We start from the raw sequence: 115343 nt of genomic DNA, 5'->3' as shown, positions 1-115343 counted from the left end.
AGCTACATCATAGACAGACAAAAACTCCAGTCGATCCGCCTCTAAAAGAAACCCTTCTCTTACCCTCTTCGACAAGAGGGCCTCTGTCGCTTCTCGACTCTTCAAGAAATCAGATAAGAGACGGCGTTTCTGCCCCTCCCCCCACAAGACCATATAAGCCTTTCTAAGAGAAATCAGATTCATCTCTCTGGTTCGCTCTGCCAAAATTCGTCCCTCTAAAGTTCGAAGCTCACTTTGAAGGATCTCTATTTTCTCTTTGGTCCATGTACCTAAAATGGGGAAGGAAACGCCTGCTCGAGCAGTAACTTTATTATAGGAAATTCGTTCTTCGGCGGTTTCAGACTCTGGTTCATCGCTATAACCATAAGATATTCCAGCAAAAAACTTAGGGCCACTTCTCTGACGTACAAGGTGTTCTATATGTTCATCCCGCGCCAAAGCCGCCATAGAAGACAGAACTTCTGGCCCTTGTTCGACCATGTTTTCCAACTCTGCCAGAGAAGGGAGGGAAAGACTTTGGCTTCCATATAAAGTAGAAGTCGCTATCGATAAAAGAGCCCACGCCAAACAGGCTATTCTGAGCAAAAACATACTGATAGAACCTCCATGTAAAAATCGGAACTTGCAAGTTGATACTGACACTGCAGAGGCAGAGTCACTTATATAAAAATTGAGAACGTACCCATGCGCTCAAAATTGTAACATATTTCATATAAAGCTAAAACGGCGGAACATGGTAGATAGGAAATCATATGTTAATGTTCAAACTTAAGGGTATTCATATCCCTGAAACGAACTCTATGGTGAACAAAAAACGACCTCTCAATGGATGCTTCGTTCCCTGAGTTTACCTTCTCCCCCTATCATGAGTAGCAAAATAGCCAATACCCAGAATAACTGCAATCCAAAAATAGCGCAGGCGACCTTGAAAGAAGAGCCCTACTTTTTCTCGTCCAACGAGGGCTGTAAAACTAAACACCACCATGACAAATACAGTAAGTACGGCTAATACCTTGCCCCTTGTAGTAAGCGGTTTTCGTTCTGGCATTCTAAAATCTGTCTCCCTTCTTAGGCGACTATTTTTTAAATATTAACAATAATTGTACACCGTATAAAGCTCTTTGCCAAAAAGCAAAAGCCTGCTAACTAAAAAATTAGCAGGCCATATTTCACACTCTCTACTCTATTGTTTTACCTTCCAAAATCTACTCTTTTTTCGTATTCCATTTCTTATGAAGTTCTGCAATAAACCCTTCCTCATCAAGTTTTGTCAGGACTTCATTTATAGCTTCAAGGAAAAGAGGCTCTTCTTGGCTTACAGCCAAAGCCTGTTTTGCCCCTTTCAGCTCAACTGTAAAAGATTTTTTAAGTTGTCCTTTAAATTCTTCACTATTTATATAGGTTTCTGCCACCGTTTCATCCATGAGAGAGGCGTCAGCCCGTTTTAGGGCTACTTCTCGCACAGCATCGTTAAGTTTAGGGAAGCGCTTCACCGTTACATCCGCAACCTCGGAGATAAACACATCCTGTGTCGTAGCTAGCTGTACTGCTACGCTTTTCCCCTTTAAATCCTCCATGCCATTTACATCAGGGCTATTTGTAGGCAGTACAAAAGCACTGAGACTTACCATATAGGGTTGAGAGAAAGCCACCTTTTTGCTTCGTTCCTCCGTAATGCTGAGAGCAGCGGCTATCATATCAATTTTTCCTGTTAAAAGAGATGGGATAACACCATCAAAGGCCATATCTACCCATTCAACTTTCTTACCCAGCCTTTTCCCTACTTCGTTGGCCAAATCAATATCGAACCCTACAAGAGCTCCCGTCTTATCATGAAACTCAAAAGGCGGATAGGAACCTGACGTACCCGCAACAATAGTATCTTTCTCCATAACTGATGCAGCCTGTGCAAATCCACCCCATAAAACAACCACTGTCACCAACAGAACAAATACCCAACTGTTTTTTTTCATCTATCGTCACTCCTCTCTATTTATGAAAAAAATCTTTACTACATAATTACTGAAAAATCTCTATGGGCATTTTATCTTTATGAACCTGTTTCCACGTCTTCAGCGGTAATCCCCATATTTTAATGAACCCAACCGCTGCCTGATGATCAAAAACATCTCCCTCTGAGTAAGTAGCTATATTCATTTGATAGATCGAACTGGGAGACTTCATGCCTCGAACAACTGCTTGCCCTTTGTAAAGTCGAACTTTCACAACTCCATTTACATATTCTTGCGTCGTGTTTATAAAAGAATCAATAGATTCTTTCAGAGGGGAATACCAATAGCCCTCGTATGTGAGTTCCGCAAACTTTGTCTCCATTTCCTTTTTAGCCGCAAGCACTTTCTTATCTAAAGTTAACGTTTCAAGAGCTTTATGGGCTGTAATTAAAGTTATGGCGGCAGGACACTCGTAAACCTCTCGGCTCTTAAATCCTACGAGACGATCTTCGATCATATCGATACGTCCTACACCGTGTTTCCCTGCAAGATTGTTTAAAGACTGAATCAACGCAATCCCATCCATTTTTTCTCCATTCAATGCTACTGGAATTCCCTTTTCAAATGATATCTCCACAAACTCTTGATGATCTGGAGCATTCCACGGATCCACTGTGAGGATATAGGCATCAGAAGGGGGTTCATTCCAGGGATCCTCTAAAATGCCGCACTCAATGGAACGTCCCCATAGGTTTTCATCAATACTGTATGGAGATGCAGTAGTAGCCAAGACAGGAATTCCGTGGGCCTGTGCATACTCCATTTCAGCTTCTCGACTAAAGTGCCAATCTCGAACAGGAGCCAACACGACAAGTTCAGGGTTTAATGCATTAGTACATACCTCCATTCGCACCTGATCCTGTCCTTTACCTGTACATCCATGAGCAACAGCGCCTGCATTCTCTTTTTTTGCCACCGCCGCCATAGCCTTTGCTATAAGAGGGCGCGAGAGAGCCGAATTAAGAGGATAGGTTCCCTGATATAGAGCATTTGCCTTCAACGCTGGCCACACAAATTCCTTTACAAACTCCTTCTTAAGATCCATAACGTAGGCTTTAGAGGCACCACTATGTAAAGCCTTATTTTTGGCTTTCTCCAGATCTACAGATTGCCCCACGTCAGCTGTCATGGTAATGACCTCATATCCCTGTTCTGTCAGCCACATAGCAGCAACAGAAGTATCTAATCCTCCACTGTATGCTAAAACAACCTTCTTCTCTCCCATATTCTGTTCTCCTCCCTTAATGTCTCAAAAACAAACAAGCCCGTCCCTCTTTTTAAGAGGGACGGGCTTGTAACCCGCGGTGCCACCCACGTTGACAAAAGGGGAAAATCCTTTTGTCCTCTCCTTAACATCTCTACTTGATTCCCCATGGGGATCTTTCTTCGAGATCAGCTCTAGGGTTCTATTCTTCTCCTTCACATTCCAAGAAGACTCTCAGCCTCCGGCCTTCTCTCTCTGTAGGTGTGTTTGGAGAATACTCTTCCCTTTCATTGCCGTATCATGCTTTTTTGTATGAGAAGCATTATACACGACAATGAACTTCTGTCAACTATTTTTTTAAAAAGTACCTAAAAGTTTATTTTTTCAAGGCCATTCCCTGAATACCGCTCAAGAGATGGGTAATGGGTCATGTCCATATGAACAGGTGTAATAGAGACATAGCCGTTGGCAAGAGCCCAGACATCGCAGCCTTCTACCAGCTGATCCTCCGGCTGACCTGAAATCCAAAAATAAACATGCCCCTTAGGATCTTCCAGTTTCGTCACTTTCCCCTCATAAAGCCGGACTCCTTTTCTTGTTACTTTGATTCCTTTTAACATGGCGATCGGAAGATTAGGAACATTAATATTGAGTAACACCCCTTCGGGAAGAGGCTCTTCCTCTAAAACTGCCAGCACTTTCTCCACTACAATAGCCGCTGTTTCATAATGACATTCGCTATCTCGACTACTGCAATTCAGGGATACGGCGATAGCACGACGACCCAGGATAACACCTTCCATAGCCGCAGAGACTGTGCCAGAATAGGTAAGATCATCTCCTACGTTAGGCCCATTGTTAATGCCTGAAATAACCATATCAGTCTCACTTTGAACCTCCTCAACTCCCAATACAACGCAATCGGAAGGAGTACCGTCACAAGCATAAACCTTTTGCCCCGGAATATATGGACTCTGATCAATATTCCACAAACGAAGAGGTCTCGTTAAAGTAATGGCATGACCGACACTGCTTCTCTCTCTATCTGGCGCTACTACAGACCATAAGAAACCTTTCGATGCTAAATGTTTGGCCAAAGCCATAAGGCCTGGGGCATAGATTCCATCGTCATTAGTCAATAGGATATTCAAATACTTCTTCTCCTCTCATCAATACACTTAAAGAATCCATCGTATGATGGCATAAGAAATGGGGCTCATAATAGCCGGGATAATACCTAACCCCAAAAGGACCATGAGAATAATAAAACCATAGCGTTCAAGCCAAAAATATTTTTCAATCCAACGGGGCGGTAAGAAGTAATAGAGTATTTTTGAACCATCGAGAGGAGGAATAGGGATAAGATTAAACACCGCGAGTCCCACATTTATAGCTACCATGAGGAACATGAAAAGGCGTAAAGCTGGATTCCCAAGAAAGAAATAAGGAAAAAGCCGTACTAAAAGACCGCAAAACATGGCGCTTGCCAAGTTACCAGCTGCTCCAGCAAGGGAAACAAGAACTATATCCCGTCGAGGGTTTTTAAAATATCTTGGGTCAATAGGAACAGGTTTCGCCCATCCAAATCTGAAGAAAAGGAGCATAAGAGCTCCAATAGGGTCTAAGTGCGCTAAGGGATTAAGAGATAACCTCCCAGCTCTCTCTGCTGTAGGATCTCCAAGAAGGTACGCTACATAACCATGACAAAATTCATGAAAGGTTATAGCCCACAATATAGCAGGCAAACTCAACAATAATTCAGCAATAGGTGGAAAACGGAACATCCCTCTCACTCTCCTTTAGGGAAATGGGTTTCAAGCCATATCAGCTCTTCTTCTCGAGATGGTAGCTCCTCATCAAGGCAACTATCCTTCAGTTTAGAAAGGATACGCCCCAGGCTAGGGCCTCCTTTATATCCCATCCGGATCAAATCATGTCCAGTGAGGCTGCTATGCGTACTGTGCAGTCGAGAGAGATACAAAAGTATTCGCCGACGCACTCTCCATCTCTCTGTCGCTGCACTCCAGAAAAGGGCTGCTACTGGAGAAACTTCCTTTAAATAGTGATAAATTTCTGAGTTTTTTCTAGCGGCTCTTCCTCCGAGCTCTTGATCAGCTGTACGAAGCCCCTGAAGAGACTCCTCCATAATTTCCCGCTCTTTAGGAGACAGGTTCAAGCGATCTAAGACAGAAAATTGAAGACTCTCAGACGACTCCATAACAAGAGCTGCGAGGAAAGCAAGCCACTCTGCTCCCTTAAAATCTGGGAAATCTCTGGAAATGCGGATGAGAAAAGCCGAAAGGCGACGGAATGTACGAATAACTACATTTCCAATCCGTATTCCTGGAAATAAAATATCCCAAGCTCCTAACTCGGCCATTCGTTTCATTCCCGGATAAGGAGCTTTTTCCTGAAATAAAAGTTCCAGCTCGCTTCGCAGACGAAACCCGGACAACCTCGAAAGGAGCCCCCCCCTCAAGCAACTTTTCAGAAGGCGCAACGTATTATCCTCCATGCGGAAACCAAGCCGTTGTTCTAAGCGAATTCCACGAATAACGCGAGTTGGATCCTCTACGAAACTTAAGTTATGCAAAACCTTCAGTACCTTTTTCTTCAGGTCTCGGCGGCCACCAAAATAATCTATCAGAGTTCCCCATGTATCAGGGGTAATGGAAATAGCCATGGCATTAATAGTAAAATCGCGGCGATACAGGTCGTGTTTCAATGAATCACTTGCCACTTTGGGTTGGGCGAGGGGATATTCATAAAACTCCCGTCTCGCTGTTGCCACATCAACCTTCATTCCATCAGGGAAAATAAGCGTTCCTGTTTTATAACGTTCATGAACAGAAACTCGACATCCCTCCCAATCCAGACTTTTCAAAAAATCCACCGCGCTGCCTTCCACCACCACATCTAAATCGAGACCCTCTCGGCCCAACATAAGATCCCGTACAATTCCGCCCACAATATATGCTTTCATACCAAGGGTCTGCGCACGTTCTCCCAGTTTCTGCAATATAGCCTGTTGTGGGGGTGCCAGTCGAACCATCAACAGGTCGGAAAGATCGGCCGACCATGGAAGCTCTGAAGCTATTTTTCGCTCTTCCGGCGGAAGGGATTCTGGATAAAGTGCGCGAACAAGATCAGTGCGAGTTACAATACCAACAAGAATCTTCCCATCCAAAACAGGCAATCTTCCTATATTGTGAAAAACCAGGATACGGTGAGCTTCCGCTATAGATGCCTCTTTTGAAATAGAGATAACACCCTCTGTCATAAATTCTTTTACAAGAGCCAGGCCAAAACCGTGAAGTTGAGCCTTATCAAGGTCCTTTCGGGTAATAATACCTATTAGAGTGTCTCCTCGTACAACCGGAAGGGCTGAATGTCCATAACGAATCATGATTCTATATGCATCATTCACTGAAGAATCAGGTTCTACCGCCATGACAGGACTTGTCATAATGTCTTCAACGGTTAAGCGAGGTTGAATGGATTCCTCTAGTTTTTTCTCAAGGCTCTCTAGAATAGAGAGCGGACGAACATTATGAAGCGTTACAGACGAGGCCTGAGGATGCCCCCCTCCTCCCAGATGAGCTAAAAACTGAGAAACATCAAGCACCTTCTCGTGACTTCTCGCCACTACATATGTCCTCTTCTCCATCTTAACAGCAGCCAAGGCTACATCCGCATCGAAATAGTCTCGAAGCCGATGAACGAAAAGGGATAACCCATCTATATATATTGGGGAAGAGGTAAAAGAAAGTACAACCCTGGCCCCGTTAATATAGCGAACCCATGCATTTTCAATTAATAAGTCGAGAATTCGCCGCTCCGAAGCAGAAAAGCTCATTTCAATATGGGAAGGAATAATAGTCAAATCGGCCCCTATCTCTTTAAGCCGAGATATAGCAGCAAAATCTCTTTCAGTCGTTCCCCCGAAAGTCAGTCCGCCTGTATCTTCATATATTCCCATAGCGAAAAGCGTCGCTTCTTGAGGCGTAATGGGGATTTGCCGTTCAAAAAGAATTTCAACCAACAAGGTAGTAGTGGCACCTATAGGATCTATAACTATCAGCTCTCCGTCAATATCATCGGCGGAGGGAGGATGATGATCATAAACATGAACAATAACATCTTTTTTCCCCAAAAGAGTTGCGAAAGGACCGATGCGCGACCGGGAACGGGTATCAACTACAATGAGCTGAGTAATCTCATCTTTCCTAATTTTTCGGGGAGTCACAATAGGCCAGCGACGAGGAAATTTTCGCAAAAAATCCCGAACCGTCCGGCTTGTAGAGCCAGAAAGAGAGAGTATGGCGTCGGGATAAAGTTTCGAAGCGGCAACCATACTTGCTATGGAATCAAAATCGTTCCCCATATGGCTCGTTATAACTTTCAACCGTTCATTTCCTCCACTAAATCATTTCGAAGGGCCGCTGATAGACGCGGAACATGAAGGAGCTCCACTTCATTCACGCCCTCGTTTTTCAGTAGTTCCTCTACAAATCTCCAGTAAAATTCACAAGAATAAGCTCGCAACAAATAGCGCTTTCCCATAGATAATCGACCATTTTGCATAAGAGCATTGACTAAAGGCTGCACCTCCACCCTCGAAGCCCAGCCAGAGGCTCCCAGGCGAACAGCCGCACGGCGAAGACTCTTTTCATCAGAGCTATACGCCTGAATAACACAAAGAGCCGCCATTTTTTTAAACGCAACGGCATATCGCAACAAAGACTCTTCAAGACTCTCTAAAGACCCCTCATTCTGTATCACAAGATCAGCCATAGCCTGTTTTTCTTCAGTATTCATAAGGAAACGCTCTCGACGTTCTATCTCTTCCTCATTCCATCCACGCGAAACGTTCCGAGAAAGTCTCGTTGACGTAGATGCCGTCACATACACTGTATAATCTACCCACCACGGCACACTATTCTCAAAAAGGAGCGGAATCTCTGCTACAATCCATCCTCGAAGAGCAAACATCCGACGTTCCATCTCTTTACGAACCATAGGATGGAGAATAGAACAAAGCCACTCGTATTCTTTGGGGTCAGCAAAAATACGAGAAGCGATCTCTGATGGATTGATGCTGCCATTATGATAAAAAACGCAACTTCCCCATCGCTCTTCCACTCTTTTTAGGACTCTGGGTTCTTTCCATATTTCATGGATTATACAATCTGCGTCAATAATAGAAGCCCCGTGATTTTTCCAAAGACCAGCGACAGTAGATTTACCAGCCCCTACGTCTCCTGTCACGCCCAAAACCAGCATAGGACATCTCCTCCTCGCCTTGGTCTTCAACTTCTTTATTCCCGTCGGGAATCTCCCAAAGGAAACGAGACAAGCCGTTTCTGAAAACAGAACCAAAGAGCCGGCGACTCCGTGCTCCTGTCATATAAAGTTTTTCTTCCGCACGTGTCATGCCCACATAGCAGAGACGACGCTCTTCTTCAAGGCTTTCTTGGTCTTCCATACACTTAAAATGAGGGAAGATAGCTTCTTCCAGCCCCACAAGGAACACTACTGGGAATTCCAATCCTTTAGCCGCATGAAGTGTCAAAAAGTTTACTGCACCTAAATCTCCCAAATCCGTAGTTTCCAAATCTGTAAAGAGAGCCACCTCCGCCAACACTTCAGCAAGATCCCCCCCTGAAGAAACAAGAGACCCCAGCTCGCGGATGTTTTCCACTCGCTCTTCCCATCCTTCAGGATCATCTTTTTTCAGTTGCTCCTGATAACCAATGCCGTCAAGGATATAAAGCAACACATCCTGGAAGTTTTGGGATTTCTTTAAAATAGCCGACATATGAAGAGCTAGTTCCATAGCCCCTGCACGTGCTTTCCCCGAAAGGGTAAGTTCTTTCCCCTCCTCTATGACCGCCCAAATTTGATGGGCTTCCATTGCAGAAAGAGAACCGAGAGTTTCACCCAGCTTTTCCAGGCTTTTCTTTCCAAGCCCTCGCGCCGGAACATTGGCTACCCTTGACAAAGAAGCCAAGTCTGCCGGATTCACAGCAAGACGCATATAAGAAAGCATTTCTTTTATTTCTTTTCTGTCATAAAACGCCGTACCCCTCACAACACGATAGGGAACGCCCCGCTCTATGCATTTCTGCTCGTAAATTCGGCTCATAGCATTAATGCGATAAAGAATTGCCATATCGCCATATTTATATCCTTGAAAATCATGAAGTTTTTTTATTTCCGACATAATAAATTCAGCTTCTTTATATTCGTTAGGTGAAAGAAGGACGCGTATTTTATCTCCCATATCTCGGGCTGTCCACAGATTCTTCTTCCTGCGCCGCTCGTTGCTCATAATCACTGAGTTTGCAGCTTTCAGAATATTTCCTGTGGATCGATAATTCTGATCCAAGACCACCACTTTCGCAGCAGGGAAATCTTTCTCGAAGTTAAGGATCATGGTCATATCAGCCCCTCGCCATCCATAAATAGATTGGTCTGGATCTCCTACAACCATAATTCGACCTGAAGTACCTATAAGACGGCGTAAAAGAAGATATTGAGGCTTATTTACGTCCTGATATTCATCGACCAAAATCCAATCAAGCCGTTCCTGCTCCCTCTTTCGAAGGTCGCTATCAACAGTTAAAAGATGGAGGGGGAGGATCAGGAGATCATCAAAATCTATAGCATTCTGCTTCCTCAACTCTTCATTGTATAGGCTATAAACTTGATGTTCTATGCCCTCCAATCCTAAAGGCTCTAAAGTTTTAGGATTTCCTTCTGTTTTTGCCTTCGAAATTCTATCAAGAACATGGGATGGATCAATTTGTTTCGGATCGAGGCGCAATTCCTCCATTACTTTCTTCACGAGAGATCGGCTATCGTTACGATCAAAAATAGCAAAACCTTTTTTGAGGCCAAGAAATTCTAGCTGGTCGCTATTTCGAAAAAGAAAATGAAGGCCATAAGAATGGAAAGTACTCACTTGCATTATAGCCGCAGAATCTCCGATTAGGGATATTACACGCTCTTTCATTTCCCGGGCTGCTTTATTCGTGAACGTTACAGCAAGTATCCCCCGCGGGGAGGCATATCCCTTATTAATAAGGTAGGCTACTTTATGAGTTAAAACTCTTGTTTTGCCACTTCCTGCTCCAGCAAGAACGAGTAATGGACCGTCGCAATAAGAAACAGCCTCCTGTTGCCGCGGATTCAACTTCTCTAAAATAGGGTCATTTACAGACATTCAGAACGCTTCTCCTTTAATAATTTCTCCACCAAGGATACCCACTTCTGAATACCCTTGCCTGTCAACGCTTCTATCTCAATACATTCTACATTGGGATTTAAGTGAAAAAGATCATTCTTATATAAATCCATATCAAAGGGAACGTAAGGAACGAGATCTACCTTTGTAAGAAGAACAGCTTTGGCTTCGGAAAACAGATGCGGGTACTTCAAAGGTTTGTCGGCACCTTCTGGAATACTGCTCACTGCTACTTTCCAGTCCTCACCTATATCAAATTCTGCGGGACAGACTAAATTCCCCACATTTTCTATAAAGATCACATCGATATCTTCGAGAGGCAACTCTTCGAGAGCTTTTTTCACTAAATTCGCCTCAAGATGGCATCCCCCATGAGTGTTAATCTGAATTGAAGGAACTCCCAACTTTGAAAGACGTTCCGCATCTCGAGAAGTGGCTATATCACCTTCAATAACAGCAAAAGAGAAGGGAGCTTTATCTTTTGTCGCTTCAAGTAGCGTAGTTTTCCCGGCCCCTGGGGACCCTATAATATTAATAACCAAAAGACCTCGACGAGACATCTCTTTTCGAATCTGCTGGGCATACTCTTCATCAGCTGCCATGACGGACTGTTGAATCTTATAGATTTTAGCCATGTTCTTCTTCCACCTCCACTGACTCTATATCCAACTCCATACCCGACAAAACGTCAACATCCAAAGAACCACAATGAGGACAGACGAAATCCATTTGATCTTCTCCCCATTTTCTGTCACATTTTTTACACTTAAAACTCATGGGAATCTCTATGATCTCCATTTTAGCCCCTGCAAGAGGCGTATCTTTTGTGGCTATAAGAAACGCAAAAGACATGACATCAGGGATCACTTGCCTCATAGCTCCAACGTGAAGAGTAACCTTACTAATATGATTCCATTCATGAGATTTTTGTAACTCTAAAAGAGTCTCTATAACAGCTTCAACCAGAGACATCTCGTGCATAGGATCGCCCCCAGTCGGGATGTATCAGAAAAAAAGGCCCCCGCAAGGGGCCTTTCATACCTTTCTAAAAGTCGCCCGATCAATCGATAGGCTCGAGAAGACCAAACCCTCCGTTTTTCCTTCTATACACCACATTTACCGCACCTGTCTCCACATTCTTAAAGAGGAAAAACTCATGTCCGAGAAGATCCATTTGCATCGTAGCCTCTTTAGCTGTCATGGGCCGTAGAGGAAATCTTTTTACTTTGACTATTTCTTCTTCTACGAGGGGAACAGTTTCAACTTCCGGGAATCCCTCTAGATTAAAAGAAACATCGTGTGTCTTGAGCTGTGCTCTGTCTTTGAGGTAGTCGTTATGGCGCTTAATTTGACGTTCGATATTTTTCATGGCCTTATCGAAAGCTTTCCTCATATCAGGAGAATTCTCCTCGCTCCTCATAATGACTCCGTTGGCGTTGGAGGTAACTTCCACATTGTACATCCCCCGACCGAAGCTCACCAAAACCTGATTATCAAGGATGCGGCTAAAAAACTTATCTAGCTTTGACATCTTTCCCCTCATATAATCTCGGAGCTCGTCGTCAATAACAGCATTTCGCGCTACAAAGCGTACGTCCATAAACATCCCTCCAATCTACTAGCTCTGATCACAAATATTCTAACATTGTCACAACATATGGGCAATAAAGAGGGCTGGTATCCCCTCCCTCTCATCGGTATAATATCTATTGTAGCTATATCATCACCATCATAATCAGGAGTTGATAGATAATGCACATTTCAGAGCGGGCACGCAGAATGGAACCATCGGCCACTCTCGCAGTAGTAGCCAAAGCCAAAGCCCTCAAAAGAGAGGGGAAACCTGTTATTTCTTTTGGTGCAGGAGAGCCTGATTTTCAATCCCCTGCTTCAGCACTGGAATACGCCCATACCGCTATGGAAAAAGGGCAGACACACTACACTCCGGCCTCTGGGATCCCTGAACTGAAGGAAGAAGTCTGCAACTATTACAAGAGCCACTTTAATCTTAGCTACGAAAGCAATCAGGTTCTCATCGGAGCAGGAGCAAAACCCCTTCTTTACGAAGCTTTGGGCTGTACAGTGGACCCTGGTGATGAGGTACTGGTATTTACACCTGCATGGGTCAGTTACGTGGAGCAAATTCGCCTTTTTGAAGGCAAGGCTGTGCTAATCGATACATCTGATACAGGATTCGTTCCGGATTTGGAAAGGGTACGAAAGGCTATAACCTCAAAAACACGCTGCATGATGATTAATTCTCCCAACAATCCCACCGGAGCCGTTTACGACGAAAAAACTCTTAAGGGACTTGCCGATTTAGCTATAAAACATAATATTGTTATTATTTATGATGAAATCTATGAACGACTGGTCTATGGAGAGGCGAAGCATCACCAAATTTTGAATCTCTGCCCAGAAGCTAAAGATTTGACAATCATCATAAATGGAGTAAGCAAAGCTTTTGCCATGACAGGGTGGCGTATTGGTTACGCTCTCGGCCCTGCAGAGATTATTGCCAAGATGGGTTCTTTCCAGGGGCATCTTACTTCCAATGCATGCTCTATAGCCCAGTGGGCCGCCCTCGGCGCTCTTAGAGGGGCAGAAAAGGACGTACAAGCCATGCATGGAGAGTTTAGCAAGCGGCGGGATCTTATTATCAGTCTTTTGAAAGATATGCCCCTCATCTCCTTCCAAGAACCCCGCGGTGCTTTCTATGTTTGGATCGACGTGAAAAACACCTTAGGGAAAAAGCATGACAACCGTACTATTACAGATGATGGTTCATTTTGCACGGCGCTTTTGGAAAGTAAATATGTGGCTGGAGTGGCTGGAGTGCCTGGAGCAGCTTTCATGGTACCTGGAAATATGAGGGTTTCCTATTCCAACTCTAGCGAAGAGATTCGGGATGGAATGAAGCGATTAAAAGAGTTCCTAGAAGAACTCAAATAAAACCTTACAGTTTTTGAGGAAGAGAGAGACGGTTTTGTGCTGCCTCTCTCTTTTATTTTTTACCTATCCAAAACTTCAGGATTAACTACATAAGCTGGACGTCGCCCTTGCAATGCGTCAATAAGATTTTGAGCTGCCAGCCGACTCATGCCTCCACGAGAATCTAAAGTGGCACTTCCCATGTGAGGCATAACCGTAACGTTAGACAAGGAAAGCAATGGTTCATCTGCGGGAACGGGCTCGACTTCAAAAACATCAAGCCCCGCACCCCATAACCACTTCTCCGATAAAGCTTTATACAAAGCTCGTTGATCCACAACCAATCCCCTCGCTGTATTAATAAGAATAGCCGTTGATTTCATCTTTTTAAGCTCTGCTTCTCCTATAAGTCCTCGCGTCTCTGACGTTAAAGGACAATGGATAGAAACATAATCTGATATGCGTAATAATTCATCTAGAGAAACACGTCTCGCCCCTAACTCTTTCTCTGCCTCTGGTTTAGGAGACGGGTTAAAATATACAATAGACATGCCAAAACCCCGGCCTCGCCGTGCCATAGCTTGTCCGATTTTTCCAAACCCAATAATACCAAGGGTTTTTCGAGCAGTATCCATACCAAGCCACATATCAGGATACCACGTTCTCCATTCCCCTCTTCTCAAATATCCACTGCACTCTACAAGACGTCGAGCTACAGCTAGAAGAAGCGTAAAAGCCAAATCCGCTGTAGCATCAGTCAAGACGTCTGGAGTATTGCAAATAAGAACTCCATGACGAGTTGCCGCTTCAATATCTATATTATCGAATCCAACAGCATGCTGACTTACCACCTTAAGATGAGGAGCTTGTTGAAAAAACTCTTCGTCAATTTTGTCAGCCGGCATGGAAAGAAGTCCATCTATAAATTGAACCTCTCGTAATAAAATGTCTCTGTCTGGGGCACCTTCTCCTTCCCACATACGATAAGAGACCTGCCCCTCTAAAATGTCTCTGCCCTCTTTCAATATACGCTGACTTACATACACTTTCGGTAAAGCCAAAAGGGTCACCTCCATTGATACTTCATTCGACTTTTATTGTAACAGGATTTTACAACTAACAGATACAACGAAAGGTATATAAATAGTTTTCTACTTTAATTTTCATACTGGGACAGTGGATAAAACTCACATATTCTCTGGAACTCTTTACTTTAGATTGTTGTATTTTATAAAAGTTTGGATTATACTTCCCACTGTCTCTATTTTAACCTTTACAACCTTATTTAAATGGGAGGTTTCTTTGATATGGCTTCATGGCTCGAAAGTTTTTTTAAGGTACGAGAAGCTGGTAGTAACGCTCGTACAGAAATATTAGCTGGAGTAACCACCTTTATGACGATGGCGTACATTATTTTCGTCAATCCTGACATTATGTCAAAAGCGGGAATGCCTTTTGGCCCTGTTATGTCGGCTACGTGTCTGGCCAGTGCTTTTGCCACATTACTTATGGCTTTTCTGGCTAATTACCCTATCGCCCTCTCTGTGGGTATGGGGCTCAATGCTTTTTTTGCTTTTGGCGTAGTCCTCAACATGGGCATAAGCTGGCAAACAGCCTTAGCTGCTATCTTTACTGAAGGAGTTATTTTTGTAGCATTAACTCTCACCCGCATCCGCGAAGAAGTAGTAAATGCTATCCCCACCTCTCTTAAGATCGGTATATCCACAGGCATCGGCTTTTTCATAACTTTCATAGGCCTCCAAAGTGCCGGCATTATAGTGAAAAATGATGCAGTACTTGTAGGGATGGGGAATTTAAAAAGCCCTTCCGCTCTCCTCGCTATTGCCGGATTTTTTCTCATGGTAATCTTGGAAGCTCGTAAAGTTCGTGGGTCTATTCTTTGGGGGATTTTGATTATCACCGCTCTAAGCATTCCCTTCGGCGTAACATCCATGCCTTCAGGGATTATTTCTATGCCTCCTTCCATTGCTCCTATAGTAGGCAAGCTCGATTTTTCTGCTTTCTGGAATGCTGATTTCTGGATTATTGTCTTTACCTTTTTCTTCGTAGATTTCTTTGACACTGTGGGAACTCTGGTAGGAGTTACAAACAGAGCAGGCATGCTTGACAAAGAGGGGAATTTACCACGAGCAAAAGAAGCTCTGCTCGCAGACGCGGTAGGGACTGTGGCCGGAGCCATTCTTGGAACCTCTACTGTCACTTCTTTTGTTGAGAGCGCTAGCGGTGTAGAACAGGGAGGGCGAACTGGGCTCACATCTCTCGTTACGGCTATTCTCTTTTTGCTCGCTCTTTTCTTCAGCCCCATCGTAGCTGTTGTGCCACCATGTGCTACAGCCCCAGCCTTGATAATGGTGGGTATCTTTATGATGATGAGTCTCAAGGGCTTCGATTTCGGCGAATGGACAGATATCGTTCCTGCATGCATCGCTATTTTCACGATGCCTTTCAGCTATAGCATCGCTGCTGGAATTGAGTTTGGTGTCATTAGTTTTGTAATTATAAAAATCTGTACAGGACGGAAAAAAGAGATTAGCCCCATGATGTTCCTCCTCTTCCTTGTTTTTATCTTAAAGGAAGTATTCTTCTAAACTATCAGGACACCGCACGTACAATAAAAAGAAGGGCCTCGCTTCGTTACGCGAGGCCCTTTAAAATTAAAAGAGAAAACCCAAATACATTAATCTCCTTCTAAAATTTCCTTATCTTTGTTTTTCAAAATCTCATCAATTTTACGAATATACTCGTCTGTAACATCTTGTACGTCTTTAGTATATTTCCGCTGATCATCCTCACTAATCAGTGAATCTTTTTCCATCTTTTTCAGAGTATCGTTCGTATCACGACGAAGATTACGAATCGCTATTTTAGCTTCCTCAGCATATTTAGCCACTACTTTCGAAAGCTCCATACGCCGCTCCTTCGTGAGTTCAGGAAGGGTTAACCGAATGATCTCTCCATCATTTTGAGGATTAATGCCAAGAGAAGAGGCCTGAATGGCCTTCTCTATCCCTTTCAATATCGACTTATCGAAGGGAGCTATTACAATCTGCCTGGCTTCGGGCACAGAAACTGTGGCAAGTTGCTTAATAGGGGTCTGGGTCCCGTAATAATCGACCTTAATATCGTTCACAAGCCCTGGGTGGGCACGACCTGTTCGAATACCGATATATTCTTCCTTTAGGTGTTCAACAGCTTTCTCCATCTTTTCTTTCATTGTTGAAATTTCTTGTTTAGGCACTATAAAACTCCTCCTTCCCCGTCGAGACTATGGTGCCAACTTTTTTCCCATGAAGCAAGAAGTCGCTCAAATTACCTTTTTTCAAAACATTTAAAACCACTATTGGAATCTTATTTTCCATACATAAAGAAAAAGCCGCCGCGTCCATTATTTCTAATTGCTTCTGCAATGCATCCATGTAGGTTATTCTATGTAAAAGAATTGCGTTTGGGTTTTTCTCCGGATCTTCATTATATATACCATTTACCTTTGTAGCTTTCAACAAACAATCGGCCCCTACCTCAGCAGCGCGAAGAGCCGCCGCAGTATCGGTTGAAAAGTAAGGCGACCCAGTTCCACCAGCGAAAATAACGATTCTCTCTTTTTCAAGATGGCGGATAGCTCGTCTCCGAATATAGGGCTCTGCTATCTGACGCATTTCTACAGCAGTCTGAACCCGAGTAGGAACACCTAGTTTTTCTAATGTATCCTGAAGGGCAAGAGCATTAATAACAGTAGCTAGCATCCCCATATAATCAGCTTGAGCTCTCTCTATACCCATTGTCTCCACATCTCTGCCGCGAAGCATATTACCGCCACCAACAACCATGGCTATCTCTATGCCAGAATTCGCTACCTCCGCTATTTCTTCACATATAGAGCGTATCGCTTCAAAATCAAGCCCAAAAGCCTTCGTTCCAGCTAAAACCTCTCCTGATAGCTTCAGTAACACCCGTTTGAACATGCTCTAAATCCTCCATCTATTCCCTAACAATCAACAAACACAAAAAAGGCGAGGTCCTGAATATCGACCTCGCCCCTGTTTTTTTATTCGCCAATAGCAAATCGGGCGATTTTTCCAACCTTTATATTTTCGCCCAGTTTGGCTATGTTTGCTATAACCAAATCTTTAACTTTCTTATCTCCATCACGGATGTAGGGCTGTTCAAGAAGACAGACTGTTTCGTAATACTTCTGAACCTTCCCTTCCGCTATCTTATCTACGATCTTCTCAGGTTTCCCCTCGTCAAGAGCTTGCTGACGATAGATATCTTTCTCTCTATCCAGAACCTCGGTAGGAATCTCTTCAGGATCTATATATAAAGGTGCAGTAGCTGCCACCTGCATAGCCAATTCATGTCCAAGCTCCTGGAACTCATCGGTCTTCGCCACGAAGTCAGTCTCACAATTCAACTCAACCATGGAGGCAATTTTGGCGTTGGTGTGCAAATAGCAGAAAACCCTACCATCTGCAGCTGTACGAGCCGCTTTCTTTGCGGCCTTCGCAATTCCCTTTTCACGAAGGAAATCAATAGCCTTTTCCATATCGCCATTTGTCTCTACAAGGGCATGTTTACAATCCATCATGCCTGCCCCGGTACGTTCTCTGAGTTCTCTTACTGCAGATGCACTAATATCCGCCATGCTTAATACGTCCTCCTTAATTATTATTCTTCTTCGCTATCGTCATAAGTCTCAAGAAGACGCTCTCGAACCTCGATAATGTCTTTTTCGCCAACTTCTTCCTGTCCCTCAGCTGCCTCATGCCCTTCAACTGCGGCATCCACTCCCTGTTTCCCTTCAATTACAGCATCTGCCATGAGGCCAGAAATCAACTTTATAGCCCGAATAGCATCATCATTGCCCGGGATAGGATAATCGATCATTTCAGGGTCACAATTTGTATCGACGATGGCAATCACAGGAATCATAAGTTTCTTAGCCTCAAGAACAGCTATTTCTTCTCTTCGCGGATCGATAAGGAAGAGGGCATCTGGAAGAGCCTTCATCCCAGCGATACCACTCAAATATTTTTCAAGTTTGGCTAACTCTTTTTTGAGAAGAACTACTTCTTTTTTAGGAAGATCCTCCCATGTATCGTTCTCTGTCAAACGACGAAGCTCAATCATTCTGTTGACCCGTTTCCGAATGGTGGAGAAGTTAGTAAGAAGTCCACCCAGCCAGCGCTGGTTTATATAATATTGCCCACAGCGCATAGCTTCTTCTCGAATTGTATCCTGAGCCTGCCGTTTGGTTCCCACGAAAAGAACCGAACCACCATTTTCAGAAATTTCACGTACGAAACTATACGCCTTCTCCAACCCTCTCACTGTCTTCTGAAGGTCAATAATATAGACTCCGTTTCTTTCAGTAAAAATATACGGCTTCATCTTAGGATTCCACCGTCTCGTCTGGTGTCCAAAGTGGACGCCACATTCAAGAAGCTGTTTCATACTTACTACAGACATAGCATATTCCTCCTGATATTTGGTTTTCCCTCCACAAACATCGCCTGGAAGCAGGATCCTTGCTAAACAAAGACACCCCCACCCCCATCAGTTCATGTGTGTGATATGGGCCACCGGACAGTATATCACAAATGAAGATACCCCTTCAACTATTGCAGAAACAACATATACCCTGTATTGTTAGACAGATAAAGATGTGAAAAACATCGCTCTTAAGGAGGATCAACAATGGGTAAAAATTCCCTCGTTAATAAGCTCGACGATATGTCACCAGCAGCAAAAGCAATGTTTAACCGGTTACGAAGAGTTGAAGGGCAACTTCGCGGCATTCAAAGAATGATTCTTGAAGACAAACCCTGCTACGACGTGCTCCTTCAGCTTTCTGCAGCGAGAAAAGCCATGCAAAAAGCCTGTATTGAAATATTGAAAAACTACATCAACAAATGTGTTCACGAAGCCCAAGACCCTGACTTGGACAACCTTGAAAAACTCATAGAAGCACTTATTGACATCGCTCCCGCAGGGATGGTTTTCAAGAACGACGAAGATGAAGAGAAGAACGAAAAAAAAGCATAAAAAGAGCGGCCCTCTCCGGGAGATCCAGCTACCTGTGGCACCCAGAACACTCCGCTTACTGCTGCTCCCTCCCGGGCCTGACAGAATTCACGGGGATCTGCCGCACAGGGCTGAACCCCCCGGAGAAGACCGCCGACGGGTATTCTAACAGTCTTTTCTTTTAGAAGCAAGATCTTTTCTGATTATCTATTGTCACTTTCCAAATTTTCCCATGAGTTCTGCCGTCCCAACAATGTGTCCCTTCATTGCCTTTTCCACCGAGTGAATTGAGGCTCCTCCCTTCACACCAAGTTCTATATCCAAAGCATAAAGGGTGAAGATATAGCGATGAACACCGAAAGGAGGTTGCGGTCCATCATACCCAATCTCTCCCCAACTGTTGAGACCCTGTCGTATCCCATCAGACGTTTCGTCGGCCCTCCCCATGTCTGGTGGCAACCCATTATTGTTTTTCGGAATATTATAGACTACCCAATGGGTCCATATGCCGGCAAGAGCATCAGGATCAAGGCAGAAAAGCACCAAACTCACAGCATTATCAGGCACATCTTCCCACACCAAAGAAGGCGGGATGTTCCCAAAGAGACGCCCATGATGATGGGGAATAGCTGCTCCGTTTTCAAAACTATTACACACCAACTTCATGACGTTCCCCCCTCACTCTCTATATTGACTATATTTTATATTATAAAAAGATGTGTCAACAATGAGAAGCCCGTACTTGTTCGAACATGCTTTATTTTCCCATAAAAAAATTAAAGTTAAATTGTATGATAAAATAAAAAAGTTCCTCTTTATCTCTCCATAAGGGGGTTATTAAAATGATCGAGCAAGTATTGTCTCTGGAAGAACGTTTTCGCTCAACATACCTCTCATATTGGAAAGACATACACACCTATCCCGAACTCAGCGACCAGGAAATTCGAACAGCAGAAAAAGTAGCTACTGTATTGCGCTCTCTTGGACTTGAAGTACGGACAGGAGTAGGAACCACAGGAGTTGTAGGTTTGTTACGAGGCTCTCAAAATGGCCCCACCATCGGTCTTCGAGCTGATATGGACGCTCTCTCCATAGAAGAAAAGACCGGAGTTCCTTTCGCTTCGAAAAATCCCGGAATTATGCATGCCTGCGGTCATGACTCTCACACTGCTATGCTTTTAGGAGCCGCTCATATTCTTTCGGAACTGAAAGGATCCATAAAAGGAGTTATTAAATTTATATTCCAACCGGCAGAGGAAAACAGCCCTACAGGCGGTGCTCCGGGCATGATTCGAGACGGGGTATTGGAAAACCCAGCAATAGATTATATGATTGGAATTCACGTATGGCCTACGTTAAAGACAGGAACAATTGGAGTGCGAGAAGGGGCTATGTCTGCCGCTTCAGATCGTCTTCATATAACTATAAAGGGGAGATCGGCTCACGCCTCCACTCCTCAAAGAGGCATTGATGCCATTGTCGCTTCAGCACAAGTGATCAATGCCCTTCAATCAATAATTTCCAGGAATGTGAGCCCTCTCGATCAAGCTGTTATTACTATAGGAACTATACAGGGTGGAAGCCGTTACAATATTATCCCTGAGGAAGTTTTTCTCGATGGAACGGTGAGAACTTTCGATCCCGGCACACGAGGGAAAATGCCTGAATGGATTACTCGTGCGGCAAAGGGGACGGCAGAGGCCCTTGGCGCAGAAGCAATTGTAGATTATAAATTTGGCTACCCTTCTCTCATGAATAACGTCGAATTAGTGAACAAAGCCAAAGAAGTTATTCGAGAAATTGTTGGAAAAAGGGGACTCATCGACATTAAAATGCCCGACCTTGGCGGAGAAGATTTCGCTTTTTTCAGCGAAAAAGTACCTGCAGTTTTTGCATGGATCGGTTGTTGCCCTCGGGAAGAAGCATGTGAAAAGTATCCTATGCTTCATAATAATCGTTTTATCCCTGATGAATCCGCTCTCCCCTATGGGGTAAAATATTTGGTTTTATCCACTTTAAAACTGACGGAAATGGAGAAAAGATAATGGACAAAGCGTTGACAGAAAAACTTATTTTTTATAGAAGAGATTTTCATAAATACCCGGAAACGGCGTGGACAGAATTTCGCACTGCTTCATTGGTAGCAGAACGCCTTTTTCGATTAGGCTACACAAAACTCCTATTGGGCCGTCAAATTTTTTACATCCCTTCTATCATGGGACGTCCTTCAAAAGACATAATAGATCGCCATGCAAAGAGGGCTCTTGACCAGGGAGGCCTTCGAGAGTGGATAAATAAGATGGAAGGATATCCTGGCGTTGTAGCAATATTGGAAACAGGGCGTCCCGGCCCAGTAGTAGCTCTGCGTTTTGACATGGATGCTGTAGATGTTTCAGAAACGACAAATTCATCTCATATTCCTGTACAGGAAGGTTTTGCCTCTGTTAATCCAGGTGCTATGCATGCCTGTGGTCATGATGGTCATACGGCCATGGGCCTCGTGCTTGCTGAAATACTAAAAAGAGAAGAGAGTACCCTCAAAGGGACAATCAAACTTATTTTCCAACCTGCCGAGGAAGGAGTACGTGGCGCAAAAGCAATGGCAGATAGAGGCATTCTTGATGATTGTAGTTACTTCATTGCCCTTCATTTGGGCATGTCAAATCCTACAGGAAAGCTGACTGCCGGCACACATGGATTCTTATGCACTACTAAGTTTGACGTGAATTTTATAGGGAAAGCATCCCACGCCGGAGCCGCTCCGCAAGACGGGAAAAACGCTCTCCTGGCGGCATGCAGCGCCGCACTGAATCTTCATGCCATAGCTCCCCATTCCCGAGGAATGACACGAATCAACGTAGGGGTCCTACAGGCAGGTGAAGGTCGCAACGTTATTCCGCCCAAAGCTCTTATGAAAGTGGAAACTCGTGGAGAAACGGAGGAAATTGCAGCTTATGTTTACTCTCGGGCAAAAGATATTATAGAAGGGGCTGCAATTATGTACGGAACAGAAAAGACCCTTCAAGAAACTGGCTCCGCCACTACAACACAAAGTGATGGTGAAATTGTGGATATTATTGTCGACGCGGCCCGCTCTATGGGAACCTTTGCAAAGATAGAGAGAGATGCAGCCCCAGGCGGGAGTGACGATGCCACATGGATGATGAAACGGGTACAGGAACGTGGTGGGAAAGCAACATACATAATTCTTGGATCCACCCTCAAGGCCGGTCATCATAACGAATGCTTTGATTTCGATGAAACCGTTCTTCCCATGGGTGTTGATCTTCTTTACACCGTTTTGAGGACCTTAAGCAAAAAACAATAGGACTCGACATAGAGTAACATTTAAAATTTCCTGGAGATATCCTCCTTCCGAAAAATTTTATGTCTGTTATAAACAGGGCTAGAAAAGGAGATGGTCGTTTGTGAAAAAACCTGTTATCGGCATTATTGGCAATATTCTTTTTGAAAAAAGCGAAGATATGCCAGGTCTCGAACGAAATTATGTCAACAGAGACTATACAAAAGCCATAGAAAAAGCAGGGGGGGTACCTGTCATTTTACCTGTAGTAGAAAACTTGAGTTTGGCTCCTTTCCTGATAGAGAGAGTGGATGGCGTTCTTGTTTCTGGAGGTTACGACATAAATCCCCTCCTGTACGGAGAAGAGCCCGAGAGAAAATTAGGATTTGTGTCCGCGTCTGTCGATCGTTCTCAACTTGCCATAATCCAAGCTGCTCTAGAGGCACGAAAACCCTACCTGGGGATCTGTAAAGGAGCGCAGCTTCTTAATGTTGCGTTGGAAGGATCTCTCTACCAAGATATTAGCTGTAAAGACAATTTTTTTGTAAAACATTCACAAGATGCTCCACGAGGTGAAGCCACCCACTCTATAAAGATAGCAACAGGCTCTATTCTCGCATCTCTATTTCCACATGAAATAGCTGTGAACAGCTATCACCATCAGAGTATCAAAAATTGTGGGAAGGGTCTCAAGGTAACAGCACAAGCTGCCGACGGAGTAATAGAAGCTGTGGAAAAAGATGGAGATCCTTTCGTAATGGGGGTACAGTGGCATCCGGAAATGATGCTCTCTCTATCGGATCTTATGCTTCCTCTGTTTCAACACTTTGTAGAAAAATCCTCTCAATAAACGATAAAAAGCGGAGCGGACCTATTATAAAAATCCGCTCCGTTTGTATTCTGTGCTTTTTACATACCCAATCACTGTATGTATCGCTAGGCCGAACGAGTTCCGTAGAGTTTGATAATGTTGACAATAACCTCTACGCCTTTCTCTAAAGCAAAAATGGGCACATATTCAAAACGACCATGATAGTTATGTCCCCCTGTGAAGAGATTGGGCGTCAAAAGCCCTCTGAAAGAGAGACTGGATCCATCTGTACCACCACGGACAGGCACTATACGGGGTTCAATCCCTGCGTCTTTCATCGCTTGTTTTGCTGTCTCCACTATATGCATGGCATCCTTGATTTTCTCGGCCATATTAAAGTACTGATCTTCAATCTTACACTCCAGTACGTGAGTACCGTACTTCTCTTGGAAACTTTGAGCCACGTCAGCAACTCTCTGCTTACGGTCCTGAAACCTCTGCCAATCATGATCTCGGATAATATACTGCAATACCGTTTTTTCCACATTCCCCTGAAAAGAGACCAAGTGATAAAACCCTTCGTATTTTTCTGTTTTTGCTGGAGTCTCGTCAAAAGGGAACATCCCTGCGAATTCCGTACCTATAAGGGCGGCATTGATCATTTTGTCCTTCGCCGTGCCAGGATGAACGCTTCTTCCATATATAGTAATGACCGCTTTCGCTGCATTAAAGGTCTCAAAATTCAACTCTCCCAAAGGCCCTCCATCTACTGTGTAAGCAAAATTCGCCCCAAATTTCTTCAGGTCTAAAAGTTTCGCCTGATGACCAATCTCTTCGTCAGGAGTAAAACAAACCTTTACAGGACCATGCTGAATGTGAGGGTGATCTTTTAAATATTCCACAGCAGCCATAATTTGAGCCATACCACCCTTATCATCCACACCAAGAAGAGTGGTACCATCGGTAACAATTAAATCGTGCCCCTTATAATGTTCCAGCTCAGGAAAATCTTGAGGAGAAAGGAGAATATTTTGTTCTTCGTTCAACACAATATCTCCGCCTTCGTAGGAAACAATTCTGGGTTTTGCGTTCGTGCCGGTTACTTCATAGGAGGTATCGAGATGAGCGATAAAACCGACTGCAAGAACTCTTTCTTTTTTCACGTTGCCAGGGAAAGTCCCCATAACATAGGCATGATCATCTACTGAAATATCCACCATGCCAAGTGCCTCCATCTCCTTCGCCACCTCTCGGGCCAACTCCATCTGTCCACTCGAACTGGGAACACTTGAAGAATCTTCTACTGCACGAGTATCAAAAGAAACATATTTCAGGAAGCGCTCTACCACTGAAGACATTACTCTCGTTCCTCCTTCTGGCCTAAAAAAGAACGGAGCATCAACACTTGGGTACCTCTATGCTCCGTTCTCATTTTTATCTTGGCTATTTATGATAAAACAAATTATCCATCAAAGAAAGGAGAATTGATCACTCGGATTCGCCACGTATTATAGACGTGCTGCTCCATAAGCTGACGAGCTAATTCACCATTTTGGTCACTCACTGCCTGAATAATGGCCCGGTGCTCTTCATATGTATAATTGTTCCCTTCCCGATGCGAAGATAGCTCCCGGCTTTGCCCGTCTAGGAAAAACCTTCCAAAGTAAAAGATATAAAGAGATGAACGTAAATAGAGAGCCTCAAAAGACCGCTCAAGATATTCATTTCGAGCCATTCGCACTAGCTTTCGATGGAAAAGTTCGTTAAGCTGCGTAGCTTCCTTCCTGCTTAAAACAATATTCATCTCTCGTTCGTTGACTTTCCACAGCTCCTCCACTTCAAGTTCTGTACGGTGAATGGCCGCTTCTCGAGCTATCATTCCCTCTAAAGCCTGCCTGGCCGTAAAAACTTTCTCCATATCCTCTAAAGAAAGTTTAGGAACCTGGTAGCCTCTCTGACCATGGACTTTCTCCAACACTCCGTCTGCCACCAAACGACTGAGAGCCGTACGGATGGGCGTTCTGCTCATACCCATTTTTTGAACAAGCTCAGGCTCGTATATACGATCTCCTGGTTGTAATTCATGGGCAACTATTAAGCCAATCACATATTGGAAAGCTTGTTCTTCCGCAGGTAAAAAAGCTTCCATCTAGACCCTCCTTCAGATATTGTTCTTAAACCGTTGTCCCAGTTAAAATACCAACTACAACCTCCATGGACTTTTCCAGAGATTGAACTGGCAAGAATTCGAATCGGCCATGGCAATTATGCCCGCCAGCAAAAATATTAGGCGTCGGCAGTCCACGAAAAGAAAGGCGAGCTCCATCTGTACCACCCCGAACAGGCTTGACACACGGTGTAACTCCAGCCATTTCCATTGCTTTATAGGCTCTTTCAACTATATGCATAGAATACTGCAACACTTCAGCCATGTTGCGATACTCGTCACGCATCGCCAGAGAAACAGCCCCTTCCCCCCATCGGGAGTTAAGCTCTGCCACTATTTTTTGCAACAAGACCTTGCGCCCTTCAAAATGCTCTGAATCGTGATCTCGGACGATCAACTCTATCGTTGCATTCTCAACGGTTCCCACATTGGAACATACGTGAAAAAAACCCTCATACCCTTCTGTACAGGCTGGGATTTCTTTGGGAGGCAATGCGGCCAAAAAGTCCTGGGCTATCAAAATAGCATTTATCATTTTCCCCTTCGCTCGGCCAGGATGAACGCTTCTTCCCTTTATCTCAATCGTAGCGCTTGCCGCATTAAAGTTCTCGTAACAAAGTTCTCCAATAGGACCAGCATCAATAGTATAGGCAAAATCTGCTCCAAAACGCTCTAGATCAAGCAACGCTGCTCCATGCCCCACCTCTTCATCTGGAGTAAAAGCTACCCGAACCGTACCATGAGGAATATCCGGATGATCTATGAGGTACTCCAGCGCTGTAAGTATAGAAGCAATGCCAGCCTTATCGTCAGCACCAAGGAGGGTTGTTCCATCTGTGACGATAATGTCTTCCCCTACATGGTCTAATATTTCAGGAAAATCCTTTGTAGAAAGAAAGATTTTCTCCTGGGGATTCAACAAAATATCCTTACCGTCATAGTTTTCAACAATACGTGGCCGCACATTTTTCCCAGACACAGCATCCGATGTATCAAGATGGGCTATAAGCCCTATTACGGGATATTCCTCTGCAGCTGCTGGTAAGGATCCCATTACATACCCATGATCGCTTACTTCCACATCTGAAAGTCCCATGGATTTCATCTCTTCTGCCAGCATTTTGGCCAAGACAAGCTGACCAGAAGAGCTCGGAACTTTCGCTGACTGAGGATCAGCATCTGTAGCTACTGCTACATAACGAAGAAACCTCTCTACTACTGGCTTCATTAATTCTTTCTCCCCTCAAAAAGTTCCTCAGCAAAATGACATGCCACAAAATGGCCGGAAGCCATCTCTCGAAGCTCTGGCGTCTTGCGCATACATAGATCTTTTTTATAGTGACAACGCCCTGCGAAACGACATCCTTCAGGTGGATTAATAGGGCTTGGGACATCCCCTTCCAGAAGAATACGTTCTCGTTTCACTCCAAACTTCGGTATGGGGATAGCCGACAGCAAAGCCTTTGTATAGGGGTGCATGGTAGCATCAAATATCTCTTGATACCCTGCCATCTCCACAATACATCCCAAATACATAACAGCAATGCGATCAGATATATGTTTTACCACGCTCAGGTCATGGGAGATAAAGATATACGTATATCCCATGTCTTCTTGCAAGTCAATGAGCAAGTTCAATATCTGAGCCTGAATACAAACATCGAGAGCTGAGACTGGCTCATCAAGGACAATAAACTCCGGTTCAAGAGCCAGAGCCCGGGCTATGCCAATGCGCTGTCGCCGTCCCCCATCCAGTTCGTGAGGATATGCATTATAAAGCCGTTGCGCCAACCCCACAGTATCCATAAGCTTGCGAATTCTTGCCTCTTTTTCCGCCCCTTTGCATATATTATTAACTTCCAGGGGCTCAGCGATGAGGCTGGAAACAGACATCCGTGGGTTTAAACTCGAATAAGGGTCCTGAAAAACGATCTGGGCCACTCGTCTCAAATCCCAAAGTTTCTGCCCCCTGTATTTCAAAATATCTTCTCCGTTGTAAAAGACCTGGCCTCCTGTAGCATCAAGGAGACGGATAACCACTCTGCCCAAAGTAGATTTCCCACATCCAGACTCTCCAACAAGCCCAAGGGTTTCGCCACGGTGAACATCAAAAGAGACGTTATCCACAGCGTGAAGAATGCCTTTCTTCGTTTTAAAAAATTTCTTCAAACCACGAACTTCAAGCAGGCGCTCCGTGGAATTCATCGGCTTACCCCTCCTTTTTCTACAACAACTGGGCACGCAACCCAATGTCCAGGGTGAACCTCCACCATAGTTGGTTTATTCCGTTCGCACGACTCACAAGCAAACGTACAGCGGGGGGCAAAAGAACAACCAACTGGAAGCAAGGTAGGATCTGGCATGAGTCCAGGAATGACCTTTAATCTTTTTTCTTTAGAATCTAGATCAGGAATAGAATCGAAAAGACCGGTCGTGTAGGGGTGCATGGGACGGGTGAAAAGACTTTCAGTATCAGCCGTCTCCACTACATTTCCAGCATACATAATAGCGACACGATCACACGTTTCAGCAACAATGCCCAAATCATGAGTAATCATGATCAGTGATGTATTAAGCCTTTCTTTTAATTCTTTCATGAGCTCAAGAACCTGAGCCTGAATAGTGACATCTAACGCTGTAGTAGGCTCATCAGCAATAAGAAGTTGAGGGTTACAGGCAAGAGCAATAGCTATAACCACTCGCTGACACATGCCCCCAGAAAATTGATGGGGGTAGTCATCTGCCCGATCTGGACGAATACCTACCACTTCAAGCATCTCTATTGCCTTTTTTCTGGCATCATCGGGAGTTATATTCTCATGGAGACTTATGACTTCTGCTATCTGTCGAACTACAGTAATGACTGGGTTAAGGCTTGTCATAGGGTCTTGGAAAATCATAGAGATTTCTCCACCGCGAATAATCCGCTTCTCCATTTCAGGCAGAGTCATCATATCTCGGCCCTCAAAATAGATCTCTCCAGATTTGTATTTCCCAGGATCAGTGATAAGTTGCATAATACTTAAGGCTGTAGTTGTTTTACCAGCGCCAGTTTCTCCCACTAAACCGAGAGATTCTCCATATCCCAGCGAAAGATTCAGGTTTCGTACGGCATACACCGTCCCGCTATCTGTTTCGTAGTCAACGGAGAGATCCCGAATGTCGAGAAGAGTCTTGTTAGAATCAGACATTTCAGAAGTCCTCCTATCGCTTCATCTTCGGATCTAAAGCATCCCGAAGACCGTCCCCAACGAAGTTTAAAGCCAAAATAGTGATCATAATGGCCAATCCAGGGAAAAGCGTCATATAAGAAAAGTCACGAATATAGTTTCGACCGCTGGAAAGCATGGCTCCCCACTCAGGAATCGGTGGTTGAATGCCGAGCCCAATGAAACTTAACCCTGCTGTATTAAGGATGGCCCAAGCAACTCCCAACGTAGCCTGAACAATGATTGGCGCCATACAGTTGGGTAGAATATGCTTAAATATAATGTGAAAATCTCTTCCTCCCACAGCACGAGCGGCTATAACAAATTGTTGGCTCCGAATTGAAAGAACTGACCCCCTCACAATTCTTGCATACTGTGGAACACTAGATATACCTATGGCGATCATAATGTTCACAACACCAGGCCCAAGTGAAGCTGCTATAGCTATAGAGAGTAGAATAGATGGAATAGAGAGAAGAATATCCATGGCGCGCATAATAAGATTATCTAACCAGCCACCATAATATCCCGATACAGCTCCTAAAATTCCACCTACAATCATTCCTATCCCTACTGCAATAATCCCGACTTTAAGGGAAACACGAGAAGCATAAATAATGCGGCTAAAGATATCTCGCCCAAACTCGTCGGTCCCGAACCAATGTTCGGAAGAAGGTGGCATCAATGTATTGAGCAAATCTTGTTCCTCGTAAGAATATGGAGCGATATGGGAGGCAAAAACAGCCACCAAGCAGAAGAGGATTATCAAGATAAGCCCCAGCACTGCAAAACGATTTTTAGAAAAACGGAGAACAACCCCCCGCAAATTTTCGTTGGATTTGGCGGACATAAATCTTTCCCTCCTAAGAATATTGGCTCTTAATACGCGGATCGATATAGGCGTAAAGAATGTCGACTAAAAGGTTCACCAAGGAGCAAAGAATGGCGATATACAGAACTCCACCCTGAACTACGGGATAATCTCGCATTTTTATAGCCTCAACCATAAGACGACCGACCCCAGGTACTGAAAAGATAGATTCTGTTAAAACAGCTCCGCCCAGGAGAGAACCGAACTGTATGCCAATAATGGTTACAATGGGAATAAGCGCATTGCCAAGGGCATGATGCCAAACAACGACCCTTTCTTTTTGCCCTTTGGCACGGGCTGTACGAATATAGTCTTGTCGCACCACTTCCAACATGCTCGACCGCGTCATTCTTGAAATAACGGCAAGAGAAGCAGTACAAAGGGTGACAGCAGGCATTATCATGTATTTAAAGCTATCAAAGCCGGAAGCGGGCAACCACCCGAGATGAACTGAAAAAAGCAGTATAAGCAGAAGTCCCAACCAGAACACTGGCATGGAAATGCCAACAAGGGCGAAAACCATGGCCAAGTTATCCAAGATAGAATATTGCTTGATCGCTGAAAATATTCCCACTGGAATACCCAGCACAACAGCCAAGACAACTGCCAATGTAGCTAATTTCAAGGTAGCAGGGAAAGCCGCCTTTATTTCCTGTGTAACTGGAGCATGGGTTACGTAGGAACGTCCAATGTCGAAATGAAAGACAGCATTATATAAGTAACGTCCATACTGCGCCAAAAACGGATCGTTAAGCCCCATTTCCTCCCTGAGGTCTGCAACCGCCTCTTCTGTGGCCTGGTCTCCCAAAATCATTCGAGCAGGATCACCAGGGGTTATAAAAAGAAGAAGAAAAACAATGAACGTAACTCCAATAACTGTGGGAATCAAATAGAGCAGTCTACGAAAGACATATTTCCACATAGTGAGTCACTACCTCCCTTTAAACCAAAAGCAAAATCAGCTAGGGGAGGCGGCATAAGCCGCCCGCCCCCACAATATAAAACGTCTTTCCGTATCCACTACTCCTCAAAAGAAACGGTATAGAGCTTATGGTAGCCAGCAGGGTCTGCTACAAAACCCTTAACATTTTTGGAGGTTCCTACAACTTCTTCACCGTTATGGACAAAAACCCATGGGGCTTCTTGTACCAATAGTGTCTGAAGCTCTTCATAAATAGCGCGACGCTCATCTCCATCTGGAAGAGTACGTCCACGATCCATCAACTCATCAGCCTTAGGGTTGCTATACACAGATTTGTTCATTCCCTTAATCTGAGAGCTATGGAAAATGCCGTATACTGCGTAATCCGGATCAGGGATAGGCGTAGACCATCCCATGAGGTACATATCATGCTGTTTCTCGCTTAACTTATCAAGATATGCGCCCCACTCCATAACCTGGATGTCCACGGTAATTCCTACTTTTGCCAACATGCTCTGTGCGATAGTTGCAATGTCGATACGCTCTTTCCGGTCGTTTGTCCAAATAGAGGCTTTGAAGCCTTCAGGATATCCAGCCTCAGCCAGAAGTTCCTTAGCTCGTTCCGGGTCGTACTTGAGAATGGACAAATTTGTATTGAAATAACGAAGTCTGGGAGGGATCGGTCCATAAGCCGGGCCGCCTATACCACGATATACAGCCTTATTGAGCTTTTCGAGGTCGAGGGCCATGGTAATAGCCTGACGTACACGAACATCGCTAAAGGGTTTCTTTGAGCAGTTGAACCCCATATACTGAACAGAGACATCTGGAACTCTGATAAGCTTTAATTTAGAGTTTTCCTCTATACGACGAATATCAAGAGGAGGAATAGCATAGGCTATATCTACTCCACCTGACTCCAGCTCAATTGTACGATTTGTCTGCTCTGTAATAGCCCGCACAACTACGTCTTTAATAGCGGGCTTCGTTCCCCAATATTCATCAAAGCGCGTTAAGGTGATTCGATCACCTTTCTGCCAATCTACAAACTTGTAGGGGCCAGTTCCCACTGGGTGGGTTCCGTAATCATCGCCAGCCTCGTTTACTGCCTTTTCGTTGAGAATACAACCACCACCAAAGTGAGTTAAACAAGCCAAAAAGCTCGTATCTGGAGTTTTAGTTCCCATAACGATGGTGTAATCGTCTTCAACTTTTATAGACGCTGGGTCGATATTCCCTACAATAAAGCCAATGGTTTTGCCTATTTCAATGGCTCTATGGAATGTAAAAGCAACGTCAGAAGCCTTCAGCTCTTCTCCATTATGGAACTTTACGCCTTCCCTCAGATGGAAACGGTATGTACGATCATCAATTTTCTCGTAGCTTTCAGCAAGAGATGGAACTATTTCGCCTTTATCATCAGTCTTTAGCAAGGTTTCATATATCTGCACCATAATGTGGGCCGACCCCACATCAGGGGTTACGTGAGGATCTAAACTCTTGGCATCATACATATTGGCTACTACTAAGGTATCCTTTGCAGCCAAAGCTCCGGAACTCATCCCCAACACTAGGGCAAAACACATAGCTACCAATCCAAATTTTTTTAACCAGCTTATGCTCATATGTTATTCCCCCTTACTTTTCAGCGTTCTGGCGATTAGCGTATACCTTCTTCAATTTCTCCCAGCAACGAATAAATGCGATTGCGCTGGCACATCAACCAATGATCGAGAACAACACCTCCTCTCCCTTCCCTGCACATGCTTATTCCAGCAGATAGGCCAGGAATAGCCTCCTGAGGAGCACACCAGTCCTGAGACCATGGAGCTTTCTGCGCAAAAAGAAGTCTATTTAACCGACGAACTTTCCACACCACATCCCTGCTCCATGGGCATGTACCTGTAAAAGCTTCCGACCGCTGATGTAGCGATTGAGCCCGACTTAAAATATCTTCTAAATTTATCCGCCCCTTCAAAGCAGAGCAAAGGGCTTCCAGCCTATTTAAAAAAAACATCCACAGGTTATGAACATCATATTGAAGCCCCTCTCTGCAAACGGAGCGTATAAGGGCCAGCGTATAGATATGTGCGTCTGTAAGATAAACATGGCGATCCAAACAGTCCAAAACATCAGATTCCGTGTGCCACCATCGAGGCATAGAAAAACTTCCTGACCTATAAGGAGATCCCTCGGGAAGTGAAGAAGCCCAGACAAGAAGGGAAGAGAGGCCAAGATTTTGGAACGATTGATCCCAGGCTCTCACCGGGTCAGAAATGACACCGCTCGATCTCCCTACAACGTCATGAAGGATATTTTCTACAGTAGGGGTAAGGTCCGGGCTACAGGCCACCTGTTGCCAATGAGAGGCCCCTCGCACTCCGGGCATATCAATATTAAGGTAGGCTAAGCCTCGTTCCTCTAAATCAGCATAGTAATTCAGACAGTAGGCTGATGAACCTGCATAGTGACCAAATTCATGGCCAGTCCACCAGCATATGCGAAGACCGTAGCGCCTTTCCCGCAACGTAGATGCAATTCGAGCCAGATGAAGGGCAAGTGCGGCACCAGAAGCATTATCAGTGGCTCCCCAGTGTTTGGCATCTATATGAGCCCCAACAAGCAGAAAGGGGCTATTATCTTCCTCTCCAGGCAAACGGGCTTCCAGTACCGGGAAGGGCTGAAAATCTGTTTGTATCTCCACTTCTATTTCCCCTTCTGCTTTGCCATTGCCGGAAGCCACCTCAAGGAGTTTACAGCCCCACATATAATTCACAGCTATAAGAGGAATCTGAATATCGAGAGTCTCTTCTAAGGGTTCTGGATTGCCCCAAATAAGCCCAGTCCCACTCTCATGGATCTCCTCTTCGTCACCTCCCGGCCATGTTACTATCACTGCGGCAGCTCCGCGATCCTGTAAGGCTAAAATAGCCGTGCCATGGAATTTTTTAGTCAGAACTATCTTCCCTTCCAGATCGCGCTCCACTTCTTTTCGAATGGCAAAATAAGGAACTGCCTCAGGGGCAGGAAGAGTTCTAGGGTCTACACATACAAGAGGGCCAGAAGCTTTTTTTCTGCTTCGTCCGGAAAATCCCCACACTTTGCAGGGGACGAGAAAAGAAGATAATTCTTTTTTTATGCGAAGAGAAGCTGATATAGGGGTTGTCAGTTCTCCAACCCATTGATGTGTTTGTGTCTTTATACCGTAACTATCAAGATGACAACGTATCCAATCAAGGGACTCTTTTAACCCTGAACTGCTCTGCCGGCGATAAAGGGCCGACAGAGCAGCAACGTCCCTTTCCAGACAATCCTCATGAATATTTGCGAGAACGTCTCGCTCAAGGGAAGAAAGCATAATATTTCTCTACTTGAGGTTTAACTTTAAAAACTCAGCTACAAAATCCTTCATATACTCTGTTACTGCATCGAACATTTCATGTCCCCACTCCTCAGTAGCCATAGACGGATCATCAGGTCCGCCAAATCCTCCCGTGGGAACAGAGTCCCGAACATCTCGGACTATCCGTACGAAACCATTTTTGAATTGGATTTGGTGAAGATGAACATTTATTAAGTTATCACTTAGATGGTTCACCGGCTCCTCGAAATTTTCTTCTTTGTTGACCCAACCTGGCCTGAGAGCCATCATCATTGCTGTTTCCTGACCTGCTCCATGCCCACCAACCCACTTTGGGTTCATTTGGCCAGCCAATATCCACCAATCTACAATCGCTGCCAATCCACCCGCTTTATAAATATCTAAAGCTGCCGCATTAAGGGCAGGATTATTACCACCATGTCCATTGATGAATATAACTTTTTTCAGTCCCCAATGAAGCAAGCTGCGAGCAATACCCCGCATTACAGCCGTTAACGTCTCTATACCAATGTCTACTGTTCCAGGGAAAGAAAGTAACGTGTCACAAGCCCCATAAGGCATAGCAGGAAACACTACTACATCTTGAGGATAATCAGCCTCTATGCGCCGTGCAAACTCTTCAGGGATAAGATAATCTGTTCCGAGGGGACCGAGGGGACCATGTTCCTCCACACTTCCGAGAGGAACAATTGCTACAGTGTTAGGAGTAAAATTCTTTTCAGCCTTTTTCCATGTCAAAGATGCTAAATACATAAAGAAGAACTCCTTTCATTACCAACTTCTCTTTAGGAAATCGATATAGAAATTTTTGAATCCATCTTTGCATTCATAGTTTTTGTAATTATATACCCATGCACTCCTCTCTGCAACAAAAAGAAAAAGGCCACTCTGCGTCAGAGCGGCCTTTAAGAAGCGCTTCGTTATGAAAATCGGTTACTCACATACATAAGCTATGAGAAGTTTCGCAGTCTCCTCAATGGCCCGCACGTGGGTCCGTTCGTAGTGATGAGTGGCATCAACGCCTGGTCCGAAACAGGCAAAATTTACGTTGAACCCGGCAACTGCGGCTAAACTGGCATCACTACCATAGCGATAATGAACATCTACACAATAGTCAATATTATGTTTTTCAGCCAAAGCTGCAAGACGTTTTCGGAAAGACAGATCATAAGGAGTACGACTATCACGTGCCAATATGGTTACACATGTTTCTGAAGAAGCCGACGTATCTGTAACAATACCAATATCAAGGGCGGCAAACTCCGCCACCTTATCGGGAATGACAGAAATACCATGGCCTATCTCTTCATAGTTAGTAATGTAGAAGTGTGTAGTATGAGCTGGCGTTACTCCATTATCATATAGAGCTTTAATGGCCCCAAACATAAGGGCCACACAGGCCTTATCATCTAAATGACGAGATTTAATAAAGCCGGACTCAGTGATAACAGCCCGTGGCTGGAAAAAAACAAAATCTCCCACCCTGATTCCCAACGCCAAAACATCCTCTTTACTGGTTACTAATTCATCGAGGCGAACCTCCATAGTATCGTCATCCCTCTTCATATCGCGGACTTCATCTGAATATCCGTGAATAGAGGCTTTACATGGAAGAAGAGAGCCTGAATATTCTTTCCCTTCGGAAGTTCGTACAAGAAGATTTTCCCCTTCTACAGACCCCCAAGCAAAACCACCGATCTGGAGAAGCTTCAAACGGCCATTCCCTTTAATTTCTCTTACCACAGCACCAAGAGTATCCACATGAGCTGAAACCAAAACATGCCTTTCATCGTCAGCCCCCTGCAACGTTCCAATAAGAGCTCCTTTATTGGTTCTTACTGTAGGGATATTGAAGCGCTGAAACTCTTTTGCCACCCTCGACAGCGCTTCTTCACAATCTCCTCCCACAGATGGGATAGCGAGCAATTCAAGCATCAATGAATTTACATAATCCATATCAATGCAAAACATTTCAAAGAGCATCTCCTTTTAACATCCTGTCTCTAATAAATTTCTGGCGAAATGACATGCAACAAAATGCCCGTTATCAATCTCTCGCAATTCGGGAGTCCGCTGCTCACAAATATCTTGTCTGTAACGGCATCGACCAGCAAAACGGCACCCCTCTGGAGGTTCTACAGGGCTGGGAACATCTCCCTCTAGAATGATCCGATCTCGCTTCTGGTCTACTTTGGGAATGGGGATAGCAGACAAAAGAGCCTGCGTGTACGGATGAAGAGGGTCAGCAAAAATAGTTCTGTAGTCTGAAAGCTCCACTATCTTGCCAAGATACATTACCGCTATGCGATCAGAAACATGTTTAACCACGCTTAGATTATGAGCAATAAATATGTATGTATAGCCCCGTTCCTTTTTCAACGTATTGAGGAGGTTCAGAATCTGGGCTTGAATACAAACATCGAGTGCCGATACAGGCTCATCCAATACAATAAACTCCGGGTTGAGAGCCAAGGACCTCGCAATACCTATTCGTTGCCGCCGTCCCCCATCCAGCTCATGGGGATAGACATCTACCAAACGTTGGGCCAAACCCACCGTATCCATAAGGTCCAAAACTCGCTTATCTCGCTCCGCTTTGGAACGATAGACTCCATTGACGATGAGAGGCTCTGCTATAAGCTCTGCAACAGAGAGACGGGGGTTGAGTGACGAGTATGGATCCTGAAAGACTATCTGAACGTTTTTTCGCAACTCCTTCATTTGGCGTTTATTGTACTTCAGTATGTTATCGCCACGATAAATGACCTCTCCGTCAGTAGCGTCAAGAAGACGAATCATTACTCTGCCTAATGTGGATTTACCGCAACCTGACTCTCCCACTAGCCCTAACGTTTCTCCCTCGTACACGAAGAAAGAGACATCATCTACCGCGTGAAGCATTCCTTTTTTAGTCTGAAAATATTTTTTTAGATGATTTACTTCTATAAGTTTTTTTCGCGTCTCAGCCATAGTTTCTCCTCCTACCCTTTCTTCAGTCCGTTACAACAAACGGGGCAGGCCACAAAATGTCCCGGCTCTATCTCAAGCATCTCCGGCCTTTTTTGGGAACATTCAGGCTGAGCCATAGGACATCTGGGATGGAACGTACACCCTGAGGGCAAATTCGTAGGATCTGGCATTAAACCATGGATGACCTTTAGTTCTTCCTGATCGGCATCAAGATCCGGTATGGAATTGAAAAGCCCGTTTGTATAAGGGTGTAGGGGATTCGTGTATAGAGAGTGTGTATCAGCGTATTCCACTACGCTTCCTGCATACATAATAGCTACCTTATCGCAAATTTCTGCCACTACACCAAGATCGTGCGTAATCATGATTAAAGAGGTATTAAATTCTTTCTTCAAGTCTTTCATCAACTCAAGCACCTGAGCTTGAATCGTAACATCCAACGCCGTGGTAGGTTCGTCAGCGATGAGGAGCGTGGGATCACATGCAAGAGCAATGGCGATAACAACCCTTTGCCTCATTCCTCCGCTAAATTGATGGGGATAATCTCGAGCTCGTTCCGGTCGTATTCCCACTAACTCAAGCATTTTAACCGCTTTTTCCAGAGCTTCGTTTTTCGTCACCTTCTGGTGAAGCTCTATCATTTCAGCTATTTGCTCTCCTACTGGGATAACAGGGTTCAAAGATGTCATGGGATCCTGAAAAATCATAGCAATCTTTCCACCCCGAATATGACGTTTCTCTTCCTCGTTTTTAGCGATAAGGTCTTCGCCTTCAAACAAAATCTTCCCGCTTAAAATCCGTCCAGGAGGATTGGGGATCAGCTGCATTATGGAAAGAGCCGTTGTTGTTTTGCCAGCTCCAGTCTCTCCTACAAACCCCAAAGACTCTCCACGTCCAAGATGTAAATTTAAGTGCTCAACAGCACAAACAACGCCACTATCTGTTTCATAGTGCACCGTCAGGTCTTGAATATTGAGTAGGTATTCTTTCTTTTCTGTCATGAAACTCCCTCTCTTATCCTTAACGCTTCAGTTTAGGGTCGAGAGCATCCCGAAGCCCATCGCCTAGAAAATTCAAAGCCAATATGGTAATCATGATGGCCAAGCCAGGGAAGAGCGTCATATAGGGATAATCCCGAATATAGCCTCGTCCGCCAGAAAGCATAGCACCCCATTCCGGGACGGGAGGTTGAATGCCGAGTCCGATAAAGCTCAGGCCTGCAGCTGTTAGGATAGCAAAGGCGACGCCTAATGTGGCTTGTACGATGATAGGCGCCATGCAGTTTGGCAATATGTGCTTCATAATAATTCTAATATCGCCAGAACCCATCGCTTTAGCTGCTTCTACATATTCCTGGTTTCTTATAGAGAGCACGGAACCTCTCACTATACGTGCATAGCTTGGAATCGACGATATGCCCACGGCTATCATGAGATTAAAAAGTCCGGGACCAAGAGAAGCTGCAATAGCGATAGCCAGCAAAATTTGTGGAATAGAAAGAAGAATATCCATAGATCTCATAATCGCGTTATCAACCCGCCCTCCGTAAAAGCCGGAGACAGCGCCCAAGAACCCGCCTATTACAACGGCAATACCTACGGCAATGAACCCTACCTGAAGAGAGATTCTGGAACCATATACAATGCGACTAAAAATGTCTCGGCCAAACTCATCTGTGCCGAAAACATATTTTCCGTTCGGAGCTTGGAAGGCATCTCTCAGGTGCTGTTTCGCATAGCCATAAGGCGCGATCACATCAGCAAAAATTGCAGTTATAAGGAGAACAACCACAATAGCTAATCCGAACATAGCAAGACGATTTTTCTTAAGGCGACGGAAAATTTCGCTCAAATTTCCTCGTTTCTTTTTCTTGGTTACGTTCATCTCCATCTCCTCCTCATTACCTGTACTGTGCCTTGATACGAGGATCGATCCATGCATAGATCAGGTCCACGAGGAGGTTCACTAAACTAAAGGCCACAGCAATATAAAGAACACCGCCTTGAACAACTGGGAAATCTCGCATTTTAATGGCTTCTACCATCAAACGGCCAACGCCAGGGATGGAGAAAATGGACTCTGTCAACACAGCCCCTCCCAAAAGCTGCCCAAACTGAATACCTGCAATGGTAATGACAGGGATAAGGGCATTAGGCAAAGCATGACGCCAAATAACCAAAGATTCCTTCTGACCTTTAGCTCGAACAGTTCGAATATAGTCTTGACGAATTACTTCCAGCATAGTGGAGCGAGTCATTCGCGTAATAATGGCCACTCCCTGAGCTGCAAGAGTTATGGAAGGAAGGACCATGGCGCCAAAGGTGTCAAAACCTGAAGAAGGAAGCCAACTGAGGCGCACCGAGAAAAATAGAATCAAAAGCACTCCCAACCAGAAAACTGGCATGGAGATACCTACCATGGCGAAGATCATAGTAATGGAGTCGAACCACGAATATTGCTTTATTGCCGAGATAATCCCAAAAGGGATTCCAAGGATGATGGCTATGAACATAGAAAAGGCCGCCAACTTCAATGTAGCTGGGAAAACGGTCATAATCTCGCTGGTAACAGGCCGCTTTGTCATATAGGAACGGCCTATATCAGCATTCGTTACCGCCTTGTACAGGTAACGACCAAACTGTACGATAAAAGGATCATTTAACCCTTCTGTTTCGCGAAATGCTTCTATGGCCTCTTCGGTCGCCATATCCCCTAAAACCATCCGAGCCGGATCCCCGGGAGTGAAGTAAAGGAGGGAAAAGACAATAAAAGCAACCCCGATCAGGACGGGGACAAGAGATAGAATTCTTTTAACAACATACTTGAGCATTCTTTCTTCCTCCTGAAACATAACAATTGCAGGGACAATAGATCTGCCCCTGCAATCATCTACATAAACTTACCTAAATAGAAAGGAGCACATCACAAACAATAAATATAATTATTTATTATTCGAAATAAACGTTATACAGTTCGTGATATCCTCGAGGGCTGGGGCGGAACCCTTTCACATTTTTCTGAAGTCCGCAGATCTGTTCATCATTCAACAGATAAACCCACGGGCGTTTTTCATTCAACTGGAGCTGTAACTCCTTATAAAGAGCCTCTCTTTCAGAGCCATCGGGAAGAGTTTTTCCCTGCTCTATAAGGGCATCTACTTCGGGATCGCCAAAAAAGGCGAAGTTCATTTTCCCCTTCATAGAGGAATGGAAGACACCAGCCACAGCAAAGTCTGGATCTGGAACAGATGCAGTCCAACCAACAATAAACATGTCGTGTTTAGCTTCTTTAAGGCCATCAAGATACGCGCCCCACTCCAGAACTTTAATTTCTACAGTAATGCCAAGTTCCTGAAGCTGGCTTTGAATAATCGTGGCCATGTCCACGCGCTCTTTTTTATCGTTTGTCCATATTTCAGCTTTAAAACCATCTTTATATCCAGCCTCTTCAAGAAGCTTCTGTGCCGTCTCAATATTGGGTTCGGGAATAGAAAGAGACTTATCGTAATACTTCACATTGGGAGCAAAAGGTCCGGCAGGAGCCTGCCCTACTCCACGATAAACAGCTTGGTTAATACCGACTGTGTCAAGGGCCATATTTATAGCTTGGCGGACCCGCACATCGTCGAAAGGCTTCTTAGAACAGTTAAAGCCAAGATACGTTGTGGAGTTATCCATAACCCTCATAAGTTTCAGGTTCGGATTTTCTTCCACCCGTTTAATATCATTGGTAGTAATTTGATAGGCAATATCCACTGCACCGCTTTCAAGCTCAATGGTACGACTTGTGGGCTCAGTAATAGCCCGGATGACAAGGGTCTTATACGCAGGTTTATTCCCGTGAAAATCATCGAATCTCTCAAGAACAATTCGATCACCTCTCGCCCATTCGGCAAACTTGAAAGGGCCCGTTCCTATAGGCTGCATACCGTAGTTATCTCCTGCAGCCTCTACGGCTTTGGCATTCATTATGCTCCCCCACGTATGACTTAAAGAGGCAAGGAAAGGAGTGGAGGAACGTTTTGTCTTAATTTCTACAGTGTAATCATCAACAACAGAGACTGACTCTACTTCACTGGAATAGTTCTGAATAGCAGCTCCTTTAGGGGACATTGCCCGCTCAATGGAGTATTTCACGTCGCTAGCTTTCAGTTCTTCTCCATTATGAAACCTGACACCTTTGAGAAGATAGAAGCGATATGTGACATCGTCAAGCTTTTCCCATTTCTCTGCAAGCTGGGGAACCACATTATTCGCATCGTCAAGAGCAATAAGCGTCTCATACATCTGCATCATCGCGCCAGAAGAAGCTACATCGTTGGTTGCATGAGGATCCATAGTCTTTGCATCATAAATATTCGCCACAATAAGAGTATCTTTCTTACTCTCGGCAAACCCTGCTGAAGCAACAAACAGCATAACTAACAACAACCCTGCCACTACAAAGAAACGTTTCCTACCTCTGTTCATTCTTTCATCTCCTTTGATTTGATAATAGGAATTGCACATATTTGTAATTGCAAATAACATCTTTGCATTCATTTTTTTAATATCTCTGTTCAAAACTGGATTTACTAGTTCGATGGAAGGGTTTTTGTAGTAACCACTTATACAAGGTCGTTGAACTGAAGTCAATAGCCAAAAAATTTTTACCTTTTATTTCATAGAGTATATTCTTAGAACAATTTCTATATTATTATGCACCCCAAAAAAGAAAGTCTACATTTATAACATGCGAAGTAGGGTGATCCGTAATAAAACTGCTAAGGAACAAAAAGAGGACCTGCATTTATAACAGGTCCTCAGAAAAACCAAAACGATCTGTAAAAGGGGGGGAGATCTTTTTGGCGTGTATGATATAACTTTTTTGCATATATCTTATTCTAGCATAAAATATTTTTTATGCCCTCCTTTTTCTTATCGAATTTGAGGTTCAAAAACGACATTGCTCTCGACTCCCTTATAAGATCAATAAAAATACATATAGCAGCATCGAAGCCAATGTTAGTTTTGTCTCGGGCTCCGTATAAAACTCATAAAAAAGGCTGCCTTTTGAAAGGCAGCCTTTTAATAAAAATATTGTTTACAAATCCATTTTATTCCATCCCGTCTCCAAAAGACAAATCCCACTGATCCATATCCAACTCCATATCCTGATCCACCATATCGTCCATATCTTCTTCCCCCAACACATCCCATGGTCTCTCTTCGGGAGAAGCTACATCACTTTCTTCTGCAGACAGGTTTTTTTCCAATTGTCTTTTGTTCGACAGGTTTTTGAGACGAGGGTTCTCTCTGCCCGGCACGTTAAGATAAATTTCCAGACGGCAACCGCGCTTGTGAGCTGTCCCTTCTTTAGGGATACTGGTTATCATTCCCTCCACTGGAAGATTTTTCTCTATGGCAGGGACAATAAGTTCCGTCACTTCTCCAGGCAAATAGCCTATAACCTCTCTTTGCTCAGTCGAAACCGCTATTTGGTCATTATCAGGATTCATAGATAACAAAACGATATCGCCAACTCGGCACTCTTTCAAAATTTCTTGGCGGGACCGTCCATTTTCGTTCTTAGCTACAGTATCCATCACCCTTGAGTGAATGGAACGGTCCTCTAGAGGGGATCTCTCCTCCTTAGAACACTCAACGCTAGAACAAACCTTACTATACAAGTCAGACACAAGACAGAGCCTGGAAAAAAAGGTTTCTACAACATTTTTCAAGGGGAACTTCTTCACGAGAGCAACTCCCCGCGATGGATCCTGAAACTCGATATAAAGATATGTGATTCCTTGAGGCGATGTTTCGAGGCGGGAAATTTCACCTTCTCCGTAGATGTTGTGTACGATGGTAGATCCTGCAAGCAATTGAACGTCTTCACCGTTTTCTTCCAAATACTTCCGCACTTTGTCCAGAGAAATCTCTTTCAATGTTTCTCTCGTTCGGGTCGTCATGCGACTCACCATCCTCTGGTATAACATTCTGTGCGGACATTATAAACTACTTTTCTCTTTTGAAAAGGGGGCTAAAGATAGAATGTTGAGAAAAAAATATCAGATGAGAATATACGCTAACTGGAAGATATCTTTTTAAAAATAATCTTTGAACCAATCTCTATTCTTTTATGGGGAATTTCACCGGCAGGACACTCTACCACCATAGAAGCCCCAGGGCACCAGGAACATCTCCATGGAGACAAATTCCAACGAACACATAGAATTCGACATTCATCGTTGAGGAAAAATATGTCGAGAGGGAAACGCATACAAAATGTATGTATAGAATTACAAGGAATCAAAATCAAGCCACACTTTTTTTCGGGAGGACATAACATAAGACCCCGGAAACGACTCATAAAGGAGTCTGCACAAAATAAGGGGGAGAAGAGAAAATCCCCCTGAGCGTTTAAAAGACTCAACGGATGTTTTTGCATCAACATATCATCTCTTGGCAAAGGTTTCCATGATCGATATAAAAGCCGGGCCTAGAATAACCACAAACAACGATGGGAAAATAAAGAGAATCATAGGGAAAAGAATTTTTATAGGCGCTTTCCGGGCATGTTCTTCCGCTTTCAGCCTCCGGAAACGTTTTAAAGATCCAGCCTGGCTCCGAAGCACATCGCTCACAGAGACCCCCAACTCTTCGGCTTGGATAAGACTTGTAATAAAATGGCGAACTTCCTCCATGGGCAATCTTTCTTCAATGCCCCGAAGAGCTGTCTGGCGATTTTCTCCCAAGCTGATTTCATGAAGAGCCCGAGCAAAACTCTCTCCCATAGGGCCACGAAGCCTCTCGGCTACGCGTGCCATAGCCGCATCAAGGCCAAGCCCTGCTTCTACACTCACCACCATAAGGTCCATAACATCTGGGAGCTGGTTACGAGCCAACATCTGACGCTCTTTTCCTTTTTTGGTAATCCATATTCCAGGAATCAGATACCCTAGGGCTCCGAGAATAAAAGCTCCTGAAATACGCAACGGTATGGGAAGAATAAATAGAGACACTATAGCTGTAATCAAGGCAAAGGAAACCTTCATACCAGCTAAAACTTCTCCTCGCACTCCCAAGGGACGACCAGCAATAACACAATAACGGTCCATACGTGCAATAGCTTCTTTAGGGAACAGAAAACGGCCGACTCGACTTATTTTAACCTGCAAAGGTTCAACAACCCGCTCCTTAAAAGAGGCGATCTCTTCTTCCTCGTCACCGGCAAAACGAGCTGCCCTATCAAAAGAGTCTTCTTTCTGAGGAGAGATGATATTTAAAATCAGGAAGAGACATAATGTTACGACAAGCACCAAAAAAACAATCACTAAAATCTCCATATTTCTCCCCCCTTAATATCGAGGCTTAACGATACGTTGGATAACGAAAATACCAACGAGCCCAAAGAACACGGCTGTTCCCAGCATCTTTTGCCCAAAAGCTGTCTGAAATAAGGGGGTTAAATACCCGGGATTCATTATATTAATAATAACGGCCATAACCACTGGCAACACAGATATAATAAGGCCTTCAAGGCGTCCCTGAGATGTTAGTGCTCGCATCTGAGCTGCCACATCTTGACGGTCTCGCATAACTCTCGCTATATTTTCTAAAATTTTCGCCAAGTTACCACCAATTTCTTTCTGAATCAAAATTGATGTTACTACAAGCTCAAGGTCCATACTTCCAACCCTTTCAACCCAGCGATTCAGAACATCTTCTAGATCCAGTCCCAATGAAATTTCAGCTACGACCTGCTGTAACGTATCTCCCAAGGGAGATTCAATTTGCGTAGCTGCATTCTGCAAAGATTGCAAAAAGCTGAATCCAGCTCGTAACCCTGATGAAAGCATATCGAGCATGGGCGGAATCTGACGCTCAAACTTTTGAAGGCGATGTTGCCTCCGAACTCGTATCATGACAATTGGAACAACAATAACAGCAACAAGGCCTACAGCAAGACCGAAGGGGCCGCGAAACATAAAAAGAAGGAATGGAACGACAATGAGAAGAGCGAGCCACAGAACAAAAGCTTCCTGCAGTTTAAGAGGTAGGTCCGCTTTTACAAGCTCGACTTCAAGCTTTTTCCGAAAAGAATCGGAAGTAAAACGTTTATTCCACTGCCTTTTTTCTTCCCCCTGCTTTTCTCGGTTGCCAGTAAACCATGACTCCGTTCTCGTCAGCTGATCTGTTTCTTCTCCCAATATTATTTTAGAAAAACCCCATGCCATCAAAAAGAGAAGCACTCCTATAACAAGAGCAAAAAGAACTCCTCCCATGCTTAGCTCCCCCTTTTAGCTCTCAAAACATCTTTAGGCAATGAGACACCAGCCATTTCGAACTTAAAGCTGCGGTGAGGCTGAATGCCTGTTGGATCAAGGTTACCCCGAATTCTGCCGGCGTCGTCAAACCCTTGATGATTAAAAACAAATAGATCTTGCATCTGAATTGTGTCGCCTTCCATACCTGTAATTTCCGAGATCGTGAGGACACGGCGAGTTCCATCTTTCAAACGCTCCTGATGGACAATAAGATCGATGCCAGAAGATATTTGCTCTCGAATGGCACGTATAGGCAGTTCCATCCCAGCCATAAGGACCATGCTTTCAAGACGGGAAAGTACATCTCGAGGTGAATTGGCATGAAGAGTAGTGAGAGATCCGTCGTGCCCCGTATTCATGGCTTGAAGCATATCAAAGGCCTCTTCACCCCGGCACTCTCCAACTATGATTCGGTCGGGTCTCATTCGCAGGGCGTTCCGAACCAGCATGCGGATAGTAATGGCCCCTGTCCCCTCTATATTTACAGGGCGAGATTCCATACGAACAACATGTTCCTGTTGCAAGCTCAATTCTGCTGCATCTTCGATAGTAACAATTCGTTCTCGGTTAGGGATAAAGCTAGAAAGCACGTTCAATGTTGTGGTTTTACCAGATCCTGTTCCGCCAGTGACAATAATATTGTATCGAGCTTCAGTAGCTACCCGTAAAAAACCTACCGATTCGTCAGAAAGAGTGCCGAGAGCAATAAGATCTTGCCCTGTAAAGGGCTCCCTTCTAAACTTCCGGACAGTTAACGTAGGCCCATCGATAGATATGGGCGGAATAACAGCATTGACACGAGACCCGTCTGGCAATCGCGCATCTACCATAGGGGAAGCTTCATCAATGCGCCGCCCTAACGGGGCCACTATCTTGTCGATAATGCGTCGGATATGGTCATCATCATTAAAAAACACATCGGCTGGCTCTATTTTCCCCCATCTCTCCATATATACACGGTCACAGCCGTTCACCATTACTTCCGTTACTGTGTCATCGTCAAGGAGGGGCTGAATAGGTCCATACCCGAAAACTTCGTTCAGGAGGTCATCGTGAAGACGACTCAGCTCTAATGCATTCAGTCCCCGAACTTCTTCGAGCATCGATTGAATTTCAAGGGTAATCTGCTCTTTGACAAGAGTGGACTTCCCCCAATCTGGCTGAGAAGTTATTTCCTCCATATCCACTTCGTCTGCTAAGCGAGACAATACCCGCCGATAGGTTTCTCGATACAGATCTGATACGCTTCCACGACCTCGCCGTTGCCCTAGTGTGTCTCCTGCCAAACGGCGTAAAAGGCTCATGATACCTTCACCTTCTCTCGAGCCATAAAGCCCGAAGCCATCTCCTTTATTGTTTTGGAATAAGGCGATCGAGGCTGATCAATAATAAGGGGATCTCCTTTCAGCCACCCATCTTCGATTTTTTCGTCGAATGGCAAAATTCCTTTCACTGGATATTCTTTTTGTATCTTTTCAATAATAGATCGGTCTTCCCTTCGCGCTTTATTGAGAATAACGCCTCTCTCTATCCATGGGATTCGCAGCTGATCGAGCACTCCTGTAATAAGATGTAAATTTTTAACGCCCGTACAACTGCAATCAGTCACGAGCCATAAACGCTGACAGGCTTCTGCCAATTCCAACGTCATTTCATCAAGCAAACGATGGAGGTCTACAATAACGAAATCGAAACGGTCAGAAAGAGCTTGCAAAAGCCTATTTCCCATCCCCGGTTTTATAAGCTCTGCCTGAACCGGATTCTTAGCGGTAGGCATAATCATAAGATTATTAGGGCCAAAGGTTAGATAGCGTTCTCCATCCACCGTCCCACTTAGACATTCGTTAGCCCAATGGGTCCAGCTCAGCTCATAGGGAGTATTTAAAAGAAAGGCTATATCCCCCATAAAAAGATCTCCATCTATTAAAGCGGTGCGTTTCCCCATCATGGCGAGCTGAGAAGCAAAAGAGATGGAAAAGGAAGAACCACCTGCGCCACCCCGGCAACTCCAAACAGCGATACATTCGGCTTGATGAGAACCGCCTCTAGAGGCTGCCTCAGCATTTACACGCCTAATAGCATCTACGAGCTCTACGCCAGTAAAGGGTTTTAAAAGGTAATCACGCGCACCAGCCTGCATAGCTTTCCGCAAGAAAGCCACATCTTTTTGCACTGAAATCATGATGATCCCTGGATGAGCAGGCATTTCCGCCAATTTTTCTGCCAGATCAGGCCCATCTCCATCTGGCAATTGCACGTCAAGAAGCAAAATCGAAGGTCTGAGGCGAGTAACAGTCTCCATAACCCCATCAAGGCGGTCGCTTTCACCAATGAGTTCCATATCAGGCTCCATAGCAATCATGCCACGAATAACTTCACGGGTTATAGCATCATCATCTACAACAAAAATTCGTATCATAGACCCACCACCTCCGGAGTTACAGTAATTACAAGCTCTGTTTCATCGTTCGTAAACTCTCTGCTCTTAAATAGCTCTCCAATAATAGGAATATCCCCTAACAAGGGTATCTTTTTTACGAGCTTCGATTGTTTATTGTCGAGAAGCCCTCCAACAACCAGAGATTCATTATGGGCGAGTCGAACTTTATTCGCTATTTTCCGGCTACGAATAGCAGGTATCTTAATACCCTCGGTTTCCACAGCATTCTCCCAATCTATCTCGCTCACTTCAGCCTCAAAGGAGAGCCATATCTCCCCCAGTCCATCTAATTCAGGCGTAAACTTCAAAATAACCCCATAGGGCTTCCATTCCACTTTTATCTCGTTATTATCCACCCCAACAGGCACCGGAATTTCTCCACCTACGTTAAGAGAAGCCTCTTCTCCGCTCAAGGTTGTCAAGTACGGCTTGCTCAATATTTTTGCTTGCTTGTTCTCTACAAGAGCGTTGATGCGTGCGTTGATTTTGGCAGAATAGTCAGCGTCTTTTGAGTAATCAAGGATATGTCCTATGTCTGGCGCAAGGTCAAAAATACCCCAAAAACTCCCCTCTCTTCCTTCAAGACGCTTCATTCCAAGCAAATCTCCATCCTGCTTTTTAATTTCCATTACAATAGCCCTGAGCTTAATTTGAGGAGCATCGTCTACATCAAGTAGATTAATTATTTTTTCTCCAAAGGCGCCTGCTATCGCAGCAGCCCTTAGTCTATCGCGAGGAGTCTTTACCTTCCCTTCCAGCACTACTGCGTTTCCTCGAACTGTTACCTCCACATTTTCTGCTTTTAAAAGTTCTTTCAATTCCCATGTGGGCGCATCGCTTGCTGGATGGACCATCACTTTTTCCATATGCATGCCCTTACTGTCCCAAACGATTAAGGCTGCGCCGCCAGTCGCTTTCCCCGTTAGAAGAATCTGACTTTTATCTAAAGGAATCGCATCGAGAACGTCTGGGTTTCCCACAGAAATCCGGCTCACATTCTGATACTGTAAAACAGCACTATCCCCTACATCGAGGTTATAGGTTTCAGCAAAAGCGGGAAGGGCGCCTAAAACAATGAACAGGAACGCTAGAGCCATAAATATTTTTGTTTTTCTAACGAGGCAAGTCATCATCGAGACCTCCCATCAGAAGGAACTGTTACTGTGGTTATATTTCCAGGTTGAATCATTTCTATCTTCCACCCTTGAGGCGTTCTGGGAACCACTTTCTTCACAGACCGTGCCTTTACCGGCTCCGCTGATGCTGTTTTTAACGGGGCAGGGTTACTCACGTCAGGCCCTCTATAAACAACTAATGACGTTGGTGTCTCTTCTTGGGCTGGTCGCAACGCCAGCCATAAATTTCCCAAACTTTGAGCCCATGCCGCAACCGCTGCTTCCTCTGGGGAAACTTCCACTACTGCTGTTTGTGCAACCATTTGTTTCTCTTTCGTACTCTCTTTTTCTTCTTTCCTCGCCATGACCCCGCCAATAGCAAGAACTTTTACTCGAGACAGAAGAAGTCGTGATGTAGGAGTTTCAACATCTTTTTCGCGATATACATGGAAAATATCAACATAATCTCCAGGTTTGAGCAGACCTCCAGTAGCCCGAACTTCATCGATAGGCAGGGCTATTGCCAACCGACCATTTGCAAGTTGGAAAGCAACTCCGAGCTTTTCTGGATCCAAGGATAATTTATTTTTCAGGACAGGGTCTCCTGTAGAGAGATCCATCATCGACGCCTTTCCTACCACATCGTCAAGAGAAAGCACTTCTTCTACTGGAATGCTGCTTCGAGGCATACGCACAGCTTTTACATCTTCAGATGTAATAATGGAAAAAGCATCTTTGGGACGTGTCGCCACTACCACAGAAATAAGCTCTCGTTCTGCACGGGCAATTTTCTGTTTATAACTTCGTATCTGTTGGTACACAAGAAGTCCTGCCATGGTTCCCAACAACAGGGAAACAATTAGGAAAATGCCTCGCTTTTTCACGTCCTCACCTCACCTTTTATTGAATGAGCTTCACAGAATATCCGCCAAAGCTTCCACTTCCGCCACCAGCACTGTCTGGTATCACTTGCTCTACAAAACGACCAATAACTCGAGAGTCCTTACCCGTACCCTCCACACCTTCTAGGAAAAAATTAGCAAAACCGATAACTCGAACCTGTTTGCGGCCATGTACATCCCACTCAGCCACTACAGGCAACGTAATGAGGCGGGGGCTTTCATATAACTCATCGAGATGGGTCACATACCAGTCCCACGAAATATGCCCATCTTGATCCAAAATGTAATCTACCCCTTCTTTAATAATTTCTAAGGCTATAATGTAATCAATTCCGTCTTCTGTGGGGCCAGACATATTTCCCGGTTCTGTAGTAACCATCATATTTTCTGTCACGATGGCGTCATAACCGTATTTGAGTTTTTCACGAAAGTTATTCGCGCCGTTCCCTCCAAAAGCCAGTGCGTGAAAATTCCCAAAGTGTTGATAGCCTGTCTCGTCAGGGTTTGTAGGATCATGAGGCCCAATCTTTAAAAGATATTGTTCTCCGAAAACAAAACCGCTTTCCGGTTCCTGAATACCTAAAGGACGAAGCCCCTTAACTGACGATGCGGCTGAAAGACGTGCCGAAGCTTCTGCCTGGACAGTACTGCTTTCAAAGCCTAAAATTCTGGCGAAGGTCATGGAAACATTTTCCTGTCCCAGTACATGGCATGTTTTAGTATCAGGGAAAGTTACAGAATAATTCCCCTCATTCCTATTCTCAGAAGCAATACTTGTCGCCACTTGAGTGGCAGCGCTTTCACGAATGCCTTGATCCACCATGGCATTTCCAAGCTCCCAAGCCCCCCCTAAACTTCCGGCATCAGCAGCAGCCTGCAATCTCCAACGACTCAACACGAGACGGCCGTAATCTAAAGAAAGGGCGCCAGCGCCAAGAAGCACTACCAAACTTCCCGCTACCCACACCAGAACAGCTCCCCTACTTCTCTTTAATTGCCTATGGCTCTCTTTTCTCATGTCTATCACTCCGATCTAAATGCCGCCTTGGCCTGGGCTGTCCAGTTAGGAGTAAGCCCTTTCACAAAAGCACTCAAAGGCGTTAAAAATGCGACCGGGGCCTGCACTGTAACCACATCTTCCTTATAGGTCCCTTTATCTACTTCTGTGACGTTCACAGATACCTTGTCTTCAGACCACCTGACGGCTAAAATTTCTTTGACTCGAGCCTCTACATCTGAAGCAGAACCTCCTACAGCTGCCAGACGGGCCCCTTCTCGAGCTCCGTGATTTAACGTAAGGTATTGCTGCATCATCAAACCGAAATCTATTATTCCCATCACGAGAAGAAGCAAAAGGGGCAACACTATGGCAAACTCAACTAACGCCTGCCCTTCACTTCGTTTTTTCAAAAGTCTTCTCATTTCATCACCCCCGCTCACAGCAGGAGATATATGGCATATCCCACGGCAATAGATAGGGCATAAGGTACTTTTTCTTTACGATGTTCCCGCCCCGACCTCCATATGCTTTTAAAAAAAACCCTGGGGCCTCCAGCTAAAGCCAGCCAAAAGCTCTGGTAATCTATACCTTTAAAAGCCAAGGCTATCACTAACACGCCACCGGCTATGGACGAATACAAAACGAGATTCAAAGCACCCGGCCACGCCACCACAGCCCCTGTAGCCGCCAAAAGTTTCACGTCACCCGCTCCCATGCCACCAAGTAAATAAGGGATGAGGAACCACACAAGCCCCATTACTGCCCCTACAAGAGACATGGAGACAGAGCCCGTTACTCCATGAAAGCACAACGCCACCACTAACAGTCCATAGGTGAGCCAATTAGGAACCTTTTTATATTTCATATCGTAAAAACCAGCCCAACATACGACTGCCAGCACTCCCCACTCCATACAGCCCCTCCTGTTTTAGAAAGAAAGGGCAGGAAAAACCTGCCCTTTCTTGTTAATTAATCAAAATCTTTGCGCAATAAAAATACATGATTTATGATGTTGGTCGTTTGTCTAGTTCTGTTTTCGCATCCTGAAATAATTGTTTCAAACTTCCGCCTAAGGCTCCTAATATTAGAATTACGGCGAGTGAAACCAATGCTATAATCAGCCCGTACTCCACCATTCCCTGGCCTTCCTCATCCCACACAAGGTTACGAAGTCTTTCTAGCATCTATAATCCCTCCCCTTCTCTGTATCTGTAAATATTTTTACTACTGTTTTACAATAATAATAATGGGTTAATGTTTTTTCATACATAACGGAAGTTTCATAAATAAGGTGGGGAGACTCACTAAAATAAAAGGAAGATTAACTTATAAATAAAGGAATATTTCCCGCCTGTACGAATACAAAGGAGAGTACAAGAGAGGCGGAGATTTTTCTCCGCCTCTCTACGTGTGTTATATATTTTATTTGGGTTTAATCTTTTTCAGAAAAGTCTGAAGGAGAGCGCTCAGGAAGGCCCCATTTCCAGGCAAGAGCTACTGCTTGCCCTTTTTCCTGTAATTGCAACTTCTTAAGAATTTGGCTTATATGGTTCTGTATCGTTTTATTTGAGAGGATCATTTGTTTGGCTATGTCTCTTGAGGAGAGTCCGTGAGAGACCCAATAGAGAATCTGTTTTTCTCTATTGGTGAGAAGATCCATTTTTTCTCGAAATTCTGCATGGGTAGAGAAAGATGTAAGGAGCTTCGAAGCTACCTTGGGATCCACATAGCTTCCACCTGAGGCGACGGTTCTTAATGCAATGAGCAATTCCGTCAAACCAGAGGATTTAAGCACATATCCTTCTATTCCGGCTCGGGATATGCGAGTTATTTGATTTTCTCCATCCAAGGCTGTAATGATAATAAATTTACAGGGGCATCCTTTCTTTTTGAGCTGTGTTACGACCTCTATACCATCAAACTTCGGCATGCGTATATCAAGCATTACTATTTGGGGGTTGGTTCGCTCTATAACATCTACAGTCTCTTGTCCATCTCTGGCTTCCCCTACAACTTCCAGATCAGATTCAAGGTCCAGAACTTTTCGAAGGCTTTCCCTGAACATATTATGATCATCTGCTATAACTATCGTAATTTTTTCCATCACATATCATCCTCCGGAAGTGGAACACTCATAGTTACAACTGTACCCTTACCCGGTGCGCTATCAATGGAAAAATTTCCTCCAAAAAGACGCGTTCGTTCCTCCATATTCATAAGCCCATAGGAACCTCGTGTTTGAGCTGCCATTCTGGCTTTATTCACGTCGAACCCCATACCATCGTCTGCTATACGTGCGCTAAAAGCCTCACTCCCTGCGCTCAACGTTATTTTGATGCTTTTGGCTTCACCTCTTTGTATGGCATTATCCATGGCCTGATGAATAATTTTAAACAGATTTGAACGAAGAGCCATGGGCAAAGCAACAATATCTCCAGAAGATTGGAATGTAATATCAACTCCATACCGATCGCTAGCCTGCTTTGCATATCGTTGAAGGGCTACATCAAGACCCTCCTCCAGGCCTTGCGGGTAGATCTGGAAGAGGAAAGCTCTTATGTCTGCCATCGCTTCCTGCATCTGTGTTTTCACTTTGCGAAATTCAGCCAAGGCTTCTTCAGTACGGCCTGTCTGAAAATAACGATCCGATAAATCATAAAGCATAATAGCCCCCGACAGCCTTTGAGCCGGCCCATCGTGAAGGTCTCTGGCCAAAGTTCGACTGTCCCTTTCTGCCAGACTTAAAGCAGCAAGAAGAACGCTAAAGCTTTTTTCGTTACTATCTCCTAACATGGCATTTATAGACTGGTCTCGAAGAAGCTCTAATGCTAGCCGAAATTTGTTCGCCATCTCATCGCTGCGAGCTAAATACTTTAAAATCTCTCGTTCTTCAAGGCTTAAATACTCTCGTTGTTGTTTTAAATTTCTCTCTCGTTCCTCGAAAGTTGCCAGCATTTTCATCAGATGTTCCGCTCGGTCATATGCCTGACGTTGAGAAGGCCCATCCCCTTCCCTTGTGGCATCTACTAACTTTTGCCGAGCAAATTTATACGCTTCCTCAGCCTTATCTGAAGCTTCTATAAGCTCGACAATGTTTTTTTGAACAAAATCAAATTTTTCGCGTATTTCCTTCAACCTAGTGGATTCTTGCTCTCGGATACCGGAAACACTGGCCAAATTCGATGAAATATACCCGCTTACTTTTTCGTGAATATTTTTCAACCTGGTATAAATCGAATCGCTTTTCATGGGCCTCCTCCGGTCTATAAATTTATTTTTAATAAAAACACCGCTAATCCATACATATTTCATAGAAAGTCAATAGATTATATCATGAAAAATCAATAAAGAATTTAATTTTTAATATTCAATTTTATAGGGCTATTGGTATTATACCAGCATCAACAGACAAGAGGAAAGGCTTTTGCCTCGAAGAGAGGCAAAAGCCTTCGCAACAAAAACAAACTTTAATTAACTTTAAGCGCAAGAAAGCTTAACGCAAGCGCTGCACTACCATGGCTACCCCTTGCCCGCCACCAATGCAGGCACTGGCTATTCCCAACTCTTTATCTGCATGTTTAAGGGCGTAAAGAAGAGTTGTGAGTATTCTGGAGCCTGTCGCTCCGATAGGGTGTCCAAGAGCTATGGCGCCACCATGAATATTTAATTTATCCATGTTGAAGGGCATAATGCGATGGCAGGCGATAACTTGGGCTGCAAAGGCTTCATTAATCTCTATAAGATCCATCTCTTCCAAAGAGAGTCCGGCCATATCGAGAGCTTTCGGCATGGCAACTGTGGGGGATATTCCAAAAAGCGAGGCATCAATAGCAGCGTCAGCGTATCCCAAGATTCGAGCAATAGGAGTATATCCATTTTTCTGTGCCCACTCCTCATGGGCTACAACCACAGCACTACCAGCGTCGCATAGGGCAGAGCTGCTTCCGGCGGTAATTGTTCCTCCTTCTTTAAATATGGCAGGAAGACGTCCTAAAGCTTCAAGAGTTGTATCCTTCCTCGGAATTTCCTCGCTATCAATAGCAATATCGCCTTTTTTTCGATCATGAATAAAGAGAGGGACTGTCTCTTCGGCAAAGAGCCCCTCCTCCATTGCCCTCACTGCTTTCTGATGGCTCGCTAAGGCAAATTCATCTTGTTCTTGCCTGGAAATGTGGTGTTCCTCCACTAAACGTTCTGTAATGGCCCCCATTAAGGCTCCTGCTACCGGACACATAAATCCATCTTGATGTAAAACATCGAGAGCCTTTTTTTCTCCCATGCGATGTCCCCACCGAGCTTCTGGAAGAAGATAGGGCGTGTTCGTGGCGCTTTCCATTCCTCCCGCCACACCAACGCTAATATCCCCAAGACGGACTCGATCGGCAAGAAGCATAACTGTTCTCAGGCCAGATCCACACCGCTTGTTTACAGTGAAAGCCGGAACATCCTGAGGGACATCCCCTTTGACCATGGCAATTCGAGCAGGGTTAGCACCTACACCGGCTTGCCATCCGTTTCCCATAATAACTTCTTCAACATCTTCCGGGTTTATACCTGAACGTTTTATAGCTTCCGCTATGGCAACACCGCCGAGGTCGGGAGCTTGGAAAGACTTCAGGGAACCGCCATATTTCCCCCCTGGAGTTCGACAAGCGCTCAGAATAACGGCCTTGGTCATTTCGCAACCCCCTCGCAAAGATATTCTTCCGTCCCTTGCATGATGCAAAGATCTTTACTGACTTCAAAATTTATTCCTGTATTAGACTGAAGATCTTCAAGCTCAATACCTGGAGCTATTTCTGTTAAAACCATGTGACCGTTCTGTTTCCTTATAACGCAATATTCAGTAACTATAGTGGAGACTATGCCTGCCCCTGTAAGAGGCAAGGTGCATTTCTTTACGAGTTTTGGACGCCCTTTTTTGTCTAAATGGGTGGTAGCTACATACACCGCTTTTGCTCCGGTAACAAGATCCATGGCCCCCCCCATTCCTGGCACAAGTTTGCCGGGGATCCACCAATTCGCTAAATTACCCTCCTCGTCCACTTCCAAGGCTCCCAGTACTGTGGCGTCAAGATGGCCCCCTCGAATAAGCCCGAAGCTCATGTCGCTTGATACTATGGAGGAGCCGGGGAGGAGACTGAGGCCTCGGCCACCTGCTCCAATAAAACGAAGATCCGCCTCTTCAGGGGATGGGCCTGCTCCAACGACTCCATTTTCCGTTTGCATAATGACTTGAACGTTTGGGGGGATGAAATCTGACACAAGAGTAGGGATCCCTATGCCTAAGTTCACAACAGACCCGTTATCGAAATCAAGAGCTATTCTCTTGGCTATTCTTTCCCGAACAATCTTTTCATCAAGTTCTGGAAGCATAGTATCCATCTCCTTTCAGAACAAGAATATCCACAAGAATTCCAGGAGTTACAACGTCGTTGGGATCTATTTCTCCCTCTCTAAGAATGGAGTCTACTTCGGCGATAACAATATCGGCTGCAGTAGCCATTATGGGATTGAAGTTTCTGTTGGTTCCAAAGTAAGTTAAGTTTCCACACCGATCGGCTCGATAGGCACGAATGAAGGCTACATCTGCCCGTAACGGTAGCTCTAAAATATATCTTTCCCCCTCAACCTCTATAATTTGTTTTCCTTCCTCATAACACGTACCAACGCCAGTGGGCGTTAAAATTCCTCCTAACCCAAAGCCTCCGGCCCGAATACGTTCAACAAAGCTGCCCTGAGGAACAAGTTCAAGCTCAAGTTTGCTTTCGTTGAACAAACGCTGAGTCTCTTTATTCAGACCGATATGAGAGGCTGTTACCTTACGAATCTGCCCATTTACAACGAGCTTCCCATGACCAACCCCTTTGGGATATTTTTCATTCGCATATACAGTGTCATTCGCAATAAGATGCAAGTTATTGATGTCAGTAGAAGCTAATGCGTCTACCAGGGTGTAGGGAACCCCACCGTAATTAAAACCACCTACCATCAACGAGGCTCCAGGCTTAACGTATCGCACTGCCTCTTCTGCCGACATAACTGGTTTAATAGTTTTTTTGGGCATATGCAGAACCTCCCTTTTATTGTTGTTCTGTCTTTTCAAATACAGGAGAGACGATACGAGAAGCTCTTCGTCTCTGAATAAAGTACATAGACCCAATGATTCCCACGGCTATGCAATTAGATATAAGGGCTGGGTGGATGAGCAAAAAAGGAACTGCAAGTAATGCAGCCCTTCCCCAGAGAGGGAGATGGGTAACAAAATAGCCCTGAACTCCTGCTGCCAGTCCAATAATCCCCAGGAATGCAGTGACACATCCGATAATAATTTTGACGATGCTGCCTTGAAATAGGAGGTAGCTGTTGTACACAAACATGTAGGGGACAATAAACCCTGCCACAGCAACCACTAACGCTGTAAATCCAGTTTTCATTGCGTTAGAACGAGCTATTCCGGCTGCTGCGTAGGTAGCGAGTGCCACAGGGGGGGTTACGTCTGCTAAAACGCCAAAGTAAAGGCAAAAAAGATGGGCGGACATCATGGGGACTCCCATCTGAGCCAGCGCTGGCGCTGCCAGTGTAGACGTAATGATATATTGAGCTGTGGTAGGGACTCCCATGCCGAGGATAATAGATCCGATCATGGTCAAAACAAGAGCTAAGGGGAGGATTCCGTAAGAAAGGCTCATGACAAAAGAAGAGAAAGCAAGGCCAACGCCAGTAATGCCGATAACGCCAATAACGATGCCGGAACAGGCACATGCCGCTGCCACATCTACAGCGCCAATAGCTCCATTAATAAGAGCGTCGAGGACGCGTTGGGGCGTCATCCGATATTTCTTCTCTCCCAACCACGATGCCCCTATAAGACAAAGGATCGACCAAAAGACCGCTTTTACAGCCGAATATCCAGTAGCAAGAAAAGCAATAAGAGTAATGATAGGTATTAAAAGATGCCATCCCTCTCGGAGTACTGGGCCGATTTTAGGCACTTCTTCGTTTGTCATGGCGCGAATACCCCTCTTCCCGGCCCTGAAATGAACCATGGCCCATATGGAAAAGAAATACAGGGCTGCTGGAATAGCGGCCGCTACAACAATGTCCCAATAAGAGATTCCTAAAAACTGGGCCATAATAAAAGCTGCCGCCCCCATTACAGGTGGCATAACCTGCCCGCCTGTAGAGGCTGCCGCTACAACAGCACCGGCAAATTCAGATTTGTACCCCGCTCTTTTCATAAGAGGGATTGTAAAAGCCCCTGTCGTAACTGTATTCGCCACAGAACTACCAGAGACAGTTCCCATAAGGGCACTGGCAACAACCGCCGCTTTTGCGGGACCGCCGCGACTTTTTCCTGTTAAAGCTATGGAGAGATCGATAAAAAATTGTCCCGCTCCAGAAACGTTAAGAACCGCTCCGAACAAGACGAATAGAAATATAAAGGAGGCAGAAACTCCCAAGGGGACTCCAAATATGCCGTCTGTACGCAAATATTGGAAAGGTGCTATTTCTTCAAGGGCAAAACCTCCATGGGCTAGAATACCAGGGAAGTAGGGCCCTAAAAAGGCGTACAGCAGGGCTATAGTAGCCATAATAGGCAAAGGAAGCCCCATAGATCTTCGTGTTCCTTCTAGAACGAGAAGAACCATGACTGTGCCCCAATAAATATCGGAGGGGATAGGTGCCCCTTCCCGTATGGTAATTGCTTCCCAATTAAGAATAATATTGAGACATCCCGCTATAAGGAGCCCTGCTAATATCCAATCCCACCAATCAATACTGTTTTTAGGCCTTTTTCTCGACACGGGATAAAGAAGAAACATAAGAGCCCCCATAAAGAGCCAATGTATGCTTCGCTGATACATAGCCGAACGCAATCCGGATACAGCTGTATAAAGATGAAAAATAGATGCAGATAAGGCTAGGAAAGCTACTACCAAATATCGCCAACCGTGGAGATCCCGTTTTTTTGAATCCATTTCCACTTCTACTGGCTGTACATCCTTCGGTGAAAGTGTTGAAGGATCTGTCATTGAGCTTCCCCCCAGTCTAATCCCCCCTTAAGCGGGAGAGTCTGAGCTCTCCCGCTTAATATTAATAAAGGGAGACTTATTTCATATCTATGCCTTGTTCTTTAAAATATTTAATGGATCCTGACGTAAAGGGGATTATTCCTACACTCGCTTCTTTGGGGACAAAATGAGATGCCTGCTGGGTTACATCCATAAAAGCTTTCGCTTTTTCAATAATTGTTTTTACGAGGTTATATCCAAGCTCTTCTGGCATATCTTCGCGCACAACAAGAAAGTTGCCATCGGCGACAGTGAGGATGTCTTCGTCAATACCTGGATATGTCCCTTTCGCTATGTTGTACGAGAAGAGGAATGGATTTTTCTCCACGATGTTATTCACTACATCTTGAGGGAGAGGAATCAATACTATATCCCGAACAGCCGCTACCTCCAGTACTGCCGACCCTGGAGCTGCAAAGTTCCAAAATACGGCGTCTATATTGCCATCTTTCAGAGCCATAACGCCCTCAGGCTGTGTAAGTTGCTGTTTTTGAATGTCTTTATCCGGATCAATTCCAGCAGCATTAAGGATAATATTGCTTAATATTTGATCTCCTCCGCCAGGGGCTCCCACAGACACCTTTTTACCTTTAATATCTCCAAAAGATTTAATGCCTGTTTTTGTTGTAGTTACAAGATGCTGGGGGGCAGGGTACATATGCATAAGAATTCTCAACGGCAGTTTTCCATCTTGTTCAAAGGCTTCGGTACCTGTATAAGCTTGGTACAAAGTAGACCCCATAGACATTCCTATCTGGGCTTTTCCAGATGCTACAAGACGACAATTTTCTTTCGAGGCAGCTGTTGAGCGCGAAGTAGCTTTCACGCCAATATCCGCTTTGGTGAGTATCTCTGCCATAGCTCCACCCAAGGGATAGTAGGTTCCGCCAACCCCACCAGACCCTATGGTGATAAAGGTTACGGCTGCTGCTGTAGCGCCCAAAGCAATGAGAGCTAGAACCGCTATCAGGGCTATCCATTTTTTCTTCATACTTAGACCCTCCTTTTGCGAGTTACCCTACTCTTATTGTCTAGGCAGCAATATGTCTCTCGCTGCCCTCAGCCCTTTCTCTAAACGAGTAAAGATTTCGTCTACATCTTGCTCTGTTACTATTAAGGGAGGCGCTACTAAAAACTGATCTCCCTCTATGCCATCTATTTGTCCTCGACCGGGGTAAACAACAAGCCCTTGCTTTAAGCATTCGTTTGTTACCACACCTGCAGCATTGACTGGAGATGGGAAGGCTTGGCGAGTGGCAGGATCCGCTACTATTTCAATACCCCTCATGAGCCCCATTCCCCGAACATCACCTACAATAGGTATCTCGTAGAGGCTCTGTAGTTTTTTACCAAGTCTCTCTCCTTGAATATAAGCATTTTCTACCAATCCTTCTCGTTTGATTAATCGGAGAGTTGCCGTAACAGCTGCGGCAGTTACTGGATTTGCGTTATACGTGTGACCATGCTGAAAAGCTCCGCTACCTTCCTTTAGAGTTTCAATAATTTCATCCTTCACGATGAGAGCACCTACTGGAGAATAGCCACCAGACAGAGCTTTTGCTGAACAAATCATATCGGGCACAACGTTCCAATGGTTCAAACAAAAGTTTTTCCCTGTCCGCCCAATGCCTGTCATGATTTCATCAGCAATGAGAAGCACATCATATTTTGAGCAAATATCCCGTACTATCGGCCAATATTCCTTAGGTGGGTGGAGTCCTCCAACAGTAGAACCAACAATCGGTTCAGCTACAAAGGCAGCAATATATTGAGCACCGATTTTCCGAATTTCATGTTCGAGATCATAGGCACAACGAATATCGCAGGAAGGATACGATAATCCGAAGGGACAACGATAACAATAATGAGAAGCTATTTTAGGATAATCTTGATAGAGAGGATAAAAGGTTCGCCGCCGAGCCATACTGCCGGCTAAGCCCATGGTACCAATCGTGCTTCCATGATAGGAGTTCCATCGCGCAATCATTACATATTTAGCGGAACTAACCCCATCTCGTTCTACAAAGTACTGTCTGGCCAGCTTGAGAGCCGATTCTATGGCCTCGCTCCCGCCACTTACAAGCCATACGTAGTTCAGTTCCTCTGGGGACATCGATGCCACTTCTTTTGACGCTTCCATAGTTGCTTCGTTATACCATCGCGAAGGGTGAGCAAATTCAAGAGTCGTAAGCTGTTTATAGATAGCATCAGCTATCTCTCTGTTCCCATGCCCCACACTGGAAAGTAAGGCCCCGCTACAACCGTCAATATAGGGCTTCTTATCTTCATCAAAAATATAAATTCCTTCCCCCCTGACCGCCTTTTTTAAAGCCGTCTTATAACTACGAGGAATCATAGCTCCATATTCCGGCACACAAATCATCCCCTCTCTGTGTTTTGACAACATACTCTCTCTGTAACAACCTGGCCGGAACTTACAGAGAAAAAGCCTTAAAGTGGAAAAACGGAGAGAAAGCTGAAGAATAATTTCGTTGTGCACAAAAAGAAGTATACGCTACTTATATTCTATTTTTATGAAGTTTTTCCTTCATCAATAATAGAATCTTCAATCTCTTTTGTCAATTGCAACAAAAAACAGAGCTGCTCTAAAAAACAGCTCTGTTGGTCATCATCTTTATTATTCCGATTGGAAGGGATGTCTACTGGTTTTGAGTTCCTTTCTCCTGCGTTGTTTTGTTTTGCGTTCCGTCACCCTGTTCCAGAGTAAATCCCTTTTGAGTAAAAATATATCGATCCCCCATAAAGAGAACTTCTGTGAGGCGGTACGTTCCTAAAACTTCAGAGTAGAAAGGAATAAAGGCTTCCAAAGTTGTTTTAGCCGCCCTACCAATATCTTTCTTTTCCAGCGCATAGCAGAGGGTCATATCGATCATAGGGTGCCGTATATTTACAGATAAAACCTTTTCAGGTTTACGAGCCACAGTGTGGTCAGGTTCTGGAAATTTAATGGCTACCCTCTTTTTTTTCTCGCTTACCACTAAATCTTTATCATCTAAAGACTCGAAGTGATGGGAGCGATCGATGGTTTCGTTGAAGAGCCGCACATCGAAGGGGGCATCTTCTATAAGCCATTTAATTGGGATTGTAAGCAAATATGTCGGGTTCATAATTTCAGTAACTCCCGCTTCATTCATGGCAATCAAGCGAATTTCGCCAATCTCCTCGCGGAAACGATTCAGGTACGTTACGTTTTTACAGCGTCCGATAAGGTAGAGCTTATCACTATTGCTTATCCGATTATCAGTAATAGCTTTTTTCAAAATATTTTCAAACTCACTTTGTGCTCCCCCTTCATACAAGGTTTCCGCAAGAATTCTGCTATTAAGGGAGACTTCGTATCCGTTATCTATATTTCTCTGCAAACAATCTTTTGCCTCGTCCATCTTATCGAGCTGAGCGTAAGTTACACCTGCAAACAGGAAATTTTGCCAGTCTGCATTGTGTGACTGTCGAATAATTTCTTCAAGGTCCGAAAGAACTTGTTGATGGTCACGGGTTCCATTGAGGCGAATTTTTTCCATTAATACACTCGCCCACAGAGGATCTTTACGGAAAATGGGACGATGTGTCGATAGAAATTTATCGAGGCATGAGTGCACAAAATCGGCATCATTTTGCTTAGAGAGAGCAAAGTGATACCAAAAAGGAGGAAATGCTTCAAAAGCCGTGTTATCGCGAAGCAGACGCTCTAACCTACGGTGCTGAATATCAGAGTTCCCTGCCTTTACGCTCTCTACAAATTCATTAATTTGTTTTTCAGTTAGACGATAGTGATCGTCAAGATTGTACTTCTTGATAATAGACCAGGAGGCCGTTAGAAGATCTTTGCGAATGACGTTGAGAGAGTTGAGTTTTTCGTCATCAAGCGACTCGATCATAAGTTCATTTTCTGTCTTGTATTCTTCAAGCTGCCGTTGGTAGTTGACATACATGGAGCCCATAGAAGAGACCGCGGTTACTGCCGCTGAAACCACATCAGAGGGAGAGACTTTTACCCCTGCTAACAGATTAAAAAAAGTGCGCTCCATCTTCTTTTGGTAACTTCTCTGCAGGCGTTCTCTTTTCCGATCAGAGATAATCTCATCTTTCAATGTGTCCATTAACTTCGCAAGAAGTTTAACAATTTCCTCATCAGGAATAGCATTGAGATTGAGATTATTAATGATATTGTCATACTCGAAGGTAAGTACTACCTTGTCGTTGTACGAAACTATTTTACTTAACGAATATGTGCAGTAATTCAGGGCTTGCACCACTTCCATAGGGTCATATTTTTTCTCCTCATGGAGGGTCACTTCTGCTCTTGAAGGGGGAACAGCTATCCAGCCGAACGCAAGAGTACATAAAATACATATTGCAAAAATGCGCTTCATTGTATATTTTTTGCCTCCAATAGAATCATGATTTATATACATTACCATAAAAAAACTCCCTGAAAAGGTAGAAGCCCTCTCCAGGGAGAAGAAACCTATACGTATAGCAAAGAACGCGCGTATGACAAGAAGTGTGGTTATTCCCGGACGGAAACTTCTACCGGGTTCCCTGTCTGAAGGTGATTTCCACCAGAGATAATAACGAGATCTCCTTCTTTTACTCCCTCCGTAATCTGTACCGCCGTGTCAGTTTTTAACCCCAAAGAGACTGGTGTATGTTTAACTTTCCCATCCTCAACTAAGAGGACAGATGGACTTTCACTATTCGTAAAAAGAGCTTCTGGAGGAACAACAAGGGCTTCAGGCCGCTCCTCTTGAACCATGAAAACCCTCGCAAACATTCCTGGACGTAATTGATAACCGCTTTTTCTGTTATCAATAAAGAACTCAACCTGAACCGTGCGAGTGTCCTCTTTTACGAAAGGGCTCATTCGTGCTATTTTACCCTCAAAAACCCCATCTCCAAGCCCATCTGCTTTTATAAGGCCCACCATGCCTTTAGAGAGAGAAAAAGCTCTCGATTCAGGAACCCGAACCACAGCCTTAAGAGTATCTACATTCGCAATCTCGGCAACGGCAGTAGAGGGTGTCATCATTGTGCCTACCGTATGAGCGTAATCGTTCAATACAATCCCATTAATAGAGGCCTTTATGGAGTACTCAGACAAGGAAACTTCCAAGTTTTGAAGCTGCGCCCGTGTCTGATCTACCGAAGCCTTCGCCAGTTGAGAGCGAGCTTCAGCCTGAAGATAGGCGGTCTCTTTGTTGTCTAGTTGCTGTTGCGTTGCATACCCCTCTTTAACGAGGCGCTGATAGCGTTCCCACTCTACCTTCGCGTTGTTAAGAGCTGCTCGCGCTTCCGCTACCTGAGCTTCAGACACAACAATTCCCGCCTTTAATGACGCAATTTGGGCATCTATGTCACGATGATCCAGAACGGCTATGACGTGCCCTTTCTGAACTTTATCGCCCTGATGGGCTCGGAGCTCCTCAAGACGCCCCGTTACTTTAGGGTAGAGAGTAACACGCTCTATAGCTTCAATAGAACATGTCTCCTCAAACCCTTGGCGTAGCAGTGGCATTTCCTTTACAGGGACAGCAACAACTTTGGCCACTTCTGGAAGATGAGAAGGAACGCTCTGTGAAGCTTCAGGTTTATCTTTTAACGGCCCCCAGATAAGCCATGCAAGTACAGCGACTATAAAGATGAAAGGAATAATAATTTTCTTTTTGAATTTCACTACGCCATCACTCCTCTATGGAAGAAAGAACTGGTTCGTCTACTAAAATCCCTTCCGCCTTTTTGAGACGGACAACTGTATACGCATAGTTTCGAAGAGCTGCAGAGTGTTCCTGCATAGCTTGGGTTAACGAGGCCCGGGCATTTAAAACATCAAGCTGAATACCCACGCCCTCCCTATATCCAACTTCCGCAAGACGAAGGGTCTCTTTTGCCAAATCAAAATTCACTTTAGCCTCTTTTAAAACTTGAGCAGCCGTATCTAAATCTAAATATACAGACTGTACTTCTGTTCGAATAGCCTCTTCTTTTTTTTCTACCCCTCTTTTTGCCTGTTCCAACAAGGCTGTTTGCTGAACCACTCGCCCATGGGTGGTACCGCTATCTATGATGGGAATATCAACATTTAGGCGAGCGAGCCACGTATCTTTTTTATCGTATCCTGTCTGGTTCGGATCATCGTAACGATACGATCCTGATACAGATACAGAAGGCCTTAGTCCACTTTTAGCTATCTCTACCGACTGCTCCCGCTCCTTAACCAGGTTTTTAGCTCTTAACAATTCTGGGCGGAGTTCAAGCGCCTTCGCTAAAGAGAGAGCCGGATCTCCTCCATCTATAGGAACATACGCTATTTTCCCCTGTACCATATACGAAGCGTCAGGAGCGAGATTCAATAGTTCAAAAAGATCGAGGTGGGCAGTTTTAAGGTTATTCGTTGCCCGAATCAATGCCGATCTATTTTCTGCAAGTTGTTTCTCAGCGCGGGTAATTTCAAGCCCCGTAGCCAGGCCCAGTACCCGTTTTTTCTTAACTTCTTCCAGATATTTTTCTGCAAAAGCTAACGCGTCTTCAGCAGTAGCTACATTCTCTTTTTCCAGCAAAACAGCATAGAAACGATTATAAACATCAAGAGCTATCTGTTCTCTGGTTTCCTTGTAAAAGTTTTCAGCTTGTAAAAGGCCATAGGAGGCTTGCCGCTTCCCCGCCCTGATTTGTCCCCCTTTGTAAAGAGGCTGGGTGAGGGTCACGCCAGCACTATAAACATCTTCTTCAAGGATGTCTTCTTTCCCTGCCTCACGGCGTGTATAGCTGGCTCCAGCATTGAAGGTGGGAAGACCTTCTGCATCAGCTTCAACTATCTTCCCCTTGGCTCGAACAAGTTCTTCTCTGGCAGAAAGGATATCCAGGTTTCTCTCTTCTGCCAGTTCCAGTGCCATTTTGAGAGTTAAAGGCTTTTCATCAGAAGCAAGAGCGCTGGAATATGTTCCCGCACAGCCCAAGAGCACTCCACATAAAACAACAACACTGTATATGCTTTTTCTTATTCTCCTCATTTTTCCCCTCCGCCCATACTCGTACCAGGATTGCCAGCCTGAACTACTGTTTTTTCTCTTCCTCTGACGCGAAAAAACAACACTTTTACTTTCTCCTTCACATCTCCAAGAATAACGTAAACCGCAGGGATAACGAAGAGGGTCAAGAAAGTCGAGGTCAGCATTCCACCAATAACAGCAGTAGACATGGGCTGTCGAATTTCGCCGCCTTCGCTCAGCCCCAACGCTATAGGAACAGCTGCGATAACTGTGGATAGGGCCGTCATTAATATAGGCCGTAACCGAAGGGGAGCTGATTCTTCCATAGCAGTAAGCCCGTCATATCCTGCTGCGCGACGCTGGTTGGCGAAGTCCACCAGGATAATAGCGTTGTTAACAACTATTCCAACAAGAAGGATAATACCCATCATGCTCATCATATCTATTTCCATTCCTGTTAACAACAAAATAAAAAATACACCTGATGTCGCAAGAGGTAACGAGAACATGACCATTAAAGGATAGAGGAACGATTCAAACTGGACAGCCATAACCATATAGACCAGAACGATAGCAATAGCTAGGGCCATTAAGAGTTCTCTGAAGTTCTCTTGCATATGTTTCGATGAGCCAGTTGGTATAAGTCGTACACTGCCATCTACCGGAGCATTCTGCTCAAAGGCATTCATAACAAGAGCCATTCCTTCTCCTGAAGATATCCCGGCAGTATTGGCACTTACAGTAAGGGAGCGCTGTCGATTATAGCGTTTTACCAGAGTTGGTCCGCGCCCTTCCTCTACTTTAATGAGTCCAGGGGCCTTCACTAATTTTTTGCTCCCATCTTTGAAAGTAAGACTTTCTATATCTGCCAAACTTCGACGATATCCTTCTTCGGCCTTCACTCTAATGTCATATCGATATCCGCCGTCTTTGAAAACTCCAGCCTTGACTCCACCAAAATACGCCTGAATATCTTGAGAAAGGTCTCGTACGTTAATATCCATTTCATCGGCCAGTCCACGATTAATGCTCACATTTATTCGAGGGCTATCGAGACGTACGTCTGTGGTAATGTCAGCTAAACGATTATCTTTCTCAAGATCCTTTTTCATCGCTTCTCCTATACGGGAAAGCTGCTCCGTGTCTTGCCCAACAAGAGTCAAAGTAATGTCGGAGCCCCACGTTCCAAAGGTAAGTTCCGCATCTTTGTACGAAGAAAACTGTTTTCTCATCTGTCCCATAATAGCCTTCGAAGGAACTCGCTGTTTGCGAGGAATGAGGGTTACATTCAGCGCACCTTTATTTACTTCCTTCCCCATTCCAGAACCGATGGTACCGTAGGTGTAAGCTACCTCAGGGTATAAACGAACAGATTCTCCTAGCTCGAGAAGGAATTGTTTCGACTCTTCAAGTGACGTCCCTGCTGGGAGCTCAAAGCTAATGGTAAAGTCTCCCCGGTCCTCGTTAGGGAAAAAGCCCGTCCCTAGTCTGCTGGCGACGACAAGACCTACTATAAAGAAAACGCTCGCCGCTCCGAGAACGAGAAAGCGATGACGCAGACAGACATGCAATGCCTTCTTATAAGAGTTCTCCATCTCTCTAAGAAAATTCTCGATTTTAGAAGCTATTCTCCCTGGGTTGTCTCTCTTCAGGATTCGAGAGCAAAGGAAAGGAGATAAAGTGACAGAAAGAACCAGAGAAATAATGATCGTCATAACAACTGTCATTCCAAAGGCGTAGAAAAATCGCCCGATAATTCCACCCATAGATGCTACTGGAGCAAAAACACATACTGTAGTTGCAGCCCCAGCTATAACGGAGAAACCTACTTCGCTTGTGCCTTCAGATGCTGCCAGAAATGCCGTCTTTCCTTGTTCCATGTGACGATGGATATTCTCAAGAACCACTGTAGTTGCGTCAACAACCATACCTACCGCCAGAGAAAGGCCCATCATGCTCAAGTTGTTAATGGTTATTCCCAAACCTCGCAATACGATCAAGCTCCCTAAAAGACAGACAGGGATCGTTACTACCGTTACGAAGGTCGCTCGGAATGTTTGAAGGAAAAAAAGCATGATCAAAGAACAAAGCCCAATTCCGGCAAGCATATCCCACCCTACACCAGTCATCGATTTTCGAACGAAGTCAGAAGTGTCTGAAAGTACCAGAAGTTTTACACCTTCTGGAGCCAAATTCTTTAGACCGTCGAGTTGCTTCATTACATCATCAGCCAATGAAACTTCGTTAGCTCCACGTTGCTTCAAAATATCGAGAAGGATGACCGGCTCTCCATTATAGGTAGCCACAGACCGGATGTCTTCGAAGCCATCTTCTACCTTTGCCACGTCTTGAAGGCGTATAACGGCGCCATCCCGAGAAACAATAGGGAGGCTCTTGAGTTCTTCAACAGAACCATATTCTCCTTCAAGCCTGATGCTGAGTTCTCGGCGGTCAGATTCAAGACGCCCGGCAGGGAGTTCTACGTGCTTATCTTTAATGGCGTCCCGAACATCTTGCACCGTTAAATTTCGGGCCTCAAGAAGTGCTGGATTTAGCCACACACGTATCTCCCTATTTCGCAGGCCGATAGTGTCTACATTTCCTACTCCATTAACGGCCTGGAGCCGCTCTTTTACAACTTTATCAGCATAGTGAGACATGACCCGATAAGGGGCTGTCCCTACAACACCTAAAGTGATAACCGGACTATCGGCAGCCGAAAACTTCTGAACAATGGGAGTGTCAGCTTCTACCGGCAAATCAGCAATGGCCAAATTTACTTTATCCCGAACATCTGCCGCTGCCGCATCTATGTCTCGACCAAGCTCGAATTCCACTATTACGAGAGAACGCCCTTCATAGCTGCTAGAACGAATACTCTCTATCCCAGAAATGGTGTTGAGCTGTTCCTCCAACACATCTGTTACGTCATTATCCATAACGGTAGGGCTAGCGCCTTCCATTGTGGTAGAAACTACGACTAATGGAAAATCTACGTCTGGTATTCGCTCCATTCCCATATTTCTCATGGCCAAAAGACCAAAGAAAATAAGAGCAAAGGTTCCAATTAAAACAGTGACAGGTCTTCGTAAAGAAATATCGGTAACTTTCATAGGCTTCCTCCTCTAATAATTGGAGCTGCTAATCCATCTAAAATAATAGAAACAATATCGTTGTCCATATTTTTTTCTGTTATATCGAGATAGCCAAAAGCCGTTTGTCGCGAGAGGCCAGTAATAAGGGAATGGATCATGGCTTCAGCAAGGATTGGATTAACGACGCGAAACTCGCCGCTAGAAATTCCCTCCGCAATAATTTGACGAACACCATTTCGTATAAACTGAAGCGGATGCTCTTCTGGGTTATAGCTGCGGCGGAGCTCTACATCCTCATGAAAAGCCAATATCATTGCTGAATTTATTTTACGATTTTGTTTCATGCCGTTTAAGACGGTTTGTATAATATCAGCTAGTGCTTCTTTCATACTTGACGGCGAATCGTCTATTATAGAAGCCACTTTCTGGTTTAGAGGTTCTACATTCTTGTCTAGCACAAAAGCCATAAGCTCGCGCTTATTTTTAAAGTAGTTATAGACAGTTCCTTTGGCAACGCCAGCCTGCTGGGCTACCCTATCCATAGTCGTGCCTTTCCAACCGTAATCTTCTAAAACTTTTCGCGCAGATCTGTATAAGAGGTCACGCATTAATTCTCCTACTACTGCCTTTTTCTTAGAATGAAGTCGAGACATTAAATTCCCCCAATACATTTGACTCTGAGGCCCAAAAAATGACTTGATAGTCAACTTGAGCCATTATAAAGGATTTTATTAAGCGGTCAAGGGGGAAAACACGTAAATGAATGTACCTTCATTCTGTAGGCTTTCTTTAAATAATCGTGTAGAATAATATTAAGGAAATAACAATATATTTCATATTTTATATGGAGAGCACAGGATATGAATTCTATAAGCGGAATCAGAAACTGGTGAGGTTTCGGATATTCGCGCCAACGAGGTCGAATATGAATTTTATACGTGAAGTCGATTTAAGAATGAAGGGGAAAGAATTCGAACACTTTCTCTGGAGTCAAAATATCCATCACTCCCTTGTTTTTAGTTCTATAGGACTTTTTGTAGAAAGCATGGCCTTTGGGTATGTTTTAAAAGCTAAATTAACTCGTTACTTCCCTTTTTACATCACTCTTTTTCTTGCAGCTCTTGGAATCATTCCGCTTTTAATATACCTAAATAAAAGGAAGATGGATTTTATGCCTCGTGGAGGAAATGTGTTTGGATGCTTTTTCCTTTTCGCTATTCTTATCTATGCATCTTTTCTCAGCATTATGAACCAATACTACACAGGCGCTATTTCTGAATACATTATTGTAATGTTTAGCCTTGCTTCCTTTTTCTATATCCCCTTTTTACCGTCACTGTTCATATTTATTGGTTCGCATCTTTTCTTTACTTACACTCTTCTTCATATACATTCCCACTACCTACTTCTTCAGGACCACGTTGTCAATTCAACGGCGGCCCTCTGCCTCGCCTTTTTCATTTCCAGGCTTACGTATAACCAGAAAATTACGGCGTTCATAAATAGTAAAACCATTGAAGAACAAATGGAAGCACTGAGAGATCTTTCTATAAAAGATGGAATGACTGGCCTTTTCAATCACAATTACATCTGCACGCGGCTGGAAGAAGAAATACGGCGTACTAAGCGGTATAAAACCCCCCTCTCCATCGGGCTCTTTGACCTCGATGGTTTCAAAAATGTTAACGACACTCATGGTCATCAAGAAGGTGACGCTATTCTTATTTACGTAGCACAGCAGATGATGGAAACCTTTCGAGATACCGATCTCATTGGGAGATATGGAGGAGATGAATTTCTTGTTATATTTCCAGAGACAGAGGTGGAAGATGCCGTCATTGCCGCAGAAAGATTTCGCCAGGCCTTAGTGACACCAGACAGCCAAGGATCCTATACGTCTATTTCCGTCAGTGGGGGGATCGTAAAATTTAATGATGAAGATACCCTTGAGGCATTTATACATAAAGCAGATATTCTTCTTTACAATGCGAAGAATTTAGGGAAAGACCAAATATCGTGGTAACGTTGGAATATATTGACTTGAGAATGCATTATCTTAAAGAAAAGATTGTTGCTGCTTGGCAAGAACAAAAAAGGTTGCCCTTATGAGGCAACCTTGTATATTCATGGCGGAGAAGGTGAGATTCGAAAATTCGCTTGCCAAAAACTCCCAAGCCCTGATGCTATCTATGTCTTACTTTTTTGTTTGTCGTAGCGAATTGTATCAGTTGAAGTCCACTAAGACAACTCAAGGACATTGGAGAAAATATTTCCCCCCATTTATTGCTCCATACTTAATATCTGTTTTGCTTCCTTCAGATTAATCCTAGCCTGATGTCCATGTTTTTCAAGTAAGTGGAGGAGGTTTGAACCATTTAGTAGCGTTATAGGCTTTCCCTGGGCAAACTCATAGGCATCTGGACCATAATCAGAAGTTGAGATTAGTATACCCTTTGTGGCCCCTTCATTCATTACAGTTCCATAAAGATCCCTCACCGCAGATACACCTACTGTATTAGTATATCTTTTAGCTTGAATGATGATTTTACCGCCCCTGATAGGATCTGGGTCAAAAGCTATTGCATCTACTCCCCCATCTCTACTCCCTTGGGTAACTTTTACCTCTCCACCATTTCCAGAAAACTCCTTTTCAAAGACCTCTCTGATTAAATGCTCAAAATCTTGCCAATTCATCAGAGCAAGGTTTGTATCGGGACTAACTCCTTCAACTACTCCATAAGCATCAATAAAACGACTATCTTTACGATTAAGCTCAATAACAGGAGCAATAGGAGTTAAACTATGAAGAGCAGAACTGCCCACCCCTTTTAGCTTCTTGAAACACTGTTTAGGATTTATCTTGGTTAGGTTAATATCTGAAAACTCTTCTTTTTCCACAAGTACACTTAAGATACATGCTCTGATATCCTGTCCTGTAGCAGGATCGATAGATTCAACAATCCCATTAAATGCAACGGCACACAATGCATCAATCTGATCATTCTTGAATAATTCATAGATAGTCCGAAGACATACTTGATATATGGCATCATCGTAAAGCTTTTTGCTTGCCGAGTCTGTAATAAACTTCTCCTGATATTCATCTCTGGAAGCTATGTATTTTACTTCTTTGAGCCGAGGAAGATCTTCTGGACTGGGGAGTTGATAATCAATGACAAGAACCTTATTATCAGGAGTATATTCAATATCGAAGTTTTTCGGAAAACTCTCTGGATAAGATGAATCTTCTAGAACTAGCTTTGCTTGAAACTCAACTCCATCTTTAGTAACAACCCTATACTTTTCTTGCATTCCATCAAGATACAAATTAAAAGCTCTTACCTCTTGCACAAATTCATCTCTACCTTTTTCCCATTGTTGTATTTGTATTTGATAGGTTGCTGTCTTTTCTTCATGCTTAGTTCTAAGCTCATTGACCTTGCCTTTCCATTCATTAACGTCCTTTATAAAGTTTTGCGATGCTTCTTCTTCCTTGGCTTTTTTCCCTCCAAAGATAGAACCAAAGAAACCAATTTTAGGATTGTATTTTAAGTCAGTCCTTTTAGGTTCTATTGGAAATGATGGTTTCTTAGGAGGAGCAGGTTTAGGAAGGTGATAGTTTTCAGTTTTCTTGGCTTTTTCCCAATCAACGACAGTGGTATTTTCAACCCCACTAACTAGAAGAGCTTGTATCTCATTAAGCCTTTTACTCGCTTCTTCACTTTTTTCAACTGCAATCCGTTGTTTCTCTTCCTTCAGTTGCTTTTCATTTTCCCTGTTTTTTCGCTTCTCTTCACGTTCTTGCAATTTTTCCCATTGATCCATCCATTGATTCGTTAGATTACCAAGTTTTATCTCAAGATCATAAGGATCGTTACTTTTGATTAATTTGATTTTATTTAGACCATCGTGAGAAAGCTTATAGCAATAGTCACAGCGAGAATCAAAAAGACGCGTTACAGAAAATTGATCATCCACATTCACAACTTGATCATATTTCCTTGGCAGTTTAACAAATTGACTCATTGAAAGCTCCCCTTTCATCTAAAATCCTTGATAAATCATTAGACCGTGTAGAGAGTAATTCGCTTGCTCAATGAGTTGGTTAGTTTAAGCTAATAATGGACAAGCTATTTAATCATAACACAACAGAACATACAGCAAACATTTTGAGAGGCAGTATTTAGCGAATAAAACACAATGTTATTTTGTTACATTCGAAAAAGCCCCCCCAATTAAGCATTAACAAGGCTTAAGAGCAATTCAACTTAAGATGTATTTTTTAGCGTTGACTTTAAATGTAACTTAATATATTTTCAATGCATTCTTTGTTACTTTCATAAGGGGGATTAGCATGGAATTTGTTCAACCAATAAAAAACAGGAAAAAATAGACAAGATGAAGAGGTTACTCAAAGCAAAAAACCTAAGAGACTAAGCCCTGTTCACCCTTGGCATTAACTCAGGACTGAGGGTGTCAGACCTTCTGTCCCTCAAGGTAGAGAACGTAAGAGATTCAAAGGGAAGGATTAAGGATAGGATCGTACTTAGAGAAGCCAAGACTGGGAAGGCTAAAAACTTTCCTATAGGAGACTCTGCCTGCGATTAAACCACGAGGATGCACGATCTGAACACCTTCCTGTTTTTTTCACAGTCTTTAACTCAGGAAACACTCGCTTGTTCCCCTCAGCTTTGACCTTTGCCACAAAGGATGGAAACCTACGCAGCTCCACAAGAACGGGATGAAGAGAGGCTAGCCTTATTCCTGCTAGGGTCTTTACAAGTTTTTCCCCCTGATTATTAATATCGATACCCCATACACTATCCACAACCCTTACATCATCAACATGGAGTTGACAAAGCTCTTCTATTCTCCCTACCCGTAAAAAGTTTTTGCAGATCATCTTTAGCAAAGGGCACTTTGTCAGATTTCTTATCCTTGGACCTCAGTTTTTTCAGTGGTTCACTTAAACCAGATACATTGTTGTAATCCATAGAGCCCAACCATATAAGAAAACAACCAAGCTTTACCAACCTGTTATTGACAGTGTTTGTAGATTGCAATTTATCTTTGGGAATATCTAGAAAGGTTATTTCAACCAAGGATAAGTTTTTATAACACTTTTTACTCTTGTAATGCTTTGGTAGTTTCATGACTATCTCTCTGAATTGCCTTACGTGATCCTTGGTTATGAAAGAGGTGTCAATATCGCCTACTAACTCAAGAAAGAGTTTCAGGTCAGGGGTCATATCTTTGAGAGAAGACTTAGACCATTCCCCTGCTCTCACCTTTTCATCAACATATTTATCTATTGCGTCTGACAGGGAGAAGGCTTTGAATGCTGTGGGTGAGGGGATACTATTATGTATTTGTACTTATGTACTTATGTACTTATGTACTTATGTACTTATGTACTTGTAAAACAGGGTCTGTATCATAAATACCGTACTTTCTATCTTCAAGAACCTTAAACCATTTAGGTAGCGCCTTGAGCAATTCCCTGCATAAAACCTTATAGGAAACAGAATCACGGTCGAGCTTTATCCCCCTATCTTCCAACAAATTATCCACAAGATATCTAACCCTTGTATAATCATTCAAGACTAAATATTCCTTAAAATTTGATGGAAGAATAAAGAGGGCTTCGTCCTCTACTTCCTATTCTTCCACTGTCATTGGCCTAGGAGCTAACGCCCTGTCTAGTTCGTCCTCTTCAAGTCCTTCTTTCATCCAAGTATCAGCTAGTTCTTTAATCTGTTCTGCAGTAAGTTCGGACATTGGCTCTGCCCCTTTGTGTACTAAATTCATAAGTTTATGCACCCGCACAGCCAATACCCTTGACCTTGCTCTAGCCTCACGCAGATAGCCTGTTCTTAAAGAATAGCGTATTTCAGTTTTACCGAATGTCTTTCTTAGACCAAGGGGAATGGACATACGGGAATAGTATATTTGACCTTGTAAAACCAGATATGAAGGAGATTTACCCACAGATAAAGTGAAGACTTCCGGCCTCCTTGTACTAGCACTTTGTACTAGTTTGCCTTCAGTAAGACATATGAGGGTAAAAAAATGTCCCTACGCTGTAATAGCGAGGGACGAGATATCAAATGGCGGAGAAGGTGAGATTCGAACTCACGGAACCTCTCGGTTCAGACGCTCTCCAAGCGCCCGCCTTCGACCACTCGGCCACTTCTCCTTACCAGCAACGCTGGGTATTATAACAACTTCCCTAGATTTTTGCCACCCCTTTCTTAAGAAAAACCCATAAAAGTCTTATTTATTACAACGGGACGTAATGGCTATATAAACTAAGGGGTAGCTTCCTATGTTCTCAAGAGAATGCTCTAGACCTCGCTCTGTCAAAATTACATCTCCTGCACCTATTCTTTCTTTCTGTCTCCCTTCCGTGTACATGCCAATACCATACACAATAATTTTTACCTCTTCGCATCCTTCGTGTTCATGGATAGGAATAGATGCGCCAGGTTCCATTTCCACCCAGCTTATTTCATGAAACATACTCTCCTCGTAGAAATCATCTGGATGAATAGAGCGGCTTTCCACTCCTTCGAGGACTCCAAATAAAGGATGGCTTTCAAGCCCCTCTATTTGGCTTGATCGAATGATCATGTTTTAGGCGCCTCTTCACTTTTTGGCAGATGTACTAGAATTGTGCATGGTGCGTGACGTACAACTTTGGCGGCAACGCTTCCAATAAAGAAGCGCTCCAGGTTGCTCAATCCTCTATGGCCGATAAGAATAAGTTCATATTTATTCTTTTCTGCCATTTTTAAAATCTCTTCGTACGGAGTGCCTGTAGTGAGAACAAATTCAAAAGGCGTTGCTGAAACTCCAGCGTCTCTTAACCCTTTTTCTATCATGTTCAAAAAAGATTGCCGTATGGATTCTTCATTATAGTGAGGTGGATAATCAACATATCCAGGTATCGTAAGGTCTATACGGGTTAACACGTGAATAAAATCTAAACGCTCAATACTGTTTTTCTCTGCAAAACGAAAGGCATAACTAATGAGGAGCTGACTATTCTGACTCTGGTCAATTGCTACTAACGCTTTTTTCATACTCTCATCCCCTCCCTTCGTGTGACTTTATTATAGATCAAATATATTCAATTTTGCAATTAAGTATACCTAAACTTTATGCGCACTGTTATAAAGAATCTCACTACAAAGACCTCCTTTTATTGAGGAGATGGGGGACATGATGCTGCAAGGAATCTTACTGATATGTTATTTACTGTAAGCTTCTTCGTGAGACAGAGGTACCGTTCGTTTCCGACTGGTGGAAACGCGCAATTGGCTGTAAGCTTCTTCTTGGGGCAGAGAGACCGCTCGTTTCTTCCGATTAGCAGATGGAGGACATTATTTCATACACATGTTTTATTCGTATTATGTCTAAGAAGAAAGAGAATAAAAAAATAATTTGTTAGACCCAAAATTCAGATTGCTGAAAAAGGCAAAGGGTGATAGTCTTTCCCCGGATTATTTTTTGACTACAGGAAGGGATGGAGATATCTCGGATGAAAATTCAAGTGAATTCAGAAATTGGAAAGCTCAGAGCGGTGATGATGCAATCTCCCGGTAAGGGCATTGAACGATGTACCCCTCTTAATATAGGATCTTTGGCCTGGGATTCTGTACCAAGTCCTCATAAAGCCGCAGAAGAGCATCAGAAGTGGGTAGAAGTAGTAGAACGCTTTGGAGCCAAAGTTTACCTTTTCGAGGATTTGCTTCGAGATGTTCTTGCTATCCCAGCCGTGAAAAAAGACCTCATTGCTCAGATAGTTAAAACCGAACAATCTTTTATAACGCAGCAAACGATGAGTGTACTGCAAGAATATTTGTTGAGCCTTCCTCCCGCAAAGCTAGTAGATCAACTTTTCTTTGGAATGACAAAAGAAGAACTGAATAAGGCGACTCACGAAGTTTCTCTTGTAGATCTCGTGGATATGGGAACACACATGTGGAGCCTATTCCCTATGTCAAATATCCTTTATTCCCGAGATTCTGCTGCCGTGCTGGGGGATGGCGTCGTTTTCTGTAAAATGTTCAATCGGGATCGCATTAAGGAGCCCTATTGCATTCGATCTATTCTTAGGAATCATCCAGATTTTAAAGATCTCGATTATAAAGTATGGTATGGAGAAGACCAAGGAGATACTACACCTGTGGAGGGTGGGAATATTCACTGCTATAGCCGAAACGTTTTTATTATCGGCATCAATGAACGTACCCATCCGGCTTCTATAGAAAAAATTGCCCAAAGGACAATGCAAAATGGCGAGATTACAGATGTTCTAGCACTTATGTTCGAAAATCCGCGGCTCAGCTCTACCGATTCTATTGGGCTTTCTGTACACGTGGATATGTTCCTGAACATGATCGATCACGATGCATTTCTTTTCTTCCCCTACATAGAAAAGAAGCTCACTGTGCTTCATATTACCCGGGGGAAGCAGGGACGCCTTCGGATTAAGAGAGAAAATTCCCTCTTTGGGGCTATTAAGAAAGTGCTGAAGTTAGACTCTTTGCGAATTATAAAAGTAGGTGGAGACGAAAGTGAAGCCATTGCATTTGCAGAGCAAAGAGCGGGGTCAGGAGGGAACACTTTCAATTTAGAGCCAGGGAAACTCTGTATTTGGGATCGCAATGTGGCCACAATAAAAGCTCTGGAAAAAGGCGGTATTGATGTGGTTACTATTGAGGCCGACGAACTTGTTAAAGGCGGCGGCGGACCTCGATGTTCCACTATGCCCCTCTGGCGCGATAATATTTAGGAGGGCTTTCGCCCTCCTATTTTTTTAGTTTAGGTAATGTATTAGCACCATGGGGCATAAGCCATGTTTTCAGCTGAGTCCCCTTTTTTTGGTAAACCATCTTTAAGGCCTCATCGAGGTTTTTCACTACCGTAATGCCCGTTCCCTTGAAATCGTCAGGGGACATTTCTGTGACTAAATAGAAATCCCAGTTCTCTGCCACATATCCAACTATGTACCCTATATATTTAGCGATCGTAAACTCGCGGCGTATCTCTTTTTCCCGCTCTACTGTGTTCGGGAATTGTTGAAGCATATATTGGACTTCATCGTTGCCATACCCTTCATTACAAGCACTTAATATGACAAGCGAGCCACCGTGGGGAGCCGCTTCCATAGCGTTAACAATCACTTTTGATGATTGATAGAAGTTAATGTCTTTCGGGTAGCCTCCTGCTGTGGCAATAACAAGCTCACCTAGCTCTGGAATAATGACGCCATCTTTCCGATCAACGATTTTGGTTCCCTCATAAAAAGCTTGTTTCCAATCTCCAGCTATGGCAAAAGCTATTTTCCCGTCGTTTCCTGGTATAACATTGAACAAGAAAGTGGGCTTCACCATCTCTGCTGCTTCCAGCATATCCAAATGTATGTAGTTATTCTCAAAATTCCCAGGCCGACAGTCCATGTTGCGCCCCTTCCCAGGTTCAGGATCTAAAACTCGAGCATGGTTCGACATGACAGTTTCATAGGAAGAAATACCCGGCAAAATTCCTTTACGGCCACCTCCCCATCCCGCCATAAAGTGATACCCGATAGCTCCCGTTATAACAATGTGGTCACATTCAAGAGCTTTTTTATTGACTTTAACAGGCGTACCGTAGGATGTAGTCCCAATATAAACCATGTCTTCATGTGCAAGACATTTATGATCCACTACAGTAAATCTTTTTGACAATTCTTCCCCCAAAAGCTGGCTATGCTCTTCAGGCGTTTGTTCTCTATGAGTTCCCGTAGCACTTAGAAAGAGAATATCTTCGTCTCGTATCCCTGCTTTGTTCAGTTCATCAACTATAAAAGGCAAATAGACCCACATTCGCTGCCACGCCCTGGTTATATCTGACACTATTATGCATACTGAATCGCCAGGTTTTACCAGTTCTCCCAATCGGGGTGAGCCAATAGGATTTTCGAGGGCACGACGTATAATTTCCTCTTCGGAGCCCTCTGAGGCAAGTGATTCGCTATCTATTACTCCGAGTAGATTGTTGGAGGGAATAGAAAATTCCACACTTTTCTTCCCATAATTCATGGCGTATGAATACATTTAAAATCCTCCTTATGCTGAAAAGCAAGATATGTATAAAGTAAGTCCAGCGCTGCGTATATGTTATGTCGCCTATAGCTCATCCAGGATTTGGAACAATGGTCACCTCCTATCGTGTTCTGGAACGCTTTACCTGCTTTGGATATTCAGATATAAAAAAGCCGAAACCCTATACAAGGTCTCGGCCGCTCTACTTATAGAGTTATTACGCTACCACTTGAGGGTAGGACCGACGTGTAGAAGAAATACAATTAGCATCAACATTTTACATATGGTCCCTCCTCTTTGTGTAGATTTGTATTTACATTGTATTGGTTCGCGATGTTATCAAAGCTTCGAGTTTTTGTAAAGGACAAAACAGAAAGAAACTTCTATCAAATTAAAGATAGTTGAACAGAACATTGTTATATTAGTGACATTAGTGATTCCCTCTATCAAGACATTCAAAGAAGTCTGAGGCCTTTGACGGCGTTGCTATTCGTACATAGTTTTTCCCCAAATTGGGATAATCTTCCCCTGATCGTACACCAATTCCTTTCATAGCGAGAGAGGAAGCCAGATGTATGCAGGGGGAATTCAGAGACACGAGCAATATGGGGCAATGATTATACGTGTTTGCCACAGAATATCCTCTCTCTTTAAGTCCTGCAATCAGCTTCACCTTCTCCTCTCCTACCAACTTTCGGACTTGCTCCAAGACAGCTCCACCTCGCAAGGCTTCCCTCGCTAAAAGGGTGCTTACAGAAGAGACAGGGAAAGGGAGGTTCACTTTATCGTAGTATTTCCAGAGGTCCTCACTAAAAACTCCATAACCGACACGAGTTCCTGCAAAATGGAAGCCTTTTGTAAGGGTTCTGGTTACAATGAGATTTTTATATTTTGATATAAGTTGCATGGCTGAAGCATCTTTAGGAGCATAATCTCCATAGGCTTCGTCGACTACCACCACAACCCCAAGGTCACGAGCTCGAGCTACAAGTGCTTCTATTTGATCAAGAGGAATAAGCTGCCCCGTCGGATTATTAGGGTTATCTATGTAAAGTAAGGTCTGTTCCTTTTTTAGTGCATCAAGTAAAGAGTTCACGTGGAAAAGGAAGTTCTCTTCTCGTTTCATCGGAACAGCTTCAAAACGAGCCCCAGACACTCGAACCTCTGTAATATATTCAACGAACTGCGGCGTATACCCTAAAACAGTCGCGCTTTCATCAAGAAAGATTTTATTGATTCTTTCCAGAACTTGCATTGATCCGCAACCAATTTTTACCTGCTCTTCTTTGATATCTGCATACTCTTTCCAGTAGCGACAAATTTCTTCTGACAAAGCTTTATACGAAGTATCCCCCGTTTCCCACATGTTTGTTATCCAATCGTAGCCACGGATAAACGCTTCAACTTCAGGAGCGTGTGGCAACGTCGATTCAAGACCATTGCAATTCAATTTTATAGAATGCACTCCGTCTTCATGAATGTAGCTTCCACGTTCAAAATCTCTTAAATGATGCCGAACTTTAGGGCTCCACATGAACCTTCACCTCCTCTAGGTTTTGGGAAATAGATACAGGTGCTATTTCTTTTCCTCTCAAACGCATAAGACCAACTGTCACCAGAGGCAAAACCATAACAAAAAGAAAGTACCAGGCCATAAAGGAATATCCACGCGCAATAAGTGCCACGAGCCCAACCTTAGCACTGATAAAACATACAACTAATACGAAAAAACCCACAAGGCCTCTCGTTCGAGGAGACATTTCCCGACCTTTCTCCTGATAGACCGAATTGATACGCTCGTTGAGGCCATGTACGAAGCCTGTAATTGTTTCTATGCTCGTTCCGAAAAGCATTAATACATAGGCAGAAAGAAGAACGCCTCCACCAAGATCATTTTTGAGGATGCTGAAGACAGGAACCGGATCCTGTAAAATTGAAGGATAGGCAGGAACCATAGCTAGATACTCAATACTGGCAGGAATCATCATTACGATGGACGAAACAATGCCATTTATAACAGCATCGCGCCTCGTTTTAATTGTATCTTTCAACGCATAAAGGACAAGCAAAAAAGACACCATGTTATAAAGTGTATATTTTATGCCTCCCATAACCCAATTGGTGTTTTCTGTAATGTCGTGATTTCGAAGCATATTTCCAAAGACCCCGTCCATTCCAAAATGACGAATTGCAACAGCGAGAAAAATAAACATTACTGCATAGAGATAGAAAGACCAATATGAAAGAATAGTGGAAATCGCTTTTCCACCAGCGAAAAGAAGCGCAGAAGTCCCCACAAGAAGAATCGTTACCCCTACCCAATAAGAAACGCCAAACCACTGTTGAAGAATAGTGCCTGCAGCAGAAGACAAAATACCACCTACAAGCACCACAAGGAAAATATAACCAACTTCAAAAACAAGCCAACTAGAACCTGGAAGCAAGCTTTGGAAAAAGCTGCGATAGTTATAAAGATGAAATTGACGAGCGTAATCAAAAGTCAGGATACCTATAAGGGCAAAGCAGAATGTGGAAACTGCCATACCATATAATCCCTGTAACAGTCCATGCATCATAAAAAACTCGACGAGTTCTCGTCCCGTAGCATAACCTCCGCCAATAAGCACAGATTGACATAAAAAACCAATCATGAGCCATCGGCTAAACCATTTAACCTGCGTGATATCAAGAAGTTGCGAAAGGATAGTTCCCTTCTGGGCATCCTCTTTCATCTTTCTCACCATCCTTTTCAGTTATAACTTATTAAAAAAGCTACATTCTGTCCCGGGAGCCGTCTCAGGTACGGTCATCTTATATTATTAAAGTGCTAATAAGAGCTATATACCCGTCACCTCTTTCTCGCTCTAAAGGTATAAAAAAAGGCGGAGCCCCTCCCGTGTAAGGAAAGGGGCCCCGCCCTAAAAGATCAACGCAACTAGGCGTCGATCCCAGGAGAGGGACCCACGCTAAAATAAAAATAAAAGAAACCGTCTCTATTCGTTGCCTGCTGAACAATCAGCTGGCTCTTTAGTATTTCATGAATTTTCTCTCTGTTCTTCATGGTATGGAAGATTACCATTTTTCCATATATCCGTCAAGATCTGCCATGTATATTTTATTACGTTCCGGAAAGTAACAGTAATAAGCCTTGCTTATCTTGTCAAAACCTACTATATGTATTTTATTACCAGGCAAGAAAGATATTTCCCATCCTCTATAGACTTGATCATAAAAAACAAACTCTCTAATGAAAAAGCGGCTCTTGCCATGGAATACACCCCGAAAGTTGGACGAGGAATCCAACATCTAGAGGTGCTGAACACCATAACAAGAGCCGCTTCGTTTTTCTGGCGGAGAGGGTGGGATTTGAACCCACGAGACGGGTATGAGCCGCCTAATCGATTTCGAGTCGACCGCCTTCGACCACTCGGCCACCCCTCCGAATAAGCAAACGTGAGCATTATAGCCATTTTAACTATAGATGTCTAGATTCCGACACCTGTAAGGAAACCGTAAAGAATTATATCATAGCGCTTTTTGAGATTTTAAACGCATTAAGGAACCTTAATATTGTGCAGATACACTCCCTTGGCTATTTGGGATACAGGAACTGTGCAAATATCCGCTCTGTGAGCGCTCTCGAGATAAAATCTATCGTCTCTCAGGCGCAGCGCTAAGATCGGCGTTTCTCAAAAAAATCCCAGAGAAGTCGAGCGCTTTCTTGGGCAAGAAGCCCTTTTCTTATTTCACAACGATGGTTGAGCCGCTGGTCCTGTACAATGTTATAAAGAGTTCCACACGCACCTGTTCGAGGATCCGAAGCTCCATAAACCAAACGATCAATTCGGGCTAACACCATGGCGCCAGCACACATAGGGCAAGGTTCAAGAGTAACATAGAGTGTACACCCTTTCAGGTTCCAAGCACCTAGATGAGAAGCTGCCTGACGAATAGCTACAATTTCGGCGTGAGCCGTAGGGTCTGTATCTTTTACATTTCCACCATGCCCTATAATCTTCCCTGCTTTAACGACAATGGCCCCTACCGGAACTTCTCCCCTCGTCATAGCCTCTTTAGCTTCATCCAAGGCTTTCTTCATAAAAAATAAATCTTCATCCATCAATCTCTCTATCCTGCCTTTCTTTAAGTGCATTCAATGCGTTTTTATAGAAATTCGGCTGGCGTCCTGTCACAACATTCGTTCCAGGTATAACTGTTTTGTTATAGGCCTCCACAGGCACAATATATGAAGAAATACACTGATCTTTCCCGGGCAGAGCGGCGGCGAGTATAGACCCTGAAGGAGAAATAATAAGGGAGCTATCTTCATCCGCCACAATATTCCGCATGAGGAAAACCTTATTTTCAGCTCCGCGACATTGAGCCACGTTTCGAGAAATTCTTTTTGGGAAGGAATCAGACCAAAGAAAAACTTGGGCTCCTTCCAGCATAAGACAACGGGCTTTTTCGGGAAGAGACATTTCGTCATCTACTATGAATCCCAAGCGACCAGCTTCTGTTTGAAAAACCATGGGATCATGATCATCCTGATACAAAGCAGGCCCGTAAAAATTATTTTTCGAGAAACCGACCATGGCTTTCCTCTCTTCTCCATTTAAGCGAGTTTTACCTGAAAGACATACAACTGTACCGGAGGAAAGAAGAGGCTGCAAATAATGTACGAGACGATCCAAAATCTCTGCCTCTCCGCTATCTGGTAAAAGGATAAGGGATGAATCCTGATCCTGAAGAATGCGAATCATTCGAGACGCTGAGGCAAAATAATGCTCTTCGTCGTACCAGGAGAACTGTGCTACCGAACAAAGCAGACCTGTAAAAGCCGTGAGCTCTTTTGTAAAAGAAAAAATAGGTAGCGACTCCAAGGAGCTTCCAAGTCTGGAGAAAAAGCGGTGTTCCGGGTACGGGCGGTGAGGAGGTGGGGTTATAGACGTATCTATAGCTGCTGTTATTACTTCCTCTTGATTAGGAGATGCTTCCGCTACAATGTGACCATAAGGGTTAATGATACAGCTCCGCCCCGTGTTCAGAACGGTGTATGCTTCCAGACCAATTTTATCGCATACAATAATCCACACACCATTTTCATAGGCCCTGACAGGGAGCATGTATTCAATCTGGGGGTTATTTAATACGGTCGGATCTGAACCTGACGTTACGAGATTCGTCATATCTATAATGACCTCCGCCCCTTTAAAGGACAGTATCCTGGCTATTTCAGGGGCACGGCCATCAGCACAAATCATGAGCCCTATCTTTCCTAGAGGCGTTTCAATTACAGGGAATTCTTCTCCTGGAGCAACATATTTAGAGTCAAAATGCCACAAATTAGACTTATATACTCTTCCTGCTATCTGGCCTTGTGGGTTCCATAAAACTCCAGCATTACGAAGCGATCTCCCATGGAAAAGGTACAGCCCCATGGCGACATAAACACCGTATAACGCTGCTTTCTCACCTATATGCTCCATAAGTTGGGGGGTTCTTTCATGAGCCAATCCTGCCGCTTCAGGATTTTCCCCCAGATAGTAGGCTGGCCAGGTGCATTCGGGAAAAACTATGAGATCTATATCATCCTTTTCGCATACTGTATCAATAGAGTCTAAAATTTCTTGCTCTGTTTGCAGGTACTGACTCACATTCCTTGCCTCCATTTGTACACAGGCGACACGGAACATAGCCCTTCCCCCTTTCTACAGTTGCACTTTTATAACTATCTTTCGTATATAGCTAGGTTCTCTACAAGAAACACATCCTTTATGGACGTCCTGAGGATAGAAAATAACGAAACGTCCTGGATAATTCTGGAAGTAGAGCCCTTCATGTCCATCATAGAGGGCAAAATCTCTGATTTCGTCGTAGGGAAGGACAAGATGCATGCTCTCGAGAGGAGCATATCCAAGCCACTCTTGACCAGAAAGAAGGCATTGAATATCAATATATTTACAGTGAGCTTCCCAAACCTGGGCCTCCTTCGGCTTTGTAGTAGCTGACTGGAGTATAGCAAAAACAGATGATCCTTCTATTTCATATTTCCCATCCTCCATTGCGGATGGATCAAAGGTTTTAAGAAACTCAAAAGCTCGCCGTATCCTCTCCCCCATGCAATAGTATGTGCTTGCATTCCCCAAAGTATCGAATATCAATTTCACCACTTTCCCTTCGTTGTTATATTTAATGATACAATCCAAACCATGGTAGCGTACTCTAACGCGTAGGTGGCCCCCTTTGCTGGGCTGTGTAGACCGCACCTCTGCTGTGGAATTTCGTACTCTGGCGTAGAGGTGGCTTGCTTTGCCCTTATATTGGAAATGATACAATACTCTATGTAAAAAAGCAGGAAAGGAGCGTTATCTGTGCTTTCCAAAATACTAAATATATTTGGGATTCACCCTAAAAAGCTGGTACCTTTGTCTGCTGCTGATATTGTGCAACGTTCTCGAGAGGCCAATCACGTTTTAGAATGGAGCCGAGGGAAAAAACTCACGATATTCAATCCGCCTTTTTGGGGCATTCACCATATTTTCATCGATCATAAACTTCAACATGGAATGATCTGCGTCAAACAGGATCGCTCGGCTTTCGTTTTTTACGGAAACGCTTATGGTCCCTACCGATGGGAAAAATATGACGATGATCTCAATGTCATTGATAGAGGCCTTATAGAGACCCAAGAACTTACATGGCTCATCTACCAAGACTACATCATTTACAATGGCCCCATGCTTCCTGCTACAAATAAGCCCTATCATTGGGGACGAGTTATTCAAGTAGACTCCTTTAACGAGGAAATTGACGAAACATGGGCTCTCCATATTATTCCCTACATTAAAGAAACGGCCAATGACTGTCAGTAATGATGGTATTTATACCTTGTCGCACTTAGCACTTACAAAAGAAGAGACTCATCGCCGGCCCTGAAGAGCCATATTCGTTGAAACCGCCGCTCTATAAACTGCCAAGCGATGCGTTATTTTATGGCAAGTAGCGAAAGATTTTTTTTAGCTCGTCGAGTTTTAAAATAAGAGGTGCTATTTGTTCCAATTGCTCTATTCCCTGTATATCCGAGTCAAGTAACGGTATATATGTTACTCCGAGGTCCCCAAACAATTCGTTAATCTGGTGGAGGTACTCTTCTTGTTTTTCTCTGCGCTTTTCAAAAAAAGAACCTGCTTCTTGGGGTATTATTTTATTTACAACAACACCTCCGATTGTAATGTTGTGCTTCTTTAGTATTTCTATGGCCCTTTTCGTTTCGATAATAGGTAGCTTTTCTGCGTTTAATACGAAATAAAAGGCTGTATGCTCACGATCTGTCAGGATTTTTCGGGCAAGAGCAAATTTGTCTCGCCTTAGTTGGAGCGTTTCTATGATAGGATCTTCTTTTATTTTTTCCTGAAGGTCTTTATCGTATCGTGCAGCAGCTTTCATAAGCTCCATGGCTTGAGCTCGCTTTTGGATAAGATGTTCAATCCATATTCCAAGAATTTCCGGGAGAGTAAGAAGTCGAAGGGTGTGTCCCGTAGGGGCTGTATCAAAAACAATAACATCGTAGGGGTTTCCTATGGTCTCCATAAGTTCGATGAACTTATCGAAAATTGCCGCTTCTTCCGCACCTGGCGACATATAGGCTATCTCTATTTGACGTTTAATTTCATCTACAATAGCAGCACTTACTATATTCAACATCTTGTCTTGAATAGCTTTCATATACTTTTTAGCTTCTTCTTCAGCATCAATCTCTATGCCCCAAAGGTTTTTACCTATATGAACGACTTCCAAACCAATAGGCCTGTTAAAAGCATCTGCAAGGGAGTGGGCAGGATCAGTGGAGACTACTAATGTTTTAATGCCTCGCTGAGATAATGCCAAAGCATAGGCTGCAGCACATGTTGTTTTGCCCGTTCCACCTTTCCCTCCAAAAAAGGAGAACTGTCGCTTCACCACATCTGTCATAAAAAGAAGCCCCCTTAATCAAAATCGTATTGAGCCGCTTTCTCCGCGACAATAAATTTTCGGTTTTGCATTCTTCGTTCCCAAGGGATTAGATCTTCAGCGAAATAGGGGAGAACTTCTAACATGTAGTATGAAATCGGGTTGGGAATTCCCAAAAAATCTCCAAAAAGCAAGAGCATGAGGTTGTCGTTAACATCGAAAGCCTCTTTTCGAACCACTGCCATTCTTTTATTTACAAAAGTTCCATGTGTAAAAGCTTTTGACCAAAAAAGAACTTTCGAAAGAAAATTTTCTCCTTTCCTTTCGTCTTCTTCGCTAAACATTGTAGACACCTCTGCTTGATTAAAGATTACTTATCTCTATCTGAGGCCAATACTCCTGCTACAGCAAAGTCAGATTTCTTCATGTCTGTTATTATGATACGAACCTTTTCGGCCGGTACATCGAGACATGAACATATAGTCTGGGTCATTTCATGCACAAGTCGTCGTTTTTGCTCTACTGTTCTTCCCTCAAGAATATGCACGTTCACTATTGGCATGTGAATCCCCCTCACTTTATTTAAAAGTCAAACTATTATGTATTATACTCTTTTTTAATGAGTCATTGCTTCCTGCGCTGCAAAGAGAAGCATAAGATACGGATCTTCAACAGTATTATGGTAGGGAGAATGGACAAAATAATGAGAGAATAACTCAAAAACAGTTTCCCTTCGCGTAATAATATCGATAAAACGTTCCGTTAAGAAGAGAGGAGATTCTCCATCAATGACAACTTGGAATCCTATAATCTGCCCCTTTTTCAGTCCTTTTTCGTCAGTTGCAGAGACAATAATTTTCCAGAGCCCCTCCTTCCCGTTCGGCATAGCTTTTTCACGGGTATAATAGGGCAATGTAAGGGAAAAGGCCTGGATATCTGATGCATTTGCCAATTCCTCCGTCCACCCTACGCTCCCCCAATGAAGGTCGAAGATGGCGCTCAGACCCCAAACTGTTGCAGGCGGCAAAGACATGGTTTGCCCCATAATATTGAAAGATGCAACAAGTCCCTGACGCATAGCAAGAGTGCCTATAAGAGGCAAAATAGGGCGTCCCGTAACAGCATCCCTGATTTGAGCAGCGTCGCCAACAACATATATATCAGGATGGGATGACTGCATTTTTTCATTGACCACTATACCTCGCTCAACAGAGAGTCCAGCACTTTGAGCTAGTGTAACGTTGGGACGAACGCCTGTTGCGAAAACAACGCCATCAGTCTCTATCTCCCTACCATCAGAGAGGATTACCCTGTCTGGTTTGACTTCTGTCAGCTGAATATTTTTATAAACAGAGACTCCCCATTCAGAAAGACGGTCGTTGACCTTTTCTGCCATATCTTGATCCATGGCTGCAATAAGATGAGGCAAAGCCTCAACTAAAGTGACAGTGAGCCCTCTATCGTGAAGGGCTTCCACAACTTCTAGCCCTATAGCCCCACTGCCTACTACAACGGCTCGCCCACTCTTTTCTGCAAAAGCATCAAGTGCACGGGCATCGTCTGCCCCACGCATAACAAAAATATTTTCAGCTAATTTCTCTTTAGAAACATATTCGCGTCCAACCATAACTTCCGTCAGGTCTTGTTTATACCCTTCCTTATCTGATAAAAGACCCTTTACGGGAGGAATCCAGGGAACCGCACCAGGCGCGAGTAATACTTTTTCAAAATAAATTTCAAAGGGACCTTCTGTGCTCATTCCCCTTGCAATATGATTCTCTGCATCTAGCTCAGTTATAACGCCACGAATAGCATCCTCAACGATCTCAGGAGGCAAGCGATCCGAGTTCGCCAAGTCAACAACTTCTTCTTCGGGACCGCCTGGAATAAGTTTTCTCCCAACGCTATAAGGAAGCGAGCAAATGACAGTAGGATCCTCGTTCATCACAATGGAAAGGCTCTTTTCACCCATGCGTCGAAGTGCTATATACGAAAACCTTCCCCCCGGGCCCCCTCCGATAATGAGTACTCTTTTCTTTAATGTCAGCATAACTCCACCTCCGCAATGATTGTATATTAATTTTAACATACCTATCTGGGGTATATCAAGGGGTTACAAAAAAGCCCGGCTTTTCACCGGGCTCAAAAACCTTATTTTATATTGAAGAAAGGCTCTGTACGAAACAAGTTGTCTTATATGGCCAAAGATATTCCGACGTTACCTTGATTGAAGAAAGGCTCTGTACCCTTTCCATGCCATATATAAGTCAACTTTGCTAATAAGCTCCCATGGAGCGTGCATAGAAAGTACCGGCACGCCGCAATCGATAACGTCAGCCCCGCGATTTGCCAAAATATAGGCGATGGTTCCGCCGCCGCCTTCATCTACCTTTCCAAGTTCACCAGTTTGCCACACAACATTGTTCTCGTCGAAAAGGGAACGAATATGAGCCATAAATTCCGCGCTGGCGTCGTTAGATCCATATTTTCCCCGACTTCCTGTATATTTCTGCACAACTACGCCATTCCCCATCAAAGAAGCGTTTCGTTTATCAAAAGGCTCGGGATATGTAGGGTCGAAAGCTCCGTCCACGTCAGCAGAAAGAACCTTACTATTACTAAAAGCACGGCGGAGCAAGAGTTCTGAATAATGCTCGTTCTCCAGAGCCAGAAGTTCTGCCACAACATTCTCATAAAAAACAGATTCCATGCCGGTGCTTCCCATACTCCCAATTTCTTCCTTATCGACAAAAAGAGCAGACGCAGTGTAAAGGGGGGATTCTACATCAAACAATGCCCGTAAAGCAGAGAAAGAACAAGATCGATCGTCGTGCCCATATCCCAATATAAGTCCACGATCAAGCCCTGCGTCACGAGCTCTTCCTGCAGGTACTATTTCAACTTCAGCAGAGGTAAAATCGGCCTCATCAATGCCAAAAACTTTCCCCAGTATTTGCAATACGCCAAGTTTTACTTTCTCTTTGATATCCCCGTCTTCCACAGGGATATGGCCTAAAATAACATTCAGATTTTCACCTGTAATGCCCTCATTCATATTTTTCTCGGCCTGAGCCTTACCAAGGTGAGGCAGTATATCGCTAATAACAAAAAGAGGATCGTCCTCTTTCTCCCCTATATTGACAGAGACAACTGTTCCGTCTTTTTTAACAAAGACACCATGAATAGCAAGAGGCAATGTCGCCCATTGATATTTCTTAATACCACCGTAGTAATGAGTTTTCAGAAGAGCTAATCCGCCCTCTTCATAAAGAGGCTGTGGTTTTAAATCCAGGCGGGGAGAATCTATATGACTGCCGACTATGCGGAGTCCTTCTGACAGGGATTTACTGCCTAAAACAAAAAGCGCCACGGCCTTTCCTCGGTTTACCGCCATTACTTTCATACCTGGCTCAAGCTTTTTTCCTGCTTCTATTACGTTGTTCAGATCTACAAAACCGGCTATTCGAGCCGTCGCCACTATTTGTTCTACACACTCCCGTTCTATCTTCCCCTTATCCAAAAATTGCTTATACTCCTCTGCCAAAGAAAAGACATGGGATTTTTCTGCATCTTTTAATACCGACCAAGCACTAGAAAAAGAATGGAAACCTTTTTCTTTATATTTTTCATCCAAACTAAGATTGTTCACTCCTGCGCCTCCCGCTGTTTAATCAACTCGCTGTTACTTCAAAAACATTGTTTTTCTGAACAAGAGGAACTTTAGTAAGGCGATCTGCCACAGTACTGGCGCCGCACGCTTCTGGTTTGGTTCTACAAATAAAGCCGCACCCTTTGACCATACCTGTTACAGCGCTTACTAAATCTCTCGTAGCGCCATTTTCTCCCACATCAACATGAATTTCAATACTCCCCATATGTTGAAAGAAACTATAATCCTTCACTTTAAGCTCATCAAGAAAACGGGTCGCTAAATCAAGACTCAAAAACACTTCAGTAAACATACGTTCCCGAAGCGAGTATTTCTTCACCTCTCCTCGAGATTCATAAAAACAAATTGCACCGTAACCAACTCGATGCACAATAATAGTGGAGACAAAAACTGTTCTCCTCTCGCGATGCACCTGAGAATCTGTCCCGATAATGAAACGGTATGTTTTACTCTTATCACCTGATACGAAATCCATAACCTTATTTATAGCTTGGCATAAACTAAGGCGACCCCACGTTGGGCTCCTCAAAATATCCCTCCTCCCCCTTAAAAATGATCTCTTTTAGTAAAAAATACATTTTTTTAATTACCAAAAAACAACAGTAGAGTAGCATTTATTTCACTTTTTCACAAGTTATGCTTCTTTCTGGACATAGTAATGACGGCCACCTATTTCCCCATATAAGTAAGGATGATTTCCCAGTTAATAATAAGCCTCAATGCTCATATACAATAATTCGCTTAATTTATAACTATGTATAGTGCTCAAAATATAACCAAACAATAAAAACTAATAATGTTTTATTAAACACTACGCTCCTAACAATAATAACAATACTTAGCATAATATACATATTCAATATTAAATAACGCTATTCTATAAGGAGGTAGTCTATTGAAACTCAAACTTCAGGGCAAGATGCTCCTCTATTTTCTCTCCACAGTCACGATCATACTCGCATTTTTAATTGGTTTTATTGCTTTTTCCGTGCATGGAAAAACATTGAAGGCAACAAAGGTTCTTGTAACGGAAACAGCTCGTTCGTCAGCCTACGCTATCGCCTCAGAAATTGACAAGGGACTTATTACCGCAGAAACTCTCGCCAAAAGCATATCTGGCATAGACCGGCAAGATAGCCAGGCCCGACAAAATGTGTTAGGGATGCTTGAAAATGTTTTAAAAGAAACGCCCCTCGCTTTTACCGCATGGGTCGCCTTTGAACCAAACGCATTTGATGGGAAAGATTCTATGTATGTGGAACGCGACGGGTATCAGGAAACTGGCCGTTTTATTGTAGATTTTGTCAAGAAAAACGGACATATTCAACGTTCTTTTGACATAACAGAATCTTTGTTAAGCAAAAATGGGGAAGGAGATTTCTATATCCTTCCTAAAAAAACTGGAAAAACTGTTGTTATGAACCCCTATCTTTATAATTATTCTGGGCAAAAAGATGATTTTGAGTTTATTACAAGTATATGCACCCCTATTTTTTTAAATGGGGGAATAGCCGGGGTCGTCGGTATAGATATTGATTTAGCTACAGTGCAAGAGATAGTGAAAAACATCAGCGTTGTGGAAGGAAGTACGGCCTCTCTCTATTCCAATAATGGAACTACCATCTATCATGATAATGAAGCGCTTATTGGTAAGAACTTAACAGAACGTACTGATGATTTAAAAGATGTTGGAACCATTTTAACGCATATTCAAAAAGGTGAGATTTATAATATTATTGATTTCTCTAATGCCCTCAGCGGGGAAGCCTATAAAATTTATTCTCCTGTACAATTAGGCAATACGGAAACCCCCTGGAGCCTCAATATCCAGGTTCCCATGTCAAAGATAAAAGAAGACGCCATCATCATGGCTCGCAATACTATTGCGGCCTCTCTTGTTGGGCTTATCATTTTGAGCCTCATCATTATCCTTATCACCCGCACTCTTGTTCGCCCAATTAATGGCGTATCTCAAATGTTGCAACAATTTTCCCATCTTGATTTTTCTTCTAACCAATCTCTGTCATGGATGAAGCAATATATGAAATCAAAAGACGAGATTGCACAAATGCTTCATGCCATGTTGAATCTACAAGAACATCTCTCGGGAATAATAAATGGGCTTCAGGAAGAATCTCAGCGTTTCAGCTCCAGCGCTGAATCTCTCGCAGCTCTTTCTGAAGAATCGGTAGCTTCCATGGAAGAAATAAAAGCCTCTGTAGATCAAGTAGCTACCTTGGCAGAAACAACAAGCGCAGCAGTAGAAGAGACGAATGCCGGAGTAGAAGAAGTAAGTTCCAGCGCGACAAACGCAGCCAAGTCTGCTACAGAAGGTGCCGAAGCAACTGCTCGAACCACGCAAATCAGCAATGCCGCTACTTTGGAAGTTTCTACAGTTGTTGAAGAAATCACAAATGTAGGGAAGCGCTCGAAGGAAACAGCCCAGAGCATGAAAGCTGTTGCAAATGCAGTTGAAACTATTACTCGTTTTGTAACAACCATCCAGACTATAGCAGACCAAACCAATCTTCTGGCTTTAAACGCCGCTATAGAAGCAGCACGGGCAGGAGATGCCGGTCGAGGCTTTGCTGTAGTAGCAGAAGAAGTACGAAAACTTGCTGAAGAATCTGGCGTTGCTGCTGGTGAAGTGGAGACACTTATTAACAATCTACAAACCCAGACTAAAAACGCTTTGACGTCTATAGGCCAGGTCGATGAAATCGTAGAACAAACTATTAATCGATCAGAGAAAGCTAAAAAACAGCTGCAAAAAGCCATGGAGGAAATATCGCACGTAAACGATGTTATGCAAAATATAGCCGCCACAGCAGAAGAGCAAGCAGCATCATCGGAAGAGATGGCAGCTGGAATCGACCAAGTAACCCAGTCGACCGTTCAAGTTGTAGCCTCAGTGGATACGATACGTCAGGCATCTGAAGACACTGCCAAAGCAGGTGAACAAGTTGCTGTAGAATCACAGAGTCTCTCGGAAGGAGCCCATCGCCTGGGAGAGATGATTGCACAGTTTAAGATAGATAAAAACAATCTTTCCCGATCCTTAACCATAGCGGATCAGAGCATAAAAAAATAAAAGAAGGAAAAACTGAAGTGCACCTCCAAATGTTTGACTTTATGTCTAACTTTTGGGGTGCACTTCGCACAAAGTAGTCTCCTTTAATGTAACACCTTAATCTTGAGAAGAATCTTCATTATTATTGTCATTATCGCCAGTTCGTATCTCTCTTAAATAGCCGTAAACAGTATAACGACTTTTCCCCAGCTCTTTACACAGAGCCTCTACAGCTCCCTTCAACCTAAAGAACCCTTTAGACTTCAAAAATGACATAATCTCAAGTTTTTCCCTTTTAGTAGTGTAACGTAAAGGGCGTCCGCCCCGTTGTTGGCGCATTTCCTCGAGGATTTTTTGCAAGAGAGAGCCCGAAGAAGGGACAAAAGTTTCTTCGGCAACCTGAGATGCTTTTAAAGGGACGACACAGGTCAATTCTGTTCCTAAATCCTTTAAAATTTGAGCTCGGGTCATATCGTAGTTAATACATAAAAAACCAATAATCTTTTCGTTCCCATCTCTTAAGAGAGTTACGCTTGATCGTAAAGGCCGCCCGTCAGAGGCATAAGAAGGGTAATTAGCTATATAATGAACGCCTTTATATTCCTCTTCACTACGAAGCAGGTACTCACCGAAATCTGTTAAAGGAGAGTCTTCTGTCCGTCCCGTTAGTTCCCCATGAGCCATCGCCACAATTTGATGCTCTTCGCCGGAAACATCATGAAGAACAACCTCATAGTCAGGACCTAATGTTTCACTTAAAGTTTCTACAATAGCAATAATAGGCACTAAATAAGGATGGCATTTTTTTCGCTTCACTTGATCCATCTCCCTATAAATGAGGGCGGGGAGGCACCCCGTCCTCACATTGTATCATGCCTTTTTAAAGCTACTGAGATAATACTATAAAAGGAAAAGAGAGTCTGTCGATGGAATAGAAAAACTACAAAGAAACTTCTTTCCCTACCCCAGCCTCCCGAGCCTTCTGATATATAGTAAAAGCCGCGACCACATCGAGAGTGGCAAATCCTACAGTTTTAAACAGTGTAACGTCTTTTTCTGTGGATCGTCCCTCTATGTCCCCTACAATCAAACCTCCCAACTCTCCGCTAATTTTTTCGGGAGCAAATCTTCCTTCTTTTATAGGGATAATAAAGTCTCCTGCCTCTGCCAAAACAGCTTCTCTATTGTCTACGAAAACTTTATCCGCTCTTTCTAAGAGACACGAATCAAGCTCCTGCATCTCAGGAGTATATGCTCCAACCCCATTTATGTGGGCTCCATCCATAACCAATTTGCCATTAAATACCGGCTTCCTCGATGTGGTAACAGAGGTAATTATGTGAGCACCCTCGACTGCTTCATCAGAAGTTTGAGCTGCTATAATCCTCGTATTAAATTTTTTGGAAAGGGGCTTTTGGGATTCGACAAAGCGTTGGACTCGTTCTCTATCTACATCAAAGATCCTCACTTCTTCTAGATCGCGAACTGTCAACATAGCTTCCAGCTGAGTGGCAGCCTGCCCTCCGGCGCCAAATAATGCGCCAATGGAGGCATCTTTTCTCGAAAGCAGTTCTGTGGCGGCTCCCGCAATGGCACCGGTGCGTATTTGTGTAAGAGTCGTTCCTTCTATAATGGCCGAAACGACGCCAGTCTCCCCATCAAGCAAAATCATTGTTGCAGGAACTGATGGCAACCCTTTCGCAGGGTTATGGGGGAAAACAGAAACAATTTTAACTCCGCACGTATTTATTTCTTTCGCATAGGCCGACATAAAAAGACTTTGCCCTGTCTGAAGTGTGAAATTCGTACGCAAAGGAACCTCGCTTAGCCCTCGATAATGCATTACAAAAGCTTTTTTATCAGCTTCTATAGCGTCTCGCATAGAAAAAATTTTCAATATATCTTCCCTGGAAATTAATAACATAATAATTCCTCCCTAATAAATATTTTTATGCTACTGCTTTCCTCTTGAAGAACTCTTCATAAAGCATGGACGCTCCAGAATAAAGGACTACAGCCGCAATAACCCACTGAAGCATAGAGAGATTAAGACTTTTAACGATAAAAACGGCCGCGAGGACCCCTGCTATTCCAAAGACACTGGAGAAAAACGTAATTTTACGGCCATATTGACCAAGACGAACGAACTCCATGGCTCCCATAGGAACGGAAAAAGTACAGGCTCCCATCATGATCGGGAAAGCCACTGCAGGGTTTACGCCTAAGGCATAAATAGTAGCCATTGTAGGAGCATATGAACCTATGCCAACGTTGTTAAGAGCTCCATAAATGAAAAGGAGAACAAGCGCAACGTAGAGCTTCCCTCCACTCAAACCCACTGCTTCTCCGCCAGAAGGAACAATATTCAGCTTTCCTGCCAAAATAAAAAAGGCGGCAACTACAAGCCCTGTTCCCATAAAGATACGGATAGTTTTCGCTGGAAGCTTTACTACAAAGCGAGGACCTATATAGGCACCTAACATTTGAGCAACTATGCAGGCTACCAGCGTTATGGGATCCACATGGATAGCAGATATGTATGCCAGCGCCATAACAGCAACAGGAATGGCACACTGAGTATTCAACGTCCCTGGTAATTTGGTATCACTTACAAGTTTCTTGGCCCTGTACATGATGGTAGATAAAGCAAAATCAGAAATTCCAAAGGTCGAAAGAAAGAAAATAATAGCCCCCCAAATAGCTAGAAAGACATTATTTCCAGGTTCAGCCCACGCCTCTTCACGGTGAAGAAAGAAGTCTCGAGCAAAACGTACGGCGTAAAACCCATTCACAAGTGCAATCAACGCTAACAGAACCTTTACCATACCCATCACTCCTTTGAGTTAGTTTCCATATTCGTTATATATATCACGTTCACAAGCATTGTATCCTAATTCAACATTATTTTCAATATGACAATAATGTGTTGAGCCATAAAAACATCTTGACAGCTATAGTTTGATACACTAAACTTTCTTAGAGAGAAAAAGGGAAATGAAGGAAGGGATTGCTATTCTATCGGCTCGAATAGAAGATTACTTAGAGGCCATTTTTGCCTTGGAAATTCATGGACAAGAAGCAACTGTAACCGATTTAGCTGAACGCCTGAAAGTGACAAAAGGGACAGTTGTTTCTGCCATTAAAAAATTAGTAGAAGCAGGCTTTCTCGACCATGAAAAATACGGGGCTGTCGCTCTTACTGAAAATGGGCGAGAGAGGGCCTTGCGTGTTTACAGGCGGCATGACCATCTTAATTTTCTTTTCTCCGAAATTCTAGGAATAGAACGTTCTAAAGCATGGGCTCTCGCTTGTATTATGGAACACGAAATGGATGAACAGACAGATGGTCGGCTTCTCGCTTTAACAGACTTTTTCTGTCAAGCTCAACGAGAAGGGGCTGCATGGTTTAATGATCTGAAAGCAGAAATGGATGATCCTTCTCGACTACCCTGCCCTCTTGTAATGCTAAGGCCTGGAATGAAGGGAACTATCAATAGAATTACTGCTGATGGTCCTCTGCGCAAACGTTTACTGGAAATGGGGCTCGTCCCGGGATCTATTATTACATACATACAAACCTCTCCTCTCGGAGATCCTATTGAGTTTGAAATACGAGGCACACGTTTGGCTTTGCGCCGAAGCGAGGCTGCCACCGTATGGATTCGGCGTGTAAAGGAGGATGACGCTTGTGGTTCCACTCCATCTCGTTAAAGAAGGGGCGCAAGTGAGGATAGAAAGGCTTACTGGGGGATTAGCCTTCCGGAAAAGGATGGCTGAGCTTGGATTGTTGCCTGGCGCGTCCTTTACTGTACTTCATAAGGGAGGTGGCCCCTATTTGCTCAAAGTAGGAGAAAGCCGCCTTGCCCTTGGGCAAGGAGTAGGCGATAGAATTTTTGTCCGAGAAATAGAGAATCAATAAAGGCGGCACTTTTGGGAGCTACGCTCCTTTTTTTCTTAGTAAAAAAATAGTTTGATGAATCAAACTAAAATTTTTCGAGGTGGTGAAAATATGAGTGAATCCGAATTACTGCCTCTTAGTGAATTACCGGCAGGGAGCCTTGCGATTGTTATGCGAATAGAAGGACATCCAGAATTAAAAAAGAAAGTTTTAGAAATGGGTCTTGTTCCTGGCACTCCTCTGGTAGTGCAGCGGAAAGCTCCTCTCAACGACCCGATTTCTGTGGCTTTTCGTGGTTATGAACTGAGCCTTCGCATATATGAGGCAGAAACGGTTATGGTAAAAAAAGTGAGTTGCGGTGGATGTAATGGAGAGTGCAGCAAATGCTGGGGGTGTCATTAAGTATGGGGAGTATTACGCTGGCGTTAGCCGGCAATCCTAACACAGGGAAAACAAGTCTCTTTAATGTACTTACAGGCTCTCATCAACACGTAGGAAACTGGCCTGGTGTAACAGTAGAACGGAAAGAAGGGCACTTTAAATGGGGGGACACGGCGTTCTCTCTTGTGGACCTTCCTGGTATTTATAGCCTTGGAGCTTCTTCGATTGATGAACAAGTAGCTTCGGAATTTCTTTTGCGGGAAAAGCCAAAAGTTACTATCACAGTAGTGGACGCCTCTAATCTAGAGCGGAGTCTTTATCTCGTACTGCAAATGTTAGAGGCTGGACAACCTGTGGTTATCGCCCTCAATATGACTGACATAGCCCAAAAGAAGGGTATTCATATAGACGTGGAGGAACTGGAAAAACAGCTTGGCGTACCTGTAGTTCCTACCGTAGCCCGAGAAAACAAAGGCATTCAGGAGTTAGTAAAGGCTGTAAAAAAATACGTGGAAACTCCCGTTGAAAAACATGGCATAACTATTCCTTACGGTAAAAACATAGAAGACACTTTGAAACGGTTAGCAGAAGCTGTTAATCCATTAGTAACAAGAGAAATAGAAATATCAAAAGATATCGCAGCCCTTCGAATAGCTGAAGGAAATGCCGCTATATTCTCTCTTCTGGAAACTCTTGATAACGACAAAACTATCCAAAAAATTCTAGAAGAAGAGAACGAAAAGCTGGAAATGTCGCTTGGTTATGATCTCCTCACAGCTGTTATAGAGAGACGGTGGAATTATATATCTACTCTCACCGGGAAAGTAATGAAGAAAGATTTGTCTCTAAAAGAAGATGTAACTTTGTCAGATAAAGTAGACCGAATTGTAACCCATCGCATATGGGGACTGCCCATTTTCTTCCTTATTACATGGTGCATGTTCCGCCTCACCTATGCAATAGGAGACCCTGCTGCTGACTATCTAGATCATTGGATAGGGATCTTAGGTGAGTATGCTTCAATATTCATAGAGAAATGGGGGCTCCCAACAGTAGTAGGGAGTTTTATCTCTGGCGGAGTTATCGGCGGTGTAGGGTCGGTGATAGTGTTTTTCCCGCATATCTTCATTCTATTCGCCTTTATAGCCATCTTGGAAGACTCCGGTTACATGGCCAGAGGTGCTTTTGTGATGGACAGAATAATGAGGGCTGTAGGCCTCCATGGAAAAAGTTTTATCCCTATGCTTATGGGGTTCGGGTGTAACGTTCCTTCTATTATGGCAACTCGCGTTTTAGAGCGCCCAAGAGACCGAATGATCACTCTTCTAGTCTTACCCTTTATGAGTTGTTCTGCCAGGCTCCCTATTTACCTCTTGTTTGCTGGAACCTTTTTCGGCAGAAATGCCGGGACTGTTGTTTTTTCTCTCTATGTACTTGGTATTGTTGTTGCTGTTATATCTGCAAAACTTTTGGGGAAAACCCTGTTCAAGGGGGAATCTTCCCAATTTGTTATGGAGTTGCCCCCATACCACGTGCCACAGGTACGTGCTGTTTGGGGAAGTGCGTGGGAACGAGCAAGCCTCTTTCTTAAAAAGGCAGGAACTGTAATTTTTAGCGCTGTAGTGCTTGTATGGATTCTGGCCAGCCTTCCCTTCGGCGTAGAATATGGTTCTTACAACAGCCTTATCGGCCATGTCGGGCGCGCTATGGCTCCCCTCTTCGCTCCAGCAGGCTTCGGCTTCTGGCAAGCCACTGTCGCGCTCCTCCTCGGCCTCCTTGCTAAGGAAGTTGTGGTAGGGACCTTTGGAGCACTTTTAGGGGGAGAAGAAGGCCTTGCAGCTGTCTTACCCACTCTTTTCACCCCTTTAAGTGCTTACGCATTCTTAGTTATGACATTACTTTATATCCCATGTGTAGCAGCTATAGCTGCCTTTAAAAGGGAAACAAACAGTTGGAAATGGACCTTTTTCTTAGTAGCCTACACAACAATCGTAGCTTACGGACTGGCTGTCCTTATATATCAGGGTGGCCGTATGTTTGGGCTGTCGTAGATAAAGGACCTTTTTCATACAGTACCTCCCCTTCAAAACCAGCACAACGAAAGGGCTCCTTACTAAAGGGGCCCTTTCGCTCCAGACTAAAGACAAAATCAACTGCATTTGGGAGTACGCCCCGAATGCAAACCGTTCGCTTCTATCTAGAAGTGGTTAGCAAACACAAGTGGTCACGAACAATGAAGCGCATTGCTTCTTATTGGCAAATGATTGGCGTAGGTGTTGAAAATTATATTATGATTCAACCACATCATGGCTTGTAACAAGCCGTGCACCCTTTGCTTTTAGTTCTTCCAAGGCTTTACAGCTATCGTCTTCCTTTACATTGACACCCTTCATGCCATCAGTAACAAGGTAGACATCAAATCCATGAGATAAGCCATCAAGGGCTGTGCTCTTCACACAATAATCAGTGGCTAAGCCACAAACAAAAATTCGCCGGATTGACTGGGCATGAAGTTTTTCCAATAAATCGGTACCCTCAAAAGCGGAATAAGCATCTTTCTCGCAACATGTTCCTTTATCTATAATAAAAGCCGTGTCGGGAACAATGAGACCAGGATGGAAAGCTGCCCCTTTCTCTTCTTGAACACAATGGGGAGGCCAAAGACCACCCTGTTTTTTAAAACTTATATGATCGGAAGGGTGCCAATCGCGAGAGAAGAAAACTGGAATTTTTCGATTCTGAGCAAGCTGTACAAGACTATTAATAACGGAAATTATAGAATTGGCCCCACGAACAGCGAGACTCCCCCCTTCGCAAAAATCTTGCTGCACATCCACTACGATCAGAGCATCACCAATCGTTAACAACATTTAAACACCACTCCCCCTCTTAAGATTATGAAGCATGAAAGGTCCCTCTGTTCGACCTGCTTTCCAAAACGCAATCCAATGGAATATGTTAAATATGTCTACGAGAGAGAAATCAGACCATAAAAGCCGAAGCTTCCCAAGAGATTTTAACGTTCTTTATGAAGAAACCCTTTTCTTTTTCTCTATAACTAAAAAGAGGCTTGAGTCATCTACTTCTTGGATCAGATATGTATAACTAGTCTGTTCTGCTAATTCTTTAAAATCCTCCGGGCGACAAGTATGCGCTACGAAACCATCTTTACATACAATATGTCCATCTTTGGTTTTTTCCATATCAATCTCGCCGAGCAACCCTTTATCTGCCTGCTCATGGAACCAAGCTAGTCTATGATTCCAAAATTTAGCGCTATAGGTACTAAAATAAGCTCTTCCTCCTGGAACAAGAACTTTAAGGCTCTGGGCAATAAGATTACTTTCATTCCCTTTTAGGGCGGAAATACCGTTCTGGAGGCAAAGAACAACATCAAAAATTGGCCCGAACTGGAGCACATGGGCATCCATCACTTTTATTTCGCAGTTCGAGCAACCTTTTAAATACTCCTCGCCGAACCTTACAGAATCTGGAGATATATCTATTCCCATTATAGAAGCCACATGAGGAGCCAATTCCTTCATGATTCGCCCATAACCACACCCTAATTCCAATACTTTCTCATGATCATGTACATTGCGACGAACAAAATCTATTTCTTCCCGCAAATACTGCTTAACTCGATCAATATTAGTATCGTAAACTTGAAACAGCTTCGCCGAACTCAGGTTCTCTGCGTAGTAGTTACTCACCTCACCACCTCCACTGAACTCTGATGGGCACATACAAGCAGGACTATTTTACTATGTTTTTGAAATATTATTAACAAGAGGCACTTTAAGAATGAGGAAAAGCTCTTATTATCTGAGTCGCCTGCCAAGCAAGAACCCCATGCCTGCCATCTGAGAAGCAAGAACTACGTATTGGGGGAAGTAAGATAGAAGGGCGCAATCTGCTTAATCACAATAAAAACTTACGTAACGCTGTGAAGAAAGCTCTGTAGATCTACGGGCAAACTGCCATTGCAATAAAAAAACCGCTCTTCATATGAAGAGCGGTTGACGAATCTAAATGGCGTGCCAGACAGGATTCGAACCCGTGACCTTCGGTTCCGTAGACCGACGCTCTATCCAACTGAGCTACTGGCACATCTTGAACGGAGGAAATATTACCACGGAACAGGCATTCATGCAACCTTTTAGGGGATATTTTACCGTATTTCCTTCGAGATGAAAAGCTCGTGCAAAAGACGTACACCGTCGTTCTAGAATCGCACTACAATTTTAAGCCCCCAAAAGCCACCCTGACATTTTTAAGGAATTCTCTTTCAATGGGAGGGATTCTGCATGTCCGGAAACGTGGCAAGGCTTTTTCACACCGAGGAAACATGGCAACAAACGGTAGAACGATACATTTTGACAAGGGAAATTGAAGAATTGTCGCCTCGAACTCCCATAACTAAATTTACCGATGATTCGGTGCTCACTGTGGAGGTTGCAGACTGACTGCTAAATGGTGGGGATTATGGAAATTTTCTTTTTGAGTATGGAGGGCATATCCAAACAAAGGCTATGGAAGAAATTTCGCAAAATGGCTCAACAAGGGGGGCACTGAAAACTTATAACAGCTTCAGAAACAGCAGCGTTATGAGAGTGAGCTCCGTTAGCTAGGCCTTCGATAATCTTAACGATGCCCTGGAAAAGGCCGAGGCTAGGGCATCTCAAGTATTTGATACACTTTCATTCAGCAGAGGGCAATTCACCTCGCTTCGAAAAGCTGTTTTGCTACCTCATCGATAACCATGTTTCTGTTCCCCTGATTTGTTTCAGAAGACATCGCTGCTGAAGTTCCAATGCGTAAGAGGTTTTCGTTAAACCTTTCCCTAACATAAACATAGCCTGAGCCCATATTCCCATGTAAATTCAATCAGAGGTATTTTATCAAGTTATCCTCTACTTCAAATAAACCTGGCATTCCTCGAACATTAAAGGCCTTTACCGGGCGTATATTTCGCAAGAGCCACGCATATCCCGCTGGATTCGGCAATTCGTCAAAAAGCGCTGCCTCTGCTTCCATCGCTTCTTTAGAGCTTTCCGCTTGCTGCTTCGCTGTTTGAAGGGAAATAACCGCACGAAGAGCGTTATTTACAGGTTTTTGGGGCTGTAGACTTTTGCAGAACCTTCGAATCATGGTATCTTATTGGTATCAATACTTTGGGAGGTGAACTTTACGATGAACAAAAAAGGGCCTGTCATTTACAGAAAAATAGACAGCGCGGGGAACACGATTACCTGGTATTACGCTCTTCAAGAAGGCGGATCTTTCGTACTTTATCAAAGCAACACTAAGGAAGGAAGAAAAGAAAAGACTGACATACATGGAGCTAATCTCTCCGAACTTCTGGAAACCCTTATAAATAAAACTTCATGCGAATACCGAATCATAGTTGATGAGAAACCATAAAAAAAGCCCAGACCACTCAGGCCTGAGCTTTATATTACTTTTATTAAATGGCGGAGAGAGAGGGATTTGAACCCTCGGAGGCGGTAAAGCCTCACTCACTTAGCAGGCGAGCGCCTTCGACCACTCGGCCATCTCTCCTCCAATAGACTGCGGGGTCTATTCTATTAAGGGAACCCGGTTCTGTCAAGCTCTTTACTTATTTCTTATCTCCGCTCGCTGGCTCACTGGAAACTGGCTCTTGATCACCAGAAGCAACAGGTTGAGAGGTAGCTTCCGCTGGCTTAACAGCCTCTACTGGCTGTGGGAAGATGGTTGTATCAAGAATCTCAATCTTCGCTTCTTCCTTCAAACCACTAATATATTGGCGCTGTGCTTCCTGGTTTTTCTGATTTGTAAGCAACGTCTTAATATCGCCGCTCACTTCGTCGAAAGACAAAATCTTTTCTTCCACATTTTCGCGATTCAGAATAACCATATAGTCGTTACTCGCTATTTCTATAGGAGATGAAACGCCACCAATAGGAAGCTCTTTCAAAGACGCAAACTTATCTTGCAAGCCAGATTCAGCGATAAAAATAGGCTTGTCGTAAGAAATGCTTTCTTTCACATCGCCAGAAGCGGCATTTTTTAGAAGGGCATCCCATTGGGAGTTATCTTTCTTCACTGCCATACTCATGGCTGCTGCAACATCCTGATTGATAAATCGCGCAAAAACCACTTTTCGGCCTGCTGGCTGACGGAAGAAGACATTCTTCCCCTTATCATAAAATTCTCGCACATCATCTGATGTAACAACCACGGAACCAGCTGACTGTTCTATCAACTTTTGCTGAGCGAGCTGTGTTCCAATATTGGCCCTCAGGTTTTCCATCTTAATTCCACTATCGTTGAGATATTTCTGGAAAGCCTCTTTCGTGGGGAACTGAGAGCTAATCTGCTTTACAACCTCATCTATCTCCTCATCAGAAGCTTTTATTCCAGACTTCTGAACTGCTTTCGCAAGCTCATTTTGAATAACCATATTGTCGAGAACACCCTGCCGAAGAGCTGCCAAATCTTCCGACGTAACATCCTTCAGATTATTCCGATCAACGTAATCACGAACGTTGTTCTCAAGAGATGAGCGCATTATCTTTTTCCCATCTATTTGAGCTACTGGATAATCTCTCATACCCTCCTGCTGTGGAGCGGAACGACGACCGCCAAAGCCATACATACCAAAAATAGATAGAACGAAAACAACAACAATAACCAACATAATCCAGCGAACATTTTCTCTTAACGAGCGCATTATCAAAGCAAATCTGCCTCCCTTGACATAAACCGTAGCTAATAACATCTAATGCCAACGGCGTATTTTATCATAGTTTACTACTTAAAGGCTACGTAAAAACCTAGACTTCTGCTAAGGATTTCCCCCATTTTGTTTCTACTTTCAAGGGAACAGAAAGCTTTACAGCAGATTCCATGACCTCAGCCAATTCTTTCTCTATAGATTCCCGCTCTTCAGCAGGACACTCACACACAAGAGAGTCGTGTATTTGTAAAACGAGATGGACCTTCTCTTGATCTTTAAAATGACGATTAAAATTCACCATGGCTATCCGAGCTATGTCAGCAGCTGTCCCCTGAATAGGAGTGTTCACCGCTATTCTTTTAAGGGCTCCCCGATCTCGAGGATTTACCGATACCTCATCAAGGGGGCGAATGCGGCCAAACTCCGTCACAGTATACCCGCGTTTTCTCGCCGTTCTATAACTTTCCTCCACATATTCTCTTACTTTCGGGAAGGCTTTAAAGTATCGGTTAATAATATCCCCTGCCTCTTGTTGGCCTATACCTAATCGACTCGCCAAACCGTAGGAACTCATGCCGTAGAGAATTCCAAAATTAATCACTTTTGCGAAACGACGAAGTTCTGGGGTCACTAACGCAGACTCTATGTTAAATACCCATGAAGCTGTTTCTGTATGTATATCGCGCTGAGCTTCAAAAGCCGTTTTCAGCCTTTTTTCGTCGCAAAGATGGGCAAGAACCCTGAGCTCCACTTGGGAATAGTCGGCACCTACATATATATTGCCATTCGCGTGCGGGACAAGACCCTCCTTCAAACGATTCGACCAATGGCCGTAGGCGGGGAGATTCTGCAAGTTAGGATCTCTGCTGCTTAGGCGACCTGTTCCAGTAGACGTGGATTCAAAAGTTCCATGGATGAACCCTGTTTCTGGGTTTACAGCGCTCATCAAGGGATGGACAAAACCTGACTGAATTTTAGATAACTCGCGATGCTCCAGCAATAGTTTCGGTACTTCGCTTTCAGGCAGATCCATTTTAACGAGCTCTTCCAGCACAGTAACGTCTGTAGAATAGCCTGTTTTTGTCTCTTTTATAGGAGGAAGCTGCAATTTTTCAAAGAGAAGCCAGGCAACCTGTTTTGGAGAATTAAGGTTGATACGTTCATTCCCTTTGTCAGCTATTCGCTCCTCTATCTCTCCAATCCGTTCCTGTAGGTCTCTCTCCAGAGCTTCAAAGGAGTTTGTATCCAGGCCTACCCCCCAACTCTCCATCTTCCACAACACAGGGACCAAGGGAAGGTCTATCTTATCCATTACATCAACAAGACCTTCGTAACGAGCGAGCTGCTCTCCAAGTTCATTTTTAGTTTTCCAAAGCAACCCAGCCCCTTCTATCGGATCGAATATTTCCGATCCCGACCATTCCAAGGGACTATGAGCCTTCGCGTCGGGGTGCAGCAGATAATGAGCTACCTGAACATCCCATACTCTTTCCGGAGCTGGGGCATCTTCTTTCAGGAAGGCCTGCAACATTTTATAATCCGATGTAATAACATGACCATGACGAAGCCATTTTTTTAGAGGCTGAGGAACATCGGTACTTTGTACTACTCCATGCCAAAAGGCTCCGTCCTGAGAGCGAACAACGAGTCTGGCTTTTGAAAGACCTACAGGATAGCTTCCTTCAACCTGACCAAAAAGAGCCAACGTATCGCCTGCGAGGACTTCGTCCAAATTTCCCTCAACGGCATCGCCAATAATAAGCTCTTCTTGCTGAAGCTCAAGGGAGGGAGACTGTTCTTCCTTAACCCTTTGGTATATTTTTGAAAGTCCGAGATGTTGACATAGCTCTTCGAATTTCTCGAACTGTACGTCTGTCTGCCTAAACTCCTCGGCAGTGACAGGAACATCGCACTTTAAGCGAATAAGCTCCCGACTCTTAAAGGCCTGCTCTTTCGTGTTTTCAAACTTTTTTTGTAGTCCTGGCTTCAGATCTTTCAAGTGATCGTAAATATCTTCAAGGGACACATATTGGGAGAGCAACTTTTTCGCCGTTTTCTCTCCAACTCCAGGAACCCCCGGAATATTGTCTACAGAGTCTCCCAACATGGCCAGGTAGTCTGGCATGGCGGAGGGAGGAAATCCCCATTCTGCTTCAAAATTTTTTTCGTCGTAATCTTTAAACTCGGAAACGCCCCGTATGGGCCTGATAATTCTTACGCCGGGCTGAAGAACCTGAAGAATGTCTTTATCTGAGGTCAAGGCTATAACGTCAACCCCCAGACGAGCAGCACTACATGCCGCGGAAGCTATAACGTCGTCGGCCTCCACCCCATCCTTGACTACAATCCGAATCCCCATAGATTCCATGAGTTCCTGAAGGAGTGGAACTTGAACTTTATATTCTTCCGGCGTTGGTTTCCGACCCATTTTATATTCAGGGTATGCTATGTGACGGAAAGTTTTGCCAGGGGCATCGAATACAACAGCCGTCATATCCGGTTTACATTCGTCAATTGTTTTAAAGAGCATATTGACAAAACCTAAAATAGCGTTTGTAGGTGTACCATCTGGGGCATTCAATTCTGGCAAGGCATAGAACGCTCTAAATGCCAATGCATGCCCATCAACAAGAAGTATCGATCTTTTTTTCAGGGTATTCAACTCCTTCTTTTTCTACCACGTCTTTTATAATAACTCAAAGGAATGAATTATTGTTACTCTCGCCATTAATAATGAAGCACCATGGGATATCTTTTTCTACAAGGAACGAAGAGCCGATATAAGCTGGGGTATAACTTGCTTTTTTCTCGAAACCACATGGGGAAGAAAGAAACTCTCCCCCGCAATAGGGATACCGAAAGCCCTGGAAAGGACCTCCACATGACTTCCTACGTACAAAAACTCTGATCCTTCGTTAAGGACATCAGTCAACATTAATAGAAGGATGTCGTAGTCCCCCTCTACCTGGAGCTCTTGCATAAAAGCGATGATGTCGTCCTTTAAGGAGCCCAGTTTTGTGTTATATATATTCACTTGACTTACGCCAATTTTATAATCCCCTACCGGGAAACTCTTGAAGTCTGTATAAAAAATTTCTTTCGCTGTCTTTCCCCCAAGAGATGTTCCCGCCACAAACATGGACCGAGCAAAATCCTCGAGTTCAATACCAGCGATTTGAGCAAGTTCCTGAGCTGAACGAACATCCTCAGAGGTACAGGTGGGGGATTTAAACATCAACGTATCAGATAGGATGGCAGCACACATAAGACCTGCAATATTTGGGAGGATAGGGATGTTATTTTCTTTATACAAATTATAGATAATAGTGGCAGTACACCCTACCGGACGATTTACAAAAATGATAGGCTGTGCTGTCTCTATACTGCCTATTCTATGATGATCTATAATTTCTAATATTTGCGCTTGCTCAAGCCCCTCTACAGATTGAGCTGTTTCGTTATGATCTACAAGAACAACATTTTTTCCGACAAACTCCAATATATGCCGGCGGGCAAGCATCCCAACCGTTTTCTTGTTGCTCAGCACGGGAAAGTAACGATATTTATATTTCAAAAGAGCCTCTTTTACGTCATCAACGTAGTCATCAATATTAAAAGTCACTAACCCCTTAGTTTTTGCTACATAATGAACAGGAACGCTCAAATTTAAAAGCTTGGCGGCTGTAAAGGTATCGTGAGGCACTTTTACAAGATTCACGTTATTCGCCCGAGCCAGCTCCAAAACCTCTTCCGTCACGAGAGCATCGCCTGTCAAGACAAGAGTATTGACCCCTTTTTGGAGAGCTAGTAATTGCACATCCTTTCGGCTCCCCACTATAATCAGGCTCCCTTTTATCAAGCGAGTCTCCACATCCTCAATTTTCATGGCCGCTACGGAAACGTTGCCACAAAAATTATTGCCGGAATCATAGATTACTTCGCCACTGAGGGTTTCCACTATATTTTGTAAAGGGACATTGAACTCTGAGAAATCGTGAGAAATTTCCAGGCTTGCCTTCGCTATATCCCCTAACGTTACGAGCCCCACGAAGGAAAAATCTTCATCCACGATATTAACTGTCTTTATATTATTCTCCATCATAATATGCCATACTTCCGACAACGGAGCGCTCTCTCTTATATTCAAAGGAGTGTCGTAGGCTATATCAGAAAGCTGGGCATAAACATTCTCTAAAAGAGCCGGGACCGGCATGTTAAAGTGATTGAGAACAAATCGGGTTTCATTATTAATAGGTCCAAGCCTCACTGGTTCATAGCAGCTCTCTTGAGAAGTGAGTGTATTTTTATAATAGCTATACGCTATGGCGGAACAGATAGAGTCTGTATCGGGGTTTTGATGCCCCAACACATAAATCGGTTTCATCGTACGAAAGCCCCCTACATAAATATTTCTTTCGAATAATCATCTGTAATCGTACTTTCTTATAGTTATAATACCTTATAATCCAAATAACTTTCATGGAAATTAGAAGGAGCTTTATAGAGATGAAGCAAGACTGCTAAAGAGAGATGCCGACCTCATGGAGACATCGTCGGCGGCATTAGGCGTCTTCGGCGACACGTAGCGACACTACTAAAGAAAGATACCAACCTTATGGCATGCTTCTCTCCCCTATTTCATTCCAGAACATGTATAATAGCTGCGTTAATGGACATTAGACACAAGGAGGAATCCTGAAAATGGATAAAGAGGTTCGTGTCCGTTTTGCCCCCAGCCCTACTGGAGCACTCCATATAGGAGGGGGACATACGGCATTGTTTAACTGGCTCTGGGCCAGACATACAGGAGGAAAATTCATTCTCCGTATCGAAGATACTGACCGAGAACGTTCCACGAAAGAGTATGAAGATACTATTATGGCTGGAATGAAATGGCTCGGCCTCGATTGGGACGAAGGCCCAGATATTGGAGGGCCCTGTGGACCTTATCGGCAATCGGAACGCCTTGAAATATACAATAAATATGCCCAGCAACTTCTCGATGAAGGGAAAGCATACACTGATGGCCCGGCTGTTATCTATAAAGTCCCAGAGGGTTTAACTCTCACATTTAACGATATTGTATATGGTCATATTGAAGTGAGAAGTGAAACTCTAAAAGATATTGTCATGATAAAAAGTGACGGCATGCCCACCTATAACTACGCTGTTGTTGTTGACGACTATACTATGGGCATTAATTATGTCATTCGCGGAGAAGATCATATCTCTAACACTCCCAAGCAGCTTCTTATCTATAAGGCTCTTGGATGGGAAGAACCTCAGTTTGCACACCTCCCTATGATTTTGGGAAAAGACAAGAAAAAACTCTCTAAACGCCATGGCGCCACAAGTGTTTATGAGTACAGAGACATGGGATATATGCCTAACTCCGTCTTCAATTTTCTTGCTCTTCTCGGGTGGTCTGTAGGCGACGATAAAGAGGTTTTCTCTCGACAAGAAGCTATAGACGCCTTTGATCTCTCACGAGTGAACAAACGGGCCGCTGTTTTTGATATGGATAAGCTGAACTTTATTAATCAGGAACATCTTAAAGAGCTGGATCCCATGGTACGCCTCGAAATGGTGGAACCTTTCTGGCGAGAGGCTGGATTGCCAGTGGATAGCCATGACAAGAAATACCTCGCTGAAGCCCTGGAACTTATGGGGGGACGGGGCCGCACCACAAAAGAGCTTGCGGAGTATTCCGATTATTTTGTTTCCTTCGAGCCTGTAAAAGCTCGTTATGATGGAAGCGATCTTACGGAAGAGCATAAGGCACTTCTTAAAGTTTTTTATAGCGATCTTCTTACCTTAGAACCATGGACAGATGAAGCTATGGAAGAATTTGCCAGGAAATGGTCTGAAGAGAAAAACGTAAAGATGAAGATTTTGGCTATGCCCTTACGATGGGTTCTCACTGGCGTAAAGGTGAGCCCCGGCATTTTCGAGGTAGCCCGGCATCTTGGGAAAGACGAGGTCCAGCGACGCCTCGCTCACTACGATCTCGTAGAATAGAATATAGACCATAAAGAAAGGGACTCTCTTTTGCAAAGCTGTACAGCATCCTAAAAGCTGGGGGGAAATCCAGCGTTTGGTGGAGATGCACTTTAAGCAGAGTCCCTTCCTGTTTATTTATTATTGTTGCTATTATGATTGTTATTCTTTCTTTTTCTTTTCTTCTTACTGTCCTTATTTTCAAAAGAAGCCCCAGACCGAATATCCTGTTTTTTGCCCTTCGGAGAAAGTTCTTCCTTCGCAGAAGGTGTAGGTGGATCTTCTTCCAGTAATTCTTCAGGCCGTTCCGGCTGGCCTTGCCCTGATTGCTCCAATTGTTTTGGCGGCATAGACTGTTCCTGCCGGGCTGATTCTGGCAATTCTGGCTGCTTCGATTGAGATGGTTCTTCTGGCTGTTCTGGCTGTTCCTGCTGCTTCGATTGCTTCGCTTCTTCCCGCTGATCTGCCTGCCTTTTTTCAGCCTCAACCTTCTCTTCCTTCTGAGGCGAGCCGGAATCCACTACTATTTGTTCTTTTCGATCGTATGAAGAGATTAAGAACTCCCTCGACATAGACAGACATTTTACCGGACAAATTTCCGTACATTGAGCGCAAAAACAACAACGGTCAGTATGTATCTGTATTTTTTTCTCGTCTGGTAAAAACTCGGTGGCATTTGCCGGGCATACTCGCACACAAAGCCTGCACCCGATACAACGAGCTTTATCGTAGTCCAGCCGACCTCTAAAATACCCTTTCGGCTCTATTGGTGGATGGATGGAGACCTTCCCCGTCTCTACTTCTTTCATAGTTTCTGAAAGAGAATCTGGCATAGACGAGAGGGGGAAGGGGTTCGTAAAAATACGATCGACCCATTGCCGCAAAAGTTGTAAAGACATTCTGTTCAACATAAAATGGCTCCCTCCCCTAAAGCATCACGTCAATGGACACAAGAACCATTCCTGCCAAAGACAACCCCGCTACATTTATCCAATAAAATCGTGAAGCCTGCCATATTTTGAGCCGCCCGAAAGCTGTGCGAATAAAGGTGACTCCCAAAACCTGGACAACGAAAACCTTTACCCAGAAACACAGGAAATCCACAATGAAAAGGGTGGGACCAGAGAGATTCACAAGACGCCCCACAGACCATGGCAAGAACAGAGATACAATAATAGCCGACAATGCCAATGCTCTTAAAGCAAAGGTTATTTTGAGCAATGCCAAATTCGTTCCGGAATATTCAATAATAAGCCCTTCCAATATTTCAGTTTTCGCTTCCGGAATGTCCATGAAACCCTTGCCTGTTTCGCCAGGCACAACCAGTGTCAAGGCAACAAGCAGACAGAGGAGGCCCAGCAAGCCCATCTTCCCTACAATTCCCCACATGGGCACTCCTATAAACGTTTCCAAGCTAAATGGCTGACCAGGGACCCCATGTTTATACGCAACCCATGCCATGGTTGTCGCCACTACTGCCAAGGGAAGCTCGTAGCTCATCATGAGGATCATTTCGCGTTGAGCCCCTACGTTAGCTATAGGGTTTCCACTGGCGAAGCCGCCTACGGCCATGGCAACTCCCGAAAGACTGAGAAGATAGATAACGAGGATCATATCCCCTTCTGTTCCCAGGATAGGAGGCAGCGAACCTATAGGAATGTAAAGAAATATCAGTAACATAGTAGCCACGGCAAACCACGGTGCGCCGTTAAAAGCCCACTTCACCGCTCTGCGTGGAACGATGTTCTCTTTTCCCAGCAACTTCAAAATATCGTAAAAAGGCTGAAAGAGGGGCGGCCCCCAGCGACGTTGCATACGAGCATGAATCACTCGGTCTGCTCCATCAAATAAAATGGCTACCACCGAAACGAGCAACATGAGAGCCATGCCTGCTACAAGCTTCATAACAAAGTTGATAATCATGCCATCCTCAGCCTCCTCGTCTTATCTCTGCACATTTCCAAAAGCTGATTTTTCGAGTAGACCTGTCCCGCCTTATGACTACAACCAGTTACAAGGGTCCGTTCCATGCAGGAAATACAAGGATCGACACTATTGATAATGAGAGGAGCATCGGCTAATTCATTACCTCGGAACATGAGAGGCCATGAGACGGCATTAGCGTAGGTAGGAGCTCGAACTTTCCACCAAAAAACATGCTCATCTCCGCCTTTAAGGCGGATAACGTGGGTATCATCACCACGAGGAGCTTCGATGCAACTCCAGCCAATACCATCCGCCGCTTTCAAAATATTGAGGACTTTTACTAAGTTCTTCTCAAAAACAATATCTCCCTCAGGGAGTCCGTCAATAATTTTTTCTATAATGTCCAAAGATTGGTAGAGCTCCAGCACTCGAACAAGGAAACGATCAAAAACATCTCCATGAACTTCTCCAAAATAATCTTGAGGAACGATAGGCACCACATCTAGATCTGCGTATGCTTCGTAGGGGGCAGACCAACGAAGGTCACATCTGACACCACTGGCTCGAGCGGTAGGGCCTAGCGCACAGTAGCGCATAGCTTCTTCGTATGTAAGAACCCCCACATGTCTCATACGTGCCTTAGCCACAGGGTCTTCTGTTACTACATCGTAAAAAGCCCCAAGTTCATTGCGGTAGTATGCCACCATCTCCTTTATTACTTTTACCACGTCGGGCGTTATGTCCCAACGTACCCCCCCTACCGTCCCTACCCCATAGTTCACTCTATTTCCGGTGTAACACTCTAAAACATCCATGACCTTCTCTCTCAAAAGCATTCCTAAATGGAAGGCCGAGTCGAAACCTATGGAATAACAGGCCACTCCAGCCCATAATGTGTGGGAGTGGATTCTTTCAAGTTCAAGAACAAGAGAGCGAATATATTGAGCTCTTGGAGGAACTTGTATGTTCGCCGCGTCTTCCACCGCTCTAAGAAAAGCCGTTATATGGCTGAAAGAACAGATGCCACAAATCCTCTCAGCGAGATATATTACCTGAATGGGGTTTCGGTCTCTTGCCATATATTCAATGCCACGATGAATGGCCCCCGGCCGAACCCGGGCGTCTATAATTTTTTCTCCATCAAGATCAAGCCAGGCCGTGATCGGTTCTTTTAATCCCACATGCACTGGTCCGATAGGTACTTTATATGTATGGACTTTCTCCTTCGCCATGATTTATCCTCCTACGAGAGCTCACGAATATCTTCAGGCTGTGGTCCCGTTTCATCTCGACGCCACGGTTTAATAGATTCATCCCAATCTTCAGGTAAAAAGATCAAGGCCTTATTCTGAAGACCGTCGAAATCAACGCCGAGCATTTCTCGCATCTCCCGCTCGCTATATTCCACTCCAGGAATTTGGTTGTATAAAGATGGCATGGTGAGATCATTTTTAGGAACAGACACGCTCACTGTTACGCCGAGGCGTTTTCCACGGCCCGCACTGCGGAAAAGAGTGAAATGATAGTTCAAAGTGATGACATCACCATCATCGTTGCCAGAGATGATATGGAAATGCAGGAAGTCGAATGTAAAAAGAGTTTCAACAAGATCAAGGAACTTATCACGATCAATGGCAAGCCATAACTGCGAAAAAGAGAGGGCCTGATCTTTCCCTGCCCGATGTTCCCGCACATCTACAACCACACCGTCGCCGAAGTTTTTTCGAAGAGAGGCTACAACCTCTTCAGTTGTTATGCTATTTTGCACGTAATCATGAGGGATCTTCATGGTTTTTCCACACCTGCCTTCAGCAACTCTTCACGCTTCGCCTCAAGCTTTAAAACAGCTTTTGTCACACCTTCAATAATGGCTTCCGGGCGAGGCGGACATCCGTGAACATACACATCTACGGGAAGAACATTATCCACGGGGCCTTCAAGGTTATAGGATTTATAGAAAACGTCCCCTGACGCACCGCAGTTGCCCACCACTATAACCACTTTCGGGTCGGGCATCTGGTGATAAATTCGAAGCAAGCGATCTTTCATGTACTTTGTAACAGGACCAGTTACAAGCAAAACGTCGGCATGGCGCGGCGTTCCCACCAGCTTCATGCCGAAACGCTCTATATCGTAACGTGGACTAATGGTCGCCACTATCTCTATATCACAGCCATTACATGAACCTGAGTTGCAGGTCATAACCCACAGAGATTTAGGCAGTACTTCCAGATATTTATCCAGCCTCATTTTCCCGCCTCCTACACTATGAGGATCAACGCAGCAATCACAGCAGCTGTTATTACAAAGTACCCTACATAGTCTCTCATGTGACCACTGTGAATGTTCGTTAAAATCGAATAATAGGATTCAAGAGCTTTCCTAAATCCCCAATAGGCAGAACTTGCCGGTACCGTAATCTCAGATCCGTCTTCCGGAACTGGGTTCCCGGACCAATAAATCTCATCTTGTTCCGTTCCTTCTTTATAATCCCGCCTTCCAAGAGAGCGAAGCCAAAGGGCGAAGAAAGACGCGATTAAGAAGAAGATGAGCCAAGAGATCACGTCCCAGTATCCAAATCCTGAATAGACTTTACTCCACACTATAGCCCACCTCCCAT

The 115343-nt window shown here is 43.9% G+C and carries 108 protein-coding genes, 4 tRNA genes, 1 other RNA gene, 1 pseudogene and 1 other annotated feature (2 of these 115 cut by a window edge); of the genes and pseudogenes, 17 read left to right on the top strand and 97 right to left on the bottom strand.

Annotation, left to right across the window (positions count from 1 at the left end; translation table 11 throughout):
- The 12 genes from K360_RS0105015 to hpf all read right to left on the bottom strand — a co-directional run.
- On the bottom strand, positions 1 to 591 hold the 5' portion of the coding sequence (locus K360_RS0105015; protein ID WP_024822089.1) for a TolC family protein. The gene continues 1578 nt to the left of window position 1, outside the view; the window shows 591 of its 2169 coding nt (coding positions 1-591); it begins with the start codon at positions 589 to 591; the stop codon falls past the left edge of the window.
- 256 nt (positions 592 to 847) lie between these two features.
- Complete coding sequence (locus K360_RS0105010; RefSeq protein ID WP_024822088.1) at positions 848 to 1048, bottom strand: hypothetical protein; 201 nt, start codon at positions 1046 to 1048, stop codon at positions 848 to 850.
- Between the two features lie 157 nt (positions 1049 to 1205).
- Complete coding sequence (locus K360_RS0105005) at positions 1206 to 1973, bottom strand: transporter substrate-binding domain-containing protein (RefSeq protein WP_024822087.1); 768 nt, start codon at positions 1971 to 1973, stop codon at positions 1206 to 1208.
- 46 nt (positions 1974 to 2019) lie between these two features.
- Complete coding sequence (locus K360_RS0105000) at positions 2020 to 3237, bottom strand: argininosuccinate synthase (protein ID WP_024822086.1); 1218 nt, start codon at positions 3235 to 3237, stop codon at positions 2020 to 2022.
- A 54-nt stretch (positions 3238 to 3291) separates the two neighbouring features.
- Positions 3292 to 3516: a binding site (T-box leader), on the bottom strand.
- 68 nt (positions 3517 to 3584) lie between these two features.
- Positions 3585 to 4367, bottom strand: coding sequence for a 5'/3'-nucleotidase SurE (gene surE, locus K360_RS0104990; protein ID WP_024822085.1), 783 nt, complete (start codon positions 4365 to 4367; stop codon positions 3585 to 3587).
- Between the two features lie 27 nt (positions 4368 to 4394).
- Complete coding sequence (locus K360_RS0104985) at positions 4395 to 5000, bottom strand: site-2 protease family protein (RefSeq protein WP_024822084.1); 606 nt, start codon at positions 4998 to 5000, stop codon at positions 4395 to 4397.
- Positions 5001 to 5005: 5 nt separating this feature from the next.
- A complete protein-coding gene (locus K360_RS0104980; protein ID WP_024822083.1) occupies positions 5006 to 7621 on the bottom strand; it encodes a CBS domain-containing protein in 2616 nt (871 codons plus the stop codon).
- The gene (gene coaE, locus K360_RS10990) at positions 7618 to 8499 is read right to left on the bottom strand and encodes a dephospho-CoA kinase (protein ID WP_024822082.1); all 882 of its coding nucleotides are present in this window, start codon (positions 8497 to 8499) and stop codon (positions 7618 to 7620) included. Before coaE ends, K360_RS0104980 begins: the two co-directional genes overlap by 4 nt.
- Positions 8459 to 10441 carry an ATP-dependent helicase gene (locus K360_RS0104970; RefSeq protein WP_024822081.1) on the bottom strand — a complete coding sequence of 661 codons (1983 nt, stop codon included), beginning with the start codon at positions 10439 to 10441 and terminating at the stop codon, positions 8459 to 8461. The genes coaE and K360_RS0104970 overlap by 41 nt, the downstream gene beginning before the upstream one ends.
- Complete coding sequence (hypB, locus tag K360_RS0104965) at positions 10432 to 11097, bottom strand: hydrogenase nickel incorporation protein HypB (protein WP_024822080.1); 666 nt, start codon at positions 11095 to 11097, stop codon at positions 10432 to 10434. The genes K360_RS0104970 and hypB overlap by 10 nt, the downstream gene beginning before the upstream one ends.
- Positions 11090 to 11443: a hydrogenase maturation nickel metallochaperone HypA gene (hypA, locus tag K360_RS0104960; RefSeq protein ID WP_024822079.1), complete on the bottom strand. Its 354-nt coding sequence runs from the start codon at positions 11441 to 11443 to the stop codon at positions 11090 to 11092. The genes hypB and hypA overlap by 8 nt, the downstream gene beginning before the upstream one ends.
- A gap of 79 nt (positions 11444 to 11522) precedes the next feature.
- Entirely contained in the window at positions 11523 to 12062 is a 540-nt protein-coding gene (gene hpf, locus K360_RS0104955) for a ribosome hibernation-promoting factor, HPF/YfiA family (RefSeq protein ID WP_024822078.1), read from the bottom strand.
- 152 nt (positions 12063 to 12214) lie between these two features.
- On the opposite strand from hpf, the gene K360_RS0104950 reads away from it, so the two are divergent.
- A complete protein-coding gene (locus K360_RS0104950; RefSeq protein WP_024822077.1) occupies positions 12215 to 13414 on the top strand; it encodes a pyridoxal phosphate-dependent aminotransferase in 1200 nt (399 codons plus the stop codon).
- A gap of 59 nt (positions 13415 to 13473) precedes the next feature.
- On the opposite strand, the gene K360_RS0104945 is transcribed toward K360_RS0104950, so the two are convergent.
- Positions 13474 to 14454: a 2-hydroxyacid dehydrogenase gene (locus K360_RS0104945; protein WP_024822076.1), complete on the bottom strand. Its 981-nt coding sequence runs from the start codon at positions 14452 to 14454 to the stop codon at positions 13474 to 13476.
- A 246-nt stretch (positions 14455 to 14700) separates the two neighbouring features.
- Between K360_RS0104945 and K360_RS0104940 the strand changes: the two genes are divergently transcribed.
- Positions 14701 to 16002: an NCS2 family permease gene (locus K360_RS0104940; protein ID WP_024822075.1), complete on the top strand. Its 1302-nt coding sequence runs from the start codon at positions 14701 to 14703 to the stop codon at positions 16000 to 16002.
- Positions 16003 to 16091: 89 nt separating this feature from the next.
- On the opposite strand, the gene frr is transcribed toward K360_RS0104940, so the two are convergent.
- From frr to rpsB, 4 genes are all read right to left on the bottom strand, one after another.
- Positions 16092 to 16652, bottom strand: a complete 561-nt coding sequence (gene frr, locus K360_RS0104935; RefSeq protein WP_024822074.1) for a ribosome recycling factor — start codon at positions 16650 to 16652, stop codon at positions 16092 to 16094.
- Positions 16645 to 17376: a UMP kinase gene (gene pyrH, locus K360_RS0104930; RefSeq protein WP_024822073.1), complete on the bottom strand. Its 732-nt coding sequence runs from the start codon at positions 17374 to 17376 to the stop codon at positions 16645 to 16647. Before pyrH ends, frr begins: the two co-directional genes overlap by 8 nt.
- Positions 17377 to 17459: 83 nt before the next feature.
- Positions 17460 to 18056 carry a translation elongation factor Ts gene (gene tsf, locus K360_RS0104925; protein WP_024822072.1) on the bottom strand — a complete coding sequence of 199 codons (597 nt, stop codon included), beginning with the start codon at positions 18054 to 18056 and terminating at the stop codon, positions 17460 to 17462.
- Between the two features lie 23 nt (positions 18057 to 18079).
- Positions 18080 to 18880, bottom strand: coding sequence for a 30S ribosomal protein S2 (gene rpsB, locus K360_RS0104920; RefSeq protein ID WP_024822071.1), 801 nt, complete (start codon positions 18878 to 18880; stop codon positions 18080 to 18082).
- A 228-nt stretch (positions 18881 to 19108) separates the two neighbouring features.
- On the opposite strand from rpsB, the gene K360_RS10555 reads away from it, so the two are divergent.
- Positions 19109 to 19456 carry a metal-sensitive transcriptional regulator gene (locus K360_RS10555; RefSeq protein ID WP_024822070.1) on the top strand — a complete coding sequence of 116 codons (348 nt, stop codon included), beginning with the start codon at positions 19109 to 19111 and terminating at the stop codon, positions 19454 to 19456.
- An 18-nt stretch (positions 19457 to 19474) separates the two neighbouring features.
- Here K360_RS10555 and ffs read toward each other — a convergent pair.
- Together ffs and K360_RS0104910 are read right to left on the bottom strand one after the other, a co-directional pair.
- An RNA gene (ffs, locus tag K360_RS11205) (signal recognition particle sRNA small type) lies at positions 19475 to 19573 on the bottom strand.
- A 75-nt stretch (positions 19574 to 19648) separates the two neighbouring features.
- A complete protein-coding gene (locus K360_RS0104910; RefSeq protein WP_024822069.1) occupies positions 19649 to 20101 on the bottom strand; it encodes a YbhB/YbcL family Raf kinase inhibitor-like protein in 453 nt (150 codons plus the stop codon).
- 176 nt (positions 20102 to 20277) lie between these two features.
- Between K360_RS0104910 and K360_RS0104905 the strand changes: the two genes are divergently transcribed.
- From K360_RS0104905 to K360_RS0104895, 3 genes are all read left to right on the top strand, one after another.
- Positions 20278 to 21480: a M20 metallopeptidase family protein gene (locus tag K360_RS0104905; RefSeq protein ID WP_024822068.1), complete on the top strand. Its 1203-nt coding sequence runs from the start codon at positions 20278 to 20280 to the stop codon at positions 21478 to 21480.
- Positions 21480 to 22763, top strand: coding sequence for an amidohydrolase (locus K360_RS0104900; RefSeq protein ID WP_024822067.1), 1284 nt, complete (start codon positions 21480 to 21482; stop codon positions 22761 to 22763). Before K360_RS0104905 ends, K360_RS0104900 begins: the two co-directional genes overlap by 1 nt.
- Positions 22764 to 22863: 100 nt before the next feature.
- Positions 22864 to 23589, top strand: coding sequence for a gamma-glutamyl-gamma-aminobutyrate hydrolase family protein (locus tag K360_RS0104895; RefSeq protein WP_024822066.1), 726 nt, complete (start codon positions 22864 to 22866; stop codon positions 23587 to 23589).
- A gap of 86 nt (positions 23590 to 23675) precedes the next feature.
- On the opposite strand, the gene pepT (K360_RS0104890) is transcribed toward K360_RS0104895, so the two are convergent.
- The 41 genes from pepT (K360_RS0104890) to K360_RS0104685 form a co-directional block, all read right to left on the bottom strand.
- The gene (gene pepT, locus K360_RS0104890; protein WP_024822065.1) at positions 23676 to 24908 is read right to left on the bottom strand and encodes a peptidase T; all 1233 of its coding nucleotides are present in this window, start codon (positions 24906 to 24908) and stop codon (positions 23676 to 23678) included.
- A gap of 104 nt (positions 24909 to 25012) precedes the next feature.
- Positions 25013 to 25699 carry a GntR family transcriptional regulator gene (locus K360_RS0104885; protein WP_024822064.1) on the bottom strand — a complete coding sequence of 229 codons (687 nt, stop codon included), beginning with the start codon at positions 25697 to 25699 and terminating at the stop codon, positions 25013 to 25015.
- A gap of 25 nt (positions 25700 to 25724) precedes the next feature.
- Positions 25725 to 26945, bottom strand: a complete 1221-nt coding sequence (pepT, locus tag K360_RS0104880; protein ID WP_024822063.1) for a peptidase T — start codon at positions 26943 to 26945, stop codon at positions 25725 to 25727.
- Positions 26945 to 27922, bottom strand: a complete 978-nt coding sequence (locus tag K360_RS0104875) for an ABC transporter ATP-binding protein (protein WP_024822062.1) — start codon at positions 27920 to 27922, stop codon at positions 26945 to 26947. The genes pepT (K360_RS0104880) and K360_RS0104875 overlap by 1 nt, the downstream gene beginning before the upstream one ends.
- Positions 27919 to 28908, bottom strand: coding sequence for an ABC transporter ATP-binding protein (locus K360_RS0104870; protein WP_024822061.1), 990 nt, complete (start codon positions 28906 to 28908; stop codon positions 27919 to 27921). The genes K360_RS0104875 and K360_RS0104870 overlap by 4 nt, the downstream gene beginning before the upstream one ends.
- Positions 28909 to 28921: 13 nt before the next feature.
- Positions 28922 to 29776, bottom strand: coding sequence for an ABC transporter permease (locus K360_RS0104865; protein ID WP_024822060.1), 855 nt, complete (start codon positions 29774 to 29776; stop codon positions 28922 to 28924).
- A gap of 13 nt (positions 29777 to 29789) precedes the next feature.
- Complete coding sequence (gene nikB, locus K360_RS0104860) at positions 29790 to 30719, bottom strand: nickel ABC transporter permease (protein ID WP_024822059.1); 930 nt, start codon at positions 30717 to 30719, stop codon at positions 29790 to 29792.
- Positions 30720 to 30817: 98 nt separating this feature from the next.
- On the bottom strand, positions 30818 to 32344 hold the full coding sequence (locus tag K360_RS0104855) for an ABC transporter substrate-binding protein (RefSeq protein ID WP_024822058.1): 1527 nt from the start codon (positions 32342 to 32344) through the stop codon (positions 30818 to 30820).
- Positions 32345 to 32379: 35 nt separating this feature from the next.
- Entirely contained in the window at positions 32380 to 34077 is a 1698-nt protein-coding gene (locus K360_RS0104850) for a M28 family metallopeptidase (RefSeq protein ID WP_024822057.1), read from the bottom strand.
- A 9-nt stretch (positions 34078 to 34086) separates the two neighbouring features.
- The gene (locus tag K360_RS0104845) at positions 34087 to 34854 is read right to left on the bottom strand and encodes a creatininase family protein (protein ID WP_024822056.1); all 768 of its coding nucleotides are present in this window, start codon (positions 34852 to 34854) and stop codon (positions 34087 to 34089) included.
- Positions 34855 to 35034: 180 nt separating this feature from the next.
- Positions 35035 to 36072, bottom strand: a complete 1038-nt coding sequence (locus K360_RS0104840; protein WP_051461134.1) for a M42 family metallopeptidase — start codon at positions 36070 to 36072, stop codon at positions 35035 to 35037.
- An 18-nt stretch (positions 36073 to 36090) separates the two neighbouring features.
- Complete coding sequence (locus K360_RS0104835; protein WP_024822054.1) at positions 36091 to 37071, bottom strand: ABC transporter ATP-binding protein; 981 nt, start codon at positions 37069 to 37071, stop codon at positions 36091 to 36093.
- A gap of 11 nt (positions 37072 to 37082) precedes the next feature.
- Positions 37083 to 38072 carry an ABC transporter ATP-binding protein gene (locus tag K360_RS0104830; protein WP_024822053.1) on the bottom strand — a complete coding sequence of 330 codons (990 nt, stop codon included), beginning with the start codon at positions 38070 to 38072 and terminating at the stop codon, positions 37083 to 37085.
- Positions 38073 to 38091: 19 nt separating this feature from the next.
- Entirely contained in the window at positions 38092 to 38961 is an 870-nt protein-coding gene (locus K360_RS0104825; RefSeq protein WP_024822052.1) for an ABC transporter permease, read from the bottom strand.
- 10 nt (positions 38962 to 38971) lie between these two features.
- Positions 38972 to 39901, bottom strand: a complete 930-nt coding sequence (gene nikB / locus K360_RS0104820; RefSeq protein WP_024822051.1) for a nickel ABC transporter permease — start codon at positions 39899 to 39901, stop codon at positions 38972 to 38974.
- A 118-nt stretch (positions 39902 to 40019) separates the two neighbouring features.
- A complete protein-coding gene (locus K360_RS0104815) occupies positions 40020 to 41540 on the bottom strand; it encodes an ABC transporter substrate-binding protein (RefSeq protein ID WP_024822050.1) in 1521 nt (506 codons plus the stop codon).
- Between the two features lie 626 nt (positions 41541 to 42166).
- On the bottom strand, positions 42167 to 43021 hold the full coding sequence (locus K360_RS0104805; RefSeq protein ID WP_024822049.1) for an HIRAN domain-containing protein: 855 nt from the start codon (positions 43019 to 43021) through the stop codon (positions 42167 to 42169).
- 116 nt (positions 43022 to 43137) lie between these two features.
- Complete coding sequence (locus tag K360_RS11520) at positions 43138 to 43500, bottom strand: DUF192 domain-containing protein (protein ID WP_024822048.1); 363 nt, start codon at positions 43498 to 43500, stop codon at positions 43138 to 43140.
- Between the two features lie 7 nt (positions 43501 to 43507).
- Entirely contained in the window at positions 43508 to 44398 is an 891-nt protein-coding gene (locus tag K360_RS0104795; protein ID WP_024822047.1) for a type II secretion system F family protein, read from the bottom strand.
- A 12-nt stretch (positions 44399 to 44410) separates the two neighbouring features.
- Positions 44411 to 45337, bottom strand: coding sequence for a type II secretion system F family protein (locus K360_RS0104790; protein ID WP_024822046.1), 927 nt, complete (start codon positions 45335 to 45337; stop codon positions 44411 to 44413).
- Positions 45338 to 45339: 2 nt separating this feature from the next.
- Entirely contained in the window at positions 45340 to 46683 is a 1344-nt protein-coding gene (locus tag K360_RS0104785; protein WP_024822045.1) for a TadA family conjugal transfer-associated ATPase, read from the bottom strand.
- Entirely contained in the window at positions 46680 to 47798 is a 1119-nt protein-coding gene (locus tag K360_RS0104780; protein ID WP_024822044.1) for a CpaE/TadZ family protein, read from the bottom strand. Before K360_RS0104780 ends, K360_RS0104785 begins: the two co-directional genes overlap by 4 nt.
- Positions 47795 to 48952: a type II and III secretion system protein family protein gene (locus tag K360_RS10985; protein WP_084043878.1), complete on the bottom strand. Its 1158-nt coding sequence runs from the start codon at positions 48950 to 48952 to the stop codon at positions 47795 to 47797. The genes K360_RS0104780 and K360_RS10985 overlap by 4 nt, the downstream gene beginning before the upstream one ends.
- Positions 48949 to 49818, bottom strand: a complete 870-nt coding sequence (gene cpaB / locus K360_RS0104770; protein ID WP_024822042.1) for a Flp pilus assembly protein CpaB — start codon at positions 49816 to 49818, stop codon at positions 48949 to 48951. Before cpaB ends, K360_RS10985 begins: the two co-directional genes overlap by 4 nt.
- Positions 49819 to 49834: 16 nt before the next feature.
- Positions 49835 to 50854: a pilus assembly protein TadG-related protein gene (locus K360_RS0104765; RefSeq protein WP_156923346.1), complete on the bottom strand. Its 1020-nt coding sequence runs from the start codon at positions 50852 to 50854 to the stop codon at positions 49835 to 49837.
- A 5-nt stretch (positions 50855 to 50859) separates the two neighbouring features.
- Positions 50860 to 51258 carry a TadE/TadG family type IV pilus assembly protein gene (locus K360_RS10980; RefSeq protein ID WP_024822040.1) on the bottom strand — a complete coding sequence of 133 codons (399 nt, stop codon included), beginning with the start codon at positions 51256 to 51258 and terminating at the stop codon, positions 50860 to 50862.
- Positions 51259 to 51272: 14 nt separating this feature from the next.
- Positions 51273 to 51749, bottom strand: a complete 477-nt coding sequence (locus tag K360_RS10540) for an A24 family peptidase (RefSeq protein WP_024822039.1) — start codon at positions 51747 to 51749, stop codon at positions 51273 to 51275.
- Between the two features lie 91 nt (positions 51750 to 51840).
- Positions 51841 to 52020: a Flp family type IVb pilin gene (locus K360_RS0104750; RefSeq protein ID WP_024822038.1), complete on the bottom strand. Its 180-nt coding sequence runs from the start codon at positions 52018 to 52020 to the stop codon at positions 51841 to 51843.
- 248 nt (positions 52021 to 52268) lie between these two features.
- Positions 52269 to 52940 carry a response regulator transcription factor gene (locus K360_RS0104745; protein ID WP_024822037.1) on the bottom strand — a complete coding sequence of 224 codons (672 nt, stop codon included), beginning with the start codon at positions 52938 to 52940 and terminating at the stop codon, positions 52269 to 52271.
- The gene (locus K360_RS0104740; RefSeq protein WP_024822036.1) at positions 52940 to 54085 is read right to left on the bottom strand and encodes a sensor histidine kinase; all 1146 of its coding nucleotides are present in this window, start codon (positions 54083 to 54085) and stop codon (positions 52940 to 52942) included. Before K360_RS0104740 ends, K360_RS0104745 begins: the two co-directional genes overlap by 1 nt.
- 244 nt (positions 54086 to 54329) lie before the next feature.
- Positions 54330 to 55514, bottom strand: a complete 1185-nt coding sequence (locus tag K360_RS0104735) for a thiolase family protein (RefSeq protein WP_024822035.1) — start codon at positions 55512 to 55514, stop codon at positions 54330 to 54332.
- Complete coding sequence (locus K360_RS0104730; protein WP_024822034.1) at positions 55511 to 56212, bottom strand: 3-oxoacid CoA-transferase subunit B; 702 nt, start codon at positions 56210 to 56212, stop codon at positions 55511 to 55513. The genes K360_RS0104735 and K360_RS0104730 overlap by 4 nt, the downstream gene beginning before the upstream one ends.
- Complete coding sequence (locus K360_RS0104725; RefSeq protein ID WP_024822033.1) at positions 56196 to 56903, bottom strand: CoA transferase subunit A; 708 nt, start codon at positions 56901 to 56903, stop codon at positions 56196 to 56198. Before K360_RS0104725 ends, K360_RS0104730 begins: the two co-directional genes overlap by 17 nt.
- Before the next feature lie 16 nt (positions 56904 to 56919).
- A complete protein-coding gene (locus K360_RS0104720; protein WP_024822032.1) occupies positions 56920 to 58872 on the bottom strand; it encodes a TRAP transporter permease in 1953 nt (650 codons plus the stop codon).
- A gap of 76 nt (positions 58873 to 58948) precedes the next feature.
- On the bottom strand, positions 58949 to 59902 hold the full coding sequence (locus tag K360_RS0104715; protein WP_024822031.1) for a TAXI family TRAP transporter solute-binding subunit: 954 nt from the start codon (positions 59900 to 59902) through the stop codon (positions 58949 to 58951).
- A 33-nt stretch (positions 59903 to 59935) separates the two neighbouring features.
- Complete coding sequence (locus K360_RS0104710; RefSeq protein ID WP_024822030.1) at positions 59936 to 61294, bottom strand: aminotransferase family protein; 1359 nt, start codon at positions 61292 to 61294, stop codon at positions 59936 to 59938.
- A 277-nt stretch (positions 61295 to 61571) separates the two neighbouring features.
- A complete protein-coding gene (locus K360_RS0104705; RefSeq protein ID WP_024822029.1) occupies positions 61572 to 63353 on the bottom strand; it encodes a hypothetical protein in 1782 nt (593 codons plus the stop codon).
- Between the two features lie 89 nt (positions 63354 to 63442).
- Positions 63443 to 64606, bottom strand: a complete 1164-nt coding sequence (locus K360_RS0104700) for an efflux RND transporter periplasmic adaptor subunit (RefSeq protein WP_024822028.1) — start codon at positions 64604 to 64606, stop codon at positions 63443 to 63445.
- 7 nt (positions 64607 to 64613) lie between these two features.
- Complete coding sequence (locus tag K360_RS0104695; RefSeq protein WP_024822027.1) at positions 64614 to 65942, bottom strand: TolC family protein; 1329 nt, start codon at positions 65940 to 65942, stop codon at positions 64614 to 64616.
- Positions 65939 to 69034 (bottom strand): efflux RND transporter permease subunit, encoded by a 3096-nt coding sequence (locus K360_RS0104690; RefSeq protein ID WP_024822026.1) that lies wholly within the window; start codon positions 69032 to 69034, stop codon positions 65939 to 65941. The genes K360_RS0104695 and K360_RS0104690 overlap by 4 nt, the downstream gene beginning before the upstream one ends.
- On the bottom strand, positions 69031 to 69669 hold the full coding sequence (locus K360_RS0104685; protein ID WP_024822025.1) for a TetR/AcrR family transcriptional regulator: 639 nt from the start codon (positions 69667 to 69669) through the stop codon (positions 69031 to 69033). Before K360_RS0104685 ends, K360_RS0104690 begins: the two co-directional genes overlap by 4 nt.
- 272 nt (positions 69670 to 69941) lie before the next feature.
- Here K360_RS0104685 and K360_RS10975 point away from each other — a divergent pair, with 272 nt between their 5' ends.
- On the top strand, positions 69942 to 71039 hold the full coding sequence (locus K360_RS10975) for a GGDEF domain-containing protein (RefSeq protein WP_024822024.1): 1098 nt from the start codon (positions 69942 to 69944) through the stop codon (positions 71037 to 71039).
- Between the two features lie 257 nt (positions 71040 to 71296).
- On the opposite strand, the gene K360_RS0104675 is transcribed toward K360_RS10975, so the two are convergent.
- From K360_RS0104675 to K360_RS0104645, 6 genes and pseudogenes are all read right to left on the bottom strand, one after another.
- Positions 71297 to 73042 (bottom strand): restriction endonuclease, encoded by a 1746-nt coding sequence (locus tag K360_RS0104675; RefSeq protein ID WP_024822023.1) that lies wholly within the window; start codon positions 73040 to 73042, stop codon positions 71297 to 71299.
- Positions 73043 to 73598: 556 nt separating this feature from the next.
- Positions 73599 to 73919 carry a site-specific integrase gene (locus K360_RS11350; RefSeq protein WP_156923344.1) on the bottom strand — a complete coding sequence of 107 codons (321 nt, stop codon included), beginning with the start codon at positions 73917 to 73919 and terminating at the stop codon, positions 73599 to 73601.
- Between the two features lie 914 nt (positions 73920 to 74833).
- Positions 74834 to 75004, bottom strand: a pseudogene (locus tag K360_RS11515) (DUF6538 domain-containing protein); the annotation flags it as partial.
- Positions 75005 to 75124: 120 nt separating this feature from the next.
- A tRNA-Ser gene (locus K360_RS0104655) sits at positions 75125 to 75212 on the bottom strand.
- Positions 75213 to 75289: 77 nt separating this feature from the next.
- Positions 75290 to 75646 (bottom strand): cupin domain-containing protein, encoded by a 357-nt coding sequence (locus tag K360_RS10530; RefSeq protein WP_024822019.1) that lies wholly within the window; start codon positions 75644 to 75646, stop codon positions 75290 to 75292.
- Positions 75643 to 76098 (bottom strand): universal stress protein, encoded by a 456-nt coding sequence (locus K360_RS0104645; protein ID WP_024822018.1) that lies wholly within the window; start codon positions 76096 to 76098, stop codon positions 75643 to 75645. Before K360_RS0104645 ends, K360_RS10530 begins: the two co-directional genes overlap by 4 nt.
- A 458-nt stretch (positions 76099 to 76556) precedes the next feature.
- On the opposite strand from K360_RS0104645, the gene K360_RS0104640 reads away from it, so the two are divergent.
- A complete protein-coding gene (locus tag K360_RS0104640) occupies positions 76557 to 77813 on the top strand; it encodes an arginine deiminase (protein WP_024822017.1) in 1257 nt (418 codons plus the stop codon).
- 16 nt (positions 77814 to 77829) lie between these two features.
- On the opposite strand, the gene K360_RS0104635 is transcribed toward K360_RS0104640, so the two are convergent.
- From K360_RS0104635 to K360_RS0104600, 7 genes are all read right to left on the bottom strand, one after another.
- A complete protein-coding gene (locus tag K360_RS0104635; protein ID WP_024822016.1) occupies positions 77830 to 79119 on the bottom strand; it encodes a lactate racemase domain-containing protein in 1290 nt (429 codons plus the stop codon).
- Positions 79120 to 79537: 418 nt separating this feature from the next.
- Entirely contained in the window at positions 79538 to 80641 is a 1104-nt protein-coding gene (locus K360_RS10970; RefSeq protein WP_024822015.1) for a pyridoxal phosphate-dependent aminotransferase, read from the bottom strand.
- Positions 80628 to 81839: a YkvI family membrane protein gene (locus K360_RS0104625; RefSeq protein ID WP_024822014.1), complete on the bottom strand. Its 1212-nt coding sequence runs from the start codon at positions 81837 to 81839 to the stop codon at positions 80628 to 80630. The genes K360_RS10970 and K360_RS0104625 overlap by 14 nt, the downstream gene beginning before the upstream one ends.
- 616 nt (positions 81840 to 82455) lie before the next feature.
- Positions 82456 to 82548 (bottom strand) — tRNA-Ser (locus K360_RS0104615).
- 232 nt (positions 82549 to 82780) lie between these two features.
- Positions 82781 to 83227 carry a tRNA adenosine(34) deaminase TadA gene (gene tadA / locus K360_RS0104610; RefSeq protein WP_024822012.1) on the bottom strand — a complete coding sequence of 149 codons (447 nt, stop codon included), beginning with the start codon at positions 83225 to 83227 and terminating at the stop codon, positions 82781 to 82783.
- Positions 83220 to 84803: a nitrilase-related carbon-nitrogen hydrolase gene (locus tag K360_RS0104605; RefSeq protein WP_024822011.1), complete on the bottom strand. Its 1584-nt coding sequence runs from the start codon at positions 84801 to 84803 to the stop codon at positions 83220 to 83222. The genes tadA and K360_RS0104605 overlap by 8 nt, the downstream gene beginning before the upstream one ends.
- A 15-nt stretch (positions 84804 to 84818) precedes the next feature.
- A complete protein-coding gene (locus K360_RS0104600) occupies positions 84819 to 85277 on the bottom strand; it encodes a NanQ anomerase/TabA/YiaL family protein (RefSeq protein ID WP_156923343.1) in 459 nt (152 codons plus the stop codon).
- A gap of 204 nt (positions 85278 to 85481) precedes the next feature.
- Here K360_RS0104600 and K360_RS0104595 point away from each other — a divergent pair, with 204 nt between their 5' ends.
- On the top strand, positions 85482 to 85982 hold the full coding sequence (locus K360_RS0104595) for a hypothetical protein (protein WP_024822009.1): 501 nt from the start codon (positions 85482 to 85484) through the stop codon (positions 85980 to 85982).
- 118 nt (positions 85983 to 86100) lie between these two features.
- Here the strand turns inward: K360_RS0104595 and K360_RS0104590 are convergent, their stop codons facing one another.
- The 6 genes from K360_RS0104590 to K360_RS0104565 all read right to left on the bottom strand — a co-directional run bounded on the left by K360_RS0104590 (position 86101) and on the right by K360_RS0104565 (position 91259).
- Entirely contained in the window at positions 86101 to 87081 is a 981-nt protein-coding gene (locus K360_RS0104590) for an ArsA family ATPase (protein ID WP_024822008.1), read from the bottom strand.
- Positions 87082 to 87095: 14 nt separating this feature from the next.
- Complete coding sequence (locus tag K360_RS0104585) at positions 87096 to 87404, bottom strand: DUF7990 family protein (protein WP_024822007.1); 309 nt, start codon at positions 87402 to 87404, stop codon at positions 87096 to 87098.
- A gap of 26 nt (positions 87405 to 87430) precedes the next feature.
- Positions 87431 to 87622, bottom strand: coding sequence for a 2-hydroxymuconate tautomerase (locus K360_RS0104580; RefSeq protein ID WP_024822006.1), 192 nt, complete (start codon positions 87620 to 87622; stop codon positions 87431 to 87433).
- Between the two features lie 54 nt (positions 87623 to 87676).
- Positions 87677 to 89110 carry an NAD(P)/FAD-dependent oxidoreductase gene (locus K360_RS0104575; protein ID WP_024822005.1) on the bottom strand — a complete coding sequence of 478 codons (1434 nt, stop codon included), beginning with the start codon at positions 89108 to 89110 and terminating at the stop codon, positions 87677 to 87679.
- 168 nt (positions 89111 to 89278) lie between these two features.
- Positions 89279 to 90709 (bottom strand): aminopeptidase, encoded by a 1431-nt coding sequence (locus tag K360_RS0104570; RefSeq protein ID WP_024822004.1) that lies wholly within the window; start codon positions 90707 to 90709, stop codon positions 89279 to 89281.
- A gap of 22 nt (positions 90710 to 90731) precedes the next feature.
- Entirely contained in the window at positions 90732 to 91259 is a 528-nt protein-coding gene (locus K360_RS0104565; protein WP_024822003.1) for a ribonuclease H-like YkuK family protein, read from the bottom strand.
- A gap of 366 nt (positions 91260 to 91625) precedes the next feature.
- On the opposite strand from K360_RS0104565, the gene K360_RS0104560 reads away from it, so the two are divergent.
- Positions 91626 to 93821, top strand: a complete 2196-nt coding sequence (locus K360_RS0104560; protein WP_024822002.1) for a methyl-accepting chemotaxis protein — start codon at positions 91626 to 91628, stop codon at positions 93819 to 93821.
- A gap of 96 nt (positions 93822 to 93917) precedes the next feature.
- Here K360_RS0104560 and K360_RS0104555 read toward each other — a convergent pair whose 3' ends face one another.
- The 3 genes from K360_RS0104555 to K360_RS0104545 form a co-directional block, all read right to left on the bottom strand.
- Complete coding sequence (locus K360_RS0104555) at positions 93918 to 94616, bottom strand: helix-turn-helix transcriptional regulator (protein ID WP_245587082.1); 699 nt, start codon at positions 94614 to 94616, stop codon at positions 93918 to 93920.
- 124 nt (positions 94617 to 94740) lie between these two features.
- Positions 94741 to 95724: an ornithine cyclodeaminase family protein gene (locus tag K360_RS0104550; protein WP_024822000.1), complete on the bottom strand. Its 984-nt coding sequence runs from the start codon at positions 95722 to 95724 to the stop codon at positions 94741 to 94743.
- Positions 95725 to 95749: 25 nt separating this feature from the next.
- Positions 95750 to 96625: a sulfite exporter TauE/SafE family protein gene (locus tag K360_RS0104545; protein WP_024821999.1), complete on the bottom strand. Its 876-nt coding sequence runs from the start codon at positions 96623 to 96625 to the stop codon at positions 95750 to 95752.
- Positions 96626 to 96794: 169 nt separating this feature from the next.
- Here K360_RS0104545 and K360_RS0104540 point away from each other — a divergent pair, with 169 nt between their 5' ends.
- The 4 genes from K360_RS0104540 (at position 96795) to feoB (ending at position 100130) form a co-directional block, all read left to right on the top strand.
- Positions 96795 to 97511: a metal-dependent transcriptional regulator gene (locus tag K360_RS0104540; RefSeq protein WP_024821998.1), complete on the top strand. Its 717-nt coding sequence runs from the start codon at positions 96795 to 96797 to the stop codon at positions 97509 to 97511.
- Positions 97489 to 97719, top strand: coding sequence for a FeoA family protein (locus tag K360_RS0104535; protein ID WP_024821997.1), 231 nt, complete (start codon positions 97489 to 97491; stop codon positions 97717 to 97719). Before K360_RS0104540 ends, K360_RS0104535 begins: the two co-directional genes overlap by 23 nt.
- Positions 97720 to 97809: 90 nt before the next feature.
- Positions 97810 to 98100 (top strand): FeoA family protein, encoded by a 291-nt coding sequence (locus K360_RS0104530; protein WP_024821996.1) that lies wholly within the window; start codon positions 97810 to 97812, stop codon positions 98098 to 98100.
- Between the two features lie 2 nt (positions 98101 to 98102).
- Positions 98103 to 100130: a ferrous iron transport protein B gene (gene feoB / locus K360_RS0104525; RefSeq protein WP_156923342.1), complete on the top strand. Its 2028-nt coding sequence runs from the start codon at positions 98103 to 98105 to the stop codon at positions 100128 to 100130.
- Between the two features lie 237 nt (positions 100131 to 100367).
- On the opposite strand, the gene pncA is transcribed toward feoB, so the two are convergent.
- The 3 genes from pncA to K360_RS0104510 all read right to left on the bottom strand — a co-directional run bounded on the left by pncA (position 100368) and on the right by K360_RS0104510 (position 102189).
- Positions 100368 to 100949 carry a bifunctional nicotinamidase/pyrazinamidase gene (pncA, locus tag K360_RS0104520; RefSeq protein WP_024821994.1) on the bottom strand — a complete coding sequence of 194 codons (582 nt, stop codon included), beginning with the start codon at positions 100947 to 100949 and terminating at the stop codon, positions 100368 to 100370.
- Between the two features lie 156 nt (positions 100950 to 101105).
- On the bottom strand, positions 101106 to 101792 hold the full coding sequence (locus K360_RS0104515; RefSeq protein ID WP_024821993.1) for a class I SAM-dependent methyltransferase: 687 nt from the start codon (positions 101790 to 101792) through the stop codon (positions 101106 to 101108).
- A 320-nt stretch (positions 101793 to 102112) separates the two neighbouring features.
- Positions 102113 to 102189 (bottom strand) — tRNA-Arg (locus tag K360_RS0104510).
- A 197-nt stretch (positions 102190 to 102386) separates the two neighbouring features.
- Between K360_RS0104510 and K360_RS11345 the strand changes: the two genes are divergently transcribed.
- The gene (locus tag K360_RS11345; RefSeq protein WP_211235517.1) at positions 102387 to 102545 is read left to right on the top strand and encodes a hypothetical protein; all 159 of its coding nucleotides are present in this window, start codon (positions 102387 to 102389) and stop codon (positions 102543 to 102545) included.
- 421 nt (positions 102546 to 102966) lie between these two features.
- Here the strand turns inward: K360_RS11345 and K360_RS0104490 are convergent, their stop codons facing one another.
- A complete protein-coding gene (locus tag K360_RS0104490) occupies positions 102967 to 103230 on the bottom strand; it encodes a hypothetical protein (protein WP_024821992.1) in 264 nt (87 codons plus the stop codon).
- Between the two features lie 42 nt (positions 103231 to 103272).
- Between K360_RS0104490 and K360_RS0104485 the strand changes: the two genes are divergently transcribed.
- Positions 103273 to 103503 (top strand): hypothetical protein, encoded by a 231-nt coding sequence (locus K360_RS0104485; RefSeq protein WP_024821991.1) that lies wholly within the window; start codon positions 103273 to 103275, stop codon positions 103501 to 103503.
- Between the two features lie 48 nt (positions 103504 to 103551).
- Here K360_RS0104485 and K360_RS0104480 read toward each other — a convergent pair.
- From K360_RS0104480 to K360_RS0104465, 4 genes are all read right to left on the bottom strand, one after another.
- A tRNA-Ser gene (locus tag K360_RS0104480) sits at positions 103552 to 103641 on the bottom strand.
- 58 nt (positions 103642 to 103699) lie between these two features.
- Positions 103700 to 104794: a peptidylprolyl isomerase gene (locus K360_RS0104475; protein WP_245587094.1), complete on the bottom strand. Its 1095-nt coding sequence runs from the start codon at positions 104792 to 104794 to the stop codon at positions 103700 to 103702.
- Positions 104795 to 104897: 103 nt separating this feature from the next.
- The gene (gene polA / locus K360_RS0104470; protein WP_051461101.1) at positions 104898 to 107462 is read right to left on the bottom strand and encodes a DNA polymerase I; all 2565 of its coding nucleotides are present in this window, start codon (positions 107460 to 107462) and stop codon (positions 104898 to 104900) included.
- Positions 107463 to 107558: 96 nt separating this feature from the next.
- A complete protein-coding gene (locus tag K360_RS0104465) occupies positions 107559 to 109184 on the bottom strand; it encodes a putative manganese-dependent inorganic diphosphatase (RefSeq protein ID WP_024821988.1) in 1626 nt (541 codons plus the stop codon).
- A 317-nt stretch (positions 109185 to 109501) separates the two neighbouring features.
- On the opposite strand from K360_RS0104465, the gene gltX reads away from it, so the two are divergent.
- Positions 109502 to 110818, top strand: coding sequence for a glutamate--tRNA ligase (gltX, locus tag K360_RS0104460; protein ID WP_024821987.1), 1317 nt, complete (start codon positions 109502 to 109504; stop codon positions 110816 to 110818).
- A gap of 113 nt (positions 110819 to 110931) precedes the next feature.
- Here gltX and K360_RS11195 read toward each other — a convergent pair whose 3' ends face one another.
- The 7 genes in view from K360_RS11195 to K360_RS0104425 are tightly spaced (at most 16 nt apart) and all read right to left on the bottom strand, a layout consistent with a single transcriptional unit that may run on beyond the window.
- Positions 110932 to 111708 (bottom strand): 4Fe-4S binding protein, encoded by a 777-nt coding sequence (locus K360_RS11195; protein WP_024821986.1) that lies wholly within the window; start codon positions 111706 to 111708, stop codon positions 110932 to 110934.
- A gap of 16 nt (positions 111709 to 111724) precedes the next feature.
- Entirely contained in the window at positions 111725 to 112720 is a 996-nt protein-coding gene (locus K360_RS0104450) for a respiratory chain complex I subunit 1 family protein (protein WP_024821985.1), read from the bottom strand.
- A complete protein-coding gene (locus K360_RS0104445; protein ID WP_024821984.1) occupies positions 112717 to 113955 on the bottom strand; it encodes a hydrogenase large subunit in 1239 nt (412 codons plus the stop codon). Before K360_RS0104445 ends, K360_RS0104450 begins: the two co-directional genes overlap by 4 nt.
- Positions 113956 to 113966: 11 nt before the next feature.
- Positions 113967 to 114512 carry an NADH-quinone oxidoreductase subunit C gene (locus K360_RS0104440; protein WP_024821983.1) on the bottom strand — a complete coding sequence of 182 codons (546 nt, stop codon included), beginning with the start codon at positions 114510 to 114512 and terminating at the stop codon, positions 113967 to 113969.
- A complete protein-coding gene (locus tag K360_RS0104435; protein ID WP_024821982.1) occupies positions 114509 to 114973 on the bottom strand; it encodes an NADH-quinone oxidoreductase subunit B family protein in 465 nt (154 codons plus the stop codon). The genes K360_RS0104440 and K360_RS0104435 overlap by 4 nt, the downstream gene beginning before the upstream one ends.
- 11 nt (positions 114974 to 114984) lie before the next feature.
- On the bottom strand, positions 114985 to 115326 hold the full coding sequence (gene mbhI, locus K360_RS0104430; protein ID WP_024821981.1) for a membrane-bound hydrogenase complex subunit MbhI: 342 nt from the start codon (positions 115324 to 115326) through the stop codon (positions 114985 to 114987).
- A protein-coding gene (locus tag K360_RS0104425; RefSeq protein WP_024821980.1) for a proton-conducting transporter transmembrane domain-containing protein crosses the window boundary here: on the bottom strand, positions 115326 to 115343 show its end. Its footprint extends 1548 nt past the window's final position; 18 of the gene's 1566 nt are visible here — the last part of the coding sequence; its start codon lies beyond the right edge, outside the window — the gene reads right to left on this strand; the stop codon is at positions 115326 to 115328. The genes mbhI and K360_RS0104425 overlap by 1 nt, the downstream gene beginning before the upstream one ends.

This window comes from Aminobacterium mobile DSM 12262 (assembly GCF_000526395.1).
GTDB classification, from domain to species: Bacteria; Synergistota; Synergistia; order Synergistales; family Aminobacteriaceae; genus Aminobacterium; species Aminobacterium mobile.
Note: the sequence above shows the minus strand (reverse complement) of the source record. Positions and strands in the feature narration are given on the sequence as shown.

Coding starts and splice junctions, on each gene's coding strand:
- K360_RS0105010 (WP_024822088.1), bottom strand. CDS start 1,048: ATGCCAGAACGAAAACCGCTTACTACAAGGGGCAAGGTATTAGCCGTA.
- K360_RS0105005 (WP_024822087.1), bottom strand. CDS start 1,973: ATGAAAAAAAACAGTTGGGTATTTGTTCTGTTGGTGACAGTGGTTGTT.
- K360_RS0105000 (WP_024822086.1), bottom strand. CDS start 3,237: ATGGGAGAGAAGAAGGTTGTTTTAGCATACAGTGGAGGATTAGATACT.
- K360_RS0104985 (WP_024822084.1), bottom strand. CDS start 5,000: ATGTTCCGTTTTCCACCTATTGCTGAATTATTGTTGAGTTTGCCTGCT.
- coaE (WP_024822082.1), bottom strand. CDS start 8,499: ATGCTGGTTTTGGGCGTGACAGGAGACGTAGGGGCTGGTAAATCTACT.
- K360_RS0104970 (WP_024822081.1), bottom strand. CDS start 10,441: ATGTCTGTAAATGACCCTATTTTAGAGAAGTTGAATCCGCGGCAACAG.
- hypB (WP_024822080.1), bottom strand. CDS start 11,097: ATGGCTAAAATCTATAAGATTCAACAGTCCGTCATGGCAGCTGATGAA.
- hypA (WP_024822079.1), bottom strand. CDS start 11,443: ATGCACGAGATGTCTCTGGTTGAAGCTGTTATAGAGACTCTTTTAGAG.
- hpf (WP_024822078.1), bottom strand. CDS start 12,062: ATGGACGTACGCTTTGTAGCGCGAAATGCTGTTATTGACGACGAGCTC.
- K360_RS0104950 (WP_024822077.1), top strand. CDS start 12,215: ATGCACATTTCAGAGCGGGCACGCAGAATGGAACCATCGGCCACTCTC.
- K360_RS0104940 (WP_024822075.1), top strand. CDS start 14,701: ATGGCTTCATGGCTCGAAAGTTTTTTTAAGGTACGAGAAGCTGGTAGT.
- pyrH (WP_024822073.1), bottom strand. CDS start 17,376: ATGTTCAAACGGGTGTTACTGAAGCTATCAGGAGAGGTTTTAGCTGGA.
- tsf (WP_024822072.1), bottom strand. CDS start 18,056: ATGGCGGATATTAGTGCATCTGCAGTAAGAGAACTCAGAGAACGTACC.
- rpsB (WP_024822071.1), bottom strand. CDS start 18,880: ATGTCTGTAGTAAGTATGAAACAGCTTCTTGAATGTGGCGTCCACTTT.
- K360_RS10555 (WP_024822070.1), top strand. CDS start 19,109: ATGGGTAAAAATTCCCTCGTTAATAAGCTCGACGATATGTCACCAGCA.
- K360_RS0104910 (WP_024822069.1), bottom strand. CDS start 20,101: ATGAAGTTGGTGTGTAATAGTTTTGAAAACGGAGCAGCTATTCCCCAT.
- K360_RS0104905 (WP_024822068.1), top strand. CDS start 20,278: ATGATCGAGCAAGTATTGTCTCTGGAAGAACGTTTTCGCTCAACATAC.
- K360_RS0104900 (WP_024822067.1), top strand. CDS start 21,480: ATGGACAAAGCGTTGACAGAAAAACTTATTTTTTATAGAAGAGATTTT.
- pepT (WP_024822065.1), bottom strand. CDS start 24,908: ATGTCTTCAGTGGTAGAGCGCTTCCTGAAATATGTTTCTTTTGATACT.
- K360_RS0104885 (WP_024822064.1), bottom strand. CDS start 25,699: ATGGAAGCTTTTTTACCTGCGGAAGAACAAGCTTTCCAATATGTGATT.
- pepT (WP_024822063.1), bottom strand. CDS start 26,945: ATGAAGCCAGTAGTAGAGAGGTTTCTTCGTTATGTAGCAGTAGCTACA.
- K360_RS0104875 (WP_024822062.1), bottom strand. CDS start 27,922: ATGAATTCCACGGAGCGCCTGCTTGAAGTTCGTGGTTTGAAGAAATTT.
- K360_RS0104870 (WP_024822061.1), bottom strand. CDS start 28,908: ATGTCTGATTCTAACAAGACTCTTCTCGACATTCGGGATCTCTCCGTT.
- K360_RS0104865 (WP_024822060.1), bottom strand. CDS start 29,776: ATGTCCGCCAAATCCAACGAAAATTTGCGGGGGGTTGTTCTCCGTTTT.
- nikB (WP_024822059.1), bottom strand. CDS start 30,719: ATGTGGAAATATGTCTTTCGTAGACTGCTCTATTTGATTCCCACAGTT.
- K360_RS0104855 (WP_024822058.1), bottom strand. CDS start 32,344: ATGAGCATAAGCTGGTTAAAAAAATTTGGATTGGTAGCTATGTGTTTT.
- K360_RS0104850 (WP_024822057.1), bottom strand. CDS start 34,077: ATGCTTTCTTCCCTTGAGCGAGACGTTCTCGCAAATATTCATGAGGAT.
- K360_RS0104845 (WP_024822056.1), bottom strand. CDS start 34,854: ATGTATTTAGCATCTTTGACATGGAAAAAGGCTGAAAAGAATTTTACT.
- K360_RS0104840 (WP_051461134.1), bottom strand. CDS start 36,072: ATGTTTTGCATTGATATGGATTATGTAAATTCATTGATGCTTGAATTG.
- K360_RS0104835 (WP_024822054.1), bottom strand. CDS start 37,071: ATGGCTGAGACGCGAAAAAAACTTATAGAAGTAAATCATCTAAAAAAA.
- K360_RS0104830 (WP_024822053.1), bottom strand. CDS start 38,072: ATGACAGAAAAGAAAGAATACCTACTCAATATTCAAGACCTGACGGTG.
- K360_RS0104825 (WP_024822052.1), bottom strand. CDS start 38,961: ATGGAGATGAACGTAACCAAGAAAAAGAAACGAGGAAATTTGAGCGAA.
- nikB (WP_024822051.1), bottom strand. CDS start 39,901: ATGCTCAAGTATGTTGTTAAAAGAATTCTATCTCTTGTCCCCGTCCTG.
- K360_RS0104815 (WP_024822050.1), bottom strand. CDS start 41,540: ATGAACAGAGGTAGGAAACGTTTCTTTGTAGTGGCAGGGTTGTTGTTA.
- K360_RS0104805 (WP_024822049.1), bottom strand. CDS start 43,021: ATGACGACCCGAACGAGAGAAACATTGAAAGAGATTTCTCTGGACAAA.
- K360_RS11520 (WP_024822048.1), bottom strand. CDS start 43,500: ATGCAAAAACATCCGTTGAGTCTTTTAAACGCTCAGGGGGATTTTCTC.
- K360_RS0104795 (WP_024822047.1), bottom strand. CDS start 44,398: ATGGAGATTTTAGTGATTGTTTTTTTGGTGCTTGTCGTAACATTATGT.
- K360_RS0104790 (WP_024822046.1), bottom strand. CDS start 45,337: ATGGGAGGAGTTCTTTTTGCTCTTGTTATAGGAGTGCTTCTCTTTTTG.
- K360_RS0104785 (WP_024822045.1), bottom strand. CDS start 46,683: ATGAGCCTTTTACGCCGTTTGGCAGGAGACACACTAGGGCAACGGCGA.
- K360_RS0104780 (WP_024822044.1), bottom strand. CDS start 47,798: ATGATACGAATTTTTGTTGTAGATGATGATGCTATAACCCGTGAAGTT.
- K360_RS10985 (WP_084043878.1), bottom strand. CDS start 48,952: ATGATGACTTGCCTCGTTAGAAAAACAAAAATATTTATGGCTCTAGCG.
- K360_RS0104765 (WP_156923346.1), bottom strand. CDS start 50,854: ATGAGAAAAGAGAGCCATAGGCAATTAAAGAGAAGTAGGGGAGCTGTT.
- K360_RS10980 (WP_024822040.1), bottom strand. CDS start 51,258: ATGAGAAGACTTTTGAAAAAACGAAGTGAAGGGCAGGCGTTAGTTGAG.
- K360_RS10540 (WP_024822039.1), bottom strand. CDS start 51,749: ATGGAGTGGGGAGTGCTGGCAGTCGTATGTTGGGCTGGTTTTTACGAT.
- K360_RS0104750 (WP_024822038.1), bottom strand. CDS start 52,020: ATGCTAGAAAGACTTCGTAACCTTGTGTGGGATGAGGAAGGCCAGGGA.
- K360_RS0104745 (WP_024822037.1), bottom strand. CDS start 52,940: ATGGAAAAAATTACGATAGTTATAGCAGATGATCATAATATGTTCAGG.
- K360_RS0104740 (WP_024822036.1), bottom strand. CDS start 54,085: ATGAAAAGCGATTCGATTTATACCAGGTTGAAAAATATTCACGAAAAA.
- K360_RS0104735 (WP_024822035.1), bottom strand. CDS start 55,514: ATGACCAAGGCCGTTATTCTGAGCGCTTGTCGAACTCCAGGGGGGAAA.
- K360_RS0104730 (WP_024822034.1), bottom strand. CDS start 56,212: ATGCTTCCAGAACTTGATGAAAAGATTGTTCGGGAAAGAATAGCCAAG.
- K360_RS0104725 (WP_024822033.1), bottom strand. CDS start 56,903: ATGCCCAAAAAAACTATTAAACCAGTTATGTCGGCAGAAGAGGCAGTG.
- K360_RS0104720 (WP_024822032.1), bottom strand. CDS start 58,872: ATGACAGATCCTTCAACACTTTCACCGAAGGATGTACAGCCAGTAGAA.
- K360_RS0104715 (WP_024822031.1), bottom strand. CDS start 59,902: ATGAAGAAAAAATGGATAGCCCTGATAGCGGTTCTAGCTCTCATTGCT.
- K360_RS0104710 (WP_024822030.1), bottom strand. CDS start 61,294: ATGATTTGTGTGCCGGAATATGGAGCTATGATTCCTCGTAGTTATAAG.
- K360_RS0104705 (WP_024822029.1), bottom strand. CDS start 63,353: ATGGTAATGTATATAAATCATGATTCTATTGGAGGCAAAAAATATACA.
- K360_RS0104695 (WP_024822027.1), bottom strand. CDS start 65,942: ATGAGGAGAATAAGAAAAAGCATATACAGTGTTGTTGTTTTATGTGGA.
- K360_RS0104690 (WP_024822026.1), bottom strand. CDS start 69,034: ATGAAAGTTACCGATATTTCTTTACGAAGACCTGTCACTGTTTTAATT.
- K360_RS0104685 (WP_024822025.1), bottom strand. CDS start 69,669: ATGTCTCGACTTCATTCTAAGAAAAAGGCAGTAGTAGGAGAATTAATG.
- K360_RS10975 (WP_024822024.1), top strand. CDS start 69,942: ATGAATTTTATACGTGAAGTCGATTTAAGAATGAAGGGGAAAGAATTC.
- K360_RS0104675 (WP_024822023.1), bottom strand. CDS start 73,042: ATGAGTCAATTTGTTAAACTGCCAAGGAAATATGATCAAGTTGTGAAT.
- K360_RS11350 (WP_156923344.1), bottom strand. CDS start 73,919: ATGATCTGCAAAAACTTTTTACGGGTAGGGAGAATAGAAGAGCTTTGT.
- K360_RS10530 (WP_024822019.1), bottom strand. CDS start 75,646: ATGATCATTCGATCAAGCCAAATAGAGGGGCTTGAAAGCCATCCTTTA.
- K360_RS0104645 (WP_024822018.1), bottom strand. CDS start 76,098: ATGAAAAAAGCGTTAGTAGCAATTGACCAGAGTCAGAATAGTCAGCTC.
- K360_RS0104640 (WP_024822017.1), top strand. CDS start 76,557: ATGAAAATTCAAGTGAATTCAGAAATTGGAAAGCTCAGAGCGGTGATG.
- K360_RS0104635 (WP_024822016.1), bottom strand. CDS start 79,119: ATGTATTCATACGCCATGAATTATGGGAAGAAAAGTGTGGAATTTTCT.
- K360_RS10970 (WP_024822015.1), bottom strand. CDS start 80,641: ATGTGGAGCCCTAAAGTTCGGCATCATTTAAGAGATTTTGAACGTGGA.
- K360_RS0104625 (WP_024822014.1), bottom strand. CDS start 81,839: ATGAAAGAGGATGCCCAGAAGGGAACTATCCTTTCGCAACTTCTTGAT.
- tadA (WP_024822012.1), bottom strand. CDS start 83,227: ATGGATGAAGATTTATTTTTTATGAAGAAAGCCTTGGATGAAGCTAAA.
- K360_RS0104605 (WP_024822011.1), bottom strand. CDS start 84,803: ATGTTCCGTGTCGCCTGTGTACAAATGGAGGCAAGGAATGTGAGTCAG.
- K360_RS0104590 (WP_024822008.1), bottom strand. CDS start 87,081: ATGACAGATGTGGTGAAGCGACAGTTCTCCTTTTTTGGAGGGAAAGGT.
- K360_RS0104585 (WP_024822007.1), bottom strand. CDS start 87,404: ATGTTTAGCGAAGAAGACGAAAGGAAAGGAGAAAATTTTCTTTCGAAA.
- K360_RS0104580 (WP_024822006.1), bottom strand. CDS start 87,622: ATGCCAATAGTGAACGTGCATATTCTTGAGGGAAGAACAGTAGAGCAA.
- K360_RS0104575 (WP_024822005.1), bottom strand. CDS start 89,110: ATGCTGACATTAAAGAAAAGAGTACTCATTATCGGAGGGGGCCCGGGG.
- K360_RS0104550 (WP_024822000.1), bottom strand. CDS start 95,724: ATGTTATTAATTTCCAGGGAAGATATATTGAAAATTTTTTCTATGCGA.
- K360_RS0104545 (WP_024821999.1), bottom strand. CDS start 96,625: ATGGTAAAGGTTCTGTTAGCGTTGATTGCACTTGTGAATGGGTTTTAC.
- K360_RS0104540 (WP_024821998.1), top strand. CDS start 96,795: ATGAAGGAAGGGATTGCTATTCTATCGGCTCGAATAGAAGATTACTTA.
- K360_RS0104530 (WP_024821996.1), top strand. CDS start 97,810: ATGAGTGAATCCGAATTACTGCCTCTTAGTGAATTACCGGCAGGGAGC.
- feoB (WP_156923342.1), top strand. CDS start 98,103: ATGGGGAGTATTACGCTGGCGTTAGCCGGCAATCCTAACACAGGGAAA.
- pncA (WP_024821994.1), bottom strand. CDS start 100,949: ATGTTGTTAACGATTGGTGATGCTCTGATCGTAGTGGATGTGCAGCAA.
- K360_RS11345 (WP_211235517.1), top strand. CDS start 102,387: ATGTCCGGAAACGTGGCAAGGCTTTTTCACACCGAGGAAACATGGCAA.
- K360_RS0104490 (WP_024821992.1), bottom strand. CDS start 103,230: ATGATTCGAAGGTTCTGCAAAAGTCTACAGCCCCAAAAACCTGTAAAT.
- K360_RS0104485 (WP_024821991.1), top strand. CDS start 103,273: ATGAACAAAAAAGGGCCTGTCATTTACAGAAAAATAGACAGCGCGGGG.
- K360_RS0104475 (WP_245587094.1), bottom strand. CDS start 104,794: ATGCGCTCGTTAAGAGAAAATGTTCGCTGGATTATGTTGGTTATTGTT.
- K360_RS0104465 (WP_024821988.1), bottom strand. CDS start 109,184: ATGAAACCGATTTATGTGTTGGGGCATCAAAACCCCGATACAGACTCT.
- gltX (WP_024821987.1), top strand. CDS start 109,502: ATGGATAAAGAGGTTCGTGTCCGTTTTGCCCCCAGCCCTACTGGAGCA.
- K360_RS11195 (WP_024821986.1), bottom strand. CDS start 111,708: ATGTTGAACAGAATGTCTTTACAACTTTTGCGGCAATGGGTCGATCGT.
- K360_RS0104450 (WP_024821985.1), bottom strand. CDS start 112,720: ATGATTATCAACTTTGTTATGAAGCTTGTAGCAGGCATGGCTCTCATG.
- K360_RS0104445 (WP_024821984.1), bottom strand. CDS start 113,955: ATGGCGAAGGAGAAAGTCCATACATATAAAGTACCTATCGGACCAGTG.
- K360_RS0104440 (WP_024821983.1), bottom strand. CDS start 114,512: ATGAAGATCCCTCATGATTACGTGCAAAATAGCATAACAACTGAAGAG.
- K360_RS0104435 (WP_024821982.1), bottom strand. CDS start 114,973: ATGAGGCTGGATAAATATCTGGAAGTACTGCCTAAATCTCTGTGGGTT.